Source organism: Rhizobium sp. BG4 (assembly GCF_016864575.1).
Classification (GTDB): domain Bacteria; phylum Pseudomonadota; class Alphaproteobacteria; order Rhizobiales; family Rhizobiaceae; genus Rhizobium.
Genome location: NZ_CP044125.1, coordinates 1,618,457 through 1,730,635 on the forward strand (window position 1 = coordinate 1,618,457; position 112,179 = coordinate 1,730,635).

Here is a 112,179-nt window from a genome sequence, read left to right on the forward strand (position 1 = left end):
TTGGCAACCTCGACCAGCGAGCTTGCCAGCGTCTTCGCCTCATCGGCATCCGTCAAGAAAGCGCCACTGCCGGTCTTCACGTCGAGGATCAGCGTCTGCAATCCGGCAGCAAGCTTCTTCGACAGAATGGAGGCGGTGATCAGCGGGACGGAGTCCACGGTCGCGGTCACATCGCGCACGGCGTAGAGCTTGCCATCGGCAGGGGCTAGCGTGCCCGTCTGGCCGATGATGGCGCAACCGGCTTCCTTCACCACCTTGCGGAACAGGGCAGCATCCGGGGTGATCAGATAGCCTGGTATGGATTCCAGCTTGTCCAGTGTGCCACCGGTATGGCCGAGCCCGCGGCCCGAGATCATAGGCACGGCAAGGCCACAGGCTGCCGCGATCGGGGCCAGCATCAGTGAGACGTTGTCGCCAACGCCGCCGGTCGAATGCTTGTCGGCAATGGGGCGGTCGATGCCTTCCCACGTCAGCATATCGCCGGAGTTAGCCATGGCCAGCGTCAGCGCCACCGTCTCGGCCCGGGTCATCCCCTCGAACCAGACGGCCATGGCAAAGGCGCCGATCTGCCCCTCGGACAGATGCCCCTTTGCCAGCGCCGTGACGAAGGCTTCGATCTCTCCGGAAGAGAGCGTCTCGCCGTTTCGCTTTCGCCGGATGATCTCCTGCGGGATCATGCTCAGTAGCTCGAGGCCTTGGCGGGCGCGGGCTGCGTGCCGCTGAGGACCGCCAGGATATCGTCGAGCAGGCCGGACGCGCCGAAGCGGAAGGTCGAGGGCATCGGCCAGTCCGGCGTCATGATCGTTTCGGCGAGGCTGAGATAGAGTGCTGCGTCGGCGACCGAACCGATCCCGCCTGCCGGCTTGAAGCCGACCTTGCGGCCGCTCTGGCGGATGGCGCGGATCATGATATCGGCGGCCTCGAGGGTGGCATTGACCGAAACCTTGCCGGTGGAGGTCTTGATGAAATCCGCACCGGCTTCGATCGCCAGCTCTGACGCGCGGCGGATAAGCGTGGGATCCTTGATCTCGCCGGTTTCGAGGATGACCTTGAGCAGCGTGCCGCTGCCGCATTCGGCGCGGATGGCGGAAACCATGTCGGTGACAGCCTTCTCATTGCCCGCCAGGAACTTGCGGTAGGGAATAACCAGGTCGATCTCGTCAGCGCCGTCGGCGATCGCTTCGCGGGTTTCGGCGGCTACATCGGCGATTTCCATGTCGCCCGACGGGAAGTTGACGACGGTTGCGATCCTGACCTTGTGGCCCTTGCCGAGAACGGTGCGGGCGCGGGCGACGAAACGCGGCCAGATGCAGATTGCGGCGCTGTTTCCGAAAGGCGTCTGCGCACGTTCGCAGAGCGCATCGATCTGCGCTTCGGTGCAGTCGTCCTTGAGGTTCGTCAGATCGAGCAGGGAGAGCGCGACTGCCGCCGTCTCCTTGTGCGTGTGATTAGTCATTGTTGCTTCCTCCACCCGCGACCATTTCCTTGAGGATGGCTGCGAGACGCGCGCCGCCAACGGGCGCCATGTCTTTCGTTTCGTCGTGGCTGAGTTCGGCACCGGTCATGCCGGCCCCATAATTGGTGATTACCGACGCTGCTGCAACCCTGAGGCCCAACATTCGGGCAATGATCACTTCCGGCACCGTCGACATGCCGACGGCATCAGCGCCGAGAATGCGGGCCATGCGAATCTCGGCCGGTGTTTCGAAGCTCGGCCCGGAGAACCACATATAGACCCCGTGCGACAGCTTGATGCCGAGCTTCTCGGCAGCCTTGCGCATCGCGACCGTGAGCTCAGCATCGTAGGCATTAGTCATGCCCACGAAGCGGCGATCGCTTTCCTCGCCGATCAGCGGGTTGATGCCGGAATAGTTTATGTGATCGGTGATCTGCATCACCGAACCCGGCGGCATTTCCTCGCGCAAGGATCCAGCCGAATTGGTCAGAAACAGCGACTGGACGCCGAGGCCCTTGAGAACCTCGATCGGCAGGCGCATGGCATTGGCATCGCCCTTTTCGTAGAAGTGCACGCGGCCCGAGAGCATGATGACGGGTACGCCGCCGAGACGGCCGGCAACGACCTCGCCTGCATGGCCGGATACGGCGCTCACCGGAAAGCCGGGCAGATCCTTGTAGGCAACGCGAACCGGGTTCTCCAGCTCGCCGACGAGCGAGCCGAGGCCGGAACCGAGAATGATCCCGTGGCGCGGCACGAGCCCGCCGAGCTTTCCGACGAGCAGGTCGATCGCCGCGTTCATCCGAGTTCGGTCTCGAAGCTGAAGGGCAGAAGCTCTTCCATGGTCATGGTCTTCTTCACGCCCACCTCGTCACAGAGATAGATCTTGGTGTCCTTCGAGGCGAATTCCGAGATCTTCTGGCGGCAGCCGCCGCAGGGCGGGCAGAGCGGCAGCTTCTCGGCAATGACGGCCATCTCGACGATCTTCTTGGCGCCGCCCATGATCATGGCGCTGATTGCCGTCGGTTCGGCGCACCAGCCCTGCGGGAAGGAGAGGTTCTCGATATTGGCGCCGGTATAGACCTTGCCATCCTCGGCGCGGATGGCCGCGCCGACGGGGAATTTCGAATAGGGCGCGTGGGCGAAAGCCATGGCGCCGCGGGCGGCCTCGAACAGGTCGTGGGACATGGATCAACGTTCCTTCGTATAGGGCACGCCGCCGGCCTTCGGCGGGATTGCCACGCCGATGAAACCGGCCAGCAGCACGCAAGTGAGGACGTAGGGCAGCGCCTGGAAGATCTGCACTGGCACTTCGCCGATCAACGGTACCTGCTTTCCCTGCATGAAGTTTGCCAGCGCATCGAGGAAGCCGAAGAGCAGGCAGGCGAACATAACGGGCACCGGCTTCCACTTGGCGAAAACGAGCGCGGCGAGCGCGATATAGCCCTTGCCGGCCGACATGTCCTTGATGAAGGCCGCCGACTGGGCGATCGCCAGATAGGTACCGGAGAAGCCGCAGAGGATGCCGGCACACATGACGGCGCGGTAGCGCAGCCAGGTGACTGAGATGCCTGCGGTATCGACCGCGCCTGGATTTTCGCCGACGGCACGCAGGCGAAGTCCGAAGCGCGTGCGATAGAGGATCCACCAGGAGAGCGGCACAGCCACGAAAGCGAGATAGGTCAGGATGTTGTTGCCTGAAATCACATTCGCATAGAGCGGACCGATGACGGGAACTTCGCGCATCGCATCGGCGCCCGGCAGGATGATCGGCGAGAAGCGCGCCTCGCCTGCCAGCTGCGGCGTGCGTCCGCCCTGGCCGAACCAGGCCTGGCCGAGCACGATGGTGATACCGGCAATGAAGAAGTTGATGGCGACGCCCGAAATGATCTGGTTGCCGCGATTGGTGATCGAGGCAAAGCCGTGGACCAGGCTGAGCGCCACCGAGCAGAGGATGCCGGCAACGAGGCCGAGCCAGGCGGAATCGGTGACATAGGCGACGCAGGCGGCGGCAAAGGCCGAGCCCAGCATCTTGCCCTCAAGGCCGATATCGAAGACGCCTGCACGTTCGGAGAACAAGCCGGCAAGCGCGGTGAAGATCAGCGGTATCGACAGACGGATCGTCGAGCTGAGAACGCTGATGAAGATGTCATAATAATCCATCGCTCGCCCTCACTTGCCCGTTAGCCGCTGATAGATGTGAACCATCGCCGGGCGGAACATGTATTCCAAAGCACCGGCAAAGAGGATGACGAGACCCTGGATGACCAGGATCATCTCACGGGTGATGTTCGGCATCTCGAAGGAAATCCAGTCGCCGCCCTGATAGAGAACGCCGAAGAGGATTGCCGCGAAGATGATGCCGAGCGGATGATTGCGGCCCATCAGCGAGACGGCGATGCCGACGAAGCCGGCGCCACCGACGAATTCGACCTGCAGGCGGGCAGACGCACCCATGACCGGGTTCAGTGCCATCATGCCGGCCAGTGCGCCCGAGAGCAGCATGGCGATCATGACCGTGCGGGCATAGGGAATGCCGGCGTAGGCGGCAGCCGTCGGGCTGACGCCGAGCGTGCGCATTTCAAAGCCGAGCTTGGTGCGCCAGATCAGCAGCCAGACGAGCCAGGCGACGACGAGCGCGATGATGAAGGAGACGTTGAACGGCGCAGCGCCAAGCTTGCCGCCGAATATCTCCATGATCCATCCGAGCTTCGGCAGCTGGCCGCCATCGAGGAAGGTGCGCGTTTCCGGCGCCATCTTGCCCGGGACGATCAGCACATGCACCAGCAGGTACACCATCAGCGCCGCGCCGATATAGTTGAACATGATCGTGGTGATGACGATGTGGCTGCCGCGCTTGGCCTGGAGATAGGCCGGGACGAAGGCCCAGGCAGCGCCGAAGATACCGGCGCCGAGGACGGCGATCGGCATCGTCACATACCAGGGCACGTAATTGTCGAGCGCCAGCGCCACCAGCGCGCAGCCGAGACCGCCGAGATAGGCCTGACCTTCCGAGCCGATATTGAACAGGCCGGCATGGATGGCGACGGCGACCGAGAGGCCGGTGAAGATGAAGCTCGTGGCGTAAAACAGCGTGAAGCCGATGCCTTCGCCGCTGCCGAAAGCGCCTTCGATCAGCAGGGAGAGCGCATCAAGCGGGCTCTCGCCGATCAGCCAGACGACGAAGCCGGAGATGAGGAAAGCGACGAGAAGGTTCAGGAACGGGATGAGGCCGTAATTGATCCATCGCGGTAGGGGTACGGAAGCAGTGCTCATTCAGGCCTCACGCGGCAATGCCGGCCATCATCAGGCCGAGGGTCTGTTCACCGGCATCGGGCGTCTTCTCGCCGACGACATGGCCGGCAAACATGACAAGGATACGGTCGGAAAGGGCACGGATTTCGTCGAGTTCGACGGAGACGAGCAGGATCGCCTTGCCCGCATCGCGCATCTCGATGATCCGGCGGTGAATGAATTCGATGGCGCCGATATCGACGCCACGGGTCGGCTGACCGATGATCAGAGCCGACGGATCACGCTCGATTTCACGCGCCACGACGATCTTCTGCTGGTTGCCGCCGGAGAAGTTCGCAGTCTTCAGGCGCGGGTTCGGCGGGCGGATGTCGTATTTCTCGATCTTCTCCATGGCGTCCTTGCGGATGGCATCGAGATCGAGCAGCGGGCCTTTGCTATAGGCCGGCTTGCGGTGATAGCCGAGGACCGAGTTCTCGTATTCCTCGAATTTCAGGACCAGACCCATGTGATGGCGGTCCTCGGGAATGTGGGCGAGACCGAGTTCGCGCAGGCGCGCGGGATCGGCCTTGTCGATTGGCTGGCCGTCGAGCAGGATTTCGCCGGATGCCGGCTTGCGAATGCCGGCGATGGCTTCGAGCAGTTCCGACTGGCCGTTACCGGCAACGCCGGCAATGCCGACGATCTCGCCGCCCCGGACATCGAAGGAGACGTTGTCGACCATGGTGACACCGCGGTTGTCCTTCACCGTCAGGTTCTTGACCGACAGGATAACCTTGCCCGGATTGGATTCGCCCTTCTGGACGCGCAGCAGAACGCGGCGGCCGACCATCAGCTCGGCGAGTTCTTCGACCGTCGTCTCGGCCGTCTTGCGGGTCGCCACCATTTCGCCGCGGCGCATGACCGACACCGTATCGGTGATCGCCATGATCTCGCGCAGCTTGTGGGTGATGAGGATAACGGTCTTGCCCTGATCGCGCAGCACCTTGAGGATGCGGAACAGGTGGTCGGCTTCGGCCGGGGTCAGAACGCCCGTCGGCTCGTCGAGGATGAGAATCTCGGCGCCACGATACATGGCCTTCAGGATTTCGACGCGCTGCTGCAGGCCGACCGGAAGCTGCTCGATCAGCGCGTCAGGATTGACCTCAAGGCCGTATTCCTTTTCCAGGCGCTTCAGCTCGGCGCGAGCAGAAGCCACGCCCTTGGCGAGCAGCGCGCCGCCTTCGGCGCCGAGCATGATGTTCTCAAGCACCGTGAAATTGTCGACCAGCATGAAGTGCTGGTGCACCATGCCGATACCGGCGGCAATCGCCGTCTGGCTGTCGCGGATCGAGATCGGCGTGCCATTGACGCGGATTTCGCCGGCGTCGGCGTGATAAAAGCCGTAGATGATCGACATCAAAGTCGACTTACCGGCACCGTTTTCTCCGATGATGCCATGGATCGAGCCCTTGGCGACGGTAAGGTTGATGTCCTTGTTTGCGTGGACGGCACCGAATTTCTTATCGATGCCCACGAGTTCGATTGCGGGCGTGTCTGTCACAGCAGGCTCCAAATAAGAAAAGGGCGTATGGCGGTGAAATCAACACGCCATACGCCCATCTCAATCGCGGATCACTTCGGGCAAGCGTTGTCCGACGTGTAGTCGTGAACCTTGATGGTTCCTGCGATGATGTCAGCCTTTGCCTTGTCGACAGCAGCCTGCATTTCCGGCGTGATCAGCGACTTGTTGTTTTCGTCGATCGCAGCGGCAACGCCGTCTTCCTTGACGCCGAGAGCCTGGACGCCACCGGTGAACTTGTCGTTCTTGGTGTCGGAATAAGCGTTGTAGACGGCGAGGTCGACGCGCTTGACCATCGAGGTCAGGACCGAGCCCGGATGCAGGTAGTTCTGGTTGGAGTCGACGCCGATCGACAGCTTCTTGTTGTCGGCAGCTGTCTGGAGAACGCCGAGACCGGTTGCGCCAGCTGCCGCGTAAACGACGTCAGCGCCCTGATCGATCTGGTTCTTGGTGAGCTCACCGCCGCGAACCGGGTCGTTCCAGGCAGCGCCGGTCGTGCCGGTCATGTTCTGGAACACTTCAACGTCGGCCTTGACCGAGCGAGCGCCCTGCTCGTAGCCGCATTCGAACTTGCGGATCAGCGGAATGTCCATGCCGCCAACGAAGCCGACCTTGCCGGTCTTCGAGGCCATGCCGGCGAGAACGCCAACGAGGAAGGAGCCTTCTTCTTCCTTGTAGACGACCGAACGGACATTCGGCTTGTCGACGACGGCGTCAACGATGATGAACTTGGTGTCCGGGAATTCAGCAGCAACCTTTTCGACCGCCGAGGTCCAGGCGAAGGAGACGGCGACAACCGGGTTGAAGCCGCGGCTTGCGAAGTTGCGGATCGCCTGCTCGCCCTGCGTATCGCCGGTCGGCTCGAAATCGCGATAAGCGATACCGGTTTCCTTCTTGAACTTCTCAGCGCCATTGTAGGCAGCTTCGTTGAAGGACTTATCGAACTTTCCGCCGGTGCCGTAAACGAGAGCCGGCTTGATGTCAGCGGCGAGCGCCGTCGTGGACATCGCGGCCACGGCCAGGAGAGAAAGGAGGGTTTTTTTCATGAGTTGCAGCCCTGTTGTTGCTATTTGTTAGGGGTCCTCCCGCAAGCCTTCTGCGAGGCATGTCTGCGGAACCACCGGCCTCCCCCCGGAGGCCTGGCTTCGCGCATCCTTGCATGGCTGAATGAAAATTTCACGAGAAATTTTTCGGGTGGTAAAAATTTGCCGGGGATGCCGAAAATCAGTTCAATCAGGCTGATTTCTGCGCAAAAGCCGCTACGAAACTGCTTTTTCGGTGATCAGGCCGTGAAGCGGCCTGCAACCGGGGGCTTCTTATATCCGACCATCCAGAGCAGCAGCGCAAGCACCAGAAACACGCCGAAAGCGGGCTGCAGCATCAGCCACTGGAAGATGAAGGCGTAGAAGCGCGGGTGGATATAATAAGCGGTTGCGGACTGCAGCGCCAAAAGCGAGGCGGGACTGACATCCTGCCAGGCATCGCCCATCGGCGTCATCACCACGGCGGAGGCCGCAACGGACTGGATGGAATCGATCGTCCCCGCGATCACCGCAACGGCAAGCGCGACAAGACTACTCAAACGCAACAAGAAACGCATAAAACCCTCCGGCGCACCCGATGCCGAAAACCCCGGCCAGCCACGCCATTTTCCGCCCTCAGGGCCACGATAAGTCCGTGTCCTGGAAAGCGCAATGCATGACGCGGGCGGAGTTTTATCCGAAGAAGTCAAAAATCTGTTAGATTTAGGTTGATCCTCGAAAATTCATCGGTATATATCGCGCCGTTCCAACGATTTGCGTCCACTGACGCCAATCAAAAAAGCAGGACAGGTGGCCGAGTGGTTTAAGGCGCACGCCTGGAACGCGTGTGTACGTGAAAGCGTACCGTGGGTTCGAATCCCACCTTGTCCGCCATTTTTCTTTTTTCCCGACATTGCCATGCCTCGCGGTTGCGGCGCCACACGACAGATTGCCTGTCGAGCCGCAGATTTTATAGGACTTACGCTGACTCGTTAGGACCTTATTCAACCAATGAGGGCATATTCCCTGCGTTGCGGTGGGGAACTCAACTTCATGACTATATTCGGCGAGTCCAAGCTGGGACGGATTGGCTATGCAATCCTGCTGGTCCTCATGTTCTGCTTCGATTTCGCCAAAGACCCGATCGAGCGCTTCATCATGGCTCAGCATGACCAAGCCGCACGCGAGCTCATGGCGCCTCGGCCGGTTAGCGATACTGCGGTTGGTGCGAAACGACCGGCCGGCAACGGCAAGAACATGCCGCTGATGTTTCCAGGGCAGGAGAAAGCTCTGAACGACCTCGTTGCTTCCGGCCGCAAGCCGACGACGGAGGACATGGAGAAACTGCGAGCCGCTACGGCTGCCGGCGCGATGAGCATGATTCTGGGCGGCGGCGCCTCGGTCGATCGCCGAGCGGCGGACCTTGCGGCACGCCGGTCGATGTTCGAAACGCTTCACTTCATTTCGGTGATCGCGATGACGGCCGTAACCGTCATCGGTCTTCTTTACATGGTATCGAGCAGGATTCGGCACATCGGCTGGCCGCAATATGTGATGCTGGTGCCGCTTGCGCCCGTCTTCATCCCGAAATTCGTGGCGATCCCGCTTCCCGACATTGCGATCCAAGGGATCGCGATATTCTTCTACGCCGTGCTCCTGGTTCTGGCGTTTATTCCGGGTGACGGCCCGCGCCCTTCCGATCGCTACCCGATGGGAGCCAGAGCACCTGTACCTGCCAAGCGCAAGCCGGGGCAGTTCGGCAGGCTCGGCACGGAATAGCTACCGCTCCTCCCCTTCCCAGCCGAACACGCTGCGACCGCCCCATTCCGGCGAATTTCTGAATTCGCCGGCAACGATCTCCTTGAGATCGGGGCCTGTGACATAGCGCTCCAGCTGGCGGGACTGGTCGTCGAGGCGCTTGAGGGCCTCAAGCTCTTCCTCGCGGCCGAGGCGGCCCTTCTGGACCGCCGATTTCATCACCTTGATGGTTTCGTCGTAAACCTTCAGCGGCACGGGGAATGGATGGCGGTCCTTGCCGCCGTGGGCGATCGAGAAGCGGGCGGGGTCGGAGAAGCGGTAGGGCGCGCCGTGGACGACTTCGGCGACCATGGCGAGCGCCTGGACGGTGCGGGCGCCGACACCGGGGACGAGGAGAAGCTGCTCGAAATCTTCAGGGCCACGATCCGCCGCGGCCGCCAGATTGCCGTGCAGACGCTTCATGTTGACGTCCTTTTCGCGGACATCGTGATGGGCGGGCATGATCAGGTGCGGCAGGAGCATCTGGTCGGGCAGCGGCGCAGGCTTTCTCGTGTCAAGCGCCAGTGCTGCGGCTTCGCGGACGATGCGGTCGGGGCCGAGCGTCGCGAGGAGATCGAGCTGTCCGGCGCGGGAGCGCTCGGCACGCCTGTCGGCGAGGTTGACGATGTTGCCCTGCGTGCGGCCTTCAATCGCGGCATGCGGCGAATTGACGAAGCTTTCCAGGCCCTCGGACAGCCAGTGATAGCGGCGGGCCTGCCTGTTGTCGCCGTTCATGCCTTGCTGAACCACCACCCATTTGCCGTCGTCGGTGACGACGAAGCCGTGGAGATAGAGGTCGAAGCCATCCTGGAGGGCGGCACTATCAACCTTGGCGACGAGGCGGCTTGCCTGCGCCAGCGCAATGCCGTCGATGCCAACGCGGTTGCCGATCGCGGCCAGGTCGTCCGGGGTGCGCCGCGACTGAGCGCCGCGGCCGCCGCAGACATGCAGGCCGAGCTCGCCCGAGAGCGGCGTCAGCCCGCGCTTCAGCGCGCCGAGAACACTGGTGGTGATGCCCGAGGAATGCCAGTCCATGCCCATGACGGCGCCGAAGGACTGGAACCAGAAAGGGTGTGCGAGACGGCGCAGAAATTCGTCGCGGCCGTAGTGATGCACGATCGCTTCGGTGACGAGTGCACCAAGCTTCGTCATCCGGTCGCCCAGCCATTTGGGAACCCTGCCGCCATGCAGGGGAAGATCGGCGCTGCCTGCTCTTTGAGCCATGGACGCAATTATAGCTGCGTCGCGCAGCCGAAGGAATCCGGTGCATCAAAAAGAAAACGCCGGCTGCAAGCAGCCGGCGCCCCTGGGAGGAAAACCCTTTTAGCCTCAGGCAGCAGCCGAAGCCGAACCCGAAAGCGGAACTTCCGAGATCGTCTTCAGAACCTGGGAAGCGATCTGGTAGGGGTCGCCCTGAGAGTTCGGGCGGCGATCTTCCAGGTAGCCCTTGTAGTCGTTCTTGACGAAGGAGTGCGGAACGCGGATCGAAGCACCACGGTCAGCAACGCCGTAGGAGAACTTGTTCCACGGAGCCGTTTCGTGCTTGCCGGTGAGGCGCTTGTCGTTATCAGGACCGTAGACGGCGATGTGAGCGTCGAGGTTCTTTTCGAACTGCGCCATCAGGGCTTCGAAGTATGCCTTGCCGCCAACTTCGCGCATGTACTTGGTCGAGAAGTTGCAGTGCATGCCCGAACCGTTCCAGTCGGTGTCGCCGAGCGGCTTGCAGTGATATTCGATGTCGATGCCGTACTTTTCAGTCAGGCGCTGCAGCAGGTAGCGTGCCATCCAGATCTGGTCGGCGGCCTTCTTGGAGCCCTTGCCGAAAATCTGGAATTCCCACTGACCCTTGGCCACTTCGGCATTGATGCCTTCGTGGTTGATGCCGGCAGCGAGGCACTGGTCGAGATGCTCTTCGACGATTTCGCGGGCAACCGGGCCAACGTTGGACGAGCCGACGCCGCAGTAATACGGACCCTGCGGAGCCGGGTAGCCCTGCTCCGGGAAGCCGAGCGGACGGCCGCTTTCGTAGAAGAAGTATTCCTGCTCGAAGCCGAACCATGCATCTTCGTCGTCGAGGATGGTCGCACGGCTGTTGGACGCATGCGGGGTAACGCCATCAGGCATCATGACTTCGCACATGACGAGAACGCCGTTCGTGCGAGCCGGATCCGGATAAACTGCGACCGGCTTCAGGACGCAATCAGAGCTGCGGCCTTCGGCCTGCATCGTGGACGAACCATCGAAGCCCCAGAGCGGGAGCTGCTCGAGCGTCGGAAACGCGTCGAATTCCTTGATCTGCGTCTTGCCGCGCAGGTTCGGTACAGGAGTGTACCCATCGAGCCAGATGTACTCGAGCTTATACTTTGTCATTGGCCAGTCTCTCAAACGTGTGCGTGTCACAAATCCTGAGGGTGCGTTTCACCAGCGGATGCACACTAACAAGCACGTAGCGTGCCAGTTCGAAATCCGCCCTTCAGGGTGCGTCAAAACGCGCAGGCAGGGCGCAGGCGAGACCGGACGTTAACTTTCAATGAAAGCGGGGGTTAGGCGGGAACTGGCGGGCGATGGCTGCGTTTTTCTTTCAAAGGCCCAAACGCCTGAAAAAGATGCAGGAGCCACAGAAGTTTTCACACATTTTATCAACTGCTTACGAAGCCCACAATAATTGCCTATATTTTGAGCCATTTGTGCAAATCATGGGCAATCTGTTATTATCACTGCCCGGATGACCGGTACGCATAGATAATGGAAGGCGATAGGATGCCGACAAGTTTTCAAGGCGAATCCGCAAAGATCTACCAGTTCCCCGTCAAGTTCCGCCGTCCCGGCGAGCGCTTTGGCGCGAAGGATCCGCTCGCGATCGATCCCAACATCTGCGATGCGGCTTTCGACAGCTGGTATCACCAGGATGCGATCCGCGAAGAGGAAGAAGACAAGCGCAAGCCGCACGCCTGATCACATCAGACGAACACTTCCTGATCGACGCGATCTTCCGCGCCGAAGAATTTCAGATAGCGCTCGACCTCGGCCGGCTCACCCGTAGCCTTTTGCGGATTGTCTGAGAGCTTGACTGCAGGGCGGCCATTGGCGTCGCTGACCTTGCAGACGACGGAGATCGGGTTCAGCCCGGAGATTTCGGTCGGTGCGCAACCGGCGAAATCATTCGTCAAGTTGGTTCCCCAGCCGAAGCTCATGCGGACCCGTCCCTCGAAATGCTTGTAGGTGTCGATGATCGCGTCGACATCCAGACCATCCGAGAAGATCAGAAGCTTCTGGCGCGGATCGCGGCCCATCTTCTTCCACCACTCGATGATCTTCTCACCGCCCTCGACCGGCGGCGCGCTGTCCGGACGGAAGCCGGTCCAGTCGGCAACCCATTCCGGCGCGTCGCGCAGGAAGGCCGTGGTGCCGAAAGCATCCGGCAGGACGATCAGCAGGTTGCCGCCATAGAGGCGGTTCCAGTCGCGCAGCACCTTGTAGGGCGCCTTGGCAAGGTCGTCGTCCGTCTGCGCGAGCGCGGCTGCGACCATCGGCAGTTCGTGGGCATTGGTGCCGACGGCTTCCAGATCGGAGTCCATGGCGAGCAGAACATTGCTGGTACCGGTAAAGGCCGGGCCGATGCCTTCCTTCAGCGCCTCGACGCACCAGCGCTGCCACAGGAAGCTGTGACGACGGCGCGTGCCGAAATCGGAAATCCTGAGACCCGGGAGTTCCTTCAATCGCTCGACCTTGGTCCACATCCTGGCCTTGGCACGGGCATAGAGAACATCGAGCGTGAAGGGACCGAGCGCCTTCATCGCCGAGCGCGAGCGCAGTTCGTTGATGATCGCCAACGCCGGGATTTCCCACATCGTCGTCTCCTTCCAGGAGCCGTGGAAATCCAGAACGTACTGGCCATCCTTCTTGGAGAGCTCGTATTCCGGCAGCTGGAAATGCGAGAACCAGGCGAGGAATTCAGGCTCGAAAATCTGGGCGCGGCCATAGAAGCTGTTACCGGCGAGCCAGATCATCTCCTTCTTGGAAAGACGCAGCGTGCGCGCGTGATCCAGTTGTTCGCGCAACTCGCCCTCGTCGATCTCTTCGGCGAGGAATACCCGCTTCGTGCGGTTGATCAGCGTGAAGGTTGCGTTGACGTCGGGATAGAGCTTCCAGATCATCTGCAGCATCAGAAGCTTGTAGAAGTCCGTATCGATCAGGCTGCGGACGATCGGGTCCAGCTTCCAGGCGTGATTGTAAACGCGTCTTGCGATATCGGTCTTGGCCATGCTCCACCCCATGCATACCGGCCGGGTGCGCGGCACATGACGGCCGGTCCTGTGCGTCTTCTTATCGAAAAATCATACGGTAAAGTCCAGCGCAAATACAAAGCCCTGCCGCGGGAAGCGGCAGGGCCTTTGACGATCGCCTAGACCCAATACCCCATTACTGCGCATAGGGCGCTGCCGGTGTCGCCGGGGTCGCAGGCTGGGCGTTGCCAGCGGGAGCCGAATTGTTCGGCGTTTCGGTCGGTACGCCATTGCCATTCTGCAGCGACGGGGCTGCCGGTGGCGCCGGCTGCTCAGACTGCAATTCCTGGCCGGGCTGCTGCGGCGCAACCTCGCTGGCCTCACGCTTGCCCCAGATCTCCACCGGGATCCAGACAATGAAGGCGAGCACGAGGGCGACGATCAGAACCGTCAGAATACGCTTGCCGGTACGGCCCTGCTTGGCCTTGACCGGAGAAATCTGCTCTTCTTCATGAAGCTTGCCATCGGATTTTTCCCAGCGGGTTTCCATCTGATGCGCCATGCCTGTCTCCTTCCGATTTCTGGGCAGCCGCGATGCGGTCTGCTGCAGAGCCTACGGAAGAACAACGAAAAGAGGCTGCGAAGGTTCCCGGCCGGTCAGTAACCGGCGGTGCGATCGACCAGGAACTGCAGGGGCTCGCCGCGCTCGAAGCGGGCGATCTGCTGCTCGACATGGCGGAAGAGCGCATTTTCCTCGGAGATCGCCGCGTCGTGGGGCGTGATGAAGACGCTGTCGAGACCCCAGAGCGGATCGTCGGCGGGCAGCGGCTCCACTTCGAAGACATCGAGCGAGGCACCGCCGAGGATGCCGCCTTCGATCGCCGAAACGATATCGGCCTGAACCTGGCTCTTGCCGCGCCCAGCATTGATGAAGACGGGCTTGCCGAGGGCACCGCCCTGGCGGAGCTTGCCGAACAGGCTGGCATTGTAGAAGCCGGTCGTCTCCGGCGTCAGCGGCAACAGGCCAACGAGGATATCGGTCTTCGACAGGAAGAGATCGAGGCCTGCGGCATCGAAGGTTTCGACGCCTTCGAGTTCCTTCTTCGTGCGCGACCAGCCGATGACGTTGAAACCCATGACCTGGAGCTTGCGCACGGCATCCTGGCCGAGCACGCCGAGGCCCATGACGCCGACGGTGATTTCAGCCGCTTCCGGAGGCGCCATCTTGCCCCAGATGCGATCGCGCTGGTGCCGGTCGTGGCCGCGCTGATCGCGCAGGTGCATCAGGCACTGCATGACCACCCATTCGCTCATCCGCACTGTCAGGCTGCGGTCGACGAAGCGGACGATCGGCACATCGGGCAGGCCCGGCAGCGTCATGATGCTGTCGACGCCGGCGCCGCCTGAAAAGATGATCTTGAGGTTCGGTGCGCGGTCGAAAAGATCGGCATCCGGCTTCCAGAGCAGCGCGTATTCGCAGGCGCTGAGATCCCTGCCCTTGGTCTCGGGATCGGCGAGATTGATGCTGCCGCGATCCGCAAAGGCGGTTTTCAGGATGCGGGCGATACCCTCAGGATTGAACTTGAGATCGACGAGAACGGGCGGTCTTGCAGACATGGTCTTCTTTACTGCTGGACGGCAGGCGTCGGCACTGCCTCGATGTTGAACGCGGCGGCCATCAGCGCCTTGGTGTAATCGTCCTTCGGCGCGCTGAAGATCTCGGCCGACGGCCCCTGCTCTACCACCTTGCCGAAGCGCATGACGATGACATCGTTGGCGAGCGCTTTGACGACCTTCAGGTCATGGCTGATGAAGAGATAGGCGAGATCATGCTTCTTCTGCAGATCGCGCAGGAGATCCACGACCTGCGCCTGGACGCTCATGTCGAGGGCCGAGGTCGGTTCGTCGAGCATGACGAAGCGTGGCTTCAGTACCATGGCGCGGGCGATCGCGATGCGCTGCCGCTGGCCGCCGGAAAATTCATGCGGATAGCGCCAGCGGGTCAGCGGATCGAGGCCGACTTCCTCCAGCGCCCAGCAGACGCGCTGGTCGCGCTCTTCGTGCGACAACGCGCGCTCATGCACCTTCAGCCCCTCGGCAATGATGTCGCCGACCGACATGCGCGGGCTGAGCGATCCATAGGGATCCTGGAAGACCACCTGCAGCTGGTTGCGCAGCGGCCGCATCTGGGTGAACGAATAGCTCGCTATATCCTTGCCGACAAAGCTGATGCGGCCCTTCGACGAGATCAGTCGCGTCAGCGCCAGTCCGAGTGTCGTCTTGCCGGAGCCGGATTCGCCGACGACGCCGAGCGTCTGGCCGGCGCGCAGCGACAGATCGATGCCATCGACCGCCTTTACGTGATCGACGACCTGGCGCATCAGCCCGGCCTTGATCGGGAACCAGACGCGGACATCGTTGCCTTCGATGACGACAGGCTTCGAGGGATCGGCGAGCGGCGGCTCTCCGCGAGGCTCGGAAGCCAGCAGGTGCCGGGTATAATCGTGCTGCGGGCGGGTGAAGACTTCCTCGACCGTGCCGGTCTCGACGATCTTGCCCTTGGTCATGACACAGACGCGGTCGGCGAACTTTCGGACGATGCCGAGATCGTGGGTGATGAAGAGCATGGACATGCCATGCTCGCCTTTCAGCTGGCGCAGAAGCTCGAGGATCTGCGCCTGGACGGTGACATCGAGCGCCGTCGTCGGCTCGTCGGCGATCAGCAGTTCCGGGCGGTTGGCGAGCGCCATGGCGATCATCACGCGCTGACGCTGGCCGCCGGAGAGCTCGTGCGGATAGGCCTTCAGCCGCTTCTCCGGCTCGCGGATGCCGACCTGATTGAGGAGCTCGAGCACGCGCTTTCGCGCGGCGGCACCGGTTACGCCCTGATGGAGATCGAGGATTTCGGCAATCTGCTTCTCGATCGAGTGGAGCGGATTGAGCGAGGTCATCGGCTCCTGGAAGATCATCGTGATGTCGTTGCCGCGCACCTGGCGCAGCTCCTTGTCCGATGCCCTCAGCAGGTCTTTGCCCTTGAAGAGGATCTGACCTGTCGGGTGGCTCGCCGAGGGATAGGGAAGCAGCCGCAGGATGGAGTTGGCCGAGACCGATTTGCCGGAGCCGGACTCGCCGACAAGCGCCACGACTTCGCCCTTGCGGATATCGAAGGAAATGCGATCCACAGCCAGCGATGTTTCGCCGCCCTGATGAAAGGCGACGGACAAATCCTTGACCGAGAGGAGGGTTTCGGAGCTCTCACTCATTGGAAGGTCTTTCTTGGATCGAAGGCGTCGCGCACCGCCTCGCCGATGAAGATCAACAGCGACAGCATGATCGACATGGCGAAGAAGGCGGTCAGCCCGAGCCACGGCGCCTGCAGATTGGATTTGCCCTGCGCGATCATCTCACCCAGCGACGGCGAGCCTGGCGGCATACCGAAGCCGAGGAAGTCCAGCGAGGTCAGCGTGGTGATCGAGCCCGAGAGAATGAAGGGCAGGAAGGTCAGCGTCGCGACCATGGCGTTCGGCAGCAGATGGCGCCACATGATGGTGCGGTTGTTGACGCCGAGCGCACGGGCGGCGCGGACATATTCGAAATTCCTGGCGCGCAGGAATTCGGCGCGCACCACACCGACGAAGCCGACCCAGGAGAACAAGAGCATGATTCCGAGCAGCACGAAGAAGCCCGGCGGCAGGATCGCCGCGATGATCAGCAGGATGTAGAGAACCGGCATCGACGACCAGATCTCGATGAAGCGCTGCAGCAGCAGATCGGTCCAGCCGCCGAAATAGCCCTGCACCGCGCCCGCCGTGACCCCGACGATCGCCGAGCAGATCGTCAGCGCCAGGCCGAAGAGCACCGAGATACGGAAGCCATAGATGACGCGGGCCAGCACATCACGGGCCTGATCATCGGTGCCGAGCCAGTTCAGATTGCCGTAGTTGCAATTCGGATCGTTGACGCCCTGCGGATAGCCGGAGCAGCGCTCCTCGGCGCTCATCAGCCAGAAGGGCGGCGTCGGCGCCGAGCGCGGAATGTTGGAATTGACCGACCGGTAGGAATAATGGATCGGCGGCCAGATCATCCAGCCATTTGCATTGATTTCGTCGGCGATGACATCAGAGCGATAGTCCGTCTCCGCCAGGAAGCCGCCGAATTTCTCTTCCGGATAATCGACGACAACGGGGAAGAGGATCTCGCCCTTGTAGGATGCGATGATCGGCTTGTCGTTGGCGATCAGTTCGGCAAACAGGGTCAGCACGAAGAGGATCATGAACAGCCAGAACGACCAGTAACCGCGCCGGTTCGCCTTGAAATTCCGCCAGCGGCGGACGTTCGTCGGGGACAGCAGGCCCTTGCGCGGCGGCTTGACGGGCGTCGCCGTCGCGGGGTTTGCAGCGGTATCCATCAGACGTCCCTCCGCTCGAAGTCGATGCGGGGATCGATCCAGGTGTAGATCAGGTCCGAGATCAGGCTGACGAAGAGGCCGAGCAGCGAGAAAATGTAGAGCGTCGCAAAGACGATCGGGTAATCGCGATTGACGACCGAGAGATAGCCGAGGCGGCCAAGGCCATCGAGCGAGAAGATGTTCTCGATCAGCAGCGAACCCGTGAAGAAGGCCGAGATGAAGGCGCCGGGGAAGCCGGCAATGATGATCAGCATGGCGTTGCGGAAGACGTGACCGTAGAGCACCTGGCGCTCATTCAGGCCCTTGGCACGCGCCGTCGTGACATACTGCTTCTTGATCTCTTCGATGAAGGAATTCTTCGTCAGCAGCGTCGTCGTGGCAAAGGCGGCGAGCGAGAGCGAGATCAGCGGCAGCGTCAGATGCCAGAAGTAGTCGAGCGGCTTCTGCCACCAGGCGAGCTGGTCGAAATTATCCGAGACCAGGCCGCGCAGCGGGAACCAGTCATAGAAGGAGCCGCCGGCGAAGAGAACGATCAGCAGGATGCCGAACAGGAAGCTCGGAACTGCATAGCCGACGATGATCACACCCGACGTCCAGACATCGAAGGTCGAGCCGTCCTTGACCGCCTTGCGGATGCCGAGCGGGATCGAGATCACGTAGGAAAAGATCATGATCCAGACGCCGAGCGAGATCGAGACCGGCAGCTTGTCCTTGATCAGGTCGAGAACCGAGGTGTTGCGGAAGAAGCTCTCGCCAAAATCGAAGCGGATGTAGTTCCACATCATCTCGCCGAAGCGAGTGAGCGGCGGCTTGTCGAAGCCGAACTGTTTTTCAAGCTTGGCGATCAATTCAGGATCGAGGCCCTGGGCGCCGCGATATTTCGAGCCTTCATCACCGCCCTGCCCCAGCAGATCGCCGCCACCGCCGGAAAGGCGCTGGTCGGCGCTGTCGGCCTGGCCGGTCAGCTGGGCGATCACCTGCTCGACCGGGCCGCCGGGCGCAAACTGGATGACGGTGAAGGAAATCGCCATGATGCCGACGATCGTCGGTATCATCAGAAGCAGGCGGCGAAGGATATAGGCTCCCATCAGCGCGCGGCCTTCCAGGTCTTGAATTTCGCCGGGATGCGCATCCTGTCAGAAGTCGTCAATCCATAAGCCTTTCGCCGGTTAGCCCGGCTTCTTCATGGTGATTCGAATGGACCATTTGGACCCCAGCGGCCCTGCCAATGCAAGTCCGCTATTTCGCGTCCTTCGACCACCAGACTTCGGGGAAGCCGATGGAATATTCGGGCAGTTCAGCGGGATGGGCCATCCTGTCCCAATGGGCCAGACGCGAGTTGTTGCTGTAGAACAGTGGCACGACATAGTGGTTGGCCAGCAGCACACGGTCCATTGCCTTGATCGCCGCAACCTGTTCATCGCGATTGGGGGCAAAGATGATCATCTTGATCAGGGCGTCGATAGCGGGATTTGAGATGCCGGCGTAGTTTCGCGATCCCTGCTGAGTGGCAGCCTGGGAACCCCAATAGTCCATCTGCTCGTTGCCGGGGTTCATGGTCTCGCCCCAGATCGACCAGATCATGTCGTAGTCAAAGCTGCGGACGCGATTGGTGTATTGGGATGCGTCGACGGTGCGCAGCCGGGCTTCGATGCCGATCTTCTTGAGATTGTTGGCAAATGGCATGACCGAGCGCTCGAAAGACGAATTGGAGAGCAGGATCTCGAAGCTCATGGGCTGGCCAGTCTTGCTGTTGACCATCCGGTTGCCCTTCAACTCGTACCCCGCCTCCTTGAAAAGGCCAATCGCGGTCTTGAGGTTGTCACGCAGCTTCTGCGGATCACCGGCAACAGGGTTGGTGTACGGCGTCGTGAAGACTTCCGGCGGCACCTGATCCTTCATGCCCTGCAGAATTTCGAGTTCACGCCCCTGCGGCAGGCCCGACGCGGCAAGCTCGGTACCCCAGAAGTAGCTGTCGATCCGCTTGAAGGCGTTGTAGGCGAGGTTCTTGTTCAGGTCCTCGAAGTCGAAGGCGTAGTTGAGCGCTTCGCGAACACGCGGATCCTTGAACTGGTCGCGCCTGGTATTGGGCGTCAGCGCCTGCATGATGCCGACCGAACGAAGAGCGTTCGGGACCTCCTCGCGGATCACGCGGCCATCCTTGACGGCGGGAAAATCATAGGCGGTCGCCCAGCGGCTCGCCTGGTTTTCCTGGCGGTAGTCGACATTGCCGGCACGGAAGGCTTCGAACTCGACATCGCGGTCGCCGAAGAAAGTGTAGGTGATGTTGCGGAAGTTGTTCTGGCCGACATTGACGTTGAGGTCCTTGCCCCAATAGTCGTCGCGCAATTCATAGCGCACTGTGGAACCGGCAGTGAAGGCGGCAATCTTGTAAGGGCCAGAGCCCATCGGCGCCTCAAGCGTCGTCTTGCCGATATCACGGGGTTTGCCGTCGGCGCCCATGCCCTCCCACCAGTGTTTTGGCAGGATCGTCAGCTGGCCGAGGATGTTCGGGAGTTCCTTGTTGCCCTTCTCATCGAAGGTAAAGGTAACGTCGCGGTCGCCGGTCTTCTCGGCTTTCGCGACATGCTTATAGTAGTTCGACAGAAGCGGATTGAGCTCCTTTGCCTTGTCGAGGCTGAAGATGACGTCTTCTGGCGTGACAGGCTGGCCATCGGCCCACTTTGCTTCGGCCCGCAGCCTGAAGGTCGCGCTGGAGAAATCGGCAGGATAGGAAACACCTTCTGCCAAGAGGCCGTAACTGGCCAGCAACTCGTCGTCGGCGGACTTGGTCAGGGTTTCGAATACCAGCGGCGAGCCATCCGCCAGCTCACCCTTCGAAAGCAGGGGATTGAACGTATCGAAAGTCCCCGTCGTCGACAGATTGAGCGTGCCGCCCTTCGGCGCATCCGGATTGACGTAGTCGAAGCGCTTGAAGCCGGGCTTGTATTTGAGTTCACCGATGGACGACGTGCCGATCTGGAAGGTCTGCTCTTGAGCCTTGACGGGCAAGGTCAGCGCGCTCAGCGCCATGAAAGCAACAACCAGACTCTTCTTCGACCACACAAACGCCATTCGCCAACCCCTGTCATTTCAGTTGCACCGAGAATAAGGAAAATGGCGGCGAAAAACAGGAGAGAGTTTGGTTTTTGCCGTTCTCGCGAAATTTTGACTAGTCGTTCGGAGCCCCCTCATGTCCCTTTACGATCCCAAGACCACCGCGCTTATCTCTATCGACCTGCAGGCCTTTATCACCAGCCGGCCGGTTGCGCCTCATAGCGCTCAGCAGGTCATTGAAAACACGGCAGCGATTGCCAGGCAGCTGAAATCACAGGGCGGAACGGTCATTCTGGTGACCGTCGGTTTCTCTGCGGACTACGCTGACGCCGTCAACCATCCAGCCGACGAACCGGCGAGCTTCCCGAAGGGCGGATTGCCCGCCGCCGCGCTTGAGGCGCCGCCGGAGATCGCGGTACTGACCGTCGATGCCCATGTCGTCAAGCGCCAGTGGAGCGCCTTCTACGGCACCGATCTAGACCTTCAGCTTCGCCGCCGCGGTATCAAGACCGTCATCCTCGCCGGGATCGCGACCAATTTCGGCGTCGAGTCGACCATTCGCGATGCCTATGCGCATAACTACGTGGTCATTGCCGCCGAAGACGCGATGACGAGCTTCACGGCGGAGATGCACGGATTTTCGTGCGAGAAGATCCTGCCGCGGCTGTCGCGGGTCAGAAAGACTGCCGATATCCTCGCCAATCTCTGAGCGGAGGCGAAAGCACCTAGGCGCGAGCACCATGAAAACATCGATTCACCCGAATTGCTTTTCACGGTAAATTCCACCGCAAATCACTGGCAATTTCGGGAATTCGCATGACGCTCCGCCTCGCTTCTTCCAAGATTTTCGGCAAACTCGCCTTGGCGGGTGCGCTGGGCGTCGGCCTCGTCTCGGCCGATGCGGGCGCGCAGCAGAAGCAGCCGAGCCCGGGAAGCGCCAAGGCGATCTTCGGCTCGGTATCGCTTCCGTCAGAGGGGCCCGCACAGCCGATCGGCTTCTATGCCAAGGGCTGCATGTCGGGCGCCGTGGCGCTTCCCGCCGACGGGCCGACCTGGCAGGCGATGCGGCTTTCGCGCAATCGCCGCTGGGGTAATCCGGCAATGATCTCGCTGCTCGAGCGCTTTTCGCGCGACGCGCGGCAACAGATCGGCTGGCCGGGACTGCTGGTCGGCGATATCGCGCAGCCGCGCGGTGGTCCGATGTTCAATGGTCACGCCTCGCATCAGGTCGGCCTGGATGCCGATATTTGGTTCACCCCAATGCCATCCCAGCGGATGGATGCCGAGCAACGGGAAGCCCTGACTTTCACGACCATGCTGCAGAAGGGCAAATTCCTGACCGTCGACCCGAAGATCTGGACGCAATCGCGCGCCGAACTTCTGATGCTTGCCGCAAGCTATCCGCAGGTCGAGCGCATCTTCGTCAATCCGGCGATCAAGAAGAAGATGTGCGACACCTGGACCGGCGACCGCACCAATCTCGGCAAGCTTCGTCCGGAATATGGCCACGACTCGCATTTTCACATCCGCATCAAGTGCCCGCCGGGCGCCACTGCCTGCAAGCCGCAGGCGCCCGTTGCCGCCGGTGACGGCTGCGACAAATCGCTGGCGTGGTGGTTCACCAAGGAACCTTGGGCGAAGCCCGCACCGCCGAAGCCGAATGCGCCGCCGCCGAAGCCGCCGCGCGAGGGCATGGTCTCGGATCTGCCAAAAGCCTGCGCTGCCATTTTGGCCGCCCCGTCCGTCTCTTCGGTTGCCGAAGCAACCTATGGCGGCGGCTCGGCAGCGAGCGCTCTGACGGCGGTACCGGCAGCGGCTCCCGCCGTTTCCGACCAGGGCCTTCCCGCCATCGGCCCGGTTCCTGACGACAAGCCGATGCAATGATTACCGTGAGGCTTGTGTTTCAAATCGCCGGCTTGGTATAGAAGCGGCCAAATCGATTGAAACCCGGGATGGAGGTCCTTTCTCATGGCCGGCGGCAAGTGCCTTGCATTGATTGCTCATGACCAGAAGAAAGACGACATGGCGGAATTTGCCCGCCGCAACCGCGACCTTCTCGCCAAATGGAAGATCGTCGCGACCGGCACGACGGGCGGCCGGGTTCTCGACGCCGTCCCTGACCTCGATGTCACCCGTCTGAAAAGCGGCCCTCTCGGCGGCGACCAGCAGATCGGCGCGCTGATCTCGACGGGTGAAATCGGCGCCCTGATCTTCTTCGTCGACCCGCTGACCCCGATGCCGCACGATGTCGACGTCAAGGCGCTGATGCGGCTCGCGATCGTCTACGATATCCCGATGGCGCTCAACGAAGCGACCGCGGACAAACTCATCCCGACCCTGAAAGCTTGAACGGACGAGGCCCAATCCATGCTTGATGCCAGCGATGCCCATATGCCCTTCCCGATCCTGATCGGCGATATCGGCGGCACGAATGCGCGCTTCTCCATTCTCGCCGACGCCACAGCCGAGGCAGTGAATTTTCCGAATGTCCGGACGGCCGATTTCGAGACGATCGACGATGCCATCAAGGCAGGCGTTTTCGCCAAGACGGCCCTACGCCCGCGTTCGGCCATCCTTGCCGTTGCAGGCCCGATCAACGGCGATGAGATCCCGCTGACGAACTGCGACTGGGTCGTTCGCCCGCATACGATGATTTCCGGCCTCAGCATCGAGGACGTTCTCGTCGTCAACGATTTCGAGGCGCAGGCACTGGCGATTTCTGCACTTGGCTCCAATGACCGCGAGCAGATCGGCCCCGCCTCGGGCGACTTGATGGCTTCGCGTGCTGTTCTCGGACCGGGCACCGGCCTTGGCGTCGGCGGCCTCGTCCGTGCGCGCGGTTCGTGGATTCCGGTTCCCGGCGAAGGCGGCCATGTCGATCTCGGACCGCGCTCCGAACGCGACCTGCAGATTTTCCCCTATATCGAGACGATCGAGGGCCGCGTTTCCGCCGAACAGATCCTCTGCGGCCGCGGTATCATCCATCTCTACCGTGCGATCTGCACTGCCGACGGGCTGGACGTGAAGTACAGCGATCCGGCCGACGTCACGTCCCACGCGCTCGCCGGCACAGACAAGGTGGCCGAGGAGACGATCTCGCTGTTTGCGACCTATCTCGGTCGGCTCGCCGGCGACGTCGCCATGCTCTTCATGGCCAAGGGCGGCGTCTATCTCTCCGGCGGCATCTCGCAGAAGATCTTGCCGGCGCTGCGCAAGCCGGAATTCCGCGCCGCCTTCGAGGACAAAGCGCCGCACTCGCACTGGCTGCGCGCCATCCCGACCTATGTCGTGACGCATCCGCTGGCAGCCCTTGCAGGACTTTCCTTCTACGCCCGCGCCCCGGAAACCTTCGGCGTATCGACGGATGGGAGACGCTGGCGCGCCTAGGCCCTGTCTAGCCAAGCCGCCGCCAAATCTTTATAGAGCCCCGCGAGTGCGCGGTTTTGCGCGCATAGGATCCGACACGGGAAGCGCAATTTTTGGAAAAGTCCGCAAACAAGAGCGTCAGTAGCGATACAGTCACGGGCGTGCTGAAGCGCATCATCGCCGAGAACGGCCGTGATCACATCATGGGCTATGCATTCGCGATCGCCTGTCTTGTGATCGTCGCGCTTTCGACGGCTTATACTGCCTGGATCATGCGCACGATCATCGATGAGGCCTTCGCCAACCGGCGCGGTGACATCGTCTGGGTCATCTGCCTGTCGATTTTCCTCGCCTTTGTCGCCCGCGGCTTTGCCAGCTATGGCCAGGCCGTGGCGCTTTCCAAGGTCGGCAACAATATCGTTGCGCGCTACCAGAAGCGCATCTACGCGCATCTGATGACGCTTTCCGTCGGCTTCTACAACGATACGCGTTCGGCACAGATCGCCGCTCAGGTCAGCCAGAATGTCAGCGGCATCCGCGACGTCATGAACCTGACGATCACCTCGACGGCACGCGACCTGCTTTCTTTCGTCTCGCTGGTCTCGGTGATGGTCTATCAAGATCCGCTGCTCAGCCTGATCATCTTCGTAATGGCGCCGCCGCTGATGCTCGGCCTTCGATATCTTTCCAAGCGCCTCCGCCAGGTGACGAAGGAAGCCATCCACCTCAACAGCCGCGCCTTTGGCGCGATGCAGGAGTCGATCCAGGGTATTTCCATCGTGAAAGCTTTCACGATGGAAAGCGAGCTCGAAAAGCGGGTCAACAAGATTATCGATGTCGCCGAAGGGCGCGCCAACAAGATTGCTCGCCTTTCGGAGCGCAATGCGCCGATGACGGAAAGCTTTGCCGGTCTGGCTGTTGCGGGCGTCCTTGCCTATGCCGCCTACCGCTCGATCTATCACAACGTGCCCCCGGGCGCCTTCTTCTCCTTCGTAACCGCCCTGCTGCTCGCTTACGACCCGCTCCGCCGCCTGGCAAAGCTGCAGGTGCAGATGGAGCGTGCAGCCGTCAATGCCCGGATGATCTACGAACTGCTCGACATGGAACCGCGCCAGCGCGATCTGCCGGATGCCAAGCCGCTGAAGGCAACGGAGGCACGGATCGAGTTCCGGAATGTATCCTTCGCCTATGGCAAGGAACCCGTACTCAATGGTGTCAGCTTCGTCGCTGAAGGCGGGAAGACGACGGCGCTTGTCGGTCCATCGGGTGCCGGCAAGTCGACGATCATCAATCTCATTCCGCGCTTTTACGACCCCACGAGCGGCGAGATCATCATCGACGGGCAGGACGTGGCGCATGTGACGAAGCAGTCGCTGCGCGAGCAGCTCGCCTATGTCTCACAGCAGCCCTATCTGTTCGAAGGTTCGATCCGCGACAATATCCGCTACGGCCGTCCGGACGCTACGGATGCGGAGATCGAGGAAGCGGCTCGTCTCGCCTATGCGCATGATTTCATCATGGCACAGCCCGACGGTTACAATACTGCCGTCGGCGAGAATGGCGTGACCCTATCGGGCGGCCAGCGCCAGCGCCTGTCGATCGCCCGCGCGCTGGTACGCAACGCACCGATCCTGTTGCTCGACGAGGCGACATCGGCGCTCGATACGGAATCCGAAGCTGCCGTCCAGAAGGCGCTCGATGAGGCGATGACGGGCCGCACCGTCGTCGTCATCGCGCACCGGCTCTCCACCGTCGTTCGCGCCGACAAGATCGTCGTCATGCAGCAGGGCCGGGTCGTCGAGGAAGGCAATCACGAGACGCTTGCGAAGCTCGAGGACGGACTTTACGCTCGTCTGAACAATCTCCAGAGGCCGGCGGCCTCGAATACGATCTGATACGGGAATACTGAGGACATGAGCGACGCTGCTATGAAACTGGTTGTGGTTGGGGCAGCAGGGCGCATGGGCCAGACGCTGATCCGGCTGATCGATTCCATCGATGGCGTGACGCTGCATGCAGCGATCGAACGCGCCGGCTCGCCCTTCGTCGGACGCGATGCGGGCGAGCTTGCCGGGCTTGGGCCGAATGGCGTGATCATCGGCGACGATCCGCTCGCCGCCTTCCTGCATGCCGAGGGTGTCCTCGACTTTACTTCGCCAACCGCCAGCGTGGAATTTGCCGGACTGGCAGCACAAGCACGCATCGTCCATGTGGTCGGCACGACCGGATGCTCGGATGCCGACGATGCCAAGATCCAGGCGGCCGGGCGCCATGCGCGGATCGTCAAGTCGGGCAATATGAGCCTCGGCGTCAATCTTCTCAGCGTCTTCATCGAGCAGGCCGCCCGAGCGCTCTCGCCCGAGGACTGGGATATCGAAGTTCTCGAAATGCACCACAAGCGCAAGGTCGATGCGCCCTCGGGCACTGCGCTGTTGCTCGGCGAGGCCGCTGCCAAAGGTCGCGATGTCGACCTGAAGACACAATCGGTCCGGGTTCGCGATGGCCATACCGGTGCGCGCGAAGCCGGTACGATCGGCTTTGCCACGCTGCGCGGCGGCTCGGTGATCGGCGAGCATTCGGTGCTCTTTGCCGGCGAAGGCGAGATCGTCTCGATGTCGCATAGCGCGGCGGATCGCTCGATCTTCGGCCGCGGCGCCATCAAGGCGGCGCTCTGGGCGCGCGACAAGAAGCCGGGTTTCTATTCCATGCTCGATGTCCTCGGGCTCTCTTCACAATAATCCCTACGGAGGCAGACTTTTATGAGCGGCACACTCGTTCTCGTTCGGCATGGCCAGAGCGACTGGAACCTGAAGAACCTCTTCACCGGCTGGAAAGATCCTGATCTGACCGAGCTCGGCATCCAGGAAGCGACGGCCGGCGGCCAGGCGCTTGCCGATTACGGCATCAAGTTCGATGTCGCCTACACCTCAGCGCTGACCCGCGCGCAGCACACGCTGAAGCTCATCCTCGACAAGGTCGGCCAGCAGGGCCTGCAGACGATCAAGGATCAGGCGCTGAACGAGCGCGACTACGGCGACCTCTCCGGTCTCAACAAGGATGACGCCCGCGCCAAGTGGGGCGAGGAGCAGGTTCATATCTGGCGCCGCTCGTACGACGTCCCGCCTCCGGGCGGCGAAAGCCTGCGCGACACCGGCGCCCGCGTCTGGCCCTACTACCTGACGGAAATCCTGCCGCGCGTTCTGCGTGGCGAGAAGGTTCTCGTCGCGGCTCACGGCAACTCGCTGCGTTCGCTGGTCATGGTGCTCGACCGCCTGACCCGCGAACAGGTTCTCGACCTCAACCTCGCGACCGGCGTTCCGATGGTCTACAAGCTGAAGGCCGATTCCACCGTCGCTTCCAAGGAAGTGCTCGGCGACATGTCCGCCGCTCACTGAGCCGGATTCGCATCAATCAGAAAGCCGGACCAAGTGCCCGGCTTTTTTTCAGTTTTCGATGGTGAATTGCACCCGGTCTGCGGCGAAGCGGGTGATGGAATATTGCACGGGAACGCCGTCGAGATCGGTGTTCATCGCCTTGGTGATCAGCAGGATCGCACCGGGCGTCAGCTCCAGATCGGCGATGTCTCCAGCATCGGCATGCGCGGCAGTGATCTCTGTCGTTGCTCGGACATAGTCCTGCAGGCCGAGCAGCGCGAAAGCCTTGGTGATCGATTCCGTCTTGCGGTAGGTTTCGGCGATATCGCCGAAACGCGCGGCGGGAAACCAGCTCGTTGCCCGTGAGACCGGACGCTTGTCGGCCTCTCTTGTCGTTTCGATCCTGACGACCGCATCGCCGGGACACATTTTCAGCCAGCGCGCGACCTCTGCATCGGCAGGCTCCTCGGCAGCCGCCAGCAGGAAACCGCGCGTTTCCCTTGCCTGTCCGCTGATGCCGGTGGTGAAGCGCGTGCGCTTGCTGATCGGGAAATTCAGCCGCTCCCGGCGCTCGATCAGCGTGCCGCGGCCTTGCACGGCGCGGACGATTCCCTCCTGAGCCAGAGCCGCAAGGGCGCTTCGAACCGTATGCCGGTTGACGCCGAACTGTTCGGCGAGCGCCGTTTCCGGCGGCACCATGCCCGTTTCATCATAAGCGCCGCGGGTAATTGCCTCGCGGATGCGATCCGCTATCTGGCGCCATAGCGCCACCCCCGTCTGCCTCTGTACCTGCTTCAGCCCAGCCATTTCACCCCTGCCATGTCACACGCTTGTCATGTCCCCGATTTAAGCGTAGCTATATCTTGTATGGTTGTCTATATCAATAGACATTTCGAAGGATGTGGCGATGAAACCAGCAGAGAAAATCGAGGCAGCCGACGGCAGGAAGAGGGTGGTCGATCTTCTCGCCCGCTCCGAGCTCGCTGAACTGAATGACGCCTGGGAGGCGCTTGCAAACAAGCCCGAGGTTCAGGCCGTGCGTGGCCCGGAAACCGGACTGGTAATGGTCCGCGGCCGCATCGGCGGTGGCGGCTCGGCCTTCAATCTCGGCGAAGTGACGGTCACCCGCGCCACGATCCGGCTCGCCAGCGGCACGGTCGGCCATGGTCAGTCGCTGGGCACCGATCGCAAGAAGGCGCGGCTTTGCGCGATCTTCGACGCTCTCTGGCAGGAAGAGGCAACCAAGGCGTTCGTCGAGGACAGACTGCTTCAGCCGATCGCCCAGCGCATCGCCACCGCGACGCAGCAGAAGGCCGACGAGACGGCCGCAACACGCGTCGACTTCTTCACCATGGTTCGCGGAGACGATTGATGGAACTCAGGAACGATACTTTGACCGGCGGCTTTGCCGAGCCGGTCTTCCAGGCCCAGAGCGTCTTCAAGGCGATGATGGATGCCATGGCCCGCCCAGGCTCGATCCAGACGCTGTCGCCCGATGCTGCCCCGCCTGCGCCGATGGGTGCCGCGGCCGGCGCCATCGCGCTGACGCTCTGCGATCATGACACGCCGGTCTGGCTTTCGCCTGCGCTGAACAAATCTGCCGTACCGGGCTGGCTGAGCTTCCACACGGGCGCGACCGTCACCACCGAAAAGGCCGAGGCGCGCTTCGCCTTCGTCGACAGCGGCATGGCGCTCTCCACTTTTGGCCTATTCGCCCCGGGCACGCAGGAATATCCCGACCGTTCGACGACGGTTGTCATCGAGATTGCTGCGCTCGACGGCGGCAAGGCGCTGGCGCTGATGGGACCGGGTATCAAGACCGTGACGGAAATCGCACCGGTGGGACTGCCGGAGACCTTCATCCGCCTCTGGAACGAGAACCGCGCCTTGTTCCCGCGCGGTGTCGACATCGTGCTGGCCGCAGGCAGCAGTTTCCTCTGCCTGCCGCGCACCACCAAGATCACTGCAACGGAGATGTGAACCATGTATGTTGCTGTCAAAGGTGGCGAGGCCGCCATCGCCAATGCTCATCGCCTGCTCGCCGACCGCCGCCGCGGTGACCGCTCGCTTCCGGCAATCGGCATCGAGCAGATCGTCGCGCAGCTGGCGCTTGCCGTCGACCGCGTCATGGCGGAGGCATCGCTCTACGACCGGACCCTTGCCGCGCTTGCCGTACGCCAGTCGCGCGGCGACATGATCGAGGCGATCTTCCTGCTGCGTGCCTACCGCACGACGCTGCCGCGCTTCGGTTACTCTAAGCCGCTCGATACGAGCCGCATGACGATCGAGCGCCGTATCTCGGCGACCTACAAGGACCTTCCGGGCGGCCAGCTGCTCGGCCCGACCTTCGACTATACGCACCGCCTGCTCGACCCGTCGCTGCTGACGGATGAAGAGGTTGAGGAGCCGGCTCAGCGCCAGGCCGAAACCGGCCACGTCATCCGCGTCTCCGAAATCCTCGGCCAGGAAGGCCTGATCGAGGACGATGGTTCGATGCCCGAAGATCACGAGATCGGCGACCTGACGCGCGAGCCGATGGAATTCCCGATGAGCCGGGATCTGCGCCTGCAGGCGCTCGCCCGAGGCGACGAAGGCTTCCTTCTGGCGCTCGGCTACTCGACGCAGCGCGGCTACGGCCGCAACCACCCCTTCACCGGCGAAATCCGCATCGGCGAAGTCGAGGTGGAATTCGACGTGCCTGAACTCGGCTTTGCCGTTTCTCTCGGCACGATCCAAGTCACCGAATGCCAGATGGTCAACCAGTTCAAGGGATCGGCGAAGGCTCCGCCGCAGTTTACCCGCGGCTATGGCCTGGTCTTCGGCCAGAGCGAGCGCAAGGCAATGTCGATGTCGCTCGTCGACCGCGCGCTGCGCGCCGGCGAACTCGGCGAAGACGTGACGGCACCGGCGCAGGACGAGGAATTCGTCATCTCGCATGCCGACAACGTCCAGTCGACCGGCTTCGTCGAGCATCTGAAACTGCCGCACTACGTCGACTTCCAGGCCGAACTCGATCTCGTGCGCCGCATGCGCCGCGACTTCGAGGCAAGCCGCAACAATGGCGAAGCAATGAAGGAAGCAGCAGAATGACCGATCTTGCCAGCTACAATTTCGCCTATCTCGATGAGCAGACGAAGCGGATGATCCGCCGCGCGATCCTGAAAGCGATCGCCATTCCCGGCTATCAGGTTCCCTTCGCCAGCCGCGAAATGCCGATGCCCTACGGCTGGGGCACCGGCGGCGTTCAGGTGACCGCCTCGATCATCGGCCCTGACGATGTGCTCAAGGTCATCGACCAGGGCGCCGACGACACGACCAATGCCGTCTCGATCCGCGCCTTCTTCCAGAAGGTCGCCAATGTCGCGGTGACCACGCATACCAAGGATGCGACGATCATCCAGACGCGTCACCGCATTCCCGAGGAAAAGCTCGGCACCAACCAGGTGCTGGTCTACCAGGTGCCGATCCCCGAGCCGCTGCGCTTTCTCGAACCGCGCGAGACCGAAACCCGCAAGATGCATGCCCTTGAGGAATACGGCCTCATGCATGTGAAACTCTACGAGGACATCGCCCATAACGGCCGGATCTCCAAGACCTATGCCTATCCGGTGAAGGTCGCGGGACGCTATGTCATGGACCCGTCGCCGACCCCGAAATTCGACAATCCGAAGATGCACATGTCGGATGCGCTGCAGCTCTTCGGCGCCGGCCGCGAGAAGCGTATCTATGCGGTCCCGCCCTATACCGAAGTCGTGAGCCTCGATTTCGAGGACTACCCCTTCGAGATCCAGCGCTTCGGCAAGCCCTGCGCGCTCTGCGGCGCCGAAGAGGTCTATCTCGACGAAGTCATCCTCGACGACAAGGGCGGGCGCATGTTCGTCTGCTCCGACACCGACCATTGCGAAGACCGCCGCGAGCATGGCCACGCCGGCGAAATGCTCGCGCCCAAGGAGGCTGCGGAATGACCGAAACACCGCTTCTCAAAGTCAATGACGTCTCGAAGTTCTATGGCAACCGTATCGGCTGCCGGAATGTCTCCTTCGAGCTCTGGCCGGGCGAAGTGCTGGCGATCGTCGGCGAGTCCGGCTCCGGCAAGACGACGCTGCTCAACTGCATCTCGACGCGCCTGATGCCGACGACCGGCAGTGTCGAGTATCATATGCGCGACGGCAGCTACCGCGACCTCTATCGCATGAACGAGGCCGAGCGCCGCTTCCTGATGCGGACCGACTGGGGCTTCGTGCACCAGAACCCGGCCGACGGCCTGCGCATGACGGTTTCGGCCGGCGCCAATGTCGGCGAGCGGCTGATGGCGATCGGTGACCGGCATTATGGCAAGATCCGCTCGACGGCCATCGACTGGCTGGAGCGCGTCGAAATCAATGCCGAACGCATCGACGACCAGCCCCGCGCCTTTTCCGGCGGCATGCGTCAGCGCCTGCAGATCGCCCGCAACCTGGTGACCGGCCCCCGCCTGGTCTTCATGGACGAGCCGACCGGCGGTCTCGACGTCTCGGTTCAGGCCCGCCTGCTCGATCTCGTCCGCGGCCTCGTCAACGATCTCGGCCTCGCGGCGATCATCGTGACCCATGACCTCGCGGTCGCGCGCCTGCTATCGCACCGGATGATGGTGATGAAGGACGGCAATGTCATCGAACACGGCCTGACCGACCGCGTGCTCGACGATCCGCGCGAGCCTTATACCCAGCTTCTCGTTTCCTCCATCCTGCAGGTGTGACCATGGCAACGCCACTCGTCGTTTCGGAAGTCGCAAAAAGCTTCACCATGCATCTGCGCGACGGCATCAAGCTGCCGGTGGTTTCGGATGTCACCTTCTCCGTTGCAGCCGGCGAATGCGTCGTGCTCGGCGGCCCCTCGGGCATCGGCAAGAGCTCGCTCCTGAAGATGATCTACGGCAACTATGCCGTCGATACCGGCCAGATCCTGGTCAACCACCAGGGCCGCGTCGTCGATCTCGCCTCGGCCGATCCGCGCACGATCATCGATGTGCGCAAGCGCTCGCTCGGCTATGTCAGCCAGTTTCTACGCACCGTGCCGCGCGTTGCGGCGATCGATGTCGTGGGAGAGCCGCTCGTCGCACGCGGCGTGCCGGTAAGCGAAGCCCGCGAGAAGGCGGCCGAGCTTCTCACGAAGCTCAACCTGCCCGAAGCGCTCTGGCAGCTGCCGCCCGCGACCTTCTCCGGTGGCGAACAGCAGCGCGTCAACATCGCCCGCGGCTTCATCACCGATCACACGATCCTGCTGCTCGACGAGCCGACGGCTTCGCTCGACGCCACCAACCGCGCCGTCGTCGTCGGCATGATCGCCGAGAAGAAGAAGGCGGGCGTCGCCCTGCTCGGCATCTTCCATGACGAGGAAGTGCGCGAGGCCGCTGCCGACCGCATTCTCGACGTCCAGAAGTTCTCCCCCAGAAAGGCAATTGCGGCATGACCCGGAAAATCGGCGAAAAGCCCTACATCCACGAGACGGCATCGGTCAGCGATGCCACGCTCGGCCGCTATACCGAGGTCTCGGAGCGCTGCCGGATCAGCGAGGTCGAGTTCGGCGACTATTCCTACATCATGCAGGATGGCTCGATCTGGTGCGCGACGATCGGCAAGTTCGTCAACATTGCCGCTGCCGTTCGTATCAACGCCACAAACCACCCGACCTGGCGCGCGACGCTGCACCACTTCACCTACCGCGCCACCGATTACTGGCCTGATGCGGACATGGAGAGCGAGTTCTTCGAGTGGCGACGATCCAACCGCGTCACCATCGGCCACGATGTCTGGATCGGACATGGCGCCACGATCCTGCCCGGCGTGACGGTCGGCAACGGTGCGGTGATCGGTGCGGGCGCCGTCGTCTCCAAGGATGTCGCTCCCTACACGATCGTCGGCGGCGTCCCCGCAAAGCTCATTCGCGAGCGTTTTGCGAAGGGTGTCGGCGAGCGGATGGACAAGCTTGCCTGGTGGGATTGGGAGCATTCGAAACTGCGTTCGGCACTCGACGATTTCCGCGCGCTTTCGGCCGAAGATTTCCTTAGCCGGCATGGTGCGTAAAGCCCCATTACCGGCGCCCTTTGTGACAGTCATTACACAAAACTGACATTGGAGGTTCATCAAGCAGGACTAATGCACTCCGAGACAAAGCCCCTGGATTGCAAGGAAGAGCATGATGTTCGAGCTGAAGAATGTCACCCGCCGTTTTGGCAAAAAGCTGGCAGTGGATTCCGTAACGCTCGATATTCCCCAGGGTCAGATGGTCGGTATTATCGGCCGTTCCGGCGCCGGCAAATCGACGCTCCTGCGGATGATCAACCGCCTGCAGGAGCCGACCTCCGGCTCCATCCGTTTCGGCGGCGTCGAAGTCTCTTCGTTGCGTGGCGAGGCGCTTCGCAACTGGCAGCGCGACTGCGCCATGATCTTCCAGCAGTTCAATCTCGTGCCGCGTCTCGATGTCCTGACCAACGTCATGCTCGGCCGCCTGAACCATCGCCCGACGATGCTTTCGCTCCTCAACATCTTCAGCCGTGAAGAGCGCATCCATGCGATCGCCGCTCTCGAGCGCCTCGGCATCGAGCAGACGGCGCTGCAGCTTGCCGGTACGCTTTCGGGCGGTCAGCAGCAGCGCGTGGCGATCGCCCGCGCCCTGATGCAGAAGCCGAAGATGGTTCTCGCCGACGAGCCGATTGCCTCGCTCGACCCGCTGAACGCCAAGATCGTCATGGACGCGCTGCGCGACATCAACGAGCGCGAAGGCATCACCGTCATCACCAACCTGCACACGCTCGACACGGCGCGCAGCTACTGCGAGCGGATCGTCGGCATGGCGGGTGGGCGCGTCGTATTCGACGGCAAGCCGGCCGATCTCGACGCTTCGGCAGTCAAGGAAATCTACGGCACCGACAAGGACGGCGCCGGCATCGACGAAACCATGACGTCGACCTCGATCAACATTACTGCGGCAGCTGCCGCCCATCAATCCGCCGGCCTGCAACCGCTGGCGTTGGCCGGTCTCTGAGCGAGACGGCTGTGATCGACCGCCCGCGTCAAGGGCACAGTTCTTCGTAACAGAGAGACCACCGGGGACACCGGTCAATCAGGAGAGTACCATGTTGAAGAAAGCACTCTTTGCCGCGACGGCGCTTTTCGCGCTGGCCGGCGTCTCGCATGCTGCAGACCTCAAGGAATTCCGCGTCGGCATTCTCGGCGGCGAAAACGAAACCGACCGTCTGCGTAACTACGCCTGCCTCGCCGACCACCTGAAGCAGGAATTCGGCTTCGAGAAGGTTTCGCTGTTCCCGGCCGCCGACTATGACGGCGTTATCCAGGGCCTCCTCGGCGGCACGCTCGACTTCGCAGAACTCGGCGCTTCCGGCTACGCAGCCGTCTACCTGAAGGACGCAAAGGCCGTTACCCCGATCCTGACGACGCAGCAGAAGGACGGTTCGACCGGCTACTACTCGATCGGTCTCGCTCTGAAGTCCTCCGGCATCAAGACGATCGCCGACGCCAAGGGCAAGAAGCTCGGCTACGCCGATCCGGACTCCACCTCGGGCTACCTCGTTCCGCTGACGCAGATCCCGAAGGACACGGGCATGCCGAACGACCAGTTCTTCGCCTCCACGCAGTTCAACGGCGGCCACGAGAACAACCTTCTCGCCGCCTATGACGGCAAGGTTGACGTTGCTGTCGACGACAGCTCGGGCATCGGCGATTTCAAGGACGGCTACACCTCCGGTACCTTCCGCAAGGAAGTCGACAAGGGCGCCGTCGACCCGAACAAGCTCGTCGAAGTCTGGCGCTCGCCGCTGATTCCGAACGGCCCGCTCGTCGTTCGCAACGAGCTCGGCGAAGAGTGGCAGAAGAAGCTGGCCGCCTTCTTCACGGCGCTGCCGGAGAAGGACCACAAGTGCTTCACCGCCATCGAAGGCGGCGACTACAAGGGCTACGCCCCGGTTACGCACGAATTCTACAACGCCGTTGTAGACGTTCGTAAGGCTGCCATCGGCGGCTGATCGACCTGCATTCATCGGGGGCGGCCGTCATCGGCCGCCCTTTTTCCTGCGAAGAAGCGGACGACCCCATGACCCTTGCCGATTCTCGGACCCACACGCCCGAACTCCAGCAGAGCAGCCGCGATATCGGCGATGCCTGGAGCCGCATGGTGTCTCGCCGCCGTCTTTATACCGGCATCGGCCTCGTCCTGCTGCTGATTGCCTTCGTGAGCTCCGTGCGCTTTGCCGACGAGAGCAATGCCGGCCATTTCTTCGACCGCCTTCCGCATCTCTTCGACTTCCTGAGCTGGCTTATTCCCAAGGACTGGCACGACGTCTGGCGCGCGCTGTTCGATATTGCGAGCCCGAACGACAAGGGCGGCGAGGAGTTCAACTTCGCCAAGGGCCGGGTCTACGTTTTCGGCGATTTCTATATCCCTGAATATTTCGAGCTGATGATCATCACGATCAACGTCGCTCTCGTATCGACGATCATCGGTTTCATCTTTGCAGTGCCACTGAGCTTCTTTGCCGCTCGCAACCTCACCAAAAACTGGCCGCTGCGCGTCTTCGCCAAGCGCGTCATGGAATTCCTGCGCGCCTTCCCGGAGATCGTTATCGCCGGCCTGTTCTCTGCCATCCTTTCGATCGGCCCGGTCGCCGCCATCATCGCCGTGTCGCTGCATACGATCGGCGCCCTCGGCAAGCTGTTCTACGAAGTCGTCGAGAATATCGACATGAAGCCGGATGAGGGCATGAAGGCGGTCGGCGCCAACTGGCTGGAGCGCGTGCGCTTCGCCGCCATGCCGCAGGTTCTGCCGAATTTCGCCTCCTATGCGCTGCTGCGTCTGGAGATCAACGTGCGCGCCTCGACCATCATCGGCGCGGTCGGCGGCGGCGGTATCGGCGAAGAGCTGAAGCTCTCCATCTCGCGCGGCTTCGGCGCCAAGACGGTCGCTCTCGTGCTGCTGCTCTTCATCACCATCGTTGCGGTCGACCAGTTCTCCGCATGGCTGCGCCGCCGCCTGGTTGGCGAGCACGCTTTCCTTCTGCAACATTGAGGCCCGCCATGACGGTTATCGACGCAAACCGGATGCACGAGATCGAGGCGCGCTATCCCGAGTATTTCCATCGCTCCTTCCGCCAGCGCTTCGGCGGACTGCTCGCGGTCATCGCGACGCTGCTTTATGGCATGTATGCCGTCTGGTTCTTCGATCTGCCGAAGCTGCTGGCCGAGGCCCATTGGGAGCGCGTCGGCATCTATATGAGCCAGTGGGTGAGCTACGACGTTCAGCCCGAATTCCGCATTCAGGACGACGGCTCGATCGAGACCCGCTATCCGCGCTTCTCGCCGCTCGGCGACGATCCGCATCCGGAATGGGTGAAGAACGAGCCCGGCAGCGTCACCGTCTTCGTCAGCGGCACGAACCGCACTGTCGTGGTCACCAAGGCGATGACAACGGTGACGGCGCACGGCATCAGCGTTCCTGTCGACCTGTCTTCGGGACAGCCGAAGGTCGTCGGCGAAGTGCCCTCCTGGATGACTGTCTATGACGACAACGTGCTGGCCGACCTTGGCTTTGCAGGCGACGTCAGCATCGCATCGGACCGCGTGAAGGTGCGCAAGCGCTTCCTTGGATGGGCAAACTTTGTCTTCGACACGCACTCGCCGTTCTTCGACAAGCCGGCCGGTGAAGTCGCAAGCCTGATCGTGTCAGGCCCGCGTCTCGACCCCAGCCAGTCGAACCTGTCGCTCGCCTTCGACAATATCTGGAACAACTCGGCCTGGCAGCATGGCGACGTATGGACCAAGCTTTTCCAGACGATCGTGATGGCCTTTCTCGGTACGCTGCTCGGCTCGCTGGCGGCCTTCCCGCTCGCCTTCCTTGCCGCCCGCAACATCACGCCGAACCGGTTTCTGAACCAGATTCTGAAGCGCTTCTTCGACTTCCTGCGCTCGGTCGACATGCTGATCTGGGCGCTGTTCCTGACGCGCGCCTTCGGCCCCGGCCCGCTTGCGGGCTCCGGCGCGATCTTCCTGACGGAAACCGGCACGCTCGGAAAGCTCTATTCCGAAGGTCTCGAAAACATCGACAACAAGCCGCGCGAAGGCATCAAGTCGACCGGCGCCTCGACGATGCTGGTCCATCGCTACGGTGTCATGCCGCAGATCGTTCCGGTGATCGTCAGCCAGACGCTTTACCAGTGGGAATCGAATGTTCGTGGCGCGACGATCATCGGCGCCGTCGGTGCCGGCGGTATCGGCCTCAAGCTCTGGGAAGCGATGCGGACGAATTCCAACTGGGAAAACGTCGCCTACATGGTCATTCTGATCCTGATCGTCGTCTTCCTGTTCGACATGGCCTCGAACGCGCTGCGCCACCGGCTGATGGGCACCAAGACGCATTAAAAAGATGATGGCGCCACGGCGTCATCATCATTCTGTCACGGAAATCTTTTAGCCGGAAGCAAGCTTGCAGTCCGCGGTCAAATCACTGACATTGCGACCCCTGCCTCAGACATTTTTCCGGGATAAGACCTTTGCGATACGCCCTCTATTTTTCGCCGCCGCAGGATGATTCCCTGACGCGCGCCGCTGCAGAATGGCTCGGCCGCGATGCCTTTTCTGAAGAAACTTACCCGGCTCCCGAAGAGCCCGGCCTGCCCGGCGCAGAACAGTTCGAGCTCACCGCCGATCCCCGCCGCTACGGCTTCCACGCGACGATCAAGGCGCCCTTTGCGCTTGCCGCTTCGGTGACGGAAAAGGATCTGATGGCTGTAGTCGAGGATTTCGCGGCCCGCACGCCGGCCTTCGAAATCCCCGAGCTCGTGCTCGGGCAGCTCGGCCGCTTCTTCGCGCTCGTGCCCGGCGCGCTGCATCAGCCGCTTCAGGATTTCGCCGCAAGCGTGGTAAAGTCCTTCGAGCCGTTTCGTGCCGCCCTTTTGGAGGCCGACATTGCCCGGCGCAAACCCGAGAAGCTGACGGAAAGCCAGCGCGCCAATCTGATGCGCTGGGGCTATCCCTACGTCATGGACGACTTCGGCTTCCACATGACGCTGACCGGACAGGTTCCTGACGAGCGCTCCGCGCTGATGAAATCGATCCTGGAACAGCGCTTTGCCGCCTTCACCGGCCGGCCGCTTCCGATTTCCGGCATTGCCGTCTTCACCGAGGAGACGCGCGGCGCCCCATTCAAGGCTCATAGCTGGCTGCCGCTTGCCGGCGCCAAACGCTGAAAGACGACACGATGACCAAAGAAACCGCTTTTTCCAATGCACGCATCGTTCTCGAGGACGAGATCGTCAACGGCTCCCTGCTGATCCGCGACGGCAAGATCGCCGATATCTCCGAAGGCAACTCGGCTGCCGGCGAGGACTTTGAGGGCGACTACCTCATTCCGGGTCTGGTCGAACTGCACACCGATCACCTGGAAGGCCACTATTCGCCGCGCCCGGGCCTGCGCTGGCACAAGACGGCAGCGATCCAGGCGCATGACGCCCAGATCGTAACCTCGGGCATCACCACCGTTTTCGACTGCCTGCGCATGGGCGCCGATGAAGACGGCGGTTTTGACCATGGCGAGATGCGCGACATGGCCGACGCCATCCAGAAGGCCGAGCAGGAAGGGCGTCTGCGCGCCGAGCACCTGCTGCATCTGCGCTGCGAGGTTTCCGCCGACAACGTGCTTGAGCATTTCGCCGACTTCGAGAACGACCCCTATGTGCGTCTCGTCTCGCTGATGGACCACGCGCCCGGCCAGCGCCAGTTCCAGACCATGGACCAGTACATCTTCTACTACCAGAAGAAGCGCGGTCTTTCGGACGAGGTATTCGCCAAGTTCATCGAGAAGCGGCTTGCCGAATCGGCCCGCAATTCGACGCCGCATCGCGCCGCGATCTCACAGGTCTGCAAGGAGCGCGGCATCACCATTGCCAGCCATGACGACGCGACGCTGGAGCATGTCGACGAAGCGATCGAGAACGGCGTTCGCCTTGCCGAATTCCCGACCAGCTTCGACGCCGCGAAGGCATCGCACGAACACGGCATGAGCGTGCTGATGGGCGCACCGAACATCGTGCGCGGCAAGTCGCATTCCGGCAATATCGCCGCCCGAGACCTCGCCGAACGCGGCGTGCTCGATGTTCTCTCGTCCGACTACGTGCCGCTGAGCATGCTCTATGCGCCGTTCATCATCGCCGACGAGGTCGAATCCATCTCGCTGCCGAAGGCAATCGCCATGGTCACCTCGACGCCTGCCCGCACCGTCAGCCTCGACGACCGCGGCCGCATCGCCACCGGCCTGCGCGCAGATCTGGTGCGTGTCTTCCGCGATGAGGGCGTTCCGGTGACGCGTTCCGTCTGGCGCGAAGGGCGCCGTGTCGCATGAACCCGTCGCACGAACCCCACATCGTTCCGGGCACCGAACACGGCATCATGGTCGTCGTCGTCGGCCCGAGCGGCGCCGGCAAGGATACGCTGATGGCGCTCGCCGCCCAGCATTTCGGCAGCCGCCCCAATGTTCACTTCGTCCGCCGCGTCATCACCCGTGACGGCGATGCTGGCGGCGAGGATCATCTCGCCGTTTCCGAAGCCGGATTCGCATCGATGGAACAGTCCGGCAGCTTCGCCGTCTGGTGGGAAGCGCATGGCCTGAAATACGGCATTCCGGCCGAGGTGTCGGTGGCGCTGTCGAAGGGGCACCTGGTGATCGCCAATGGCTCCCGCTCGGCGCTGCATCGCTTCCACGCCGCTTTCCCGCGGCTGAAGGTGATCAATGTTACGGCGCGTCCAGAAGTGCTCGCCGGCCGGCTGGAAGCGCGTGGCCGCGAAACGCACGAAGACATCATGGCCCGCCTCGCCCGTGGTTCGCTGACGGTGCGCGGCGACTATGACGTCATCAATCTCGACAATAGCGGGTCGCTCGCCGAAGCCGAGCGCAAGATCATCGACACGATGAACGGTTTTCTGGCGGAAGTCGCCTGACGGAGAGAGATCATGGCCATCGTCGTCCTGCCCTATGATGACAGATGGCCCGAACTCTTCGCACAGGTTTGCAGTGAGCTTGCGCCGATCTTTGCGGGACTGGCGCCGGCTTTCCACCATGTCGGCAGCACGTCCGTTCCAGGTCTGGCGGCAAAGCCGAAGATCGACCTGCATGCCGCCTTCGCGGATCTGGCGACCGCCGCAGCGGTCGAGCGGATGCAGACCGTTGCCGGCTACACCTATCACGGCGACAAATACGGCGATCAGAGCTGGACCTTTACCAGCGGCAGGGGATCGTATGGAGCGCGGCTTTATCTCTGCACAGCAGACAACCACGTGCTCCGCGACCGCATCCTGTTTCGCGACTATCTCAGGACCCATCCCGAGCGGGCCGATGCCTATGCCGCACTGAAGCTGCGGCTGATGAGCGAGGCCAATGACGACTGGGACTACTATACCGGCGGCAAGACGGAGTTCGTTCGCGAGACGGTGCGGCTGGCACAGCCGTAGGGTTTGAGGGCTTCCCCCTCAAACCCTGATCTTTATTCGCCCTCGCTCCGGGCCGAAACGATTTCGCGCTTGCCGACATGGTTTGCCGGGCCGACGAGGCCTTCCTTTTCCATGCGTTCGACGAGCGATGCGGCGCGGTTATAGCCGATGCCGAGGCGGCGCTGGATGTAGGAGGTCGAGCACTTCTTGTCGCGCAGGACGACTTTGACCGCCTGCTGGTAGAGCTCGTCGCCATCCTCGGCGCCCATGGCGCTCTTGTCGAAGACGGCGCTGTCTTCGGCTTCCTCTTCGTCCTCGTCACCTGCCGTGACCGTATCCAGATATTCCGGACGTCCCTGGGTCTTCAGGTGGGCCACGACCTTCTCGACCTCTAGGTCCGAGACGAAAGGACCGTGGACACGGGCGATGCGGCCGCCGCCCTGCATGTGCAGCATATCACCCTGGCCGAGCAGCTGCTCGGCACCCTGTTCACCGAGGATCGTGCGGCTGTCGATCTTGGACGTCACCTGGAAGGAGATGCGGGTCGGGAAGTTCGCCTTGATCGTACCGGTGATGACATCCACCGAGGGGCGCTGGGTGGCCATGATCAGGTGGATGCCGGCGGCACGCGCCATCTGCGCCAGACGCTGGATCGCGCCTTCAATGTCCTTGCCGGCCACCATCATCAGGTCAGCCATCTCGTCGACGATGACGACGATATAAGGCATCGGCGTCAGGTCGAGTTCCTGCTGCTCCTCGATCGGCGCACCGGTGCCCTTGTCGAAGCCGACCGGGACCATGATGTGGATCGTCTCGTCCTTTTCGCGGGCCTGCGCCACGCGGCCGTTGTAGCCGTCGATATTGCGCACGCCGAGGCGCGACATCTTGCGATAGCGCTCTTCCATCTCGCGAACGGCCCATTTGAGGGCCATGACGGCCTTCTTGGGGTCTGTGACGACAGGGGTCAGCAGATGCGGGATGCCGTCATAGACGGAGAGTTCCAGCATCTTCGGATCGACCATGATCAAGCGGCACTGTTCCGGCGACATGCGGTAGAGCAGCGACAGGATCATCGTGTTGATCGCGACCGACTTGCCCGAACCCGTGGTACCGGCAACGAGCAGATGCGGCATCTTCGCAAGTTCGGCGATGACAGGCTCGCCACCGATCGTCTTGCCGAGGCCGAGCGCCAGCTTGTAGCTGCTCTTGGCGAAATCCTGGCTTTCGATCATCTCGCGGAAATAGACGGTTTCACGCGTCTGGTTCGGCAGTTCGATACCGATGACATTGCGGCCGGGAACGACGGCGACGCGGGCCGAAAGGGCCGACATCGAGCGGGCGATGTCATCCGCAAGGCCGATGACGCGCGAGGACTTCACGCCCGGTGCAGGCTCGAATTCATAGAGCGTGACGACAGGACCCGGGCGGACATGGATGATCTCGCCCTTGATGCCGAAATCTTCGAGAACGCTTTCCAGCAGGCCGGCATTCTGTTCCAGCGCTTCCTGCGTCATGATCTCGCCCAAGCGCTCGGGCGGCTGCTGCAGCAGTTCGTTCGGCGGGAATTCGTAGCCGGATGCGTCGACCTTGGCGGCGGCGGGTTTTGCAGCGGCAAGACGCGGCGCCGGCATCGTCACGGGCGCGACGGCGGGCGTGCGGACCGGGATCGGCGCGATCGGCTGTATGCGGGCTTCTACCGGCACCGGCTGCGGCGCGGGAGCGGCGGCCTCAACCGGCTTTGCCACGGGCGGAGCGACCACGAGGGCTGGCGCGACAGGCTGCGGTGCCACGGCGACGGGCGCTGGTGCAACGGCGATTGGAGCAACGGCCGGGGCCGTCTCGGTACGCCGGTGCGGGTGCCATTCCATGACACGGAAACTGGCGATGATCGACTCGGGCGATACCTCGACCCTCGGCATCGGAACCGGCTGGAACTGCGGCGCGGCGGGCACGGCGCCATCTTCGAAAGCCATGACTTCCCAGAAGGCGAAATCCGAAATCGACGCGAGCTCACCGGCTGCGTGATACGGCTCAGCCGCGACGGGCGCTTCGGGGAGTGGTGCGACCTGAACAGGTGCGGCAGGCTGGACCGGTGTGCGGACGATCGGCAGCAAGGGCGCCCGGGTGGGCTGAACCGGGACGCGGGCAACAACAGGCGGTACCGGCGTGCGGACGATGGGCGCGGTCTGCGGCGCGTGAGTGTGGGCGTCGAAGGGTACGTCGACGACGATCGGCGTGCGGCTCTCGGCAGCGATAGGCGCCTCGTCCATGTATGGCGCGGGCTCATCCAGCTGCGGGATTTCGGGCGGGGTACGGCGCAACAGGTTTTCCGGCGTCCGGGTGAACCGGACGTTCGGCGCCAGGGAAAAATTGCTCTGCCAGATCGGCGCCGACGGGCGCTCGCCTGCGCCCTCTTCAGCGTCATGCACGTCAACTTCCGCGGAAAACTCCGCGGCATCCGTCAAGTTCGTTCTGGGAAAACGCATACGACCTGCTGCTCACTCAAATTACCGACCTGAACGGATTAGAAAATGAAGGTTAATAAGTTCCTTCCATCGGCACTAAAATTGCGCAGGCATTTCGCCCTTAATCGAGCGAAATCAGATACTTGTCTCTTTAAGAAAAATCTTCGGGAAAGTTGGACGAAGCGCTCAGTGCGCTTCGTCCCAGTTGCTTGCCGCGCGCGCATCAACCTTGAGCGGAACGCGCATTTCGAGCGCCGGCATGGTGGCGTTTTCCATGACCGAGACGATGATCGGCATGGCCTTTTCAACCTCTGCATCCTCGACTTCGAAGATCAGTTCGTCGTGGACCTGCAGCAGCATGCGCACGCGATCGCCAATACCGGCCTCGGCAAGCGCCGGTTCCATCTTGATCATGGCGCGGCGGATAACATCGGCGGCCGAGCCCTGGATCGGTGCGTTGATCGCAGCGCGTTCATTGAAGGCGCGGACGGAGGGATTCGAGGAACGGATTTCCGGGTAATTGATTCGCCGGCCGAAGATCGTCTCGACGTAGCCCTTGTCGCGCGCCATCTGCTTGCGGCTGTCCATGTAATCGCGGATGCCGGGGAAACGCTCGAAATACTTCTTGATGTAATCGCCGGCTTCCGAGCGCTCGATCGACAGCTGGTTCGCGAGACCGAAGGCGGAAATGCCGTAGATGATGCCGAAGTTGATCGCCTTGGCGCGGCGGCGCACCTCGCTCGGCATACCCTCGACGGGAACACCAAACATTTCCGAGGCGGTCATCGCGTGGATGTCCACACCATCGGCGAAAGCCTGCGTCAGTTGCGGGATATCGGCAACGTGGGCGAGCACGCGCAGCTCGATCTGGCTGTAGTCGGCCGAGATCAGCTTGTGGCCGGGCGTCGAGATGAAGGCGGTGCGGATTTTGCGGCCTTCGGCGGTGCGAACCGGAATGTTCTGCAGGTTTGGCTCCGACGAAGACAAGCGGCCGGTCGTGGTGGAGGCCAGCGAATAGGAGGTGTGCACGCGCTTGGTCTGCGGGTGGACATATCCCGGCAAGGCATCGGTATAGGTCGATTTCAGCTTGGTGAGCTGACGCCAGTCGACGATCTTGCGCGGCAGCTCGAAACCGGCGGCGGCCAAGTCTTCGAGGACACTTGCCGAGGTCGACCACTGGCCGGTCTTGGTCTTGGTGCCGCCCTCGAGACCCATCTTGCCGAACAGGATATCGCCGAGCTGCTTCGGCGAGCCGATGGTGAAGCGCTCGCCGGCAAGCGTGAAGATCTCGTCTTCGAGACGCGCAGCACCCTGTGCCAGCTCGCCGGAGAGACGCGACAGGATCTGCCGGTCGACGGTGATGCCGCGCTCTTCCATATTGGCGAGCACCGGCAGCAGCGGGCGTTCCAGGCGTTCATAGATCGTCGTCAGCTTGTTGGCCGCGAGCCGTGGCTTCAGCACCATCCAGAGCCGCAGCGTCACATCGGCATCCTCAGCCGCGTAATGCGTGGCCTTGGCGATATCGACGAGGTCGAAGGTAACGTTCGACTTACCGCTTCCGGCAACGTCCTTGTAGGCGATCGGCTTGTGGCCGAGGAATTTTTCGGACAGCGGGTCCATGCCGTGCGCGCCGGTACCGGCATCGAGCACATAGGAGATCAGCATCGTGTCGTCGAAATTCTTCGTCTCGACGCCGTAGCGCTTCATCAACAGGTAATCGTACTTCAGGTTCTGGGCGACCTTCAGGACCGATTCGTCCTCAAGCAGCGCCTTCAGCCGCGGAAGCGCGTCGCGCATGGGGATCTGGTTTTCGGCGAGCCCGCCGCCCAGGAGATCGCCGAAGCCGGTCTTGTGGCCGATCGGCACGTAGGCGGCGCGGATCGACACGCCGGTCGGATCCTTGGCATTGTCGGCAATCGCCAGCGAGAAGCCGACGAGCTCCGCCTGCATCGCATCAAGCGACGTCGTCTCGGTGTCGAAGGCGACGAGGCCGGTTTCACGGGCGGCGGCGATCCATTGATCGAGCGTCGCGAGATCGCGGATCGTCAGATAGGTCGAATGATCGAAGGGCAGCGATGCGAAGGCGGCAGCGCGCTGTGCGGCAAGATCTTCAGGCACGAAGCTGCCTTCGACGGCGGCAGCCTTGGCCTTTGCGGGCACCGGCACGGCAGCGCCGGCAACCTCGGGAATGCCACCGGCGACGGGCGCGGGCTCGGCCGCATCGAGATCCGGACCATGGGCCTTGTCGCCCCATTCGACCTGGACATCCGTCGCGTCGATAGCGCTGGCGTCGCATTCGCAAGCCTCGGCGACACGGCGCGTCAGCGTCGTGAACTGCATGGCCTTCAGGAAGCCGATCAGCTTCGGGCCGTTCTGCGGCTCGAGCACCAGATCCTCAACCTTAAGCTCCAATGGAACGTCGAGACGCAAACGGACGAGCTCACGGGAAAGACGCGCCTTGTCGGCATTTTCCATGATCGTCTGACGGCGCTTTTCCTGCTTGATCTCGTGGGCGCGCTCGAGAAGCGTGTCGAGATCGCCATACTCGGCGAGCAGCGAGGCTGCGGTCTTCGGACCGATGCCGGGAATTCCCGGCACGTTGTCGACGGAATCGCCGGTCATCGCTTGCAGATCGATCATCTTTTCCGGCGGCACGCCCCATTTCTCGATGACGTCGGGAATGCTGATCTGCTTGTCCTTCATGCTGTCGTACATGTGGACATTCGCCGTCACGAGCTGCATCAGGTCCTTGTCCGAAGAGACGATGGTGACATCGGCGCCGATCGCTTCAGCCTGACGGGCGTAGGTGGCGATGATATCGTCGGCCTCGAAACCTTCGGTCTCGATGCAGGGCAGATTGAAGGCGCGCGTTGCCTCGCGGATCAGGCCGAACTGCGGGATCAGCTCCTCGGGCGGCGCAGAGCGGTTCGCCTTGTAGGCGTCATAGAGATCCTTGCGGAAGGTCTTCGAGGAATAGTCGAAGATGACGGCCAGATGCGTCGGCGTGACGCCGACGGACGTGTCGCGCGCATCCGTCAGAAGCTTCCACAGCATGTTGCAGAAACCGGAGACGGCGCCCACCGGCAGACCGTCTGATTTGCGGGTCAACGGCGGCAGCGCATGGAATGCGCGAAAGATGAAGCCCGAGCCGTCTACGAGGAAGAGATGATCGCCTTTTTTCATGGCAGCATGGATAGCGTGGAGGCCCCGCGAAATCCATATAAAGTTCTGTTGCGTTTCGGATTCAGCCCTTCACCGAACTGTTACCAATTTGTAATCGGCGGCTTATTCGCCTTCCCTTGAAAAACCACATTCCGGATCACAATTCAGAGTCACCGGCGTTTGATCGCGCCGAGGGTTTGGTGACCGGCTTGTCCCCCGCCGCATCAAACTTGGACAAAGGCCTTATCCCCCTCTCCGGGCCTTTGTCCCCATTTTTGAGCCGCCATGGTCCACCTCCTGACCATGGCGGCTTTGTTTTCTGTATCAATGGATAAATCTGAAGCAAAAAGGCCACTTTTGATCCATCGCATGCGATTTGTTGCATTGTTTCAGTCCGGCTTTTGGGCCTAACTACAATCATGGGATTTAATCGGATGGATTCGGGAGCCTACCTTGCCAGTCAGCTGGCGAAGGGTTTTGCCCGCTCGCTGCAGCAGCGCGCGGGGCGGCTCGGCTTTTCGCCCGGGCAGTTTCCGATCCTGCTCGAACTCTGGGCCGAAGACGGGCTTACTCAGAAGCAGCTTCTGGAGCGGGTGGACATCGAGCAGGCGACGATGGCGAACACGCTGTCCCGCATGGTGCGCGACGGACTGATCGAACGGCGCCCTCACCCGACGGACAAGCGGGCGCAGCTGATCTTCCTGACGCCGAAGGCGCAGGCGATGCAGGACGAGGCCGTCGATACCGCCCGCGAGGCGGATCTCGCCCTCTTCGACGGCTTCAAGACCTTCGAACGCGAGCTGATGCTGGAATACATCCGCCGGCTTCTGGAAAACGCCAAGAAGATCTAGCTTTCGCTGACCTCCAAGTGTCTCCAGCGAGCGGGCGCCGACCGGAAAATGCAACTTTTTCTCCTCGAAACCGCCCGGCCTTTGGTCTATCGTCCGGCCAAATTTCAAGAGGAGTCGGAAATGACTGACGTCACCCCGGTGCTTTCGCGCGCCGACCAAAATCTCAATTCAAGCCTGGAAAAGCTGTTCGAACTCCTGCGGATCAAGTCGATCTCGACCGATCCGGCCTACAAGGCCGATTGCCGCAAGGCGGCCGAATGGCTGACGGCCTATCTCAAGACGCTCGGCTTCGAGGCTTCGGTGCGCGATACGCCCGGCCACCCGATGGTGGTCGCTCACCACGCGGGCGCGACCGCGGATGCGCCGCACGTGCTGTTCTATGGTCACTATGACGTGCAGCCGGTCGATCCGATCGAACTCTGGGAAAACGACCCGTTCGAGCCGGCGATCAAGGATGCCGGAAACGGCCGCAAGATCCTGACGGGCCGTGGCACGGCTGACGACAAGGGCCAGCTGATGACCTTCGTCGAGGCTTGCCGCGCCTACAAGGAAATCAACGGCGCGCTTCCCTGCCGCGTGACGATCCTGTTCGAAGGCGAAGAAGAATCCGGTTCGCCATCGCTGAAGCCGTTCCTCGAAGCCAATGCTGCCGAACTGAAGGCCGACTACGCGCTCGTCTGCGATACCAGCATGTGGGATCACGAGACCCCGGCGATCGCCGCCGCCCTTCGCGGTCTGGTCGGCGAAGAGGTGGTTATCACGGCCGCCGACCGCGACCTGCATTCCGGCCTGTTCGGCGGTGCGGCTGCAAACCCGATCCATATCCTGACGGAAGCGCTTGCCGGCCTGCACGACCAGACGGGCCGCATCACGCTCGAAAACTTCTACGAAGGCGTCGAGGAGACGCCTGCCAATATCAAGGCATCCTGGGAAAAGCTCGGCCAGACGGCGGAAACCTTCCTCGGCCAGGTCGGCCTCTCGGTACCGTCGGGCGAAAAGGGCCGCTCGGTTCTCGAGCTCACCTGGGCGCGGCCGACGGCAGAAGTGAACGGCATCTGGGGCGGCTATACCGGCGAAGGCTTCAAGACCGTGATCGCGGCCAAGGCCTCGGCGAAGATCTCGTTCCGTCTCGTCGGCAAGCAGGATCCGGCAGCGATCCGCGAAAGCTTCCGGGCCTATATCCGCTCGAAGATCCCGGCCGATTGCTCAGTCGAGTTTCATCCGCACGGCGCCTCGCCGGCAATCCACCTGTCCTACGATTCGCCGGTCATCACCAAGGCGAAGAACGCGCTCTCGGACGAATGGCCGAAGCCGGCCGTCGTGATCGGCATGGGCGGATCGATCCCGATCGTCGGCGATTTCCAGAAGATGCTCGGTATGGAATCGCTCCTCGTCGGCTTCGGCCTTGCCGACGACCGCATTCATTCGCCGAACGAGAAGTACGAGCTCGCCTCCTATCACAAGGGCATCCGTTCCTGGGTGCGTATCCTTGAGGCACTCGCCTAAGACAGAAAAGGCGCGCAGCTCGAAAGAGCGCGCGCCATCCAGACAGACAAAAAGGCCGGCGAAAACCGGCCTTTCGTCATCTGCTTCGCTTCGGTGCCAGTACATCCGTGGTCAAGGAGGAAGCAGATATTGCAGCCAGACTGATCCCGAAAGGTTAACAAACCATTAAAGGCGTTCCGCCTGCCGGGACCGGAAACCGCCGGCGTCCTGCGCCGTTTGCCGTTTCTAGGCTGCTATTCGTTGATCCCTATATTGGTATTGATCGCCGGCGTTTCAAGAGGCAACCGACCCTTTCCCGTTCAACCTGCATTCATCGGTCAACAGCTACAAGTCTTTGAAAGACAAAGTGAATGAAGGCCGGCTGATAAAAGCCGGCAAGCGCTCTAGCTATGTCTGAAGCTGGCAGGAAGCCAGATGCAGAAACTTCAGGCGACGGTTTTGCCGCGCCCAATTAGGGAGTTGAAACGTGAGAAACACCCTTCTCAAGATCGCGGCTGCAGGCATGCTTTTGCTCGCTCCCGCAATCGCACAGGCGGCCGAGGGCTTCGCCACGGCGAATGTCAACATGCGCGCTGGCCCGAGCACCGGATACCCGGCCGTTGCCGTGATCCCGGCCGGCGAATCCGTCGAGATACATGGCTGCCTCGCCGATGTTCCCTGGTGCGACGTCGAGTTCTATGGCGGGCGCGGCTGGGTCGCGGGCCGTTACGTTCAGGCGCTCTACCAGAGCCGCCGCGTCTATGTCGGCCCCGAGTATTACCGGCCGCTCGGCATCCCAACCGTCGTCTTCAGCGTCGGCAACTATTGGGACCGCTACTACCGGAATCGCGATTTCTATCGTGACCGTGACCGCTGGCGCCGTGGCCCGGATTTCTACCGTCCGCCGCCGCCACGCGATTTCGATCGCCGCCCGGACTTCGATCGCCGTCCTGATTTTGACCGGCGTCCCGATTTCGACCGGAGGCCAGATTTCGACAGGCGCCCCGACGCGCTTCGCCGTCCCGACTTCAACCGCGATCAGGATCGGCAGCGCGACTTCAATCGCGATAACGACAACCGCAGGCAGGATGCCGATCGCGATCAGAACCGCCGTCCGCCGTTCAATCAGCAGCAGGACTTTCGCCGCGACAACAATGATGGAAACCGTGACCGCGGCAATTTCGAGCGCCGGGGCAACGACGACAACGGCGGTCCCCGCGTCATCCGCCGCGGCGACGGCAACAACAACGATCAGGGGAATGATCGCCGCAGACCGCCGCGCGGCGCCTGCCAGCCGAGCGATCCGAACTGCAACAACTGAACCGGAGGGCGGCAGAAATGCCGCCCTTCTTTTTTCCTTGATGGCGAAGACGAAAAAAGCCCGGCGCTCCGAAGGAGACACCGGGCCTGATTTCGATCGGCGCGTGTTGAGGGGAGACGGCCGATCATGAGCGGAACGTGAGGGGCTGTCCCGCTGCAGAAGAAACAGCCGGGACGCCTAAAGGTTCCAAATTACCAGATAACGACGCTCTTATGCGTCGACACGAGATCGCGCATGGCGGCGAACGGGCCGTGAAGCATCTTCAAACGGCTCTCTTCCATCTTGGTAAGGCGGTACTGTCGAGCGAATTCGGTGACGCTCCAGATTTCCCGCAGACGGGTTTCTTCGATTCTATTGAGATCTATGCTCATAACAAAAATGCCTATGCATTACGCTTATTGCTTTTTTCTTGGGCGCAACATGGCGGCATATATGTCAGTTTTGTGACATGCGCAACGAATGGCAGCCATGCATAAAAGCAGGGGCTGCCGGCGCGTCAAATCGCCTTCGCCAATAATGTTAACGCCCCTTAAATCGCCGTAATTACAATTCAATCGGGTAGCTCCGCGACGGCGAATTTGGCGCGGGCGGCAGAGGGTGCGACCGGTCCGGAATGGCAGGCAGAAGCAGATCACGCGACAGAATTGAACCGTCCTTCAGCGGCCGCGAGCGCCGTGAAGACGACGAGGACGATTTCGCGCTCGATGACGAAGATCGCATCGACGGCCGCCGTGGCGCGAGACGCGCCTCCCCGCCACCGAAATCCTCATCCCGAAGCCGCGCCCCGGAGCGCAAGCGCCGCGACCGGCGCGAGCCGCCTGAACGCGAGGGCGGCGGCCTCTTCGCTCTGCTGCGCCGAATGATCTACTGGTGCATCGTGCTCGGCATCTGGGCGGGCATCGGCCTTGCCGGCGTGGTCTTCTACTATGGCTCGCGCATGCCGAGCGCCAGCACCTGGTCGATCCCGGAACGGCCACCGAACGTCAAGATCACTTCCGTCGACGGCAGCGTCATTGCCAATCGCGGCGCCACCGGCGGCGAAGCGCTGCCGCTCGAGCAGATGTCGCCCTACATTCCGCAGGCGATCGTGGCGATCGAGGACCGCCGCTTCTATTCGCATTTCGGCGTCGATCCGATGGGCCTTGCCCGCGCCTTCGTCAACAACCTGACCGGTCAGCCGATCCAAGGCGGCTCGACGCTGACGCAGCAGCTTGCCAAGAACCTCTTCCTGTCGCCGGACAGAACACTGGAACGCAAGGTGCAGGAAGTCCTGCTCTCCTTCTGGCTGGAGCAGAAATACAGCAAGGATCAGATCCTTGCGATGTATCTGAACCGCGTCTATTTCGGTTCGAACGCCTATGGCGTCGAGGCCGCAGCCCGCCGCTACTTCAACAAATCGGCCCGTGACGTGAACCTTGGCGAGGCAGCGCTGCTTGCCGGTCTGGTCAAGGCGCCGACGCGGCTCTCCCCGGCCCGCGACCCGGAAGCTGCCAATGCCCGCGCCCAGGTAGTGCTGCAGGCGATGCGCGATCAGGGCTATATCACCGACGACGAAGTCAAGACCGCGATGACGCAGACCCCGGCCAAGGCCAAGAGCTACTGGTCGGGCGCCGGGCAATATGTCGCCGACATGGTGATGGACGAGCTGCCGGGACTGATCGGCGGCGACGTCAAGGAAGACGTGATCGTCGATACCACGATCGACAAGGGCCTAGAAAAGAAGGCCGATCAGGCGCTGAACGACATACTCTCCAAGGAGGGCGTGAAGTTGGCGGCGTCGCAGGCTGCCCTCGTTTCGATCGACGGCACCGGTGCGATCCGGGCGCTTGTCGGCGGCAAGGACTATGCGGAAAGCCAGTTCAACCGCGCGGTCAAGGCCAAGCGCCAGCCGGGCTCGTCCTTCAAGCCGTTCGTCTATGCGGCGGCACTCGAGAAGGGCCTGACGCCTGCTTCCGTCTTCAACGACGCACCGATCCGTATCGGCAACTGGACGCCGGAGAATTACGAGAAGAAATACAATGGCGAGGTAACGCTCGCGACGGCGCTGGCGAAATCGCTGAACACGGTCGCGGCCCAGCTCGTCATGTATGACGGCCCGGATCAGGTGATCAAGCTCGCCCACCGGCTCGGCATCGAGAGCGAGCTGCAGCCGAATGCCTCGATCGCGCTCGGCACCTCGGAAGTATCGCTGGAAGAGCTGACAGCCTCCTACGCCGCCTTCATGAATGGCGGCTACAAGGCGACGCCGCATGTCATCCGCCGCGTGACGACCGCCGAGGGCAAGGTGCTCTACGAGAACACCTACGACAATCCGCCGCGGGTGCTTTCCGAGACCATCGCCGCCAACATGAACGCGATGATGATGGGCACGATCGAATTCGGCACAGGGCGCAGCGCCAGGATTCCCGGCTGGCAGGCAGCCGGCAAGACCGGCACGACGCAGAATTCGCGCGATGCGCTGTTCGTCGGCTTTACCAGCAACCTGACGACGGGTGTGTGGTTCGGCAATGACGACGGCACGCCGATGAAGAAGGTGACAGGCGGCGGGCTGCCGGCCAAGGCCTGGCAGGAATTCATGATCGCCGCCCATAAGGGGCTGTCGCCCGCGCCGCTCTTCGGCAACGGCCAGTTCGTCACCGATCCCAATACGATCGGCAACCAACCGATGGCCCAGAACGGCGAACCGCAGCCGATGCAGGAACAGCCCTCGACGATCGGCGGCATCATTTCCGGCGTCTTCGGTGGTGGCTCCGCAGAGCAATATCCGCCGGCACCCGTGCAGCAACAGCAGACTGCCGGTGGCCCGATGCCGCCCGGCGATATCGGCCCGGACGACGGCTATGACGGCGATGTTCCGCCCGGCGATGTCGGCCAGGGCCAGCCGGTCCATCAGGGCCAGCCGAAGCGCACGACGCTGCTTGATCTGATCATGGGACAGTAGAGCCAGAAAAGGACGATCTGCAACGCGCAGTTACGCTGCCTTGCGCCTGAAAACCTTTGTTTTCCGGCTACTGTAAAAATTGAAGGCAACACGCTCGTTTTGCTGGATTTCGGGCTATTTCTCGCCTTGCAGTCCAGAAAACCGCTCCTTATATACGCCGCATCACCGCAATCACGATTGCGTTAGTTCGAAGACCCCCATCCCGTAAGGGGCTGTCAGGGAAATGCCTTACCAAGGGTTCCGACAGCTTGCTTCAAGGAGTAAATGACATGGCAAAAGTAATTGGTATCGACCTCGGAACGACAAATTCCTGCGTCGCTGTCATGGACGGCAAGGACGCAAAGGTCATTGAAAATGCGGAAGGCGCGCGTACGACCCCTTCCATGGTGGCATTCTCCGATGACGGCGAACGCCTCGTTGGCCAGCCGGCAAAGCGCCAGGCGGTCACCAACCCCACCAACACGCTCTTCGCAGTAAAGCGCCTCATCGGCCGCCGCTACGACGATCCGACCGTTGAGAAGGACAAGAGCCTCGTTCCTTTCAAGATCGCCAAGGGCGATAACGGCGACGCGTGGGTCGAAGCTCAGAACAAGGGCTACTCGCCCGCTCAGATCTCCGCGATGATCCTTCAGAAGATGAAGGAAACCGCTGAATCCTACCTCGGTGAAAAGGTCGAGAAGGCCGTCATCACCGTTCCGGCCTACTTCAACGACGCGCAGCGCCAGGCAACCAAGGATGCCGGCCGTATCGCTGGTCTCGAAGTGCTCCGCATCATCAACGAGCCGACGGCTGCCGCACTCGCTTACGGCCTCGACAAGAAGGACGGCAAGACGATCGCCGTTTACGACCTTGGCGGCGGCACGTTCGATATCTCCGTTCTGGAAATCGGCGACGGCGTCTTCGAAGTGAAGTCGACGAACGGCGATACCTTCCTCGGCGGTGAAGACTTCGACATGCGCCTCGTCGAATATCTCGTTACCGAGTTCAAGAAGGACCAGGGCATCGACCTGAAGAACGACAAGCTCGCCCTGCAGCGCCTCAAGGAAGCTGCCGAAAAGGCGAAGATCGAACTGTCGTCCTCGCAGCAGACCGAAATCAACCTGCCGTTCATCACGGCTGACGCTTCCGGTCCGAAGCACCTGACGCTGAAGCTGACGCGCGCCAAGCTGGAAAGCCTGGTCGACGATCTCGTCCAGCGCACCGTCGCTCCGTGCAAGGCAGCCCTCAAGGATGCCGGCGTTACCGCGGCCGAAATCGACGAAGTCGTTCTGGTCGGCGGCATGAGCCGCATGCCGAAGGTGCAGGAAGTCGTCAAGCAGCTGTTCGGCAAGGAGCCGCACAAGGGCGTCAACCCGGATGAGGTCGTCGCACTCGGCGCCGCCATCCAGGCCGGCGTTCTCCAGGGCGACGTCAAGGACGTTCTGCTTCTCGACGTAACCCCGCTGTCTCTCGGCATCGAGACCCTCGGTGGCGTCTTTACCCGTCTGATCGAGCGCAACACCACGATCCCGACGAAGAAGAGCCAGACCTTCTCGACCGCCGACGACAACCAGCAGGCCGTCACCATCCGTGTTTCGCAGGGCGAGCGCGAAATGGCACAGGACAACAAACTGCTCGGCCAGTTCGACCTCGTTGGCCTGCCGCCGGCACCGCGTGGCGTTCCACAGATCGAAGTCACCTTCGACATCGACGCGAACGGCATCGTGCAGGTTTCGGCCAAGGACAAGGGTACCGGCAAGGAACAGCAGATCCGTATCCAGGCTTCCGGTGGCCTGTCTGACGCCGACATCGAGAAGATGGTCAAGGACGCTGAAGCCAATGCTGAAGCCGACAAGAAGCGCCGCGAAGCCGTAGAAGCCAAGAACCAGGCCGAAAGCCTTGTTCACTCGACGGAAAAGTCGCTCAAGGATTACGGTGACAAGGTTTCCGAAGCCGACCGCACCGCGATCTCCGACGCGATCGCTGCCCTGAAGTCCTCGATCGAGGCTACCGAGCCCGACGCCGAAGACATCAAGGCAAAGACCCAGACGCTCATGGAAGTGTCCATGAAGCTCGGTCAGGCTATCTACGAAGCGCAGCAGGCCGAAGCCGGCACGGCTGACGCGTCTGCAGGCGATGACAATGTCGTCGATGCCGACTACGAAGAAGTCAAAGACGACGACCGCAAAAAGTCCGCGTAATCCGCGGCAAAGCGGTTATGCTCACCAGTGTGATCCGGCTGCCTAACGGCAGCCGGAAATCCATTTTCGGGGTTTAAATTGGCAAAAGCGGACTTTTACGAAACTCTGGGCGTCGCCAAAACGGCGGATGAGAAAGAGCTGAAAAGCGCCTTCCGCAAATTGGCAATGAAGTATCATCCGGACAAAAACCCGGACGATAAGAGCGCCGAAGTCAAGTTCAAGGAAATCAACGAAGCCTACGAGACGCTCAAGGACCCGCAGAAACGCGCGGCCTATGATCGCTATGGTCATGCAGCCTTCGAACATGGCGGTATGGGACCGGGTGGCGGCGGCGGCTTTGCCGGCGGTGGCGGCTTCTCCGACATCTTCGAAGACATTTTCGGCGAGATGATGGGTGGCGGCCGCGGACGGCAGCGCTCTTCGGGCGGTCGCGAACGCGGCGCCGATCTTCGCTACAACATGGAAATCTCGCTGGAAGAATCCTTCTCCGGCAAAACGGCGCAGATCCGGGTTCCGACCTCGATCACCTGCGACGTCTGTTCCGGTTCGGGGGCCAAGCCAGGCACGCAGCCGAAGACCTGCGGCACCTGCCAGGGTTCCGGCCGCGTGCGTGCTGCACAGGGCTTCTTCTCGATCGAGCGGACCTGCCCGACCTGCCACGGCCGCGGCACGATCATTCCCGACCCGTGCACCAAGTGCCATGGCCAGGGCCGTGTGACGGAAGAGCGCTCGCTCTCGGTCAACATCCCGGCTGGTATCGAAGACGGCACCCGTATTCGTCTGCAGGGCGAAGGCGAGGCAGGAACGCGCGGTGGCCCGGCGGGCGACCTCTATATCTTCCTGTCGGTCAAGCCGCATGAGTTCTATCAGCGCGACGGAGCGGACCTCTATTGCGCCGTGCCGATCTCGATGACGACGGCCGCGCTCGGTGGCACCTTCGACGTGGCGACGCTCGACGGGACGAAATCGCGGGTCACCGTTCCCGAGGGAACGCAGGCCGGCAAGCAGTTCCGCCTCAAGGGCAAGGGCATGCCTGTGCTGCGCTCCAGCCAGACGGGTGACCTCTACATCCAGATCCAGATCGAGACGCCTCAGAAGCTCTCCAAGCGTCAGCGCGAGCTGCTGCAGGAATTCGAGCAGCTCTCCTCCAAGGAGAACAATCCGGAGTCGACGGGCTTTTTTGCCCGGATGAAGGAATTCTTCGAGGGCTGAGCCAGCGCTCATCAGACAATCGAAAGCCGGTGGTGCTCCCACCGGCTTTTCTATTGCCTCAAACCGGCTGCCGGATGCGGCTCTGATAGTGTTTGGGGGCACAGCCCATCGCCCGCTTGAAGGCTGCGCTGAAGGCGCTCTCGGACTCGTAGCCGACCGACAGAGCGATCTCCGCAAGCCGTGTACGCTCCGGCGAGAGCAGCGCACGAGCTGCAAGCCGCATGCGCCAGCGCAGCAGATAATCGAGCGGCGGCCAGCCGACCAGCGCCTTGAAATGAAGCGCGAAGGCAGTCCGCGACATGCCGGCTTCACCGGCCAGCTGTTCGAGCGTCCAGCGCCGCGCAGGCTCAGCATGAACCGCCCTCAAGGCACGGCCGATCCGTGGATCATTCAGCCCCTTCAGCCAGCCTGGTGCCCCCTCGCCTTCGCTTGCCATATGCAGGCGCAGGGCGTTGACGAACAGGATGTGGCCGAGATGCTCCGACATCAGCGCGCCGCCGGGGCGCATCTCGGTGAGTTCCTTTGCCAACTGCTTCAGCGTCCAGCGCAGCGTTTCCGCCTCGTCGGCAGCAGCCGGAATATGCATCACCGCCGGCAGGGCGCCTGTCAGCAACACCTGATGGCTGGCATCGAACATCAGACGGCCGCCGACGAGGAACGTGTCGTCATGCGGTCCATGCTGCGCGACGCGGGTTTTCAGATCGACGAAGATCATGCGGGCATCGGTACCAGGGAGCTCAAGGTCGGTTCCGAGCCAATAGGGCTGGCCGGTCAGCAGGTAGCAATCGCCCTCCTCCAGCTTGAAGGGCTGCGGCTCGCCGGAGACGCGCAGCCAGCCGCCGCCGCGGGCGACAGCACCAAACTTGATGCCCTCATAGCGGCGCGGAAAGTCGAGCGCCCAGTCGCCGCCGGAGACGACACCATAGGTCTCGACGCTTTTCGGCTGCAGCAGGGCGAGGATATTGGAGAGCGGATCCATATCTGAACGATCAAGCAAGAAATCGGAACTTTGTTACATGGATCATCCCGGAACTGCAATCTATATCCGGCTGTGTTTGCAGAAGGAGCTTACCTGTGACGACTGAACAGCAGCCTATTCATTCGGGATTCAATGCCAAGAGCACGGCACGCGACGTGATTGCCGGGATCGATCTGCGCGGCAAGATCGCCATCGTCACCGGCGGCTATTCCGGCATCGGCGTGGAGACGACGCGAGCGCTCAGCGAGGCCGGAGCGACGGTCGTCGTTCCCGTCAGGACGCGCGCCAAGGCCGAAGCCAATCTCGCCGGCATTGCCCGCGTCGAGCTCGCGCCGCTCGACCTTCTCGATCCTGAAGCAATCGACCGCTTCGCGGAAGGCTTTCTTGCGAGCGGCCGACCGCTTCACATGCTGGTCAACAGCGCCGGCGTCATGGCGTCGCCGCTGACGCGGGACGGCCGCGGCTATGAGGTTCAGTTCTCCGGCAATCACCTCGGCCATTTCCAGCTTACAGCCCGCCTCTGGCCTGCCCTGGCGAAGGCCAGGGGTGCGCGCGTGGTCGCAGTGTCGTCGCGCGGTCACCGGTTTGCTCCCGTCGATTTCGCAGATCCGAACTTCGAGAAACGCGCATACGACAAGTGGAAGGCCTATGGTCAGTCGAAGACCGCCAACGCGCTCTTCGCCTTCGGTCTCGACGAACGCGGCAAGGCGTCCGGTGTGCGGGCCTTCTCGGTCCATCCCGGCGCGATCATCACCGATCTGGTCCGCCATCTGACTGATGATGACTTCAAGGCCTTCGGCATTACCCGGCATGCCGATGGCGGGATGGATGTCAGCGAGGAAAGCCAGCGCAGCTTCAGGAATGTCGAGGAGGGTGCGGCGACCTCCGTGTGGTGCGCGACGAGCCAGAAGCTCGATGGCCGGGGCGGCGTCTATTGCGAAGACTGCGACATCTCTCCGCTGGTTCCGGAAGGTCATACCGGGCCGACCGGCGTCTGGCCCTGGGCCTGCGATTCGCAGGCGGCCGGCAAGCTCTGGGCACTCAGCGAGAGGCTGACCGGGTGCAGCTTTGCGGCGTAGATGGAGGCGCCGTTACACGTCCTATAATCAGTCAAAGGCGTTTCATAGCGGCACGGATGGCCTTTCCGTGCCGTTTTGAGACGCTGCGAAATGCGCATATGTCCGGCGTTAACGCAGGCCCTGAAACGGACTTGCAACTTCTCTAAATCACTTCACTCTTCAGCACGGAATTGGGGAACGAACCAAAGGGCACTTCACATGACCGCAGCACTTTCCATGTCCAATCCGGCGGATGATGTCGATGTCCTCGCCGGCGCGCTTTACTCCTGGTGCGCAGAGCGAAACATCAAGCTTCGCAGCCAGCAGGGCCTGTCGATCGCCAGCATCGCGATCGACCTCTATCACGCCGGCCATCATACGCAGGACGAGCTGCTGACGGCGCTGCACGAGCGCGAACTGCACTGACAAAAAGAAAGCCCGCCACGAGGGCGGGCAAAATTTACCGGGAAGCGAAGTGGCCCTGGCAACGCCGGTTTGCGGGGCGGATTAAGCCGCCGTCTCGTTGCTCATCAAAGTCAGGATGGTCTTGACCGCTTCCTTGCCTGCCGGCGAGTGAAGCTTGTCGTAATGCAGGGCGAGTTCGTAGGCTTCCGGGCTCAGCTCGATCTTCTCGGGCTGATTGGTTTCGGCACCTTCGAACAGAGCGGAGATTTCCACGCCGAGAAACTGCGCGATCTGGTGCAGCTTGCTGGCGGAAACGCGGTTCGTCCCCTTCTCATATTTCTGGATCTGCTGGAAGGTCAGCCCGAGGGCTTCCCCCAGTTCGAGCTGGGAAACGCGGCGCCGGGCGCGCAACTGTCTTACATTGCGACCGACTAGGATATCGACTGGATCTGGCACGTGAGCGTTCCCTCATTTAGAAACGAATTGCTCACCATAATATGCCGGGTATTTTAAATATCGCAACCCGCGAGTTGCAAAATTCAACCGACTTTTTTGGTCTTTACGTTGCGTCAGGCCAACCCAGAGTAAGGGCGTAGACCGGCGCATGGGCGGGATTGCCAATTTCGAGCAATTTGCAGATCGCGCTATGGCTGAGTGCGGCCGTGGGACAGGCGGTCAGGCCATGCGCGGTTGCCGCGAGCATGATGTTCTGGCCGATGTGTCCGGCCTCGATCATCACCACCCTGTAGGCATTGGCATCCTCGTATTTCCACATGGTGCGGTCCATATGGGCGACGAGCACGATCATGCAGGGCATGGTATCGGCCCATTCCTGGCCGCCGACCAGAGTTGAGAGCTCGGGCTCCTCGTCCGAGACGCGCGCCAGCGAGTGTTCCAGCGCCGAATAGTGATAGATGCCCGGCTCCAGCCCTTCAACGTTGCGGGCGAAGACATAGGCTTCATAGGGATTGCGGGCGCCGCCTGACGGGGTCATCGACAGCGGCAGTTCGACCACGGCGTTGCGCGCCTTACCGGTGATGCCGAGGCCGGCGAAGAGTGCTTCAGAGAGCTCACTGACCGAAATCGGCTTCGCCAGGCCCTTTCGCTGCGTGCGGCGGCGCGACATCAGCTGCAGCAACGCATTGCCGTTCAGCGCCGGAGGCAGCTGGATGACGTCCTTGCGGCCGGAATTCAGGCTGTACAGTTCGATCTCGCCCTCCGCCGCCAGGGTCGAGCGCTGCAGGTCCTCGGCCTCGTTGAGCGACATATAGTCGGGATCCTGGACGCAGAAGTGCAGGAGAGCAGCCGGCACGCCCCATTTCCAGTTCCGGGTAAAGGCGTCTTCGCGCGCATGCAGCGCCGAATTCTCTTCGACGAGAGCCGACATCTCGACCAGCGAGGCGAGCGTCTCGGTCAGTTCCTCTTCGCTGTAACCCGGCGCCAGATCGCGGATCGCAACGGTCGCGCTCCAGTCGTCGAGGGCGCGAAGGAACTCCAGGAGATCAGGGCTGCATTCGAAAACAGCCTTGGTGAGGAAGTTGCAGGCGACGAAGGCGTCGCCGTCGTTGTGAAAGACGAGAGTGCGTGACGAGCGGTAGCGCATCGAATCACATGCGCCTGCCGCGGAGCCCGCAGCAGGCGCTTATGAACTTAATCAATACGGAACATCATGCCGCGGCTGACAAAGGTCGGCTTGGCCTTGACCGGCGTTACCTTGAGGTTCGGCTTCGTCTTGTTCTGCATGATCCATCTCCACGGTTGTAGGAGCGATCCCCTTGATCGCGGCTGGAGGATGAAACAGCAACCAGAAATATTCAATTAATACGGAAATATTGTTTTGATACACCAGAGTGATGCATTGCTTCAATTGAAGTCAAAAACAGGAAATTTCTGAATTAAATCCGTTATTTTTGCGTTTACATAGAAATGTGTAGCCCAAAAATGCGAACTATGACAATCATAGTCATGAGAATAATTCGGTAGGACCGCCGGAGAAGCAGAATGGGCCTTAAAAAGACTGCGCAAGCCAAAGAAGAGCTGACTTTGGATGATGCCGTCGGTGGATACACCATCGACATGCTGAACACGCTGATCGCGCAGAGCAGGAGCGCGAAGCAGCCGATGCTGACCTATCTTCTGTCGATGGCACTCATCGAGGCACACCGCGTCAGCGTCGAGCCGGCGGCGGCCACCCACGATATGGGGTTGTCGCTGAACTAACTGAGGTCGCGCGTGACTGCGGAGATGAAGTCGGCGCGCTGTTGGACGATCATATCCCTGACGATGCGGGGCACCGCATCATCGGTGGTGCGGTAGACCTTTGCGAGGCGGAGCGCGGTGCGCAGGTTGATCCTGCTGTTGAGCGGCACCATGACGACGGCGCTGAAGGATGGACCGGCCGGCGTGAAGATCATCGAATGGCCGCCGAGCAGCTTTTCGGAGAAAGGCAGCCATCTAAGACGCATCAGGGTCGGCTCCTGGGTGCCTATCTGGTTTGCGGCAGCGAATGACAGGCAGTTCAAGCGCTCGACGACGATGCCCTTGTGATCGCCGGTGAAGCGGGACCAATATTCGCCCTTCTTCACCGCCCGGTTTGTGAGGCGGCGAAACGTGGTGGCATTGCCCTGCTTGGCAATGACGATGACGGCGCAGAGCAGGCTGTCCGGCGTACTCGGGATCGTCATATAGGCATGGTATAGGCCCGGAGCGATACCGGCAGCAGGATCCGCGAAGAGCAGCGGCTCCAGCGCGTCACGGGCGGCGGAAAGCACACGCTGCGCCGACGGGCGGCCATGATCGAGGTCGACCGAGATCGGCCGCTGATACATTTCTTCCTCGGTGACGCCGAGGTACTGACAGATTTTCTTGACCGAGGCGCGCCCAGGCGCCCGGCGAGCCTGAAGATAGGATTCAATCTGCGAGCGGCCAATTTCCATGCCGCGCGCGGCAGCGCTGATGCTGCCCGCCTTTGCGAGGCACAGCCGCCGGAGATTTTCGGCAAAGTTCTCGAGTGCAGACATGTCCGCAGTGGCTTTCAGGAGATGAGTCGGTGCTCAAACTATCTGCAAGCCAAGCGGAATACAAAGGGGGATAGGCCACAATTTGCGGGCTGATCCAATTGACAGATGGCTGCGTAAGGATAGGTAATTCCCGCCGGGAACAAAAAGAATCCGCCGCCCAATGGAGGCACGATCACTGCAATGAAATTCGATATTGAATTGCCTGAAGCGCCGCCGAACATCGCAGCCGATGAAACGCAGCGAAACCTTTCGACGATACTTGATGGACTCTCGGCGCTGCGCTTAAATATTAATCACCAGCCCGAAATTCTTTACTGGATTGAACGCGCGGTCGCCGAAACCGAAAGCCAGCTGCGGATGATCGCACCTCCCTTTCACTAATCGATTGAATCGGAATCCATTTCATCTCCTTCGATGACAGTTCGCCGTTGATCCCTGCCATCATCTGAGACGATCAACCGCATCCGGCCTGCGCCCGTAGCGCAACATTTCCTCGACAACCGAATCGCATAGGATGCCGCCCAATTCGATATTGGGAGCGTTTTCGTGTTTCTCTTTTCCAAGCTTGTCTGGGTCTTCGGCCAGCCGCTGTCCCTCGCGTTCTTCCTGACCGTTCTCGGCTTCCTTGCGCTGGCCTTCCGGCTAGGCAAGAGCGCGCTCCTGCTCTCCGGGCTTGGCGCTGCCGTGCTGTTCGCGACGCTTTACACGACGGCGGGCAACTATCTGCTGCAGGGGCTGGAGAACCGTTTCCCCAAACCGGCGCAGGATCCCGATAGCCTTCAATGCATGATCGTGCTCGGCGGCGCTTTCGAGAACGAGGTGAACACCGCCCGTCACGGCATCGAATTCAATGCCGCTGCCGACCGCTTCATCGAGACGCTGCGGTTGGCGCAGAAGTTTCCGCAGTCACGGATCCTGATTTCCGGCGGCGATGGCTCGATATCGGGCCACTATGAGGGCGACGCGGCTGCCTCGGCGCGTTTCTTCCCGCTCTTCGGCGTGGCGCGGGAACGGCTGGTCGAGGAGACCACCTCGCGGACAACCTTCGAGAATGCCACCAACACCAAGGATCTGCTCGCCACGAACGGCCTGTCGAACTGCCTGCTGATCACCTCGGGCTATCATATGCCGCGCTCGGTCGGCATCTTCCGCAAGCTCGGGATCGACGTGGTGCCGTGGCCGACCGATTTCCGCACTGATGGCGAAGTGCATCTCGGGTTGGATTTCACCCAGCCGAGCCTCAACGCCCAGAACACTGCGACGGCCGTGCGCGAATGGTTCGGCCTGGTCGGCTACTATCTGGCAGGGCGCACCTCGGAGCTCTATCCGAAGTAATCGCTATTTCTTGGAGATGGTGACGAACTTGGTGCCGCGAACGCGGGCCGTGACGATGCAGGGGTCACCTTCCGTGCGATCGCAGAAGCGGGGATGCATCTTCATGGCCAGAACCATGTTGCCGAAGCGCTGGACGAAGTCGTAGCCGTAGATCTGCGCCGTGGCGATCATGAAATAGCCGCCCTCGGCCACCTGCAGATAGAAGTTATAGGGGCAGCCGTCATCGTTGCACTGCGGTCCCTTTTCGCCGTCGCAAGTGAGCTCGCCCTCGTTGACGACAGCGTCAATGAGGCCATCATTATTGATGTCCTGGCGGGTCACGTAGCCCTCGCCGAACTCCGCCTTGGTGCATTGCTCGGTGAAATGCTTCTTCTCGTAGATCTCCGGATCGGAGATCAGGGACTGCTGGGCGAAGGCGGCAACCGGCACCACGAGCAGCGCTGTGAGATTGAGGGCGATGAGAAGCGCTTTCACGGCTTTCCTCTTTTTGGCGGATAAGGACACTGACAGCGGCGCATTCTCTACGCCGCGCCTTGCGCCGCCCTTGCCGCCGTGATTCAGTCGCCCGACGATCTCCGCCGCCTTGGGACCCTCAAATGTCGCTGCTCGCCTATCTCGATTATGCCGGCATTGCGCTTTTCGCGGCGACCGGCGCGCTTGCAGCATCGCGCAAGCAGCTCGACCTCATCGGCTTCCTGTTCTTCGCGACGGTGACGGGTATTGGCGGCGGCACCGTGCGCGATATCGTGCTCGGCCGCGTTCCGGTGTTCTGGGTCTTGAACCCTGCCTATATCGTCATCTGCTGCATCACCGGCGTCGTCGTGTTCTTTACCGCGCACCTGGTGGAATCGCGCTACCGGCTGCTGATCTGGCTCGATGCCATCGGCCTGTCGGCCTATTGCGTCATGGGCGCGGCGAAGGGGCTGGCGGCCACCGGCTCCCCCACCATCGCCGTCGTGACGGGAACGCTGACCGCGACCTTCGGCGGCGTTCTGCGCGATCTCATGGCGAACGAGCCTTCGGTCCTGCTGCGGCCGGAAATCTATATCACCGCTGCGCTGATTGGCGCCGGCGTCTTTACCGGCGCAACAGAGCTCGGCGTGCCTCTCTATGCCGCGTCAGCGCTCGGCGCCGCGGCAGCCTTCGCGATCCGCGGCGGCGCGCTGTGGTTCGGATGGACGTTCCCGACCTACAAGCACAGGCCCGGCCGTCACCCCGATGATGTCATGTGAGATTTAGCGGTTCTTCGGGCGCAGACGGATCACCACGTCGACATGGGCGATTTCCATGCCTTCAGGCGGCTCCGGCAGATTGCCGATCGTCAGATTGCTGACAGGGATGTCGAGCACGTCGTTTTCACCCTCGACGAAGAAGTGATGGTGATCGGATACGTTGGTGTCGAAATAGGTCTTCGCGCTTTCCACGGCGAGAACGCGGATCATCCCGGCCTCGGTGAACTGGTGCAGCGTGTTGTAGACTGTCGCCAGCGACACGGGCACGCCCGCGGTGACGGCTTCCTCGTGCAGTTCCTCGACCGTCAGGTGCCGGTCGCCCTTGGCAAACAGGAGATCCCCGAGGGCAACGCGCTGGCGGGTCGGACGAAGGCCGGCACTGCGCAGTCGTGCTTCGATGCTAATCGGGGCTTCTGGCGCCATCAAGGAGGAACTCCGGTTAATTCTAGCGTCAAGTAATCAGGTTTCCTAAGCCATATAACTTTTGCGCAAAAGCCTTTCAATAGTTTCAATGGGGACAATAGGGGCGGAAATGCCTTAAAATCCGGCCTTTGACGCATTTAGCTCTGGCCGCGGCCTTGGCCTTCCTGTATGCGACCACCAAATAAGGCAGATCGCCGGTCCGGCGCGGAATGAGAGGCAGCCATGCTTATGCTTCATTTTCCGAAGAACTTGGACTAAACACTCACTCCATCAGCACGTTGCGGGGGACACAGACTTTTCATGACGACGAGACAATCCAGCTTCAACTATGAGGAAATCCTGTCCTGCGGCCGCGGCGAACTGTTCGGCCCTGGCAATGCACAGCTTCCCCTGCCGCCGATGCTGATGGTCCATCGCATTACCGACATCTCCGAAACCGGCGGAGCGTTCGACAAGGGTTACATTCGCGCCGAGTACGACGTTAAGCCCGACGATTGGTATTTCCCCTGCCACTTTCAGGGAAATCCGATCATGCCGGGCTGCCTCGGCCTCGACGGCATGTGGCAGCTGACGGGCTTCTTCCTCGGCTGGCTCGGCGAGCCCGGTCGCGGCATGGCACTGTCGACAGGCGAAGTGAAGTTCAAGGGCATGGTTCGCCCCGAGACGAAGCTCCTCGAATACGGCATCGACTTCAAGCGCGTCATGCGCGGCCGCCTGGTTCTCGGCACCGCCGACGGCTGGCTGAAGGCTGACGGGGAAGTCATCTACCAGGCAACCGACCTGCGCGTCGGTCTGTCCAAAGCCTGAACCGCGGTCACGATCGCTCCAAATACAAAGACGTTTTAGAAGAGGTCATCGACATGAGACGGGTTGTTGTCACGGGTCTGGGTATCGTTTCCTCCATCGGAAATGATGCGCAGGAAGTCACCGCGTCGTTGCGCGAAGCCAAGTCCGGTATCTCGTTTTCCAACGACTTCGCCGAGCACGGCTTCAAGTGCCAGGTCTGGGGTTCGCCGAAGATCGACGTGACCGACCTCGTCGACCGCCGTGCAGCCCGCTTCCTGTCGCAGGGCGGCATGTGGAACCACGTCGCCATGAAGCAGGCGATCGCCGATTCCGGCCTCGAAGAGTCCGACATCGGCGGCAACGAGCGCACCGGTATCATCATGGGCTCCGGTGGCCCGTCCACCCGCACGCTGATCGAAGCGGCCGACATCACCATCAAGAACAACAGCCCGAAGCGCATCGGCCCGTTTGCCGTGCCGAAGGCGATGTCTTCGACGGCTTCGGCAACGCTCGCTACCTGGTTCAAGATTCACGGCGTCAACTACTCGATCTCGTCGGCCTGCTCGACCTCTGCACACTGCATCGGCAATGCCGCTGAAATGATCCAGTGGGGCAAGCAGGACATCATGTTCGCCGGCGGCCACGAAGATCTCGACTGGACGATGTCGAACCTCTTCGACGCCATGGGCGCGATGTCCTCCAAGTACAACGATACGCCCGATACCGCCTCGCGCGCCTATGACGTCAGCCGCGACGGCTTCGTCATCGCTGGCGGCGCCGGCGTTCTCGTTCTCGAAGAACTCGAGCATGCCAAGGCCCGCGGCGCCAAGATCTACGCCGAAATCGTCGGCTACGGCGCGACCTCCGATGGTTACGACATGGTCGCTCCGTCGGGCGAAGGCGCCATCCGCTGCATGCGCCAGGCACTCGCGACGGTGAAGGGCAGCGTTGACTATGTCAACACGCACGGTACCTCGACGCCCGTTGGCGACAGCAAGGAAATCGGAGCGATCCGCGAAGTCTTCGGCGATAAGATCCCGCACATCCAGTCGACCAAGTCGCTGACCGGCCACTCGCTCGGCGCGGCCGGCGTGCAGGAATCGATCTACTCGCTGCTGATGATGCAGGCGGGCTTCATCGGCGAAAGCGCCCATATCAAGGAACTCGACCCCGAGTTCGACGGCGTGCCGATCGTTCGCAAGCGCATCGACGATGCCAAGATCGACATTGCCCTTTCCAACTCCTTCGGCTTCGGCGGCACGAACGCTACGCTCGTCTTCCAGCGCTACAACGGATAATACCATGACGGGATTCATGCAGGGTAAGCGCGGCCTCATCATGGGCGTCGCAAACAACCATTCTATCGCCTGGGGCATTTCGAAGGCGCTGGCCGCCCAGGGCGCCGAACTGGCTTTCACCTTTCAGGGCGAGGCGCTCGGCAAGCGCGTGAAGCCGCTTGCAGCTGAAGTCGGCTCCGACTTCGTGCTGCCCTGCGATGTCGAGGACGTCGCTTCGGTCGATGCTCTCGTCGAGTCGATCAAGGAACGCTGGGGCAAGCTCGATTTCATCGTTCACGCCATCGGCTTTTCCGACAAGAATGAGCTGAAGGGTCTTTACGCAGACACCACGCGCGAGAACTTCAGCCGCACGATGGTGATCTCCTGTTTCTCCTTCACCGAGATCGCCAAGCGCTGTGCGCCGCTGATGAGCGACGGCGGCTCGATGCTGACGCTGACCTATAACGGCTCGACGCGCGTCATCCCGAACTACAACGTCATGGGCGTTGCCAAGGCTGCTCTGGAAGCCTCCGTGCGCTATCTGGCGGCCGATTACGGCCCGAAGGGCATCCGCGTCAACGCGATCTCCGCAGGCCCGATCCGCACGCTCGCAGGCGCCGGCATCTCCGACGCCCGCGCGATCCTCTCGTGGAACCAGCGCAATGCGCCACTGCGCAAGACCGTCAGCATCGACCATGTCGGCAATTCGGCGCTCTACCTGCTGTCGGACATGTCGGCCGGCGTCACCGGCGAAATCCATTTCGTCGACGCAGGCTTCAACATCACCTCGATGCCGACGCTGGACGCGCTGCGGACTGCAGACGTCGAATAGCATCGAACAGCCATTAAGCTTTGCAAGGCCGTGCGCATCATGATGCGCACGGCCTTGTCGTTTCTACTCCGGCAGCGTATATTGGCGAAGGGGTGGGAGATCGATGGAGCGAAACAGTCAGAAGATCATTTCGCGACTAAAGCGCGACGGATTCGCGCTCATCTCCGTAAAGGGATCTCACCATAAATTCCGGAAAGGCGACCGGACGATCATCGTCCCGCACCCGAAGAAAGATTTGCCCGCAGGCACGGCGCACGCGATCGCCAGGCAGGCCGGATGGGTATGAGGAGCAATCGATGAAATACTTCATCGCTCTCGTCCACAAGGACGAAGACAGCGCTTTCGGGATCAGCTTTCCCGATCTGCCATCCGTCTTTTCAGCTGCGGATAAAGAAGACGACCTGACGGCGAATGCCATCGAAGCCCTGCGGCTCTGGGCCGAAGATGAGGTACTTCCCGTGCCGTCATCCTTCGAAACCATCAGCAGCCGCGCCGATGTTCGCGAACAGTTGGCAGCAGGCGCATTTCTCACACGTGTACCGTTCATCGAGGACGAAACGCGGATCGTGCGTGCGAACGTGACATTTGAGAAGGGTATGCTCGATGCGATCGACGCCGCTGCCAAAGAGCGGGGCCTGACCCGGTCGGCCTTCCTTGCGAGCGCCGCCCGCAAGGAAATCGAAGCGGCGTAGCGCTTACTTTTTCGCCCAGAGAACCTTGAAGCGGGCGTTGCGGCAGGTTTCGCCGCTTTCGCGGAAGCTTGCCGCCAGGACCGGCTCGTAGGGAAGGCCGCGGTTGGCGACGAGCATGAGGCGGCCGCCGCCGCGTAGCGCCGAGGCTGCAGTCTTGATCATCGCCTGGCCGAGCGAGGGCTCAGCGGCGTGGCCCTCGTGGAAGGGCGGGTTCATGATGATCAGGTCGTACTTGTCCTTGACCGGCTCGGCGGCCAGATCGTGCCAGAAGAAGCGAGCGGGCGCCTTCGGGAAGTTCTCTGCCAGATTGTCCTTGGCGGCTTCCAGCGAGGCGTGGTTGGCCTCGTAAAGGTCGAGACGCTCGAGGCGCGGCGACTTCTCCATCAGTTCGACCGAGAGATAGCCCCAGCCGGCGCCGAAATCGGCGGCGTCGCCGGTGAAATCGGTCGGAAGGCGCGAGGCGAGCAGTTCCGAGCCGTCGTCGATGCGATCATGCGAGAACATGCCGGGGGCGGCGATGAAGCGGCCATCGACACGCACCGACGCCTTGGCGAATTTGGCGACAGCTTCGCTGACATCAGCCGGACGGATGAACCAGAAGGCGACGCCGTGATATTTTGGCATGTGCTCGATATCGAAGCCGAAGCCATCCATGCGCTTGCGCAGCGGCTGGATGCCGTCTTCCTTACCGCCGGCGATGACGATCAAGCCACCCGCCTTCACGCGGGAGAGCGCGGCGGCGATATTCGCCTCGTTCTCGCCCTTGTGCTTGGTGCAGAGAACCAGAGCCGCATCATAGTCCTCGCCTTCGATCTCAGGCGTGGTTTCGATGCGCTGCGCCTGTAGCTGCCGGAACAGCGGGCGGAAGCCCTGTACGGCGCTCAGCGAGGCCGCAAAGCCCTCCGGCAGCGCGAAACCTGCCTCGGCGCCGAGAAACAGCACACGCTGCCCCTCGCCCGGCGCATCGACAGTGCCGCTGGCAAAGGGGTGGAACAGGGTTTTCAGCGTTTCGCGGCTCATGGGCTCATCTCGTCTTTGAATACAAAAAGGGCGCGGAAACAGTCCCGCGCCCATGAAGTCCTGGAAAGGCGCAGCTTACTCGGCTGCTTCTTCCTTCTTCTTGTCAGCCGGGATTTCCTGGCCGGTCGCCTGATCGACAACCTTCATCGACAGGCGGACCTTGCCGCGCTCGTCGAAGCCGAGGAGCTTGACCCAAACCTTCTGGCCTTCCTTGACAACGTCCTGGGTCTTGGCAACGCGCTCGGAAGCGAGCTGCGAGATGTGGACGAGGCCGTCACGGGCGCCGAAGAAGTTGACGAATGCGCCGAAGTCGGCGGTCTTGACGACCGTGCCTTCGTAGATAACGCCGATTTCCGGCTCGGCAACGATCGAGTGAATCCACTTGCGGGCCGCTTCGATTTCCTTGCCCGAGGACGAGGCGATCTTGACGGTGCCGTCGTCTTCGATGTTGATCTTCGCGCCGGTCTTTTCGACGATTTCACGGATGACCTTGCCGCCGGAGCCGATGACTTCACGGATCTTGTCGACCGGGATGTTCATGACTTCGATGCGCGGAGCGAATTCGCCGAGCTGGCCACGGCTCTCGGTGATGGCCTTGGCCATTTCGCCGAGGATGTGCTTGCGGCCGCCCTGTGCCTGGCCGAGAGCGACCTTCATGATCTCTTCGGTGATACCGGCGATCTTGATGTCCATCTGCAGCGAGGTGATGCCGTCAGCGGTACCGGCAACCTTGAAGTCCATGTCGCCGAGGTGGTCTTCGTCGCCGAGGATGTCGGAGAGAACGGCGAAGCGGTCACCTTCGAGGATCAGGCCCATGGCGATACCAGCAACCGGCTTGGCAAGCGGAACGCCTGCGTCCATGAGCGCCAGCGAGGTGCCGCAAACGGTTGCCATCGAGGACGAGCCGTTCGACTCGGTGATTTCGGAGACAACGCGCAGCGTGTAGGGGAATTGTTCAGCCGACGGCAGCATCGGGCGGATAGCGCGCCATGCGAGCTTGCCGTGACCGATTTCGCGGCGGCCCGGGGAGCCCATGCGGCCGGTTTCGCCAACAGAGTAGGGCGGGAAGTTGTAATGGAGCAGGAAGCGCTCCTTGTACATGCCCGTCAGGCTGTCGACATACTGTTCGTCTTCGCCGGTGCCGAGCGTGGCAACGACGATCGCCTGCGTTTCACCGCGGGTGAAGAGAGCAGAACCGTGGGTGCGCGGCAGGAGGCCAACTTCGGAAACGATTGGACGAACGGTTTCGAGGTCGCGGCCGTCGATGCGGCTCTTGGTGTCGAGGATGTTCCAGCGAACGATCTTTGCCTGCAGGTGCTTGAAGATCGCGCCGACTTCTTCAGCCGTGTACTTGGCTTCGCCTTCTTCCGGCAGGAAGTGTGCCTTGACCTTCGCCTTGACGGCGTCGACGGCAGCGTAGCGTTCAGCCTTCTGCGTGTTCTTGTAGGCGGTGCGGAGTTCGGCTTCGAAATGCTTCAGCATTTCGCCTTCGAGTTCCGAATAGTCTTCCGGCTGGAAGTCGCGCGGTTCCTTGGCAGCCACTTCGGCGAGCTTGATGATCGCGTCGAGAACCGGCTGGAAGCCCTTGTGGCCGAACATGACGGCGCCGAGCATGATTTCTTCGTTGAGTTCCTTGGCTTCGGATTCAACCATTAGAACGGCGTCATGTGTACCGGCAACGACGAGGTCGAGAACCGACTCGTCCATCTCGTCGAGATGCGGGTTGAGGATGTATTCGCCGTTGATGTAACCGACGCGAGCGCCGCCGACCGGGCCCATGAAGGGAACGCCGGAGAGCGTCAAGGCTGCGGAGGTCGCAACCATCGACAGGATATCCGGGTTGTTTTCGAGGTCATGCTGGATGACCGTGACAACGACCTGCGTGTCGTTCTTGTAGCCTTCCGGGAAGAGCGGGCGGATCGGGCGGTCGATCAGGCGGGAAACGAGGGTTTCGTTTTCCGACGGACGTCCTTCGCGCTTGAAGTAGCCGCCGGGATCTTGCCGGCTGCGTAGGTCTTTTCCTGGTAGTTGACGGTGAGCGGGAAGAAATCCTGGCCGGGCTTCGGAGCCTTGGCGGAAACGACGGTCGCGAGAACGACGGTTTCGCCGTAGGTGGCGAGAACGGCGCCGTCAGCCTGACGGGCGATCTTGCCGGTTTCGAGCTTCAGCGGACGGCCTGCCCACTCGATTTCCACGCTATGGGTATCGAACATATGTCTTGTCCTTCAATGCGGGAACAGGCGCCACGACCCTTTCAAGGCATAGCGCGCGATCGACCGCAATTATGTGACGCATCATGGGCAAGACAACGGGAGGCTTTGCGGCAGCGGCTTTCGAGAAAGCCGGGCCAAGGCTTCGGTACCTTGGCCGGAAAGCATCCGGCAATCCTGCCCCATGACAGGTCAACGGTTGTTTTGGCAAAACCGGCCCATCCGGGTCTGCCTCAGTTCCGCCGCGCGAGATATCAAACGGGGCGGTCAGTCTGTGGGGCACCAAGCCCCGAATAAGCAACCGGCGGGCGTCCGAAGAGCCCGCCGGAAAACATTAGCGACGGATACCCAGGCTGGTGATCAGCTTGGTGTAGCGGCCTTCGTTCTTCTTCTTGAGGTAGTCGAGAAGCGAACGGCGGCTCGAAACCATCGTCAGCAGGCCACGGCGGGAGTGGTTGTCCTTCTTGTGGCCCTTGAAGTGTTCCGTGAGGTTGTTGATCCGCTCGGTCAGGATGGCAACCTGGACTTCCGGAGAACCGGTGTCGCCTTCAAACGTTGCGTATTCCTTGATCAGGGCGGTCTTGCGCTCAGCAGTAATCGACATCGGATGTTCCTTTCAATGAGAGGAGATAAGGTCGCCAAAAGCCGGGATGTCGTCCAGCTTTGGCCGCGAATTGCATTCAGGCCTGCCTGATGCTGGCGCTGCCTATAAACCATTCAGACAGCGAAGGGAAGAGGCATGACTGGCACGCCTCCTCAAGGCTCCTGTGGCCTCAGCCGAAGACGCGCTTCGGGCGGAATTCGCCCTGGCCGATCTCGCCGATGGCGATCAGCTTGCCGCGTGCCGTCGCATAGGCTTCGCTCTCGGTGATCGGCGCATCGCGGCCGCGCACCAGGATCGGATTGCCCATTTTCAGGCGGTGCGCCTGGTCGTCGTTGACGATGAGATGCGGCAGCGCGGAAAGCGCCTCGCTGGTGTCGATCAGCAGCGCGTCGAGGGCGACCAGACGCTCGTCCTGATCCTCGATCGCTTCGAGGGCGACGAGATCGGCAAGCGGGATCATGCTGTCTTCGGCGAAGGGAGCGACGAAGGTGCGGCGGAGACCCGAGATATGGCCGTAGCAACCGAGTTCGCGGCCGAAATCACGGGCGAGAGCGCGGACATAGGTGCCCTTGCCGCATTCGACTTCGAAATGCGCGGTGCTGGCATCCGGGCAGGAGAGCAGCGTCAGGCGGAAGATCTCGACTTCGCGCGACGGGATCTCGACGGCCTCGCCCTCACGGGCGAGATCGTAGGCGCGCTCACCGGCAATCTTGATCGCCGAAAACTGCGGCGGAACCTGGCTGATGACGCCGGTATAGCCCGGTAGCAGGGCGCGGATCTGTTCCTCAGACGGACGCTTGTCCGAGCTCTGGGTTACGTCACCCTCGAGGTCGTCAGTGGCGCGCTCTTCGCCCCAGGTGACGGTGAATTCGTAGATCTTGCGGCCATCCATGACGTAAGGAACAGTCTTGGTGGCGTCGCCAAGTGCGATCGGCAGCATGCCGGAGGCAAGCGGATCGAGCGTGCCGGCATGGCCGCATTTCTGCGCCTTGAACAGCCACTTGATCTTGGAAACGGCTTCCGTGGAGCCGAAATCCACCGGCTTGTCGAGGATCAGCCAGCCGGAAACCGGGCGGCCCTTGGGTTTACGTGGTTTGGACATGTCTTCTTCTGTTATCAGGCGTCAGCGTCGTCATCGAGGTCGCGGCTGACCTCCGGAGAGCGCAGGAGCTCATCGATCTTCTTGTAATTGTCGAAGCTCGTATCGTCGCGGAAGCGGACTTCCGGCATGTATTTCATCTGGCGCAGCTGATTGCCGAGGCGGCCGCGGATGTATTTCGCATTCTTGTTCAGCGCCGCGATCACCTTGTCATGATCGGAGACGCCGAGCGGCGTCACGAAGGCGGTCGCGATCTTCAGATCGGGCGACATGCGCACTTCGGAGATGGAGATCACGGTCTTTTCGATCACGTCGTCGCGGACTTCGCCGCGCTGCAGCACCTGCGTGATCGCAGCGCGCACCTGCTCGCCGACGCGCAGCATGCGCTGGGAAGGAGCGGAGGTTGTCGGTCTTGTTGCCATTTTTCTTTGCCTCAAAAGGTTCGGGCGCCGGCCTTACGTGATCCGGCGCCCGTCCATGATACAGGTCCGCGCGATCAGAGCGAGCGGGTGATATGCTCGACGCGGAAGCACTCGATGACATCGCCGGCGCGGATATCTTCGTAGTTCTCGAAGGCCATACCGCATTCCTGACCGACCGGAACTTCCGATACTTCGTCCTTGAAGCGCTTGAGCGTCTTGAGCTTGCCTTCGTGGATGACGACGTTGTCGCGGATGAGGCGCACGCCTGCACCACGCTCGACCTTGCCTTCCGTGACGCGGCAACCCGCGACCTTGCCGGTCTTGGTGATGTTGAACACCTCGAGGATTTCGGCATTGCCGAGGAAGGTCTCGCGACGTTCCGGCGACAGCAGGCCCGACATCGCTGCCTTCACGTCATCCACCAGATCGTAGATGATGTTGTAGTAGCGGATCTCGATGCCGCCACGCTCGGCAGCGGTACGTGCCTGCGCATTGGCACGGACGTTGAAGCCGATGATCGCCGCATCGGAGGACTCGGCAAGCGAGATATCCGACTCGGTGATGGCTCCGGCGCCCGAATGAACGATGCGGGCACGCACTTCGTCGGTACCGAGCTTGTCCAGGGCGCCGATGATGGCTTCGATCGAGCCCTGCACGTCACCCTTGATGACCAGCGGGAATTCCTTGTAGCCGGTGTTCTGCAGCTTGCTCATCATCTGTTCGAGCGAACCGCGCTGGCCGGACTGGCGGGCAGCTGCCTTGTCGCGCGCCAGACGCTGGCGGTACTCGGAGATTTCGCGAGCACGGGCTTCGTTTTCGACGACGGCAAACTTGTCGCCTGCAGCCGGCGTGCCGGAAAGACCGAGAACTTCGACCGGGGTCGCCGGACCGGCTTCCTTGACGTGGTCGCCCTTGTCGGTGACGAGCGCGCGGACGCGGCCCCACTGATCGCCGGCAACGATGATCTGGCCCGGCTTCAGCGTACCCTTCTGGACCAGAACTGTCGCAACCGCACCACGGCCACGGTCGAGCTGAGCTTCGATGACGGTGCCTTCGGCAGTACGGGTCGGGTCGGCCTTGAGGTCGAGGATTTCGGCCTGCAGCAGGACGGCTTCGAGCAGCTTGTCGAGGTTCGTCTTGTTCTTGGCCGAAACTTCGACGTCGAGCACTTCACCGCCGAGCGATTCCACGAAGACTTCGTGCTGCAGAAGCTGCTGACGGACGCGGTCCGGCTTGGCTTCGTGCTTGTCGATCTTGTTGATCGCCACGATGATCGGAACACCAGCCGCCTTGGCGTGGTTGATGGACTCAATCGTCTGCGGCATCACGCTGTCGTCGGCCGCGACCACCAGGATCGCGATATCCGTCGCCTGCGCACCGCGGGCACGCATGGCCGTGAAGGCGGCGTGGCCGGGGGTGTCGATGAAGGTGATCTTCTGGCCGTTCTGTTCGACCTGATAGGCACCGATATGCTGGGTGATACCACCGGCTTCGCCGGAGACGACGTTTGCCTGACGGATGGCGTCGAGCAGCGAGGTCTTACCGTGGTCGACGTGACCCATGATGGTGACGACAGGCGGACGCGAAACCATTTCGCCGGCATCGTCGGCCTTGTCAAAGATACCTTCTTCGACGTCGGATTCCGAGACGCGCTTGACGGTGTGGCCGAATTCGCTGGCGATGAGTTCTGCGAGGTCGGCGTCGATGACGTCGCCCGGCTTCATCATCTGGCCTTCCTTCATCAGGTACTTGATGACGTCGACGGCGCGTTCAGACATGCGCTGCGACAGTTCCTGAATGGTGATGGTTTCAGGCAGGATGACTTCGCGAATGACCTTTTCGCGGGTTTCCTGCATCTGGCTGCGGCGGAACTTTTCCTGACGGCGGCGGGTGGCAGCCATCGAGCGGCCGCGCGCACCTTCGTCGTCAACGCCGGCCGTGCCGATCGTCAGCTTGCCGCGGCGGCGGTCTTCCTCGCCCTTCGGACGGGTAGTGACGGGCTTTGCCGGTTCCGGGCGGACAACACGGCCGCGTGCCGGAGCACCGCGCGCAGCGCCGCCGCGATCATCTTCCTCGCCTTCGCGGCGGCCGCGGGCGGCTGCCGGAGCAGCAGCAGATCCGGGACGCGCAGCGCCAGGTGCCGGTGCGGCATCGGGGCGGCGGGCCGCAGGTGCCGACGGCTGAGCCGCACGGGCCTGAACAGGCTCTGCAGCCGGAGCCGGTGCCGGGGCTTCAACGACCGGAGGTGCCGGCGGACGGGCAGCTTCTTCAGCGGCCCGGCGCGCAGCCTCTTCAGCTTCAGCGGCCTGACGGGCGGCTTCTTCGACAGCGCGGCGCTTCTCTTCCTCGACACGGCGAGCCGCGTCTTCAGCTTCGCGAACCTGCGCCATGGCAAGAGCGCGGCGACGCGCATCCATTTCTTCCGGCGACAGATGGTTCAGCACCACCGGACGCGGACGGTCCTGCTGGCGCGGAGCCTGCTGCTGAGAGCTGGGCTGCTGGATACGGGGTGCCGGTGCCTGCGGCTGCGGACGAGCCTGGACAGGCGCGGGTGCAGGCTCGGCTGCGCGCGGCGCTGCCGGAGCAGGTGCGACCGGACGTTCGTCTTCAGGGCGCATCGGGCGCCGCTTGCGGGTCTCGACGACGACCGCTTTGGTGCGACCGCGACCCATATCCTGGCGCACGGTGCCCTGGCTTATCCCCGACGGTTTCAGGGTCAGCGTCTTCTTGCCCGTTGCACCAAGTGTCTTGTCGTCATTGCTATCGGTCATTCGATCCCGTTCCTTCGGACAGGGATCGATGACGTCATCAGACCCTGTCAATCACATAAGTCGATCAATGATGGGCCGGCAGATGCCGGTCGCCCGTATCATTGTTTTTGCCGGCCAGCGCTGCCCGGCGCTCGCGACTGACCGCCATTGCGGTACTGCTCGAGCATCTTTGCGCGCTTCACTACACCCTCACCTGCCTGCCCTGCAAGCACTGCGGCATGGATAAAAGCATTCTGGCCCATCACCCCTTCCATTTCGCTCTCCGAGAAGAGACGGAAGGAAGGTATTTCCTCCTCGGTTTCCATTCCGAGGTGCCAGGCCTTGCGAGCCTGGTCTATCTTTCGCACGCCATCATCGGCCGCTCCGGTCGAATGGAAGACCGCGATCGCCGCGCCAGCGCGGATCGCAGCATCCACTTTCGAGGCGCCGGTGATGAATTGACCGGCCTTGCGGGCCATATTCATCATCTGCATCAGCTGCTGTGCCAGCAGCCGGTCGACGGTTTCGCCGAGATCATCGGCAGCCTTCACGTCGGCCTTCAAAGCGCGGGCGAAGGTCTTCTTCGCCACCGCCTTGTCGACCAGCGAACGGTCGATCTTCACCCAGCATCCCCGGCCCGGAAGCTGACGCTTCAGGTCCGGAATGATGGAGCCATCGGGAGCGGCCACGAAGCGGATCAGCTCATCCGGCGATCCGCTTTCGCGCGTCACGATGCACATGCGGCCGTTCACGTCGTAACCTGCAAGATCATCATCCTCAGGAGAAGTGTCCGGCTGCGCGGTCATTATGCGTCCTGCTCGGCAGCATCGGCCTCAACGGCTTCGGCTTCCTTCGCAAGGTCTTCCTCGGTGATCCAGCCAGCCAGCAGGCGGGCCTGAACGACCATCTGTTCAGCTTCGACGCGCGAAACATCGAACTTCGAGAAGAGACCCTCGAACTTCTTCGTTTCGCCATTCTTGCGCTCGGTCCAGCCGACGAGATCGTCTGCTGCGCAACCGGCGAAGTCCTCGACCGTCTTGATGCCGTCTTCGCCGAGAGCGACCATCATCTGGGCGGTGATGCCGTTGATCTGGCGCAGCTCGTCGGTAACGCCGAGCGCCTTGCGCTTCTCGTCCATCTCGGCTTCGAGCTTTTCGAGATATTCGCGGGCGCGGGTCTGGATTTCCTGCGCGGTGTCTTCGTCGAAACCGTCGATCGAGGCGATTTCGTCGAGATCCACATAGGCCAGCTCTTCAACGGCTGCGAAGCCTTCGGAAGCCAGGACCTGACCGACCATTTCGTCAACGTCGAGAGCATCCATGAACAGGTTGGTGCGCTCGTTGAATTCCTTCTGACGGCGCTCCGACTCTTCGGCTTCCGTCATGATATCGATGTCCCAGCCGGTCAGCTGCGAGGCCAGACGAACGTTCTGACCGCGGCGGCCGATGGCGAGCGACAGCTGCTCGTCGGGAACGACGACTTCGATGCGCTCTGCATCTTCGTCGAGAACGACCTTGGCGACTTCAGCCGGCTGCAGGGCATTGACCACGAAGGTCGCCGGATCCTGCGACCACGGAATGATGTCGATCTTTTCGCCCTGGAGTTCGCCGACGACGGCCTGAACGCGCGAACCGCGCATACCGACGCAGGCGCCGACCGGATCGATCGAGCTATCGTTCGAGATAACGGCGATCTTGGCGCGCGAACCCGGATCACGGGCAACCGAGCGAACCTGGATGATGCCGTCGTAGATTTCCGGAACTTCCATGGTGAAGAGCTTCACCATGAACTGCGGATGCGTGCGCGACAGGAAGATCTGCGGGCCGCGCTGTTCGCGACGGACGTCATATACGTATGCGCGGACGCGATCGCCATAGCGGACGTTTTCGCGCGGGATCATTTCGTCGCGACGGATAATGCCTTCGCCACGGCCGAGGTCGACGATAACGTTGCCGTACTCGACGCGCTTGACGGTACCGTTGACGATTTCGCCGACGCGGTCCTTGAACTCGTCGAACTGGCGGTCACGCTCGGCTTCGCGAACCTTCTGGACGATGACCTGCTTTGCGGACTGCGCCGCGATACGGCCGAAATCCATCGGCGGCAGCGGATCGGCGATGAAATCGCCAAGAGCTGCATCGGGGTTGCGGTCACGGGCGAGTTCCAGCGGGATCTGCGTGGAATAGTCCTCGGCCTTCTCGACGACTTCGAGCAGACGCTGCAGACGGATTTCGCCGGTCTTCGGGTTGATGTCGGCGCGGATGTTCGATTCCGAACCGTAACGGGAGCGAGCCGCCTTCTGGATCGCATCGGCCATAGCGGCCAGCACGATTTCGCGGTCGATGACTTTTTCGCGCGCCACTGCATCTGCGATCTGCAGAAGCTCGAGCCGGTTCGCACTGACTGCCATTGTTTTATCTCTCCGTCTTGGCCTTCCGGGTTCCCGTCCCTGGAGCCTGTAGTTGATCGGTTATTCTTGGTCTTCCGCGTCGTTCTGGTTCGCGGCTTCCGCCTTCGCAGCCTTATCGGCGCGAAGGGCGTCGCGGATCAGATCGTCGGTCAGGATAAGCTTGGCGTCGGAAAGGGCCGTGAAGGGGATTTCCACCTTCTGCTCTTCGCCATAAGCAACCTGGTCACGCTCGAGCGTGAAGCCATCTGCATTCGATTCCAGAATCTTGCCGCGGAACCGCTTGCGGTTGCCGATCATGATCGACGTTTCGCACTTCACAAGATGTCCCTGCCAGCGGACGAAATCCGACTTGCGCACCAAAGGGCGGTCGATACCGGCAGACGACACTTCGAGATGATACTCCCGATCGATCGGATCTTCCACATCGAGGACCGGCGAAACGGCCGTGGAGACCTCTTCGCAATCCTCGACGGTCATGGTGCCATCGTTCTTCTCTGCCATGATCTGCAGCGTCGCGCCGTTCTGATTCAGCATGCGGACGCGGATCAGGCGGAAGCCCATGCCGACAAGCACAGGCTCGATGATGTCGGCAAGGCGCTGGTCAAGCCCGGTCTCGGTAATCAGCCGCGGCTCAAGTTCGTTTTCTACGTTTGTCTGGTCCGACAAGCGGTGCGCTCCTCGCAAATTTCAAAGCATTTTGCATGATCGAGCTAATAAAAAAGAGCGGGTCCTTGCGGCCCACTCTTCATCGTACGATCAAGAATTTGAGTGGCATATAGGCCCGTTTTTCCGAAAATGCAAGCTCCGGCGCCAAATGCGCCCCGGATGCAAATCCCTGCCTAGCCTCGGCCTCGCATCGTCATATATTGGGCAGGACGAGAACAAGACAAGCCGGAGCAAATCCGGACGGAGGGGACGTGCCGTCGAATTCTTCCACGCTGGCGCCGCTGAAGCATGAAACCTATCGCAGAATCTGGTTTGCGAGCCTTGCGTCGAATTTCGGCGGACTGATCCAGGCCGTCGGCGCCGCCTGGATGATGACGACGATCACCGCCTCCGAGGACATGGTGGCGCTGGTGCAGACATCGACGGCGCTGCCGATCATGCTGTTCTCGCTGGTCTCGGGCGCGCTCGCCGACAATTTCGACCGGCGCAGGGTGATGCTGACGGCGCAATGTCTGATGCTCGCCGTTTCGGCCGTTCTGACGGCCTGCGCGCTGATCGGCTGGATCACGCCCTGGCTTCTGCTGATCTTCACCTTCCTGATCGGCTGCGGCACGGCGCTCAACAATCCCTCCTGGCAGGCTTCGGTCGGCGACATGGTGCCGCGCGAGGATCTGCCAAATGCAGTGACGCTGAACAGCATGGGCTTCAACATGACCCGCAGCGTCGGCCCGGCCATCGGCGGCGTCATCGTTGCGGCCGCTGGTGCTGCGGCGGCCTTTGCAGTCAATACGGTGAGCTATCTGGCGCTGATCTATGCACTGAAGCGCTGGAAGCCTGCCTTGCCCGCCTCGACGCTGCCGCGCGAAAGCCTCGGCAGCGCAATCTTCGCCGGGCTCCGCTATATCTCGATGTCGCCGAACCTCGAGAAAGTGCTCGTCCGCGGCTTCATCTTCGGTGTCGGCGCGAGCTCCATTCTGGCGCTGCTGCCGATCGTCGCGATCAATCTCGTCTCCGGCGGCCCGCTCACCTACGGCTTCATGCTCGGTTCTTTCGGCATCGGCGCCATTGGTGGTGGCGCGCTGAACGCGCGGCTGCGCGATGCGCTGAGCAGCGAAACGATCATCCGCTATGCCTTCGCGGGCTTTGCTCTCAGCATGGCGATCACCGCCGCCAGCCCTTTCGCCATCCTCACCTGCGCCGGCCTGCTGATCTCGGGCGGCTGCTGGGTTCTGGCGCTGTCGCTCTTCAACACGATCGTGCAGCTCTCGACGCCGCGCTGGGTCGTCGGCCGGGCGCTCTCGCTCTACCAGACCGTGACCTTCGGCGGCATCGCGGGCGGCAGCTGGCTCTGGGGTATAGCGGCCGACGAGTTCGGCGTTTCCAACGCGCTCTATGGTTCGGCGGCGGTCATGCTCGTCGGCATCGTCATCGGCCTACGCTTCTCGATGCCGGCCTTTGCATCGCTCAATCTCGATCCGCTCAACCGCTTCATCGAGCCGGCGCTCGGCCTCGACATCACGCCACGCAGCGGCCCGATCGTCATCCAGATCGACTACATCATCGGCGACGAGGATCTTCCTGAGTTCCTGAAGCTGATGGGCGAGAGGCGGCGGATCCGCATTCGCGATGGCGCGCGGGCCTGGGCACTGATGCGCGATCTCGAAAATCCCGGCATCTGGACGGAGAGCTATCATACACCGACATGGGTCGAATACATCCGCCACAACCAGCGCCGCACCCAGGCCGATGCCGAGAATACCGATCGGCTGCGGGCGCTGCATCGGGGCACGGAATTGCCGCATGTCCACCGTATGATCGAACGCCAGGCGATACCGCCATCGGACGACGTGTTCCACAAGCCGCCGATCGACATTCATCACTAGGTGCCCGTGCGATGTTCAGACGAGCAAGGGAAAGCGATCTCCCCGCCATCATTGCGATGCTGGCCGACGATGCGCTCGGAAGCGGCCGGGAGGCAATCTCCGACCGGATCGACGAGCGCTATACCGCAGCCTTCGCCGCCATCGACTCAGACCAGAACCAGCTGCTTGCCGTCGCGGTCGACGATCGCGACAATCCGGTCGGCTGCCTGCAGCTGACCTTCATTCCCGGGCTTTCGCGCACCGGCATGTGGCGCGGGCAGATCGAGAGTGTACGCATCGCCGCGACGGAACGCGGCAGCGGGCTCGGTACGTGCTTCATCGAATGGGCGATCGAGGTCTGCCGCGAGCGCGGATGCAAGCTGGTGCAGCTCACCAGCGACAAGTCGAGATCGGATTCCATCCGCTTCTATGAGAAGCTCGGATTCACGGCGAGCCATGAGGGCATGAAGCTCAGTCTCTGACGGCTATTTCAGCTTTCCGATCATCGACGCCTCCGGATAGCAGGTCGGCTTCTCGCCGTTCTTTGCCTGCCACTGGCCGATTGAACGGCGCGTCTTGTAGCCCGGCAGCCCGTCGGAGCCGCCGACATCATAGCCCTGGCGCTCCAGCGCCTTCTGCATCGCCGCCACATCCGAGCGCAGCATCTTCCCGACATCGCCCCAGGCGCCCTGAAAAGAGCCGGAGCCATAGGCGATGCGATCGGCGAGATTGCCGATATAGAGCGCGTAGAGGTCGGAGTTGTTGTATTCCTTGATGACGTAGAAGTTCGGTGTGACGATGAATTCCGGGCCGTCGCGGCCGGCCGGCACCAGCATCATGCCATCCGCCTTCAGTTCCGAAGACGGGAAACCCTTGCCAGTGATACGGTCTATGCCGAGCGAGGCCCATTGCGACAGCGGCTTGGCAAGATCGGGACCTTCCTGGGCGCAAGAGACCGAGGCGGGGATCGTCACCTCGAAGCCCCAGTCGCGGTCGCGCTGCCAGCCTTTCTTGACCAGATAGTTGGCTATCGATGCCAGCGTATCCGGCACCGAGGTCCAGATATTGCGATGGCCGTCGCCATCGAAATCGACGGCGTATTTCAGATAGCTCGTCGGCATGAACTGCGGCTGGCCGAGCGCACCGGCCCAGGAGCCCTTGAAGTCCGCAGGGGTCACATCACCGCCGTCGATGATGTGGAGCGCCGCGATCAACTCGGTGCGGAACATCTCCTTGCGGGTCGACATGAAGGCCTTGGTTGCCAGAACCTGGATCGCCGAATTGGGGATCTTGGCGGCGCCGAACCCGGTCTCTCGGCCCCAGATGGCGAGGACGATCGAGCCCGGCACGCCATAGGTCTTCTCGATCCTCTTGAGGGTAGAGGCGTATTGCGAGGCGAAGCCGCGGCCGGTCATGGCGAGCTTCTTCAACCGATCCTCGTTGAAATAGGGAGCGGGAGAGGAGAATTCGGCCTGCGTCTGCTTGCGGTCCTTCGGCGGCGGGAAACCGGGCGGCGCCAAATCGGGAAGATCCCAGTTGAGCTCGATACCCGAAAAGGCCGCCTGAAAGGTCTTGGCCGAGATGCCGTTCTTCTCGGCTTCCGGCCGCAGGTCGTTCTGCACCCATTTCTCGAACTGCGCTTCGACGGCGGCCTTGGATGGCGCGGCTTGCGCTGGAAGATGAAACGAGACAGCGAGTGCGGCGGTCAGGATCGAAAGACGCGCAAGGATCTTCAATTCGGACATTCCCCCTCAGATGGCCGTTCGTGCACGAAGTGCCGCCGCCAACGTTCCCTCATCGAGATAATCAAGCTCGCCGCCGACCGGCACGCCATGGGCGAGACGGGTGATCTTCACCTCGAGCCCGGAGAGCTGGTCGGTTATATAGTGCGCTGTGGTCTGCCCTTCGACGGTGGCGTTGACGGCGATGATCAGCTCGCGGATGCCGCCCTCGCCGACCCGATCGATCAGGCCGCGGATGTTGAGATCATCGGGCCCGACGCCATCGAGCGGCGACAGCGTGCCGCCGAGAACGTGGTAGGCGGCGTTCATGGCGCCGGCGCGCTCCAGCGCCCAGAGGTCGGACACGTCCTCGACGACGATGATGACGGATTGGTCGCGGTGGTCATCGGTGCAGACGGTGCAGGGATCGACAGTATCGACATTGCCGCAGCGCGAGCAGACCTTCACCTTGTCATAGGCATCGCCCATGGCATGGGAGAGAGGACCGAGAAGCTGGTCCTTCTTCTTGATCAGATGCAGCGCGGCGCGGCGCGCCGAGCGCGGCCCGAGGCCCGGCACCTTCGCCAGAAGCTGGATGAGTTTTTCGATTTCGGGGCCGGTGACTCGCTTTGCCATGCGCCGTTCTTAGCCCATATGTCGTCAAAACGGAATCGCGGAAGGAATGCCGCCGCCATGAAAATAAAAGCGGTCTGCACCGGAAGCCCAGAGCGGCTGCCCGGCAAGAAATACAAGACCGGCATCTTCAAGCATGCGGTCGGCGGCAGCGTGATGATCGATGCCGAAGGACTGCTGGGCGACGCGATCTGCAACCGCACCTATCACGGTGGCGTCGATCAGGCCGTCTATATCGAGGGATCGCTAACGCTCGACTGGTGGAGCGACGAGCTCGACAGGGAGATTGCGCCCGGCACCTTCGGGGAGAACCTCGTCATCGACGGGCTCGACAATCGCGACGTTTCGGTCGGCGACAGGTTTATCGCAGGCGATCTTGTTCTGGAGGCCACCTCGGCCCGCATCCCCTGCGCGACCTTCGCCGCCAGGATGGACGATCCGCGCTTCGTCAAGCGCTACACCAAAGCTGGACGGCCGGGCATTTATTGCCGCGTGCTTGCCAATGGGATCGTAGAAGCCGGGATGGCTGTCGAATACCAACCCTTCGCTGGCGCGAAGGTGACGATGCCCGAAATGATGGAAACGTTCGGCCGAAAGCTCTCGGGCGAGGACCGCGAGCGCTATCTGGCAGCGCCCATCCATTACAAGCTGCGGGCACAGCTGGAGGCGCAGCCGTCAATCAGCGGGTAGCGATCGCCATGGCGGCACCGGCCATGGTGGCGGCGCTGGCGCGGTTGGCGATCATCACGGCGCGGCGGCTCTTGAGAAAGCTGCGGGCCTTGGCTGCCAGGAACATCCAGGTGAAATCGACGACCGCGAGAACGAGGAACAGTGTCACCACCAGTTCCGCCCAGCCACCGAAGGAGACCGCACGGATGTCGATGATCGACGGCAGCAGCGCGATGTAGAACATCATGATCTTCGGATTGCCGAGCGCGATTGCCAGGCCCGTCAGGAACATGCGGCCGCGCGAGCGCGCCTGCGGCAGCTCCTCTTCCTCGACGTCAGGCTTGGCGAACCACATCTTCCAGGCGAGGTAGAGAAGGTAGAGGATACCGAGCCACTTGATGACGACGAAGGCGTGGTAGAAGGTTTCGGCGATCGCCGATAGGCCGGCGATGGCGCAGGTCAGCCAGATGGCATCCCCCGCCCACATGCCGAACAGGAAGGGCAGCACATCGCGCGCGCCCTTCGAGATGACGCGGGCGACGAGGGCCGCAACGCTTGGGCCGGGCGTACCGGCAGCGATGAAAAGAGCGCCGGCAAAAACCAGCAGCGTCGTCAGCGTCAGCATGTCAGTCCTCCTCCCGGCAATCCAGTTCCAGCGATCAGAACGGCATCTTGAAGCCGGGCGGAATCGGCAGGCCAGCGGTCAGCGCCTTGGTCTTTTCCGCAGCGACGGCTTCGGCCTTGTCCTTGGCATCCTTGTGGGCGGCAACGATCAGGTCTTCGAGGATTTCAACATCGTCTTCCTTGAAGAGCGACGGATCGATCTTCAGGCTCTGCATCTCGCCCTTGCCGTTCAGGACAACGGTCACGAGGCCGCCGCCTGCCTTGCCTTCGGCCTTGAGCTCGGCGATCTCCGCCTGCATCTGCTCCATCTTGGCCTGCATTTCCTTGACTTTGCCCATCATTCCCATGAGGTCGCGCATCGTCTTGTCCTTCTCTGAAAGTCTAGAATTCTATGTCATCGCCCGGGAGGATGTCACCCTCGGCGGATTCGGCAGCGGCGGGCGGGGCGATATCGCCCTCTTCCTCCGGCTCCGGCGCCCTGACGCGGACGTCGATGATCTTGGCACCCGGGAACTGGGCGAGGATCGCCGCAACATCCGGGTCCTGGCGGGCATCGCTGACCTGCTGTTCCTTGGCCTTCGCCTCGGCCTCGACCATGGTCGGATCGCCGGGCTCGCGGCTCAGACTAACGATCCAGTGGATCCCCGTCCATTCCTTGAGCTTGACGGCCAGCTCGTTGAGCAGCGTCGTCGGTGCACCCTCGGTCAGATTGACATCGAGACGACCGGGATCGATCCTCACGGGACGAACGAAGGTCCGTACCAGCGCCTTGACCTTGGCGTCGCGCTTTTCACCGGCCAGATTGACGATATCGGCGATCGAATTGACCGCGACCAGAGGCTTCGGCGCTTCGGCAGGCCTGCTCTCGATACGCCCGGCCTGCATCGGCTGAGGATCAGGATTGGGAACGGCGCGCAGCATCGCGGTCGGGCCGTTCGGCTGTGGACGCGGCGTGCTTTCCGGCGCGCGCGCCAGAGCGGCAGACTGATAGGAGACGTGGGCGCCTCCGCCATTGCCAGATGGCGCCGGGCGGCCGGAACCGCCGCCATTGTCGGAGAATTCAGCCAGCCTGCGGGCAGCATCTTCCGGCGCCGGCAGATGCGCGGCGTGGGCAAGGCGGATCAGCACCATTTCGGCTGCACCGGCCGTGCGCGATGAGCTTTCCGCTTCCGGAATGCCCTTCAGCAGCATCTGCCAGATACGCGACAGAGTGGTCACCGCCACGCCCTGCGCGAACTCCGCAGCCTTGGTGCGCTCGACCTCGCTCAAAGACGGATCGTTGGCGGCGTCAGGCACGTATTTCAAACGGGTGACGAGATGGGTGAAGTCTGCAAGGTCGGTCAGAACGACGACAGGATTGGCGCCTGCCTCGTACTGTGCCTGAAACTCGTTGAGCGCCGAGGCGACATCGCCCTTCACCACATGCTGGAAGAGATCGACGATGCGGGCGCGATCGGCAAGACCCAGCATGCCGCGCACGGCCTCGGCCTGGACCGCACCGCCACCATGGGCAATGGCCTGGTCGAGCAGCGAGAGACCGTCACGCGCCGAACCCTCGGCAGCGCGGGCGATCATGGCGAGCGCATCCGGCTCTGCCTCGATGCCTTCCTTCGACGCAATTGTCGTGAACAGGCCGACGAGATCCGACGCGCTGATGCGGCGCAGATCGAAACGCTGGCAGCGCGACAGGACGGTGATCGGAACCTTGCGGATTTCGGTCGTGGCGAAAATGAACTTCACATGTTCCGGCGGCTCCTCAAGGGTCTTCAACAGCCCGTTGAAGGCTGCCGTCGAGAGCATGTGCACTTCGTCGATGATATAGACCTTGTAGCGCGCCGAAACCGGACGGTAGCGTACCTGCTCGATGATCTCTCTGATGTCATCGATACCAGTATGCGAGGCGGCGTCCATCTCGATCACATCGACATGGCGGCCTTCCATGATCGCCTGGCAGTGTTCGCCGGGCACGCGCAGGTCGATCGTTGGCTTGTCGATGTCAGGGGTCTTGTAGTTCAGCGCACGCGCCAGAATGCGCGCCGTCGTGGTCTTGCCCACACCGCGAACGCCGGTCAGCATGTAGGCTTGCGCGATGCGCCCGGTCTCGAAAGCGTTGGTCAGGGTGCGGACCATCGGCTCCTGGCCGACCATCAGGTCCGTGAAGTCCTTGGGGCGGTATTTGCGTGCCAGCACCCGGTAACCGGTGCCCGTCGAGGCGGCATCTTGTGATTGTCGCTCGGTGTCGCTCATCGCCCTGCTTGTCGCCCGGCAATGCGGGCAAAGAATGGAGAGAAGGGTGGGAGGCTGGCACGATGACCCGTGCCGGGCTCGTTAGGGCTGCTTCCTTCCGGACCTGACCCGGTTGGCGAGTGGCTCGTCCACCACCAACCTCCCGGAGCCACATATCGGCAATATCGTCATCAAAAGCAAGCCAAGCTCAAAAAAAACTGCTAATCATTGGAAAACAATGGAGGAAAGCACTTTGGCGGATTTCGCGCTCGACCCCCGGCTCGAAAAAGACAGCATCAGCGTCATGCAGACAGGCCTCTGCGATCTCCGATTGTCGAAGGATGCACGCTGGCCCTGGCTGATCCTCGTTCCGCGCCGGGCCGACATAACCGAGATTTTTGAACTGACGCCACTCGATCAGGTGATGCTGACATTCGAGACCGAGGTCGTGGCGAGCGCGCTTAAGACGGTGACGGGGGCGACAAAAATCAATGTCGGGGCTCTTGGCAATATCGTCCGCCAGCTTCATGTTCATGTCATCGCCCGCTTCGAAGGCGATGCCAACTGGCCGGGTCCCGTCTGGGGCTTCGGCACGGCCGAGCCTTACGAGGACGGGAAGCGGGAGCAGCTCATAGCGACATTGCGGGAAGCCCTTTCATCATGAATTCTTCAATTTTCGATACGGACATTCCGCATCCGGAGCCGAGCAACCTTACCGCCTTTGCCGGCAACGACCTGAACCGCGATTCGGAACATCGCGACGAGAAATCGGTCGAGACTGCACTTGCCAAGGACGGCACGCATATCTTCGCCTTCACCAAGGACAAGCTGGTCCTCAAGCATGACGGGCAGGTGCTCGACCCGCTGTTTGCCCGCTACGAGTTACAGGAGCTGCAGCCCCGCTGGGACGAGACAATCCTGCTCGGCTACCGCAAGTCGGGTGAGCCGCGGCTTGCCGTCCCCGTCGGTGTGCCGGAAGAAGAGCTTGCCAGCCACTACAAGCCGGCCGACGGGCGCACCCTCTACCGCGATCAGCTGCTCGACGACGTGCTGCTCGGCGAATTTGCGCAGGCGGCGAGCCTGATCCGCTGGAACAGCGACAACAGGTTCTGCGGCCGCTGCGGTGGCGCCATGGAGCTGAAGATCGGCGGCTACAAGCGCGTCTGCAGCGCCTGCGAACACATGATCTTCCCGCGCACGGACCCTGTCGTCATCATGCTGACGATCGACGAGAAGCGTGACCTCTGCCTGCTCGGCAGAAGCCCGCATTTCGCGCCCGGCATGTATTCCTGTCTTGCCGGTTTCGTGGAGCCCGGCGAAACCATCGAGAACGCCGTGCGCCGCGAGACGCTTGAGGAATCCGGTATCAAGACCGGGCGCATCCGCTACCATGCCTCGCAGCCCTGGCCGATGCCGCATACGTTGATGATCGGCTGTTATGCCGAAGCGAAGTCGAGCGAGATCAATCGCGACGAGGCCGAACTCGAAGACTGCCGCTGGTTTACCCGCGAAGAGACGATCGAGATGCTGGAGCGCCCTGGCGCCAACGGCCAGGCCTCGCCGCCGAAAGGCGCCATCGCCCATCGCCTGATGCGCGACTGGGTGGAGTGGAAGCGATAGGTCATGCCGGTCTCGCGCTCGGAAAGGCTTCTTGCTCTTCTCCAGGTGCTCCGGCGGCACCGCCGCCCCGTCAGTGGCGTGATCCTGGCCGAGCAGACCGGTGTCAGCCTGCGCACGCTCTACCGCGACATCGCCAGCCTGCAGAGCCAGGGGGCGATGATCGAGGGCGAAGCCGGCGTCGGCTACGTGCTGAAACCGGGCTTCATGCTGCCGCCGATGATGTTTTCCGAAGAGGAGCTCGAAGCACTGGTGCTGGGATCGCGCTGGGTCAACCGCTCGGCGGAACCCCGGCTTGCGGGCGCGGCCGCCGATGCGCTTGCAAAGATCGCTGCCGTCCTGCCCGAGGAGATGCGCGAGACGATCGAATCGGCAACGCTGCTCGTCGGCCCAAAGCGCGCCAATGAGGACAAGGCCGACGTTGCCCTGATCCGCAAGGCGATCCGCACCGAACGCATCCTCGAACTGCATTACAGCGACGAGCAGGGCCGCATCTCGCTGCGGCGGGTCTGGCCGTTCGCGCTCGGCTATTTCGAGCATATCCGCATGGTGATGGCCTGGTGCGAATTGCGCCGCGGCTTCCGCCATTTCCGCACCGACCGCATCATCGACATGACGCCGCATGACGAGCGCTATCCGCGCCGCCGCAGCGCGCTGATGAAAGAATGGCGCGAGATCGAACACGTGCCCGTCGAACGCTAAAGGCTACTGCCAGAATCTGACAGTAGAGCGCGCTATTATCGGTACCAATCCAGAAGGAGAACCGATGATGACGAGCGTGAAATTCAGCACCGCAAAATACAGCGACCGCCTTGTCGAGACATCTTCTGCCGATGCGGATTATCCGCAGTCCCTGATGCTGCGCATGATGCAGAATGCATCGCGCAACATGGCGCGAGGCGACGCTCCCCGCCTCGATCCGCAGTCGATGTCTTCGGGCATGCGGCGCGACCTCGGCCTTTCCGCCTGGACCTGCCAGGAAGCCGAAGCCTAGCCGGCAACCGATAATACCCAAGACCAGAAATTTCATACCGCCGCAGCGGATCGCCGCGGCACGCATTCGTGCAGCCATCTCCAACAAAAGGATACGACCATGACCAGCCCCAACCTCATCATTCTCTATGTCAAGGATCCGGCCGAAAGCGCCAGTTTCTACAAGGACATCCTCGGCCGCGAACCGGCCGTTGCAGCGCCGAACTTCGTCGCCTTCCCGCTCGATGGCGGCTTCACGCTCGGCCTCTGGCGCCGCAGCAATGTCGAGCCGCAGCCTTCGGCGATCGGCAATCGCGGCGAAATCGCCTTCATGGTGCCCGGCGACAACGGTGTCGCCAAGCAGTATGACGACTGGCGCAAGCGTGGCCTGCCGATCGCCCAGGAACTCGTCGATCTCGACTTCGGCCCGACCTTCGTGGTGCTCGACCCCGATGGCCATCGTCTTCGGGTCTGTGAGCCCGACAAGTGAAACGAAAAAGGGCGCCCGAGGCGCCCTTTTTGTTACTTGTGCAGCAGGCCGCGCATCGGGTGCCCCTTGTAGACCCCGAGAATGCGGACCTTCTCCGAAAAGAAGCGCAACTCTTCCAGCGCCTGGCGGACATTGCTGTCATTCGCATGGCCCTCGATATCGGCGTAGAACTGCGTGGCGATGAACTTGCCGCCGATCTGGTAGCTTTCCAGCTTCGTCATGTTGATGTTGTTGGTCGCAAAGCCACCGAGCGCCTTGTAGAGCGCGGCCGGAATGTTGCGGACGTTGAAGACGAAGGTCGTGACGATCTTCTCTTCTTCATTCGAACGGTTCGCCCATTTCTCGTCCCGCGACAGCACGACGAAACGGGTGACGTTGCTCTCGGTGTCCTCGACATTTTCGGCAACGATCTCGAGGCCATAGAGATCGGCAGCAAGGCGGGGCGCAAGCGCCGCCATCGTCCGGTCGCCGGTTTCCTGAACCATCTTCGCGGCACCGGCTGTATCGCCGGCGATGACCGGCTTCCAACCGTTGGCGCGGACGATCTTGCGGCACTGGCCAAGCGCATGGATATGGCTGTGGACCGTGCGGATCTCATCCTTCGACACACCCGGCAGCACCATCAGCTGAAAGCGGATCGGCATGAAATATTCGCCGACGATATGCAGCCTGGAATCGGGAAGCAGATGATGGATATCGGCGACGCGGCCGGCGATCGTGTTCTCGATCGGGATCATCGCGAGATCCGCCTCGCCGCTTTCGAGCGCCGTAAAGGCATCCTCAAAGGTCTGGCAGGGCAGCGGCTCCATGGTCGGGAACATGTCGCGGCAGGCCATATCGGAATTGGCGCCGAACTCGCCCTGGAATGAAATCCGGTTTGTCTTGTTGTTCATGGCTATATCCTCAAGCCTGTCTTGCCGCGAGAATCCGGCGGGCCTTTTCGAGATCGGCGGGGGTATCGACACCGAGCGGTACTGTTTCGACGATTTCGACATCGATGCGCATGCCGGCTTCCAGCGCCCGCAGCTGCTCCAGCGATTCGCGCAGTTCGAGAACGGATGGACCGAGCGCGACGAAGCGCTCAAGGGCCGAACGGCGGTACGCATAGAGGCCGATGTGGTGATAGAGCGGCCCCTTGCCGTAGGGCGCCGTCGTGCGGGTAAAGTAGAGGCCGCGCAGACGGGTCTCGGAAAGCGGTGAGCCGACAACCTTGACGATATGCGGAGCCGTCTTGTCTTCCTCGTTGTCGATTTCGATTGTCAGCGTGCCGATATCGACGGCTTCATCGGCAAGCGGGCGCAGCGCGGCGCGGATGGTTTTCGGTTCAATGGTCGGCAGGTCGCCCTGGACGTTGACGATAATCTTTGCCCTGCCCTCAGGATCGACCTTCATCATCGCCTCGTGAATGCGGTCCGAGCCCGACTGGTGGTGACCGCTTGTCATGATCACCTCGAAGCCCGCCTCGGCGACCGCATCAAAGACGCGTTGATCGTCGACGGCGACGACCACGCGGCCGATATCGGCCTCCCTGGCGCGTTTGGCAACCTGGACGATCATCGGCAGACCGCAGATATCGGCCAGCGGCTTGCCCGGAAGCCGGGTCGACGCCATGCGTGCCGGGATCAGAACGAGGACGTCATCTAAATTTGAACCAGTCATCTGTCAGGCCTTCTATTCCGGGCGGAAAAGTGTCAAAAAGTCTCACGTACAGGACCATTTAGACAGTTGCAACGAACAGCCAAAAGACATAGGTTCCGCGCGATTTCAAGATGGTACCTTTTTAGGGTCTGCCGACTGCACGGGGAGCATTGCAGATGAATTCTTACGTCAATACGGCCGTTGGTGCACTGCTTGGAACGATCTTCGTTCTGATGTCGGTTTCCATCGCGTCCGAGGGGATCTTCCATTCCGAAGCGCCTGAGAAGGAAGGCTTCACGATCGTCGCCGAGGAGACGCCAGCTGCTGGCGGTGGCGAAGCGAGTGCAGCCGCTGCAATGGTTCCGATCGCAAAGCTGCTGCCGACGGCTGATGCCAAGGCCGGCGAAACGGTCTTCAAGAAGTGTCAGGCCTGTCATGACGCGACCAAGGGGGGGCCGAACAAAGTCGGTCCGAATCTCTATGGTCTCGTCGATCGCCCGATCGCCTCGCATGAGGGCTTCGCCTATTCCTCCGCTATGAAGGACTTCTCCAAGGGCAGCAGCGAAAAGTGGACCTTCGACCATCTGAACCACTTCCTGATGGCTCCGAAGAAGCAGGTCCCGGGCACCGCCATGGGCTTTGCCGGTCTGCCGAAGGAACAGGATCGCGCCAACGTCATCCTTTACCTGCACACGCTGGCCGACTCGCCGGTTGCTCTGCCGGACCCGAACGCTCCGGATACGATCACGCAGTAAGCTGATCGACATATCGGAAAAGAGATTGAAGCCCGGCCGCAAGCCGGGCTTTTCTTTTGCGCGCCTGCGGCGTCAGGCGCCGAGGATATAGGCCCAGAGCGAGACCGAAATGGCGCCGAGCGCGGTTGTCACGGTAATCGTCGAGGCCGCGAGGCTGTGGCCGACGCCGAAGCGGTTGGCGATCAGCCAGGCATTGACGCCGGTCGGAACCGAAGCGATCAGCACCAGCGCCGCCGTCCAATCAGGCGCGAGCCCGACGAGGTGGCTGGCGATCCAGACACAGCAGGGCAGCAGCAGAAGCTTGCAGGCGGAGGTGACGCTGGCGATGCCGAGATTGCCCGATACGCCGTATTTCTCCAGAGCCATGCCAAGCGAAATCAGCGCGACCGGACCGGCAACACCGGCAATCTGATCGACGATATTTTCGACCGGACCCGGCATCGTCAGGCCAAGCAGGTGCATGGCGGCACCGGCCGCCAGGCCGATCACCAGCGGATTGCGGATGAGATTGAGGCCGATCTGGCGCAGAAGCTTCAGGATGCTGCGGTCGGCGGCGCCTGAGATCTTGTGTTCAGCGCGCTCCATCAGGATCGTGCCGACGATCATCATGACGGGGAGATGCACGGCAATCAGGATCGAGAGCGGCACGAGACCCTTGTCGCCGACGGTGCGCTGGACCAGTGGCAAGCCGACGAAGATCGTATTGGCGAAGGCCGAGGAGACGCCGGCGAGAACGCCGATGCGGGCATCGCGGCCGAAAAGCCTAGTCGCGGCGATATGGCCGACAGTCCAGGTGACGGCGACGCCGGAGAAATAGGCGATCCAGAGGCGGAAGGGCGAAGCGCCGTGGAAGTCAGCCTCAGCGATGGTGCGGAAGAGCAGCATCGGCACGGCGATCTTGAAGACGAAATCGCTCAGCGCATCGCCGGTATCGGCCGTCATCAACCCCGCTTTCACGATCAGCCAGCCGATCAGGATCATGATGAAGATAGGGAGGACGTCGAAAACGATAGCTGTCATGCGGGGAGAACTGCCTTGGCGCGGGGAGCCTAAGGTCTAACAGCAAAGGTCGCAGGTTGACAAACCCGTTGGCGCAAACATTGCGGCGGACGGCAACAAAAAAAGCGGGCAAGGCCCGCTTTTCCGCATCCGGTCTTGCCGGACACCCGGTGCGCGATGCTGCCAGTTCATCCGTGGTCAGCGCCGCTTCCGGAACAGTCGAAGGGCATCATCCCTTCTCACCCGGCCACATCCTTGGATGCTCATGCCGGTCTGCTTGAGAGCTTATTTAGGTGTCCATGGTGACAGCGGCATGACGGATTGGCGGCATTTTTGCGAAGAAAACCACCGCCAAAGCCTTTTTCCTTTCCATCAGCGGAAATTCCGCTAAGACCAAACCCCGGCTATCACAAAATCCGGGACCTCCCATTTCATGACCAAATTCGATGTTCTGACTGTCGGCAACGCCATCGTCGATATTATCGCGCGTTGCGACGACCAGTTCCTCATTGACAACAAGATCACCAAGGCGGCGATGAACCTCATCGATGCCGAACGCGCCGAGCTGCTCTATTCTCGCATGGGACCGGCTCTGGAAGCGTCGGGCGGCAGCGCCGGCAACACGGCAGCCGGTGCCGCAAGCCTCGGCGCCAAGGCCGCCTATTTCGGCAAGGTCGCCGACGACCAGCTGGGCGAGATCTTTGCGCACGACATCCGCGCCCAGGGCGTTCACTACCAGACCAAGCCGAAGGGCAAGTTCCCGCCGACGGCGCGCTCGATGATCTTCGTCACCGATGACGGCGAGCGTTCGATGAACACTTATCTCGGCGCCTGCGTCGAGCTCGGACCAGAAGACGTCGAGAGCGATGTCGTCGCCGATGCCAAGGTGACCTATTTCGAGGGTTATCTCTGGGATCCGCCGCGCGCCAAGGAAGCAATCCGCGAATGCGCCCGCATCGCCCATGAGAATGGCCGCGAGGTGTCGATGACGCTCTCGGACAGCTTCTGCGTCGGCCGCTACCGTGCGGAATTCCTCGACCTGATGCGCTCCGGCACTGTCGACATCGTCTTCGCCAACAAGCAGGAAGCGCTGTCGCTCTATGAGACCGACGATTTCGAGGAAGCGCTGAACAAAATCGCCAAGGACTGCAAGATTGCGGCCGTGACGATGAGCGAAGACGGCGCGGTGATCCTTAAGGGCAGCGAGCGCTGGTATGTGGATGCGATCCGCATCAACGAGGTCGTCGATACGACGGGCGCCGGCGATCTTTTCGCCTCAGGCTTCCTCTACGGCTACACGCAGGGCCGCACTCTTGAAGATTGCGGCAAGCTCGGCTGCCTGGCGGCCGGCATCGTGATCCAGCAGATCGGCCCCCGGCCGATGAAGTCGCTTGCCGAAGCGGCCCGCGAGGCGAAGCTTATTTAAAGGCTTCGCCGGGGTAAGCACCCCAGATTTCCGACTGCGCCACCCATCCTTCGGCGCCGTCGGCATCTGCATGGCACCAGTCGCCATTGCACTCGCCGATATGGATCATCACGCCAGGCTCCAGCTTGGCGACGATGGTTGCCGAAGACTGCGGCTCGCGGCGCATGTTGACGAAGACAGATTTACCCTTGCCCTTCATCCACGGCGCAGCCAGCGCCGAGCGCTGACCCGACAGCAGCGACTGGTTCACCCAGCCTTCCGTGCCGTCGGCATCGCGGATGCGGCGCCAGTTGTCATATTCCTGGATGATCTCCACCGGCAGGCCGGCCTTGAGGTACATCCAGGAAGCGGCATAATCGGTTCCGGGGCCGATGCGCAGATTGACGCGCTTCGACTTCAGCGTCACGAAGCGCGGCAGCGGCAGGCCGCTCGGGCCCTTGGCCGCTTGCGCATACGCAGATTCGACGGCGCTTGCCGACAGCATCAGACCAACCGCAATAGCAAGGCAGGACTTCAGAGTGATTCCACGCATGGAGTTTCCGTTCGCTCGAAATGGTAAGCGGGCGCGCCCGCTCATCAGCCGGGCCGTGACATTCGCCGGAAACCGCTCGCGAGTTTTGTTTGTCTTCGCGTGCGGGTCTGGTAGAAATTGCCCGAACGTTAAAATTATCCCCCGTCTTGGTTAAAGACATCTGAACAAGGCATGGCCGGCCGCGATGACATCGAAGAAAAACCGAAGGTCTACATCACCCGGAAACTGCCTGACGCGGTCGAGACCCGCATGCGCGAGCTGTTCGACGCGCAACTGAACATCGACGATTCGCCGCGCTCCATGCCCGAGCTTGCCGAGGCGGTGCAGACTGCCGACGTGCTGGTGCCAACGGTGACCGACCGGATCGATGCAGCGCTGATCGAACAGGCAGGGCCGCAGCTGAAGCTGATCGCCAGCTTCTCCAACGGTACCGACCATATCGATGTCGAGGCTGCCGCCCGCAAGGGCATCACCGTTACCAACACGCCGAACGTGCTGACCGAAGACACGGCCGACATGACGATGGCGCTGATCCTCGCCGTACCGCGCCGGCTCGGCGAAGGTGCGCGCGTCCTTACCGACAAGCCCGGCGAATGGGCCGGCTGGTCGCCGACCTGGATGCTGGGACGGCGCATTCACGGCAAGCGGATCGGCATCGTCGGCATGGGCCGGATCGGCACTGCCGTCGCGCGGCGCGCCAAGGCCTTCGGCCTCTCGATCCACTATCACAACCGCAAGCGCGTCAACCCGGCGACCGAAGACGAGCTGGAGGCGACCTATTGGGAAAGCCTCGACCAGATGCTGGCCCGGGTCGACATCGTCTCCGTCAACTGCCCGTCGACACCGGCGACCTTCCACCTGCTCTCGGCCCGGCGCCTCGCGCTGCTGCAGCCGACTGCCTATCTCGTCAACACCGCGCGCGGCGATGTCGTTGATGAAGCGGCGCTGATCAAATGTCTGCGGGAGGGACGGATTGCCGGTGCAGGGCTCGATGTCTTCGAGAACGAGCCCTCGGTCAATCCGAAGCTGATCAAGCTCGCCAACGAAGGCAAGGTCGTGCTGTTGCCGCATATGAGCTCGGCAACGATCGAAGGCCGTATCGACATGGGCGACAAGGTGATCATCAACATCCGCGCCTTCATCGACGGCCACCGGCCGCCGAACCGCGTTCTACCCGGCCGTTAAGCCAGGGTCTTGCGCATCTCGACATAGGTCACCCGATCGAAGCCGGGATGCGATTTCTCAGCTGTCCTGACAAAGCCCATGGCGGCGAATGCAGCATGGTTGCCAGTCAGCTCGATTCGCGTATCGAGCCGGATCGTCTCCAGCGAACGTTCGCGCGCAACCGCTTCGGCCACAGCGAGAAGCTGTTTGCCGATCCCCCTGCCCTGCAATTCAGGTGCGACCGCGAGCTTGCCAAGATAGAGGCACGCACTTTCCGGGCGAAGGAACATGCATCCCGCAATTGCACCATCCTGTAACGCGACATAGCCGATCTCCGCCACCGCCTTTGCCCGCAGGGCATCGGGCGTCAGATCCAGCGCCGAGGATGGCGGATCGATGCGGCCGTTCATATGGGCGAAGGAGGAGAGGATCAGCTCAACAAGCTCCGACCAGCGGCCGAAGCCTTCATCTAGTCTGACAATATCGATCATGCTGTCCGCCGACGCTTATATCGTATACTATCGAAACGGGCGCTCAGCGCATCGTAGAGCAGCAGGCGGCCAACGAGCGGCTCGCCATTGCCTGTCACAAGCTTGATCGCCTCCATGGCCATCAGAGTGCCGATGACACCTGTCAGGGCTCCGACGATCCCGGTTTCGGCGCAGGCAGGGATCAGCCCTTCCGGCGGGATTTCGGGAAAGAGGTCCCGATAGGTCGGATTGGGGTTGCCGTCCGCGCCTGCCTCATAGGGCTTCAGCACGGTCACCGATCCATCGAAGCGGCCGACCGCGCCTGTGACCAGCGGAACTTTCGCCCGCTCGGCGGCATCGGCGGCGGCATAGCGGGTGTCGAAATTGTCCGAACCGTCGATCAGCAGATCGAAGCCCGAGATCTGGCGTGCCGCCGCCTCTGGACAGAAGCGTTCCTCGAAGCGGATCACCTTCACATGCGGATTGAGACGGGAGATGGCAAAGGCGGCGCTCTCGGTCTTCATCTCGCCGATCGTGCCGGAATCGTGGATCACCTGCCGCTGCAGGTTCGACAGGGAGACGCGATCGTCGTCGGCGATGCCGAGCGTACCGACGCCGGCGGCCGCCAGATATTGCAGCACCGGGGCACCGAGGCCACCGGCACCGATGACCAGCACGCGGGCCGCCTTGAGCTTCTGCTGGCCTGGCCCGCCGATCTCCGGCAGCAGGATATGACGCTGATATCGTGCGATTTCTTCGGGACTGAGAGGTTCCATGACGGCGATGCTATCACGGCCCGGCGCGAAGAAGGAAGCGCCGTCGCTCATGCGCCGACATGCCCGTCAAAGACGGTGAAGAACTGTGCCCGCTCGCCGAGTGCTGAAAACATCGAGCGGTCGGTGCCGGTCATGAAGGACTGGCCGCCCAGCGCGTCGATCAGATCGAAGAGAGCCGCACGGCGGCCTTCGTCGAGATGCGCGGCGATTTCATCGAGCAGGAGAATGGGCGCGTGGCCCGTCAGATTGCCGACGAGGCGGGCGTGGGCCAGGATGAGGCCGACCAGCAGCGCCTTCTGCTCGCCGGTCGAGCAGCGCGCCGCCTCCATCTGCTTTTCGCGGTGGCGGACGATGAGATCGGCGCGGTGCGGGCCATCGAGCGTCCGGCCTGCGGCGGCATCGCGGTAGCGGCTCGCCGCCAGCATTGCCGCATAGTCATCCTCCAGATCGACGGCCGGGCGCGAGAACTGGCCGTCCATGAAGCCCGACAATTCGAGAGAGGCGGAAGGGAACGGCGAGGTCTCGCGCGTTTCCTCGATCAGCCGGGCGAGCAGGCCCAGCATTTCCTGGCGGGCAAGCGCCATGGCGATGCCGAGGCTTGCCATCTGCTGCTCGATCCCGGAGAGCCAAGAGGGGTCAAAACGGCCATCATCAAGCAGCTTGTTGCGGCCGCGCATTGCGCGCTCGAAATCGCTGGCGCGGCGGCCATGGGCGGGATCGAGCGATAGAACCAGCCGGTCGAGAAAACGGCGGCGATCCGATGAACCGCCGGTAAACAGGCCGTCCATCGATGGCGTCAGCCAGAGAACTCTCAAGTGATCGGTGAGTTCGTCAGCCGTTTTCGCAGCGGTCCCATTGATGCGCAAGCGGCGCGCCGCATTGTCATCCGCCGTATCGGCGCCGGTGCCGATCTCGACATTGCCCTCGATGCCCTCGAGTTCGGCAAAGATCGAAAAACCGTTCGAAGCGCCGACTCGAGTGACATCCGCATAGGTCGCGCGCCGCAGACCGCGTCCGGGCGACAGGAAGGAGACCGCTTCCATCAGGTTCGTCTTGCCCGCCCCGTTATTGCCCGTCAGCACGACGTGACGCCCGTCGAGCGCCAGCGACACTGCCGCGTAGTTGCGGAAGTCGGTGAGCTTGAGCAGGGAGAGGTAGACCTTGTGAGGCATCGCTTGTCCGGATTCGATATGCGGCAGAGCTAAGCCGAACGGGCGGGTATGGCAAGGCTGTCGATGGAATGGCCGATCGCGCTACGCCGGCTATGGAGCGCGCGACACTCCGTCAGGCGGATATTGTCGACAGCCAGGAAAGAACGAAGCCCGGCTTTTCAGCCGGGCTCCTCGTCATCGTTGACCGCTGGACAGCAGGATCACTGGTTATACTTGCCACCTCCGTGGCCGCCACCGTGGCTGCCATTGCCGCCACCCTGGCCGCCGTTGCCACCACCGTGGTTACCATTGCCGCCACCCTGGCCTCCGTTACCGCCACCGTGGTTGCCGTTGCCACCACCCTGGCCGCCGTTGCCACCACCGTGGTTACCATTGCCGCCACCCTGGCCGCCGTTACCGCCGCCATGGTTACCGTTACCACCACCCTGGCCGCCGTTGCCGCCACCGTGGTTACCATTGCCGCCACCTTGGCCGCCGTTACCGCCCCCATGGTTGCCGTTGCCGCCACCCTGGCCGCCGTTACCGCCGCCATGGTTGCCATTGCCGCCACCCTGGCCGCCGTTGCCACCACCGTGGTTGCCGTTGCCGCCACCGTGGTTGCCGTTACCGCCGCCATGGTTGCCGTTGCCGCCACCTTGGCCGCCGTTACCGCCGCCATGGTTGCCGTTACCACCACCTTGGCCGCCGTTACCGCCGCCATGGTTGCCGTTACCACCACCCTGGCCGCCGTTACCGCCGCCATGGTTGCCGTTACCACCACCCTGGCCGCCGTTACCGCCGCCATGGTTGCCGTTACCACCACCTTGGCCGCCGTTACCGCCGCCATGGTTGCCGTTACCACCACCCTGGCCGCCGTTACCGCCGCCATGGTTGCCGTTACCACCACCTTGGCCGCCGTTACCGCCGCCATGGTTGCCGTTACCACCACCCTGGCCGCCGTTACCGCCGCCATGGTTGCCGTTACCACCACCTTGGCCGCCGTTACCGCCGCCATGGTTGCCGTTACCACCACCTTGGCCACCGTCACCACCACCTTGGCCGCCATCGCCACCACCGTGGCCACCGTCACCACCACCATGGCCACCGCCAGGGTTACCGCCGTCACCGCCACCAGGGTTGCCGCCATCGCCACCACCGGGGTTACTGCCACCACCGGGGTTGCCGCTGGAACCGCCTCCAGACGTCGAAGCCTGTGAAGAAGTCCTCAAACCGCCTGAATCGTCGCCGAAACCGTGATAGTCATCGGTCGGGATCGCAGCTGTGGGGCGACAGAGGCGGGCCTCGATGGTTCCAGGCTTGACGATGCGACAGTCGATCTGAAGAGGGGCAGACATCCCGAGGCTGGTTGAAGCCATGAGGTAAGCGATGACTATGCTGTATTTCGCTGTTGTTCTTAACATTGGGCAACTCCCTAGGTTAACGAAGCGCTAACGAAATACATTTTATATTAGCTATTTGTTATCCCTAGTCAGCAAGCCCGCCAGTAACAGTACATCTTAATACATAGCTAACCTCGAATGCATAAAGTTTTAGCTTAAACGGACTAGCACTTTCGAAGGAGGGCAGACCATGCGTTACTTCCTGTTGACTAGCGTAGCTGTTGCGTTGAGTTTTCTTTCACAAAGTCAGTCATTTGCCGGGACGGCTCTTCCCCAGGACCGATCGATCGGCGCGCCTCCAGGTTTCGCGGGAGCCTGTGCGCGATATGGTTGGGTTTGCAGGAATGGCGGGGGCAAGGAGCTGGACGACGCTTCGGCGATGGCGCTGATCACCCGCGTCAATAGGAGCGTCAATGCCGCCACCCGGCCCGCGCCGGATACGGTAACGTCAGGCAAGAGCGAGTTCTGGTCGCTGCCGATCGACAACAAGGGCGATTGCGAGGATTACGCCCTCCTGAAGATGAAGACCCTGCTCGATGCCGGCTTTCCCTCGCAAAGGCTGGCGCTCTCCGTCGTCATCGAGCGGCACGGACAGAATCACGTCGTCCTCGTCGCCCGGCTGAAATCCGGCGACTACGTGCTCGACAGCCTGAACGGCTCGGTGAAGTCCTGGCAGAGCACCGGCTACACCTTCCTGGCGACCCAAAGCTTCACAAGCAAATCATCCTGGCGCGTTTCGCTGGCAGGCCCGAGGGCGAGCGAGTTTTCGGGAATCTAGGCAGATTGCCTGCAGGGCTTGGCATGGCGGCTCGATGGGCCGCCTCAGACTTTCCCTTAGGTAAGCTCAGACGCCAAGTTGCGTTTCTGTCGAGCCGTGTTGATTTAGTTCAAGGGAAAGATTTGGTGGAGCTAAGCGGGATCGAACCGCTGACCTCTTGCATGCCATGCAAGCGCTCTCCCAGCTGAGCTATAGCCCCATCAGGGTGGTCCGGTATTTTCCGGTCCTGGGATACTCCGAAGCGGGTTAACCCGGTGGAGTGGCGGCTTATTACTTGCGGTTTTCGCAGATGGCAAGCCTAAAAAACGGCCCGGAGAATTTTTGTTGTCCGGGCCGTGGATTATGCGGGATCAGACTTCGTCTTCGTCGCCGGTGACGCCGATGATGTCGCTCATGTCGTCATCGTCTTCGTCTTCGTCGGCTTCGAGGAAGGTATCGTCGTCGTCATCGCCTTCGATTTCGACGTCGTCGTCGCCCATGTCCGGAATGTCGTCGCCGCTTGCGCCTTCATCGGCGTCCTCAAGCGAAACGAGTTCGACTTCGGTGTTCTCGGTATCGACTTCCTGAACTTCGTCCTCGTCGTTCAGCTCGGCAGCAGCAGCGGCCGAGGTTTCCTGGAAGAAGGACAGGGGATAGGATTTTCCGGTGTAAGGAGAAACGATCGGGTCCCGGTTCAGATCGTAGAACTTCTTGCCGGTTTCCGGATCGGTACGCTTGGTTCCAAGTTCCGCTTTCGCCACTATAAGCCTCGTGAGAATGGCCGAATGCTAGATTCGGCAAATGCCGTGTAAACCGGCGTTCTATTCGGAATTTATATAAGCCGGTCCCCTTAATCGTTGCGGCCAATTATGTCAAAGCGAAACTTCGCGGCCGGCGCATGGCGTGGCCGTGATGACGGGATGACCGGCTGGCGGCAGTGTGTTAGGAAACGCCGAAACGACAAAAACGGCGAGAAAACCATGTATCAGCCGCCCCATTTCCGCGAAGAGGACCTGGCAACGCAGCAGGCGCTGATCCGCGCCCATCCGCTGGGTCTGCTGATCACAGCCGGGGCAAGCGGGCTGATCGCCAATCCTGTCCCGTTTCATATCGATGCCGAAGCATCGGAGAAGGGAACGCTGCGGCTGCACCTGGCGAAAGCGAATGCGCAGTGGCGCGACATCGCTGACGGCGCTGACATTCTCGCCGTTTTCCAGGGCGCCAACTCCTATGTGACGCCGTCCTGGTACAAGACCAAGCAGGAGACCGGCAAGGTCGTGCCGACCTGGAATTACGCGATCGTCCAGGCGCGCGGCAGGGCCTGCGTCATCGACGATGCCGGCTGGCTGCTGTCGCAGATCAACGCGATCACCGGCCAGCATGAGGCAAGCCGCGAGAAGCCATGGGCCGTTGCCGATGCGCCCGACGATTTCATCCGTGCGCAGATGAAGGGCATCATCGGCATCGAAATCGAGATTACGACGCTTGAAGGTAAGTGGAAGGTCAGCCAGAACCGTCCCGTTGCCGACCGCGAAGGCGTTGCTGCCGGACTGGACGCGGCTGGCGGCCAACAAGACATGATCGAGCTCGTCAAACGCTATGGCGGGCTGGAAGGAAACCATTGAAGACGACATTCACGATTGCCATCGACGGCCCGGCTGCAGCCGGCAAGGGCACGCTTTCGCGCCGGATTGCCGATGAATACGGCTTTCACCATCTCGATACCGGACTGACCTACCGGGCGACGGCCAAGGCGCTTCTCGATGCCGGCCTGCCGCTCGACGACGAGGCGGTGGCAGAAAAGATCGCCCGCGAGGTTGAACTCGGCGGCCTCGATCGCGATATCCTGTCGAAACACGAGATCGGCGAAGCCGCCTCGAAGATTGCCGTGATGCCCGCAGTCCGCCGCGCGCTAGTCGAAGCGCAGCAGCGGTTTGCGCAGAAGGCGCCGGGAACCGTGCTCGACGGCCGTGACATCGGCACCGTCGTCTGCCCGGACGCTCCGGTGAAGCTCTATGTGACCGCCTCTGCGCAGGTGCGCGCAAGGCGCCGTTACGACGAAATCACCGCCAAGGGAACCGCTGCCGATTTCGAGGCGATTTTCGAGGATGTGAAGCGGCGCGACGAAAGGGACATGGGAAGGGCCGACAGCCCTTTGAAACCAGCCGAAGACGCGCACTTGCTTGATACGTCGGAAATGAGTATAGAGGCCGCGTTTCAAGCTGCGAAATCGTTGATCGACGCGGCCTTGAACCGAAATAACTGAATTCGAGCACGCTTTCTGCGCTTTGCGCCGCGAGATGCTTTTGAGAAAGCCTGAAATTCCGTCCAAGCGCCGGATTGCTTCCTTCGAGGAGGCGGACTGGGTTCAGGCCTGTTCAACACGAACCAACCGGCGCATACGTGAGCCTTGAAGCTATCGAAGGCCACGCAGGAGATTTTATGTCAGTAGCTACTCCCTCTCGCGAGGATTTCGCGGCCCTTCTCGAAGAATCCTTTGCCAAGAACGATCTGGCTGAAGGCTATGTCACCAAGGGCATCGTCACGGCCATCGAAAAGGATGTTGCCGTTGTTGACGTCGGCCTGAAGGTCGAAGGCCGCATCGCGCTCAAGGAATTCGGCGCACGTGCCAAGGACGGTTCGCTGAAGGTCGGCGACGAAGTCGAAGTTTACGTCGAGCGCATCGAAAACGCACTTGGCGAAGCTGTTCTGTCGCGCGAGAAGGCTCGCCGCGAAGAAAGCTGGATCAAGCTCGAAGCCAAGTTTGAAGCTGGTGAGCGCGTCGAAGGCGTGATCTTCAACCAGGTCAAGGGCGGCTTCACTGTCGACCTCGACGGCGCAATCGCCTTCCTGCCGCGCTCGCAGGTCGACATCCGTCCGATCCGCGACGTTTCCCCGCTGATGCACAACCCGCAGCCCTTCGAAATCCTCAAGATGGACAAGCGCCGCGGCAACATCGTGGTTTCGCGCCGTACGGTTCTGGAAGAATCCCGTGCCGAGCAGCGTTCTGAAATCGTTCAGAACCTCGAAGAAGGCCAGGTTGTTGACGGCGTCGTCAAGAACATCACCGATTACGGTGCGTTCGTTGACCTCGGCGGCATCGATGGCCTGCTGCACGTCACCGACATGGCATGGCGCCGCGTCAACCATCCGTCGGAGATCCTGAACATCGGCCAGCAGGTCAAGGTTCAGATCATCCGCATCAACCAGGAAACCCACCGCATCTCGCTCGGCATGAAGCAGCTCGAGTCGGATCCGTGGGATGGCATCCAGGCCAAGTACCCGGAAGGCAAGAAGATCTCCGGTACCGTCACGAACATCACCGACTACGGTGCGTTCGTCGAGCTGGAGCCGGGCATCGAAGGCCTGATCCACATCTCGGAAATGTCCTGGACCAAGAAGAACGTACACCCCGGCAAGATCCTGTCCACGAGCCAGGAAGTCGAAGTCGTCGTTCTCGAAGTCGATCCGTCCAAGCGCCGTATCTCGCTCGGTCTCAAGCAGACGCTGGAAAACCCGTGGGCAGCATTCGCCCGCAACCATCCGGCTGGCACTGAGGTCGAAGGCGAAGTCAAGAACAAGACCGAATTCGGCCTGTTCATCGGCCTCGACGGCGACGTTGACGGCATGGTGCACCTCTCTGATCTCGACTGGAACCGTCCGGGCGAACAGGTCATCGAAGAGTTCAACAAGGGCGATGTCGTCAAGGCTGTCGTTCTCGATGTTGACGTCGAAAAGGAGCGCATCTCGCTCGGCATCAAGCAGCTCGGCAAGGATGCAGTTGGCGACGCCGCTGCCTCTGGCGACCTGCGCAAGAATGCAGTCGTTTCCTGCGAAATCACCGCAGTCAACGATGGCGGCATCGAAGTGAAGCTCGTCGAGCACGAAGACATCACCTCGTTCATCCGCCGTGCAGATCTCGCACGCGACCGCGACGACCAGCGTCCGGAACGCTTCTCGGTTGGCCAGGTTGTTGACGCCCGCGTCACCAACTTCTCCAAGAAGGACCGCAAGATCATGCTGTCCATCAAGGCTCTGGAAATCGCAGAAGAGAAGGAAGCCGTCGCTCAGTTCGGTTCGTCCGACTCCGGCGCTTCGCTCGGCGACATCCTTGGCGCGGCTCTGAAGAACCGCGGCGAGTAATCGCTACAAGCTTTGAAATGAAGAACCCGCCGGAGCGATCCGGCGGGTTTTTCTTTGTCCTGATTTTTTAAACCGCCGTTATTCCCAGCCGACCATGCGCTGGTAGAGCGCGAAGACCGGATCGGCGACGCGCGGCTCTTCCGGGCGCGCCTCGATCTCGGGCAGATCGGCGGGCACCCTGCCCTGCGGACGCTGTTGTTCCTGCTGGCCGGCGGACTGCTGTTCTTCGCCCGACTGGGCTTCCTGCTCATCGTCGCCGGCACCGCCTTCATAATCACTGCGATGCATCTGCGGATCGCGGCGCTCGGCGCCATCCTTGGCGAAATGATAGGGCGTCGCCATGTAGCCGACGCCATCGGCAGGGCGCAGGAGGCCGGACTTTTGTGCCATCTCGGTGAGATCGGAGGGAAGTACCTGCGGCTGCGCGGCAATTTCCCTCTGCTGGCGGGCGATCTGGGCAGCGTCGGCGGCGACAGCGCGCACGGCGGCGGCATCTGCCGGCTGTGCCTGCTTCTGCGTGGCGGCCTGTTCCGGACCATCCATCGCCTCCTTCATCTCGTCGCTCATCGCCTGCTCGGGCATGACTTCGGGATCGTCGGCTTCGACGGCCAGCGCATCGAGCAGTGTCGCCACTTCCTGCTCGCCGATGATGGCGACCAGGAGCTCCGAGGCTTCCTCGGTGATCGATGCCAGGACGGCGGGCCAGATCTTCGGGATCACAGGCTCAGCGCGATCCTTCACGACCATCGGCGCAGTTTGATGTGTTTCGGCTTCGGCAAGCTGCTGCGGTTCTTCGGCTGCAGGCTCCTTAGCTTCTATTACCTCATCCGCGGTTTCGACCTGCAGCAGCTCGCCCGCCATTTCCGGCTCGGCGGCGATCTCCTCGATCGTTTCGACGGGCAGAGAGGAGAAGGCTGCGAGCGGCAGTTGGGCGGCCGGTTCAGCCGTCTGCCGGGCAGGGGCCTGGGCCTGCGTCTCGCGAGCCGGGACGGTATCGCCCTTCGGCTGCGGCAGGATGCTGTCTTCCTGCAGAACGATATCCGGCCGCTGCTCGGGGCGCAGTGGCGAGGCATCGTTCTGGCGATAGGAGCGCACGACGGCGCGAGCGGCAAGATCGCGATCCTTGTAGCGGATGGTTTCGAGATAAGCGACGACGCGCGCGGCTTCCGGACCGGCCGGGTTCCTTAACGCCTCGGTGATCAGCCGCAGCGGCAGCGTGTGGCCGTCGGCAGCAAGCTGCGTTTCGATCTCGTTGATGCGGGCGGCCGGAAGCTTCTGTATCGTATCCGCGAGGCGGGCGGCGAAGGCGAGATTGGTCTCGCCGTCCTGACGCGGCAGCGGCAGGGCTTCGGATGCGGCATTGATCGCATCCAGAAGCGCATCGAACATCCGTTCGCGCGCGGCGGCCAGAAGCAGGTTGAGTTTGCCGGCGATTGCCGAATTCAGATCGGAGCCTTCGACGGCCTGAACCGGGGCCGGGGCAACGATGGAACGGGCAAGACCGCTCGCGACGATCGCGACAGACTGGCCGTTGGAAGAGAGACTCGTATTTGACGCTGCACGAACCGGAGTCAACATGGCATGCTCCTACTTTCGCAAGTGACAATCGAAGCAGAGGACAGGAAGACCGTGCTCATCCGGCCCTTCGCATTCTCGCGCGGCTCCTCCCGCCCGCTTGGCGCGTCATCGCGCCGCCGAATGCTTAAAAATTGATGATGATTCTACCGATTGGCCGTTAATGAAAAACTAACGGCCGGGCGGGATGCGAAATCCTGCCCGGCCGTTCCGGCGTAAATATGCGATTTTGCTCAACTATGAGCAAAAATGTCAGCCTCTTCCCAGCCGAGAAGATCGAGCTTGGCGCGGGTCGGCAGGAATTCGAAGCAGGCGGTGGCATGATCGAATCGGCCGTCGCGCAGCAGCCGCTCGGTCAGCTTGTCGCGCAGGGCATGGAGATAGAGCACGTCGGAGGCCGCATATTCGAGCTGCGCCTGCGACAGCGTCGCCGCCGCCCAGTCCGAAGACTGCTGCGCCTTGGAGATATCGACCTCAAGCATCTCCTTGAGATTATCCTTCAGGCCATGACGATCCGTATAGGTGCGGCAGAGGCGCGAGGCGATCTTGGTGCAGAAGACAGGGGTCGTGGTGACGCCGAAAGTGTGGAACAGCACGGCGATATCGAAGCGGCCATAGTGGAAGATCTTCTGGCGCGCCGGATCGGCGAGCATCATCGTCAGGTTCGGCGCTTCCTTCTGGCCGGAAGCGATGCGGATCACATCGGCCGTACCGTCGCCCGGCGAAAGCTGCACGACGCAGAGGCGGTCGCGGCGTGGCACGAGGCCCAGCGTCTCGGTATCGATCGCGATTGCGCCTTTATAGCGGGCGGCATCCGCCGCGGAGATGTCGCCTTCATGATAACGGATGGTGGCGGCCATGGCTGTCTCTTACCTCACGTGGTTCTTCCGGCGCTATAGCGCAAAGGCAGCGGCGGCGATACCGGCATTCGCCTCCGGACCCTAGAAGGTCGGCGGCGTATTGATCCAGAGCAGCACGGTCTCGCCATCATGCTGGTTGCGCCAGGAATGATAGCGGCGGCTCTCGAAATAAAGCGAGTCCCCCGGCCCGAGATCGAAGAACTGGTCGGAATCGAGCACCAGCTCCAGGCGACCGGAGAGCACATGCATGAACTCCTCGCCCTCATGCCGGTAGGCGCCTTCGCTGGTGGCGCCGGGTGCCAGCACGAAGCGGTGGCAATCCATCATCCGTCGCCCCTCGGCGAGAAGCTGCACGGTGACGCCGGGCGTTGTTTCCGGCCAGGTCCGCCATTCGCCGGAACGGACGACGGCAGTCGCATCGTCGGCTTCCTCGCCAGACAGACGCGAGACCGTCGTGCCGTAATATTCGGCGAGGTCATGCAGTGTCTTGAAGCTGACGCCCTGCGAGGTGCGCTCCAGCGTCGAAAGCGTCGACGAGGTGACGCCCATGTCGCCGGCGACCTGATCGAGCGTCTTGCCGGCGGCGTGACGCAGGCTACGCAGCCGGCGGCCGATATCCGATGCGCCGCCGCTTTCCCCGGTATCGGCGGACGGCTCTTCGCTTTCCAGCGCTTCGCGGATGGCAGCCGGGTTGAGGCCACGCTCGACGCGGTACCAGGAGATCTTCTTCAACCGCGCGACGTCATCGGCGCTATACTGCCGGTGGCCGGTCTCCGAACGATCGGGCACCAGCAGGCCCTGGCTCTCCCAGAGGCGGACGGTGGACGCAGATATGCCTGCCAGCCGCGCTGCCTCGGTGACCTTGTAGCGCACCGGCCCGTTATTGTTCATTCGCCAATAAATCCCTGATTCCGTGGTGCTTTATGCATCCTGCCGCGACAGAATCTCTTGCCCCGAGCATCCATCAAAAGGCGTGATGTTTGAAGCAAAAAATGCCGCTTGATTTCTTGCAGGAAAAATGTAGGACTTTTCTACATATCTTGCAGAAGTTATGCAAGATAATTCACAAACCCTTTTGAGCGCAGGAGCGCATCGATGACCGCAACCACTCTTACGGACCGGAAGAATGCCGCAATTTCCCGCGGCGTCGGCATGACCACGCAAATCTACGCCGATCGCGCAGAGAATGCCGAGATCTGGGACAAGGAGGGCCGCCGCTACATCGATTTTGCCGCCGGCATCGCCGTTCTCAACACTGGCCACCGCCATCCGCGCGTGATTGCCGCCGTCAAGGATCAGCTCGATCACTTCACCCATACCTGCCACCAGGTCGTTCCCTACGAAACCTATGTGCATCTCGCCGAACGCCTGAACGAGATCGCGCCGGGCAACTTCGCCAAGAAAACGATCTTCGTGACGACGGGTGCGGAAGCTGTCGAAAATGCCGTGAAGATCGCTCGCGCCGCGACTGGCCGTTCGGCCGTCATCGCCTTCGGCGGCGGCTTCCATGGCCGCACCTTCATGGGCATGGCACTGACCGGCAAGGTCGTGCCGTACAAGGTCGGCTTTGGCGCCATGCCGGGCGACGTCTTCCACGTTCCCTTCCCGGTCGAGCTGCATGGCGTCACCGCCGAGCAGTCGCTCGCAGCGCTGAAGAAGCTGTTTGCCGCCGATGTCGATCCGCAGCGGGTTGCGGCGATCATCATCGAGCCGGTTCAGGGCGAAGGTGGCTTCTATCCGGCACCCGCCGCCTTCATGAAGGCGCTGCGCGAGCTCTGCGACCAGCACGGCATCCTGCTGATTGCCGACGAAGTGCAGACCGGCTTTGCACGCACCGGCAAGATGTTTGCGATGGATCACCATGAGGTCGCTCCCGACCTGATGACCATGGCGAAGAGCCTTGCCGGCGGCTTCCCGCTTGCTGCCGTCACCGGCCGCGCCGAGATCATGGATGCGCCCGGCCCCGGCGGCCTCGGCGGCACCTATGGCGGCAATCCGCTCGGCATCGCTGCGGCACATGCCGTTCTCGATGTCATCAAGGACGAGGACCTCTGCAACCGCGCCAACCAGCTGGGCGGCCGCCTGAAGCAGCGCCTGGAATCGCTGCGCGACAGGGCGCCCGAGATCGTCGATATCCGCGGCCCGGGCTTCATGAACGCCGTCGAGTTCAACGACAAGACGACCAAGCTTCCGAGCGCCGAATTCGCCAACAAGGTGCGCCTGATCGCGCTGGAGAAGGGGCTGATCCTTTTGACCTGCGGCGTGCACGGAAACGTCATTCGCTTCCTTGCCCCGATCACCATTCAGGACAATATCTTCGGCGAAGCGCTCGATATCCTCGAAGCCTCCATTCTTGAAGCAAGCGCGGGCAAGTAACCGTCCCTTCGGAGTAAATGACATGGCATTCACGACTGCACTGACGAAACACGTCCCCTTCTCCTCGCAGTTCCTGCGCGACACCGGCTATATCAACGGTGAATGGACGAAGGGCGATGCGACCAAGACCTTCGACGTGCTGAACCCGGCGACCGGCGAAGTGCTGGCCTCGCTGCCTGACATGGGCGCTGCCGACACCCGCAAGGCGATCGACGCGGCCTATGCAGCCCAGCCCGCCTGGGCGGCGAAGCCTGCCAAGGACCGCAGCGCCATCCTGCGCAAATGGTTCGACCTGATGGTCGCCAATGCCGACGAGCTCGCCGCCATACTGACGGCCGAAATGGGCAAGCCGTTCGCCGAAGCGCGCGGCGAGATCCTCTACGCCGCCGCCTATATCGAATGGTATGCGGAAGAAGCCAAGCGCATCTACGGGGAGACCATTCCGGCACCGTCGAATGACAAGCGCATGCTGGTGATCAGGCAGCCGGTCGGCGTCGTCGGCACGATCACGCCCTGGAATTTCCCGGCGGCGATGATCACCCGCAAGATCGCTCCGGCGCTTGCGGTCGGCTGCACCGTCGTTTCAAAGCCCGCCGAGCAGACGCCGCTTTCAGCGATCGCGCTTGCGGTTCTCGCCGAGCAGGCCGGTGTTCCCGCCGGCGTCTTCAACGTCATCGTCGGTGAAGACGGCCCGGCGATCGGCAAGGAACTCTGCGGCAACGACAAGGTGCGCAAGATCAGCTTCACCGGCTCGACCGAAGTCGGCCGCATCCTGATGCGCCAGTGCTCCGACCAGATCAAGAAGGTGAGCCTCGAGCTCGGCGGCAACGCACCGTTCATCGTCTTCGACGATGCCGATCTCGATGCGGCCGTCGAAGGCGCGATCGCCTCCAAGTACCGCAATGCCGGCCAGACCTGTGTCTGCGCCAACCGTCTCTACGTCCAGTCGGGCGTCTATGACGCCTTTGCCGCCAAGCTGGCTGCCAAGGTGGAAGCCATGTCGGTCGGCGACGGTTTCACCGCAGGTGTGACGATCGGTCCGCTGATCGACGAACAGGGTCTCGCCAAGGTCGAAGACCATGTCAGCGACGCGCTCTCGAAGGGCGCCAAGGTTCTGACCGGCGGAAAGCGCATCGAAGGTGCAGGCACCTTCTTCACGCCGACGGTTCTGACGGGCGTCGCCAAGGGCATGAAGGTGGCCAAGGAAGAGACCTTCGGCCCGGTTGCCCCGCTCTTCCGCTTCGACACGGTCGAGGAAGTGATCCAGCAGGCCAACGACACCGAGTTCGGCCTCGCCGCCTATTTCTTCGCCGGCGATCTGAAGAAGGTCTGGAAGGTGGCCGAAGCGCTCGAATATGGCATGGTCGGCATCAACACCGGCCTGATGTCGACCGAGACCGCCCCCTTCGGTGGCATCAAGCAGTCCGGCCTCGGCCGCGAAGGTTCGCGCCATGGCGCCGACGATTATCTCGAGATGAAATATCTCTGCATCGGCAATCTCTAAGATCGAAA

Annotated in this window: 111 protein-coding genes, 2 tRNA genes, 1 other RNA gene and 1 pseudogene (1 of these 115 running past the window's edge); 60 read left to right on the forward strand and 55 right to left on the reverse strand. The window is 61.9% G+C overall.

Going from position 1 to position 112,179, the window contains the following annotated elements; translation table 11 throughout:
• The 9 genes from deoA to F2982_RS08490 form a co-directional block, all read right to left on the reverse strand.
• Positions 1-677, reverse strand: partial view of a thymidine phosphorylase gene (gene deoA, locus F2982_RS08450; RefSeq protein WP_203429801.1) — the 5' portion only. The gene continues 631 nt to the left of window position 1, outside the view; the window shows 677 of its 1,308 coding nt (coding positions 1-677); the start codon lies at positions 675-677; the stop codon falls past the left edge of the window.
• A 2-nt stretch (positions 678-679) separates the two neighbouring features.
• A complete protein-coding gene (gene deoC / locus F2982_RS08455) occupies positions 680-1,456 on the reverse strand; it encodes a deoxyribose-phosphate aldolase (RefSeq protein WP_112714068.1) in 777 nt (258 codons plus the stop codon).
• Positions 1,449-2,258 carry a purine-nucleoside phosphorylase gene (locus F2982_RS08460; protein WP_199625922.1) on the reverse strand — a complete coding sequence of 270 codons (810 nt, stop codon included), beginning with the start codon at positions 2,256-2,258 and terminating at the stop codon, positions 1,449-1,451. Before F2982_RS08460 ends, deoC begins: the two co-directional genes overlap by 8 nt.
• A complete protein-coding gene (locus tag F2982_RS08465; protein WP_037130908.1) occupies positions 2,255-2,644 on the reverse strand; it encodes a cytidine deaminase in 390 nt (129 codons plus the stop codon). The genes F2982_RS08460 and F2982_RS08465 overlap by 4 nt, the downstream gene beginning before the upstream one ends.
• 3 nt (positions 2,645-2,647) lie before the next feature.
• Complete coding sequence (locus F2982_RS08470; protein WP_112714072.1) at positions 2,648-3,619, reverse strand: ABC transporter permease; 972 nt, start codon at positions 3,617-3,619, stop codon at positions 2,648-2,650.
• Positions 3,620-3,628: 9 nt separating this feature from the next.
• Positions 3,629-4,732 carry an ABC transporter permease gene (locus tag F2982_RS08475; RefSeq protein WP_112714074.1) on the reverse strand — a complete coding sequence of 368 codons (1,104 nt, stop codon included), beginning with the start codon at positions 4,730-4,732 and terminating at the stop codon, positions 3,629-3,631.
• A 7-nt stretch (positions 4,733-4,739) separates the two neighbouring features.
• Complete coding sequence (locus F2982_RS08480) at positions 4,740-6,251, reverse strand: ABC transporter ATP-binding protein (protein ID WP_112714076.1); 1,512 nt, start codon at positions 6,249-6,251, stop codon at positions 4,740-4,742.
• Between the two features lie 71 nt (positions 6,252-6,322).
• Positions 6,323-7,315, reverse strand: coding sequence for a BMP family ABC transporter substrate-binding protein (locus F2982_RS08485; protein ID WP_130279344.1), 993 nt, complete (start codon positions 7,313-7,315; stop codon positions 6,323-6,325).
• 236 nt (positions 7,316-7,551) lie between these two features.
• On the reverse strand, positions 7,552-7,869 hold the full coding sequence (locus F2982_RS08490; RefSeq protein ID WP_112714080.1) for a hypothetical protein: 318 nt from the start codon (positions 7,867-7,869) through the stop codon (positions 7,552-7,554).
• 226 nt (positions 7,870-8,095) lie between these two features.
• Here F2982_RS08490 and F2982_RS08495 point away from each other — a divergent pair.
• Positions 8,096-8,185 (forward strand) — tRNA-Ser (locus F2982_RS08495).
• Positions 8,186-8,344: 159 nt separating this feature from the next.
• The gene (locus F2982_RS08500) at positions 8,345-9,070 is read left to right on the forward strand and encodes a hypothetical protein (protein ID WP_203429802.1); all 726 of its coding nucleotides are present in this window, start codon (positions 8,345-8,347) and stop codon (positions 9,068-9,070) included.
• On the opposite strand, the gene F2982_RS08505 is transcribed toward F2982_RS08500, so the two are convergent.
• Complete coding sequence (locus F2982_RS08505) at positions 9,071-10,312, reverse strand: DUF763 domain-containing protein (RefSeq protein ID WP_203429803.1); 1,242 nt, start codon at positions 10,310-10,312, stop codon at positions 9,071-9,073.
• 105 nt (positions 10,313-10,417) lie between these two features.
• Positions 10,418-11,458 (reverse strand): glutamine synthetase beta-grasp domain-containing protein, encoded by a 1,041-nt coding sequence (locus F2982_RS08510; protein WP_203429804.1) that lies wholly within the window; start codon positions 11,456-11,458, stop codon positions 10,418-10,420.
• A gap of 390 nt (positions 11,459-11,848) precedes the next feature.
• Between F2982_RS08510 and F2982_RS08515 the strand changes: the two genes are divergently transcribed.
• Positions 11,849-12,043, forward strand: a complete 195-nt coding sequence (locus F2982_RS08515; protein ID WP_112714088.1) for a DUF2735 domain-containing protein — start codon at positions 11,849-11,851, stop codon at positions 12,041-12,043.
• Positions 12,044-12,048: 5 nt separating this feature from the next.
• On the opposite strand, the gene pncB is transcribed toward F2982_RS08515, so the two are convergent.
• The 7 genes from pncB to F2982_RS08550 all read right to left on the reverse strand — a co-directional run bounded on the left by pncB (position 12,049) and on the right by F2982_RS08550 (position 20,797).
• Positions 12,049-13,353 (reverse strand): nicotinate phosphoribosyltransferase, encoded by a 1,305-nt coding sequence (gene pncB, locus F2982_RS08520; protein ID WP_203429805.1) that lies wholly within the window; start codon positions 13,351-13,353, stop codon positions 12,049-12,051.
• A 157-nt stretch (positions 13,354-13,510) separates the two neighbouring features.
• Positions 13,511-13,876, reverse strand: a complete 366-nt coding sequence (locus F2982_RS08525) for a hypothetical protein (RefSeq protein WP_203429806.1) — start codon at positions 13,874-13,876, stop codon at positions 13,511-13,513.
• 95 nt (positions 13,877-13,971) lie between these two features.
• Positions 13,972-14,931, reverse strand: coding sequence for a glyoxylate/hydroxypyruvate reductase A (locus tag F2982_RS08530; protein WP_203429807.1), 960 nt, complete (start codon positions 14,929-14,931; stop codon positions 13,972-13,974).
• 8 nt (positions 14,932-14,939) lie between these two features.
• A complete protein-coding gene (locus tag F2982_RS08535) occupies positions 14,940-16,577 on the reverse strand; it encodes an ABC transporter ATP-binding protein (protein ID WP_112714096.1) in 1,638 nt (545 codons plus the stop codon).
• Positions 16,574-17,722 (reverse strand): ABC transporter permease, encoded by a 1,149-nt coding sequence (locus F2982_RS08540; protein ID WP_203429808.1) that lies wholly within the window; start codon positions 17,720-17,722, stop codon positions 16,574-16,576. Before F2982_RS08540 ends, F2982_RS08535 begins: the two co-directional genes overlap by 4 nt.
• Positions 17,722-18,810: a microcin C ABC transporter permease YejB gene (locus F2982_RS08545; protein ID WP_130279349.1), complete on the reverse strand. Its 1,089-nt coding sequence runs from the start codon at positions 18,808-18,810 to the stop codon at positions 17,722-17,724. The genes F2982_RS08540 and F2982_RS08545 overlap by 1 nt, the downstream gene beginning before the upstream one ends.
• Before the next feature lie 151 nt (positions 18,811-18,961).
• The gene (locus tag F2982_RS08550; RefSeq protein ID WP_203429809.1) at positions 18,962-20,797 is read right to left on the reverse strand and encodes an extracellular solute-binding protein; all 1,836 of its coding nucleotides are present in this window, start codon (positions 20,795-20,797) and stop codon (positions 18,962-18,964) included.
• Between the two features lie 118 nt (positions 20,798-20,915).
• Between F2982_RS08550 and F2982_RS08555 the strand changes: the two genes are divergently transcribed.
• The 7 genes from F2982_RS08555 (at position 20,916) to F2982_RS08585 (ending at position 27,540) form a co-directional block, all read left to right on the forward strand.
• A complete protein-coding gene (locus F2982_RS08555; RefSeq protein WP_203429810.1) occupies positions 20,916-21,488 on the forward strand; it encodes a hydrolase in 573 nt (190 codons plus the stop codon).
• 107 nt (positions 21,489-21,595) lie between these two features.
• On the forward strand, positions 21,596-22,663 hold the full coding sequence (gene mepA, locus F2982_RS08560; protein ID WP_203429811.1) for a penicillin-insensitive murein endopeptidase: 1,068 nt from the start codon (positions 21,596-21,598) through the stop codon (positions 22,661-22,663).
• Between the two features lie 84 nt (positions 22,664-22,747).
• A complete protein-coding gene (locus F2982_RS08565; RefSeq protein ID WP_112385066.1) occupies positions 22,748-23,128 on the forward strand; it encodes a methylglyoxal synthase in 381 nt (126 codons plus the stop codon).
• 18 nt (positions 23,129-23,146) lie between these two features.
• Positions 23,147-24,166 (forward strand): glucokinase, encoded by a 1,020-nt coding sequence (locus F2982_RS08570; RefSeq protein ID WP_203429812.1) that lies wholly within the window; start codon positions 23,147-23,149, stop codon positions 24,164-24,166.
• A gap of 92 nt (positions 24,167-24,258) precedes the next feature.
• Positions 24,259-26,040 carry an ABC transporter ATP-binding protein gene (locus F2982_RS08575; RefSeq protein WP_203429813.1) on the forward strand — a complete coding sequence of 594 codons (1,782 nt, stop codon included), beginning with the start codon at positions 24,259-24,261 and terminating at the stop codon, positions 26,038-26,040.
• Positions 26,041-26,058: 18 nt separating this feature from the next.
• A complete protein-coding gene (gene dapB / locus F2982_RS08580) occupies positions 26,059-26,883 on the forward strand; it encodes a 4-hydroxy-tetrahydrodipicolinate reductase (protein WP_203429814.1) in 825 nt (274 codons plus the stop codon).
• Positions 26,884-26,904: 21 nt separating this feature from the next.
• Entirely contained in the window at positions 26,905-27,540 is a 636-nt protein-coding gene (locus F2982_RS08585; protein WP_130279356.1) for a 2,3-bisphosphoglycerate-dependent phosphoglycerate mutase, read from the forward strand.
• Positions 27,541-27,588: 48 nt separating this feature from the next.
• Here the strand turns inward: F2982_RS08585 and phnF are convergent, their stop codons facing one another.
• Complete coding sequence (gene phnF, locus F2982_RS08590; protein ID WP_203429815.1) at positions 27,589-28,326, reverse strand: phosphonate metabolism transcriptional regulator PhnF; 738 nt, start codon at positions 28,324-28,326, stop codon at positions 27,589-27,591.
• 100 nt (positions 28,327-28,426) lie between these two features.
• Here phnF and phnG point away from each other — a divergent pair, with 100 nt between their 5' ends.
• The 15 genes from phnG (at position 28,427) to F2982_RS08665 (ending at position 41,015) form a co-directional block, all read left to right on the forward strand.
• Positions 28,427-28,891 carry a phosphonate C-P lyase system protein PhnG gene (gene phnG / locus F2982_RS08595; protein ID WP_203429816.1) on the forward strand — a complete coding sequence of 155 codons (465 nt, stop codon included), beginning with the start codon at positions 28,427-28,429 and terminating at the stop codon, positions 28,889-28,891.
• Positions 28,891-29,499: a phosphonate C-P lyase system protein PhnH gene (gene phnH / locus F2982_RS08600; protein ID WP_203429817.1), complete on the forward strand. Its 609-nt coding sequence runs from the start codon at positions 28,891-28,893 to the stop codon at positions 29,497-29,499. Before phnG ends, phnH begins: the two co-directional genes overlap by 1 nt.
• A 3-nt stretch (positions 29,500-29,502) precedes the next feature.
• Positions 29,503-30,609, forward strand: coding sequence for a carbon-phosphorus lyase complex subunit PhnI (locus tag F2982_RS08605; RefSeq protein WP_203429818.1), 1,107 nt, complete (start codon positions 29,503-29,505; stop codon positions 30,607-30,609).
• Positions 30,606-31,484 carry an alpha-D-ribose 1-methylphosphonate 5-phosphate C-P-lyase PhnJ gene (locus F2982_RS08610; RefSeq protein WP_199629839.1) on the forward strand — a complete coding sequence of 293 codons (879 nt, stop codon included), beginning with the start codon at positions 30,606-30,608 and terminating at the stop codon, positions 31,482-31,484. The genes F2982_RS08605 and F2982_RS08610 overlap by 4 nt, the downstream gene beginning before the upstream one ends.
• The gene (gene phnK, locus F2982_RS08615; RefSeq protein WP_199629840.1) at positions 31,481-32,257 is read left to right on the forward strand and encodes a phosphonate C-P lyase system protein PhnK; all 777 of its coding nucleotides are present in this window, start codon (positions 31,481-31,483) and stop codon (positions 32,255-32,257) included. The genes F2982_RS08610 and phnK overlap by 4 nt, the downstream gene beginning before the upstream one ends.
• A 2-nt stretch (positions 32,258-32,259) precedes the next feature.
• Positions 32,260-32,970, forward strand: a complete 711-nt coding sequence (phnL, locus tag F2982_RS08620) for a phosphonate C-P lyase system protein PhnL (RefSeq protein WP_112714130.1) — start codon at positions 32,260-32,262, stop codon at positions 32,968-32,970.
• Positions 32,967-33,584, forward strand: coding sequence for a DapH/DapD/GlmU-related protein (locus F2982_RS08625; RefSeq protein ID WP_203429819.1), 618 nt, complete (start codon positions 32,967-32,969; stop codon positions 33,582-33,584). The genes phnL and F2982_RS08625 overlap by 4 nt, the downstream gene beginning before the upstream one ends.
• Before the next feature lie 115 nt (positions 33,585-33,699).
• Entirely contained in the window at positions 33,700-34,545 is an 846-nt protein-coding gene (phnC, locus tag F2982_RS08630) for a phosphonate ABC transporter ATP-binding protein (protein WP_203430036.1), read from the forward strand.
• Between the two features lie 91 nt (positions 34,546-34,636).
• On the forward strand, positions 34,637-35,542 hold the full coding sequence (gene phnD / locus F2982_RS08635; protein WP_112714136.1) for a phosphonate ABC transporter substrate-binding protein: 906 nt from the start codon (positions 34,637-34,639) through the stop codon (positions 35,540-35,542).
• Positions 35,543-35,610: 68 nt separating this feature from the next.
• Positions 35,611-36,582, forward strand: a complete 972-nt coding sequence (gene phnE / locus F2982_RS08640) for a phosphonate ABC transporter, permease protein PhnE (RefSeq protein ID WP_203429820.1) — start codon at positions 35,611-35,613, stop codon at positions 36,580-36,582.
• An 8-nt stretch (positions 36,583-36,590) separates the two neighbouring features.
• Complete coding sequence (gene phnE / locus F2982_RS08645; protein ID WP_203429821.1) at positions 36,591-37,931, forward strand: phosphonate ABC transporter, permease protein PhnE; 1,341 nt, start codon at positions 36,591-36,593, stop codon at positions 37,929-37,931.
• Positions 37,932-38,062: 131 nt separating this feature from the next.
• Positions 38,063-38,758 carry a DUF1045 domain-containing protein gene (locus tag F2982_RS08650; protein ID WP_203429822.1) on the forward strand — a complete coding sequence of 232 codons (696 nt, stop codon included), beginning with the start codon at positions 38,063-38,065 and terminating at the stop codon, positions 38,756-38,758.
• 11 nt (positions 38,759-38,769) lie between these two features.
• A complete protein-coding gene (locus F2982_RS08655) occupies positions 38,770-39,909 on the forward strand; it encodes an alpha-D-ribose 1-methylphosphonate 5-triphosphate diphosphatase (RefSeq protein WP_203429823.1) in 1,140 nt (379 codons plus the stop codon).
• Positions 39,906-40,505, forward strand: a complete 600-nt coding sequence (gene phnN, locus F2982_RS08660; RefSeq protein ID WP_130279371.1) for a phosphonate metabolism protein/1,5-bisphosphokinase (PRPP-forming) PhnN — start codon at positions 39,906-39,908, stop codon at positions 40,503-40,505. The genes F2982_RS08655 and phnN overlap by 4 nt, the downstream gene beginning before the upstream one ends.
• A gap of 12 nt (positions 40,506-40,517) precedes the next feature.
• Positions 40,518-41,015: a GrpB family protein gene (locus F2982_RS08665; protein ID WP_203429824.1), complete on the forward strand. Its 498-nt coding sequence runs from the start codon at positions 40,518-40,520 to the stop codon at positions 41,013-41,015.
• 32 nt (positions 41,016-41,047) lie between these two features.
• Here F2982_RS08665 and F2982_RS08670 read toward each other — a convergent pair whose 3' ends face one another.
• Both F2982_RS08670 and polA read right to left on the reverse strand, forming a co-directional pair.
• The gene (locus F2982_RS08670) at positions 41,048-43,480 is read right to left on the reverse strand and encodes a DNA translocase FtsK (protein ID WP_203429825.1); all 2,433 of its coding nucleotides are present in this window, start codon (positions 43,478-43,480) and stop codon (positions 41,048-41,050) included.
• A gap of 165 nt (positions 43,481-43,645) precedes the next feature.
• A complete protein-coding gene (gene polA, locus F2982_RS08675) occupies positions 43,646-46,642 on the reverse strand; it encodes a DNA polymerase I (protein WP_203429826.1) in 2,997 nt (998 codons plus the stop codon).
• A 413-nt stretch (positions 46,643-47,055) separates the two neighbouring features.
• Here polA and F2982_RS08680 point away from each other — a divergent pair, with 413 nt between their 5' ends.
• The 3 genes from F2982_RS08680 to F2982_RS08690 all read left to right on the forward strand — a co-directional run bounded on the left by F2982_RS08680 (position 47,056) and on the right by F2982_RS08690 (position 50,278).
• Entirely contained in the window at positions 47,056-47,472 is a 417-nt protein-coding gene (locus tag F2982_RS08680) for a MarR family transcriptional regulator (RefSeq protein WP_203429827.1), read from the forward strand.
• A gap of 120 nt (positions 47,473-47,592) precedes the next feature.
• Positions 47,593-48,978, forward strand: coding sequence for a dipeptidase (locus F2982_RS08685; protein WP_112714158.1), 1,386 nt, complete (start codon positions 47,593-47,595; stop codon positions 48,976-48,978).
• 466 nt (positions 48,979-49,444) lie between these two features.
• Positions 49,445-50,278, forward strand: coding sequence for an SH3 domain-containing protein (locus F2982_RS08690; RefSeq protein ID WP_203429828.1), 834 nt, complete (start codon positions 49,445-49,447; stop codon positions 50,276-50,278).
• 191 nt (positions 50,279-50,469) lie between these two features.
• Here F2982_RS08690 and F2982_RS08695 read toward each other — a convergent pair whose 3' ends face one another.
• On the reverse strand, positions 50,470-50,649 hold the full coding sequence (locus F2982_RS08695; protein ID WP_112714162.1) for a hypothetical protein: 180 nt from the start codon (positions 50,647-50,649) through the stop codon (positions 50,470-50,472).
• Positions 50,650-50,891: 242 nt separating this feature from the next.
• On the opposite strand from F2982_RS08695, the gene F2982_RS08700 reads away from it, so the two are divergent.
• The 3 genes from F2982_RS08700 (at position 50,892) to dnaJ (ending at position 56,611) form a co-directional block, all read left to right on the forward strand.
• A complete protein-coding gene (locus tag F2982_RS08700; RefSeq protein WP_199629854.1) occupies positions 50,892-53,219 on the forward strand; it encodes a transglycosylase domain-containing protein in 2,328 nt (775 codons plus the stop codon).
• A gap of 269 nt (positions 53,220-53,488) precedes the next feature.
• Positions 53,489-55,399, forward strand: a complete 1,911-nt coding sequence (dnaK, locus tag F2982_RS08705) for a molecular chaperone DnaK (RefSeq protein WP_112714166.1) — start codon at positions 53,489-53,491, stop codon at positions 55,397-55,399.
• 78 nt (positions 55,400-55,477) lie between these two features.
• Entirely contained in the window at positions 55,478-56,611 is a 1,134-nt protein-coding gene (dnaJ, locus tag F2982_RS08710; RefSeq protein WP_112714168.1) for a molecular chaperone DnaJ, read from the forward strand.
• 58 nt (positions 56,612-56,669) lie between these two features.
• Here the strand turns inward: dnaJ and F2982_RS08715 are convergent, their stop codons facing one another.
• Positions 56,670-57,608 carry an AraC family transcriptional regulator gene (locus F2982_RS08715; protein ID WP_246777529.1) on the reverse strand — a complete coding sequence of 313 codons (939 nt, stop codon included), beginning with the start codon at positions 57,606-57,608 and terminating at the stop codon, positions 56,670-56,672.
• A 77-nt stretch (positions 57,609-57,685) separates the two neighbouring features.
• Here F2982_RS08715 and F2982_RS08720 point away from each other — a divergent pair, with 77 nt between their 5' ends.
• Both F2982_RS08720 and F2982_RS08725 read left to right on the forward strand, forming a co-directional pair.
• A complete protein-coding gene (locus F2982_RS08720) occupies positions 57,686-58,669 on the forward strand; it encodes an oxidoreductase (RefSeq protein ID WP_203429829.1) in 984 nt (327 codons plus the stop codon).
• Positions 58,670-58,867: 198 nt separating this feature from the next.
• Positions 58,868-59,074: a hypothetical protein gene (locus F2982_RS08725; RefSeq protein WP_112714174.1), complete on the forward strand. Its 207-nt coding sequence runs from the start codon at positions 58,868-58,870 to the stop codon at positions 59,072-59,074.
• Positions 59,075-59,155: 81 nt separating this feature from the next.
• Here the strand turns inward: F2982_RS08725 and F2982_RS08730 are convergent, their stop codons facing one another.
• Together F2982_RS08730 and F2982_RS08735 are read right to left on the reverse strand one after the other, a co-directional pair.
• Positions 59,156-59,509 carry a helix-turn-helix transcriptional regulator gene (locus F2982_RS08730; protein ID WP_112714176.1) on the reverse strand — a complete coding sequence of 118 codons (354 nt, stop codon included), beginning with the start codon at positions 59,507-59,509 and terminating at the stop codon, positions 59,156-59,158.
• Positions 59,510-59,612: 103 nt separating this feature from the next.
• Positions 59,613-60,656: a SagB/ThcOx family dehydrogenase gene (locus F2982_RS08735; RefSeq protein WP_203429830.1), complete on the reverse strand. Its 1,044-nt coding sequence runs from the start codon at positions 60,654-60,656 to the stop codon at positions 59,613-59,615.
• Positions 60,657-61,054: 398 nt separating this feature from the next.
• Between F2982_RS08735 and F2982_RS08740 the strand changes: the two genes are divergently transcribed.
• The gene (locus tag F2982_RS08740; protein ID WP_112714180.1) at positions 61,055-61,273 is read left to right on the forward strand and encodes a hypothetical protein; all 219 of its coding nucleotides are present in this window, start codon (positions 61,055-61,057) and stop codon (positions 61,271-61,273) included.
• On the opposite strand, the gene F2982_RS08745 is transcribed toward F2982_RS08740, so the two are convergent.
• Positions 61,270-62,073 carry a helix-turn-helix transcriptional regulator gene (locus F2982_RS08745; RefSeq protein WP_112714182.1) on the reverse strand — a complete coding sequence of 268 codons (804 nt, stop codon included), beginning with the start codon at positions 62,071-62,073 and terminating at the stop codon, positions 61,270-61,272. The two genes, F2982_RS08740 and F2982_RS08745, sit on opposite strands and share 4 nt — an antisense overlap.
• A gap of 180 nt (positions 62,074-62,253) precedes the next feature.
• Between F2982_RS08745 and F2982_RS08750 the strand changes: the two genes are divergently transcribed.
• Together F2982_RS08750 and F2982_RS08755 are read left to right on the forward strand one after the other, a co-directional pair.
• Positions 62,254-62,454: a hypothetical protein gene (locus F2982_RS08750; protein WP_203429831.1), complete on the forward strand. Its 201-nt coding sequence runs from the start codon at positions 62,254-62,256 to the stop codon at positions 62,452-62,454.
• Between the two features lie 165 nt (positions 62,455-62,619).
• A complete protein-coding gene (locus F2982_RS08755) occupies positions 62,620-63,408 on the forward strand; it encodes a YdcF family protein (RefSeq protein ID WP_130279382.1) in 789 nt (262 codons plus the stop codon).
• 3 nt (positions 63,409-63,411) lie between these two features.
• Here the strand turns inward: F2982_RS08755 and F2982_RS08760 are convergent, their stop codons facing one another.
• Positions 63,412-63,882: a hypothetical protein gene (locus F2982_RS08760; RefSeq protein ID WP_203429832.1), complete on the reverse strand. Its 471-nt coding sequence runs from the start codon at positions 63,880-63,882 to the stop codon at positions 63,412-63,414.
• 122 nt (positions 63,883-64,004) lie between these two features.
• On the opposite strand from F2982_RS08760, the gene F2982_RS08765 reads away from it, so the two are divergent.
• Positions 64,005-64,640, forward strand: a complete 636-nt coding sequence (locus F2982_RS08765; RefSeq protein ID WP_112714190.1) for a trimeric intracellular cation channel family protein — start codon at positions 64,005-64,007, stop codon at positions 64,638-64,640.
• Positions 64,641-64,643: 3 nt separating this feature from the next.
• Here F2982_RS08765 and irrA read toward each other — a convergent pair whose 3' ends face one another.
• The gene (irrA, locus tag F2982_RS08770) at positions 64,644-65,063 is read right to left on the reverse strand and encodes an iron response transcriptional regulator IrrA (protein WP_130279385.1); all 420 of its coding nucleotides are present in this window, start codon (positions 65,061-65,063) and stop codon (positions 64,644-64,646) included.
• A 300-nt stretch (positions 65,064-65,363) separates the two neighbouring features.
• Between irrA and fabA the strand changes: the two genes are divergently transcribed.
• The 5 genes from fabA (at position 65,364) to F2982_RS08795 (ending at position 68,650) form a co-directional block, all read left to right on the forward strand.
• Entirely contained in the window at positions 65,364-65,870 is a 507-nt protein-coding gene (fabA, locus tag F2982_RS08775; RefSeq protein ID WP_203429833.1) for a 3-hydroxyacyl-[acyl-carrier-protein] dehydratase FabA, read from the forward strand.
• 53 nt (positions 65,871-65,923) lie between these two features.
• Positions 65,924-67,147, forward strand: a complete 1,224-nt coding sequence (fabB, locus tag F2982_RS08780) for a beta-ketoacyl-ACP synthase I (RefSeq protein ID WP_112714194.1) — start codon at positions 65,924-65,926, stop codon at positions 67,145-67,147.
• Between the two features lie 4 nt (positions 67,148-67,151).
• The gene (gene fabI / locus F2982_RS08785) at positions 67,152-67,958 is read left to right on the forward strand and encodes an enoyl-ACP reductase FabI (protein WP_203429834.1); all 807 of its coding nucleotides are present in this window, start codon (positions 67,152-67,154) and stop codon (positions 67,956-67,958) included.
• 103 nt (positions 67,959-68,061) lie between these two features.
• Positions 68,062-68,244, forward strand: coding sequence for a type II toxin-antitoxin system HicA family toxin (locus tag F2982_RS08790; protein ID WP_199629863.1), 183 nt, complete (start codon positions 68,062-68,064; stop codon positions 68,242-68,244).
• Between the two features lie 10 nt (positions 68,245-68,254).
• Positions 68,255-68,650 (forward strand): type II toxin-antitoxin system HicB family antitoxin, encoded by a 396-nt coding sequence (locus F2982_RS08795; protein ID WP_203429835.1) that lies wholly within the window; start codon positions 68,255-68,257, stop codon positions 68,648-68,650.
• 3 nt (positions 68,651-68,653) lie between these two features.
• Here the strand turns inward: F2982_RS08795 and F2982_RS08800 are convergent, their stop codons facing one another.
• The 9 genes and pseudogenes from F2982_RS08800 to rimP form a co-directional block, all read right to left on the reverse strand.
• Positions 68,654-69,670, reverse strand: coding sequence for a class I SAM-dependent methyltransferase (locus F2982_RS08800; RefSeq protein ID WP_203429836.1), 1,017 nt, complete (start codon positions 69,668-69,670; stop codon positions 68,654-68,656).
• A 75-nt stretch (positions 69,671-69,745) separates the two neighbouring features.
• Positions 69,746-71,883: pseudogene (pnp, locus tag F2982_RS08805) on the reverse strand (polyribonucleotide nucleotidyltransferase).
• 331 nt (positions 71,884-72,214) lie between these two features.
• Positions 72,215-72,484: a 30S ribosomal protein S15 gene (rpsO, locus tag F2982_RS08810; protein WP_026283114.1), complete on the reverse strand. Its 270-nt coding sequence runs from the start codon at positions 72,482-72,484 to the stop codon at positions 72,215-72,217.
• 169 nt (positions 72,485-72,653) lie between these two features.
• Positions 72,654-73,586, reverse strand: coding sequence for a tRNA pseudouridine(55) synthase TruB (gene truB, locus F2982_RS08815; RefSeq protein WP_203429837.1), 933 nt, complete (start codon positions 73,584-73,586; stop codon positions 72,654-72,656).
• Positions 73,587-73,600: 14 nt separating this feature from the next.
• On the reverse strand, positions 73,601-74,005 hold the full coding sequence (gene rbfA, locus F2982_RS08820) for a 30S ribosome-binding factor RbfA (protein ID WP_112714204.1): 405 nt from the start codon (positions 74,003-74,005) through the stop codon (positions 73,601-73,603).
• Between the two features lie 74 nt (positions 74,006-74,079).
• Positions 74,080-76,776, reverse strand: coding sequence for a translation initiation factor IF-2 (infB, locus tag F2982_RS08825; RefSeq protein ID WP_130279389.1), 2,697 nt, complete (start codon positions 76,774-76,776; stop codon positions 74,080-74,082).
• A 98-nt stretch (positions 76,777-76,874) separates the two neighbouring features.
• Positions 76,875-77,564, reverse strand: a complete 690-nt coding sequence (locus tag F2982_RS08830) for an RNA-binding protein (protein WP_199629905.1) — start codon at positions 77,562-77,564, stop codon at positions 76,875-76,877.
• A complete protein-coding gene (gene nusA / locus F2982_RS08835; RefSeq protein ID WP_112714210.1) occupies positions 77,561-79,165 on the reverse strand; it encodes a transcription termination factor NusA in 1,605 nt (534 codons plus the stop codon). Before nusA ends, F2982_RS08830 begins: the two co-directional genes overlap by 4 nt.
• A 60-nt stretch (positions 79,166-79,225) precedes the next feature.
• Complete coding sequence (rimP, locus tag F2982_RS08840) at positions 79,226-79,831, reverse strand: ribosome maturation factor RimP (protein ID WP_112714212.1); 606 nt, start codon at positions 79,829-79,831, stop codon at positions 79,226-79,228.
• Positions 79,832-80,082: 251 nt separating this feature from the next.
• Between rimP and F2982_RS08845 the strand changes: the two genes are divergently transcribed.
• Both F2982_RS08845 and F2982_RS08850 read left to right on the forward strand, forming a co-directional pair.
• Positions 80,083-81,714, forward strand: a complete 1,632-nt coding sequence (locus F2982_RS08845; RefSeq protein ID WP_203429838.1) for an MFS transporter — start codon at positions 80,083-80,085, stop codon at positions 81,712-81,714.
• An 11-nt stretch (positions 81,715-81,725) separates the two neighbouring features.
• Complete coding sequence (locus tag F2982_RS08850) at positions 81,726-82,175, forward strand: GNAT family N-acetyltransferase (protein WP_203429839.1); 450 nt, start codon at positions 81,726-81,728, stop codon at positions 82,173-82,175.
• A gap of 3 nt (positions 82,176-82,178) precedes the next feature.
• On the opposite strand, the gene F2982_RS08855 is transcribed toward F2982_RS08850, so the two are convergent.
• Both F2982_RS08855 and recR read right to left on the reverse strand, forming a co-directional pair.
• Positions 82,179-83,438, reverse strand: a complete 1,260-nt coding sequence (locus F2982_RS08855; RefSeq protein ID WP_203429840.1) for a lytic murein transglycosylase — start codon at positions 83,436-83,438, stop codon at positions 82,179-82,181.
• A gap of 6 nt (positions 83,439-83,444) precedes the next feature.
• Positions 83,445-84,050, reverse strand: a complete 606-nt coding sequence (gene recR, locus F2982_RS08860) for a recombination mediator RecR (protein WP_203429841.1) — start codon at positions 84,048-84,050, stop codon at positions 83,445-83,447.
• 57 nt (positions 84,051-84,107) lie between these two features.
• Between recR and F2982_RS08865 the strand changes: the two genes are divergently transcribed.
• Complete coding sequence (locus F2982_RS08865) at positions 84,108-84,737, forward strand: MOSC domain-containing protein (RefSeq protein WP_203429842.1); 630 nt, start codon at positions 84,108-84,110, stop codon at positions 84,735-84,737.
• Here F2982_RS08865 and F2982_RS08870 read toward each other — a convergent pair.
• From F2982_RS08870 to ffs, 4 genes are all read right to left on the reverse strand, one after another.
• Entirely contained in the window at positions 84,727-85,338 is a 612-nt protein-coding gene (locus tag F2982_RS08870; protein WP_203430038.1) for a LysE family translocator, read from the reverse strand. The two genes, F2982_RS08865 and F2982_RS08870, sit on opposite strands and share 11 nt — an antisense overlap.
• A 37-nt stretch (positions 85,339-85,375) precedes the next feature.
• Entirely contained in the window at positions 85,376-85,699 is a 324-nt protein-coding gene (locus F2982_RS08875) for a YbaB/EbfC family nucleoid-associated protein (RefSeq protein ID WP_112714224.1), read from the reverse strand.
• A 22-nt stretch (positions 85,700-85,721) separates the two neighbouring features.
• A complete protein-coding gene (locus F2982_RS08880) occupies positions 85,722-87,587 on the reverse strand; it encodes a DNA polymerase III subunit gamma/tau (RefSeq protein WP_203429843.1) in 1,866 nt (621 codons plus the stop codon).
• A 46-nt stretch (positions 87,588-87,633) separates the two neighbouring features.
• Positions 87,634-87,730, reverse strand: an RNA gene (ffs, locus tag F2982_RS08885) — signal recognition particle sRNA small type.
• Between the two features lie 89 nt (positions 87,731-87,819).
• On the opposite strand from ffs, the gene F2982_RS08890 reads away from it, so the two are divergent.
• The 5 genes from F2982_RS08890 (at position 87,820) to F2982_RS08910 (ending at position 90,645) form a co-directional block, all read left to right on the forward strand.
• Positions 87,820-88,230 carry an HIT family protein gene (locus tag F2982_RS08890; protein ID WP_203429844.1) on the forward strand — a complete coding sequence of 137 codons (411 nt, stop codon included), beginning with the start codon at positions 87,820-87,822 and terminating at the stop codon, positions 88,228-88,230.
• A complete protein-coding gene (gene nudC, locus F2982_RS08895) occupies positions 88,227-89,186 on the forward strand; it encodes an NAD(+) diphosphatase (RefSeq protein WP_203429845.1) in 960 nt (319 codons plus the stop codon). The genes F2982_RS08890 and nudC overlap by 4 nt, the downstream gene beginning before the upstream one ends.
• 3 nt (positions 89,187-89,189) lie before the next feature.
• A complete protein-coding gene (locus F2982_RS08900) occupies positions 89,190-89,885 on the forward strand; it encodes a YafY family protein (RefSeq protein WP_199629874.1) in 696 nt (231 codons plus the stop codon).
• 64 nt (positions 89,886-89,949) lie between these two features.
• Positions 89,950-90,177, forward strand: coding sequence for a hypothetical protein (locus tag F2982_RS08905; protein WP_203429846.1), 228 nt, complete (start codon positions 89,950-89,952; stop codon positions 90,175-90,177).
• A gap of 99 nt (positions 90,178-90,276) precedes the next feature.
• Entirely contained in the window at positions 90,277-90,645 is a 369-nt protein-coding gene (locus tag F2982_RS08910; RefSeq protein WP_203429847.1) for a VOC family protein, read from the forward strand.
• Between the two features lie 32 nt (positions 90,646-90,677).
• Here F2982_RS08910 and F2982_RS08915 read toward each other — a convergent pair whose 3' ends face one another.
• Positions 90,678-91,538 carry a prephenate dehydratase gene (locus F2982_RS08915; protein WP_112384999.1) on the reverse strand — a complete coding sequence of 287 codons (861 nt, stop codon included), beginning with the start codon at positions 91,536-91,538 and terminating at the stop codon, positions 90,678-90,680.
• Between the two features lie 10 nt (positions 91,539-91,548).
• Entirely contained in the window at positions 91,549-92,304 is a 756-nt protein-coding gene (locus tag F2982_RS08920; RefSeq protein ID WP_203429848.1) for a 3-deoxy-manno-octulosonate cytidylyltransferase, read from the reverse strand.
• Between the two features lie 155 nt (positions 92,305-92,459).
• On the opposite strand from F2982_RS08920, the gene F2982_RS08925 reads away from it, so the two are divergent.
• The gene (locus F2982_RS08925; RefSeq protein WP_203429849.1) at positions 92,460-93,038 is read left to right on the forward strand and encodes a cytochrome c family protein; all 579 of its coding nucleotides are present in this window, start codon (positions 92,460-92,462) and stop codon (positions 93,036-93,038) included.
• Positions 93,039-93,110: 72 nt separating this feature from the next.
• On the opposite strand, the gene F2982_RS08930 is transcribed toward F2982_RS08925, so the two are convergent.
• The gene (locus tag F2982_RS08930; protein WP_112714244.1) at positions 93,111-94,058 is read right to left on the reverse strand and encodes an AEC family transporter; all 948 of its coding nucleotides are present in this window, start codon (positions 94,056-94,058) and stop codon (positions 93,111-93,113) included.
• A 412-nt stretch (positions 94,059-94,470) separates the two neighbouring features.
• Between F2982_RS08930 and F2982_RS08935 the strand changes: the two genes are divergently transcribed.
• Complete coding sequence (locus F2982_RS08935) at positions 94,471-95,463, forward strand: adenosine kinase (protein ID WP_130279404.1); 993 nt, start codon at positions 94,471-94,473, stop codon at positions 95,461-95,463.
• Here the strand turns inward: F2982_RS08935 and F2982_RS08940 are convergent.
• Positions 95,456-95,995 carry an SH3 domain-containing protein gene (locus F2982_RS08940; RefSeq protein WP_112714248.1) on the reverse strand — a complete coding sequence of 180 codons (540 nt, stop codon included), beginning with the start codon at positions 95,993-95,995 and terminating at the stop codon, positions 95,456-95,458. The genes F2982_RS08935 and F2982_RS08940 overlap by 8 nt on opposite strands.
• 171 nt (positions 95,996-96,166) lie before the next feature.
• On the opposite strand from F2982_RS08940, the gene F2982_RS08945 reads away from it, so the two are divergent.
• Positions 96,167-97,180, forward strand: a complete 1,014-nt coding sequence (locus F2982_RS08945; RefSeq protein WP_203429850.1) for a D-glycerate dehydrogenase — start codon at positions 96,167-96,169, stop codon at positions 97,178-97,180.
• Here the strand turns inward: F2982_RS08945 and F2982_RS08950 are convergent.
• Genes F2982_RS08950 through recF form a run of 3 tightly spaced genes read right to left on the reverse strand, consistent with a single transcriptional unit; the run spans position 97,177 to position 99,577 of the window.
• Positions 97,177-97,647, reverse strand: coding sequence for a GNAT family N-acetyltransferase (locus F2982_RS08950; RefSeq protein ID WP_203430039.1), 471 nt, complete (start codon positions 97,645-97,647; stop codon positions 97,177-97,179). The two genes, F2982_RS08945 and F2982_RS08950, sit on opposite strands and share 4 nt — an antisense overlap.
• Positions 97,647-98,456 (reverse strand): molybdopterin-synthase adenylyltransferase MoeB, encoded by an 810-nt coding sequence (locus tag F2982_RS08955; protein WP_203429851.1) that lies wholly within the window; start codon positions 98,454-98,456, stop codon positions 97,647-97,649. Before F2982_RS08955 ends, F2982_RS08950 begins: the two co-directional genes overlap by 1 nt.
• Positions 98,453-99,577 carry a DNA replication/repair protein RecF gene (recF, locus tag F2982_RS08960; RefSeq protein WP_203429852.1) on the reverse strand — a complete coding sequence of 375 codons (1,125 nt, stop codon included), beginning with the start codon at positions 99,575-99,577 and terminating at the stop codon, positions 98,453-98,455. Before recF ends, F2982_RS08955 begins: the two co-directional genes overlap by 4 nt.
• A gap of 68 nt (positions 99,578-99,645) precedes the next feature.
• Between recF and F2982_RS08965 the strand changes: the two genes are divergently transcribed.
• Together F2982_RS08965 and F2982_RS08970 are read left to right on the forward strand one after the other, a co-directional pair.
• Positions 99,646-100,773, forward strand: a complete 1,128-nt coding sequence (locus F2982_RS08965; protein ID WP_203429853.1) for a hypothetical protein — start codon at positions 99,646-99,648, stop codon at positions 100,771-100,773.
• Between the two features lie 373 nt (positions 100,774-101,146).
• Positions 101,147-101,734 carry a transglutaminase-like cysteine peptidase gene (locus F2982_RS08970; RefSeq protein ID WP_203429854.1) on the forward strand — a complete coding sequence of 196 codons (588 nt, stop codon included), beginning with the start codon at positions 101,147-101,149 and terminating at the stop codon, positions 101,732-101,734.
• A 123-nt stretch (positions 101,735-101,857) separates the two neighbouring features.
• Here F2982_RS08970 and F2982_RS08975 read toward each other — a convergent pair.
• A tRNA-Ala gene (locus tag F2982_RS08975) sits at positions 101,858-101,933 on the reverse strand.
• A 151-nt stretch (positions 101,934-102,084) separates the two neighbouring features.
• Positions 102,085-102,474: a TIGR02300 family protein gene (locus tag F2982_RS08980; protein WP_203429855.1), complete on the reverse strand. Its 390-nt coding sequence runs from the start codon at positions 102,472-102,474 to the stop codon at positions 102,085-102,087.
• 219 nt (positions 102,475-102,693) lie between these two features.
• Here F2982_RS08980 and F2982_RS08985 point away from each other — a divergent pair, with 219 nt between their 5' ends.
• The 3 genes from F2982_RS08985 (at position 102,694) to rpsA (ending at position 105,856) form a co-directional block, all read left to right on the forward strand.
• Complete coding sequence (locus F2982_RS08985; protein ID WP_203429856.1) at positions 102,694-103,338, forward strand: FMN-binding negative transcriptional regulator; 645 nt, start codon at positions 102,694-102,696, stop codon at positions 103,336-103,338.
• Complete coding sequence (cmk, locus tag F2982_RS08990) at positions 103,335-103,979, forward strand: (d)CMP kinase (RefSeq protein ID WP_112714264.1); 645 nt, start codon at positions 103,335-103,337, stop codon at positions 103,977-103,979. The genes F2982_RS08985 and cmk overlap by 4 nt, the downstream gene beginning before the upstream one ends.
• Positions 103,980-104,155: 176 nt before the next feature.
• Positions 104,156-105,856 carry a 30S ribosomal protein S1 gene (rpsA, locus tag F2982_RS08995; protein WP_112714266.1) on the forward strand — a complete coding sequence of 567 codons (1,701 nt, stop codon included), beginning with the start codon at positions 104,156-104,158 and terminating at the stop codon, positions 105,854-105,856.
• 78 nt (positions 105,857-105,934) lie between these two features.
• Here the strand turns inward: rpsA and F2982_RS09000 are convergent, their stop codons facing one another.
• The 3 genes from F2982_RS09000 to F2982_RS09010 all read right to left on the reverse strand — a co-directional run bounded on the left by F2982_RS09000 (position 105,935) and on the right by F2982_RS09010 (position 109,182).
• Positions 105,935-107,434, reverse strand: coding sequence for a hypothetical protein (locus F2982_RS09000; protein ID WP_203429857.1), 1,500 nt, complete (start codon positions 107,432-107,434; stop codon positions 105,935-105,937).
• Between the two features lie 230 nt (positions 107,435-107,664).
• Positions 107,665-108,291: a ribonuclease D gene (locus tag F2982_RS09005; protein ID WP_112714270.1), complete on the reverse strand. Its 627-nt coding sequence runs from the start codon at positions 108,289-108,291 to the stop codon at positions 107,665-107,667.
• Between the two features lie 81 nt (positions 108,292-108,372).
• Positions 108,373-109,182, reverse strand: a complete 810-nt coding sequence (locus tag F2982_RS09010) for a MerR family transcriptional regulator (protein ID WP_203429858.1) — start codon at positions 109,180-109,182, stop codon at positions 108,373-108,375.
• Positions 109,183-109,386: 204 nt separating this feature from the next.
• Here F2982_RS09010 and F2982_RS09015 point away from each other — a divergent pair, with 204 nt between their 5' ends.
• Positions 109,387-110,667, forward strand: a complete 1,281-nt coding sequence (locus tag F2982_RS09015) for a 4-aminobutyrate--2-oxoglutarate transaminase (RefSeq protein ID WP_112714274.1) — start codon at positions 109,387-109,389, stop codon at positions 110,665-110,667.
• Between the two features lie 22 nt (positions 110,668-110,689).
• The gene (locus F2982_RS09020; protein ID WP_112714276.1) at positions 110,690-112,171 is read left to right on the forward strand and encodes an NAD-dependent succinate-semialdehyde dehydrogenase; all 1,482 of its coding nucleotides are present in this window, start codon (positions 110,690-110,692) and stop codon (positions 112,169-112,171) included.
• The last annotated feature ends 8 nt before the right edge of the window (positions 112,172-112,179 follow it).

Coding starts and splice junctions, on each gene's coding strand:
- deoC (WP_112714068.1), bottom strand. CDS start 1,456: ATGACTAATCACACGCACAAGGAGACGGCGGCAGTCGCGCTCTCCCTG.
- F2982_RS08460 (WP_199625922.1), bottom strand. CDS start 2,258: ATGAACGCGGCGATCGACCTGCTCGTCGGAAAGCTCGGCGGGCTCGTG.
- F2982_RS08465 (WP_037130908.1), bottom strand. CDS start 2,644: ATGTCCCACGACCTGTTCGAGGCCGCCCGCGGCGCCATGGCTTTCGCC.
- F2982_RS08470 (WP_112714072.1), bottom strand. CDS start 3,619: ATGGATTATTATGACATCTTCATCAGCGTTCTCAGCTCGACGATCCGT.
- F2982_RS08475 (WP_112714074.1), bottom strand. CDS start 4,732: ATGAGCACTGCTTCCGTACCCCTACCGCGATGGATCAATTACGGCCTC.
- F2982_RS08485 (WP_130279344.1), bottom strand. CDS start 7,315: ATGAAAAAAACCCTCCTTTCTCTCCTGGCCGTGGCCGCGATGTCCACG.
- F2982_RS08490 (WP_112714080.1), bottom strand. CDS start 7,869: ATGCGTTTCTTGTTGCGTTTGAGTAGTCTTGTCGCGCTTGCCGTTGCG.
- F2982_RS08500 (WP_203429802.1), top strand. CDS start 8,345: ATGACTATATTCGGCGAGTCCAAGCTGGGACGGATTGGCTATGCAATC.
- F2982_RS08505 (WP_203429803.1), bottom strand. CDS start 10,312: ATGGCTCAAAGAGCAGGCAGCGCCGATCTTCCCCTGCATGGCGGCAGG.
- F2982_RS08510 (WP_203429804.1), bottom strand. CDS start 11,458: ATGACAAAGTATAAGCTCGAGTACATCTGGCTCGATGGGTACACTCCT.
- F2982_RS08515 (WP_112714088.1), top strand. CDS start 11,849: ATGCCGACAAGTTTTCAAGGCGAATCCGCAAAGATCTACCAGTTCCCC.
- pncB (WP_203429805.1), bottom strand. CDS start 13,353: ATGGCCAAGACCGATATCGCAAGACGCGTTTACAATCACGCCTGGAAG.
- F2982_RS08525 (WP_203429806.1), bottom strand. CDS start 13,876: ATGGCGCATCAGATGGAAACCCGCTGGGAAAAATCCGATGGCAAGCTT.
- F2982_RS08530 (WP_203429807.1), bottom strand. CDS start 14,931: ATGTCTGCAAGACCGCCCGTTCTCGTCGATCTCAAGTTCAATCCTGAG.
- F2982_RS08535 (WP_112714096.1), bottom strand. CDS start 16,577: ATGAGTGAGAGCTCCGAAACCCTCCTCTCGGTCAAGGATTTGTCCGTC.
- F2982_RS08540 (WP_203429808.1), bottom strand. CDS start 17,722: ATGGATACCGCTGCAAACCCCGCGACGGCGACGCCCGTCAAGCCGCCG.
- F2982_RS08545 (WP_130279349.1), bottom strand. CDS start 18,810: ATGGGAGCCTATATCCTTCGCCGCCTGCTTCTGATGATACCGACGATC.
- F2982_RS08550 (WP_203429809.1), bottom strand. CDS start 20,797: ATGGCGTTTGTGTGGTCGAAGAAGAGTCTGGTTGTTGCTTTCATGGCG.
- F2982_RS08555 (WP_203429810.1), top strand. CDS start 20,916: ATGTCCCTTTACGATCCCAAGACCACCGCGCTTATCTCTATCGACCTG.
- mepA (WP_203429811.1), top strand. CDS start 21,596: ATGACGCTCCGCCTCGCTTCTTCCAAGATTTTCGGCAAACTCGCCTTG.
- F2982_RS08565 (WP_112385066.1), top strand. CDS start 22,748: ATGGCCGGCGGCAAGTGCCTTGCATTGATTGCTCATGACCAGAAGAAA.
- F2982_RS08570 (WP_203429812.1), top strand. CDS start 23,147: ATGCTTGATGCCAGCGATGCCCATATGCCCTTCCCGATCCTGATCGGC.
- dapB (WP_203429814.1), top strand. CDS start 26,059: ATGAGCGACGCTGCTATGAAACTGGTTGTGGTTGGGGCAGCAGGGCGC.
- F2982_RS08585 (WP_130279356.1), top strand. CDS start 26,905: ATGAGCGGCACACTCGTTCTCGTTCGGCATGGCCAGAGCGACTGGAAC.
- phnF (WP_203429815.1), bottom strand. CDS start 28,326: ATGGCTGGGCTGAAGCAGGTACAGAGGCAGACGGGGGTGGCGCTATGG.
- phnG (WP_203429816.1), top strand. CDS start 28,427: ATGAAACCAGCAGAGAAAATCGAGGCAGCCGACGGCAGGAAGAGGGTG.
- phnH (WP_203429817.1), top strand. CDS start 28,891: ATGGAACTCAGGAACGATACTTTGACCGGCGGCTTTGCCGAGCCGGTC.
- F2982_RS08605 (WP_203429818.1), top strand. CDS start 29,503: ATGTATGTTGCTGTCAAAGGTGGCGAGGCCGCCATCGCCAATGCTCAT.
- F2982_RS08610 (WP_199629839.1), top strand. CDS start 30,606: ATGACCGATCTTGCCAGCTACAATTTCGCCTATCTCGATGAGCAGACG.
- phnK (WP_199629840.1), top strand. CDS start 31,481: ATGACCGAAACACCGCTTCTCAAAGTCAATGACGTCTCGAAGTTCTAT.
- phnL (WP_112714130.1), top strand. CDS start 32,260: ATGGCAACGCCACTCGTCGTTTCGGAAGTCGCAAAAAGCTTCACCATG.
- F2982_RS08625 (WP_203429819.1), top strand. CDS start 32,967: ATGACCCGGAAAATCGGCGAAAAGCCCTACATCCACGAGACGGCATCG.
- phnC (WP_203430036.1), top strand. CDS start 33,700: ATGTTCGAGCTGAAGAATGTCACCCGCCGTTTTGGCAAAAAGCTGGCA.
- phnD (WP_112714136.1), top strand. CDS start 34,637: ATGTTGAAGAAAGCACTCTTTGCCGCGACGGCGCTTTTCGCGCTGGCC.
- phnE (WP_203429820.1), top strand. CDS start 35,611: ATGACCCTTGCCGATTCTCGGACCCACACGCCCGAACTCCAGCAGAGC.
- phnE (WP_203429821.1), top strand. CDS start 36,591: ATGACGGTTATCGACGCAAACCGGATGCACGAGATCGAGGCGCGCTAT.
- F2982_RS08655 (WP_203429823.1), top strand. CDS start 38,770: ATGACCAAAGAAACCGCTTTTTCCAATGCACGCATCGTTCTCGAGGAC.
- phnN (WP_130279371.1), top strand. CDS start 39,906: ATGAACCCGTCGCACGAACCCCACATCGTTCCGGGCACCGAACACGGC.
- F2982_RS08665 (WP_203429824.1), top strand. CDS start 40,518: ATGGCCATCGTCGTCCTGCCCTATGATGACAGATGGCCCGAACTCTTC.
- F2982_RS08670 (WP_203429825.1), bottom strand. CDS start 43,480: ATGCGTTTTCCCAGAACGAACTTGACGGATGCCGCGGAGTTTTCCGCG.
- polA (WP_203429826.1), bottom strand. CDS start 46,642: ATGAAAAAAGGCGATCATCTCTTCCTCGTAGACGGCTCGGGCTTCATC.
- F2982_RS08680 (WP_203429827.1), top strand. CDS start 47,056: ATGGATTCGGGAGCCTACCTTGCCAGTCAGCTGGCGAAGGGTTTTGCC.
- F2982_RS08685 (WP_112714158.1), top strand. CDS start 47,593: ATGACTGACGTCACCCCGGTGCTTTCGCGCGCCGACCAAAATCTCAAT.
- F2982_RS08695 (WP_112714162.1), bottom strand. CDS start 50,649: ATGAGCATAGATCTCAATAGAATCGAAGAAACCCGTCTGCGGGAAATC.
- F2982_RS08700 (WP_199629854.1), top strand. CDS start 50,892: ATGGCAGGCAGAAGCAGATCACGCGACAGAATTGAACCGTCCTTCAGC.
- dnaK (WP_112714166.1), top strand. CDS start 53,489: ATGGCAAAAGTAATTGGTATCGACCTCGGAACGACAAATTCCTGCGTC.
- F2982_RS08725 (WP_112714174.1), top strand. CDS start 58,868: ATGACCGCAGCACTTTCCATGTCCAATCCGGCGGATGATGTCGATGTC.
- F2982_RS08735 (WP_203429830.1), bottom strand. CDS start 60,656: ATGCGCTACCGCTCGTCACGCACTCTCGTCTTTCACAACGACGGCGAC.
- F2982_RS08740 (WP_112714180.1), top strand. CDS start 61,055: ATGGGCCTTAAAAAGACTGCGCAAGCCAAAGAAGAGCTGACTTTGGAT.
- F2982_RS08745 (WP_112714182.1), bottom strand. CDS start 62,073: ATGTCTGCACTCGAGAACTTTGCCGAAAATCTCCGGCGGCTGTGCCTC.
- F2982_RS08750 (WP_203429831.1), top strand. CDS start 62,254: ATGAAATTCGATATTGAATTGCCTGAAGCGCCGCCGAACATCGCAGCC.
- F2982_RS08765 (WP_112714190.1), top strand. CDS start 64,005: ATGTCGCTGCTCGCCTATCTCGATTATGCCGGCATTGCGCTTTTCGCG.
- irrA (WP_130279385.1), bottom strand. CDS start 65,063: ATGGCGCCAGAAGCCCCGATTAGCATCGAAGCACGACTGCGCAGTGCC.
- fabA (WP_203429833.1), top strand. CDS start 65,364: ATGACGACGAGACAATCCAGCTTCAACTATGAGGAAATCCTGTCCTGC.
- fabB (WP_112714194.1), top strand. CDS start 65,924: ATGAGACGGGTTGTTGTCACGGGTCTGGGTATCGTTTCCTCCATCGGA.
- fabI (WP_203429834.1), top strand. CDS start 67,152: ATGACGGGATTCATGCAGGGTAAGCGCGGCCTCATCATGGGCGTCGCA.
- F2982_RS08790 (WP_199629863.1), top strand. CDS start 68,062: ATGGAGCGAAACAGTCAGAAGATCATTTCGCGACTAAAGCGCGACGGA.
- F2982_RS08795 (WP_203429835.1), top strand. CDS start 68,255: ATGAAATACTTCATCGCTCTCGTCCACAAGGACGAAGACAGCGCTTTC.
- F2982_RS08800 (WP_203429836.1), bottom strand. CDS start 69,670: ATGAGCCGCGAAACGCTGAAAACCCTGTTCCACCCCTTTGCCAGCGGC.
- rpsO (WP_026283114.1), bottom strand. CDS start 72,484: ATGTCGATTACTGCTGAGCGCAAGACCGCCCTGATCAAGGAATACGCA.
- truB (WP_203429837.1), bottom strand. CDS start 73,586: ATGTCCAAACCACGTAAACCCAAGGGCCGCCCGGTTTCCGGCTGGCTG.
- rbfA (WP_112714204.1), bottom strand. CDS start 74,005: ATGGCAACAAGACCGACAACCTCCGCTCCTTCCCAGCGCATGCTGCGC.
- infB (WP_130279389.1), bottom strand. CDS start 76,776: ATGACCGATAGCAATGACGACAAGACACTTGGTGCAACGGGCAAGAAG.
- nusA (WP_112714210.1), bottom strand. CDS start 79,165: ATGGCAGTCAGTGCGAACCGGCTCGAGCTTCTGCAGATCGCAGATGCA.
- F2982_RS08850 (WP_203429839.1), top strand. CDS start 81,726: ATGTTCAGACGAGCAAGGGAAAGCGATCTCCCCGCCATCATTGCGATG.
- F2982_RS08855 (WP_203429840.1), bottom strand. CDS start 83,438: ATGTCCGAATTGAAGATCCTTGCGCGTCTTTCGATCCTGACCGCCGCA.
- recR (WP_203429841.1), bottom strand. CDS start 84,050: ATGGCAAAGCGAGTCACCGGCCCCGAAATCGAAAAACTCATCCAGCTT.
- F2982_RS08865 (WP_203429842.1), top strand. CDS start 84,108: ATGAAAATAAAAGCGGTCTGCACCGGAAGCCCAGAGCGGCTGCCCGGC.
- F2982_RS08875 (WP_112714224.1), bottom strand. CDS start 85,699: ATGCGCGACCTCATGGGAATGATGGGCAAAGTCAAGGAAATGCAGGCC.
- F2982_RS08880 (WP_203429843.1), bottom strand. CDS start 87,587: ATGAGCGACACCGAGCGACAATCACAAGATGCCGCCTCGACGGGCACC.
- nudC (WP_203429845.1), top strand. CDS start 88,227: ATGAATTCTTCAATTTTCGATACGGACATTCCGCATCCGGAGCCGAGC.
- F2982_RS08900 (WP_199629874.1), top strand. CDS start 89,190: ATGCCGGTCTCGCGCTCGGAAAGGCTTCTTGCTCTTCTCCAGGTGCTC.
- F2982_RS08905 (WP_203429846.1), top strand. CDS start 89,950: ATGATGACGAGCGTGAAATTCAGCACCGCAAAATACAGCGACCGCCTT.
- F2982_RS08910 (WP_203429847.1), top strand. CDS start 90,277: ATGACCAGCCCCAACCTCATCATTCTCTATGTCAAGGATCCGGCCGAA.
- F2982_RS08915 (WP_112384999.1), bottom strand. CDS start 91,538: ATGAACAACAAGACAAACCGGATTTCATTCCAGGGCGAGTTCGGCGCC.
- F2982_RS08920 (WP_203429848.1), bottom strand. CDS start 92,304: ATGACTGGTTCAAATTTAGATGACGTCCTCGTTCTGATCCCGGCACGC.
- F2982_RS08925 (WP_203429849.1), top strand. CDS start 92,460: ATGAATTCTTACGTCAATACGGCCGTTGGTGCACTGCTTGGAACGATC.
- F2982_RS08930 (WP_112714244.1), bottom strand. CDS start 94,058: ATGACAGCTATCGTTTTCGACGTCCTCCCTATCTTCATCATGATCCTG.
- F2982_RS08935 (WP_130279404.1), top strand. CDS start 94,471: ATGACCAAATTCGATGTTCTGACTGTCGGCAACGCCATCGTCGATATT.
- F2982_RS08940 (WP_112714248.1), bottom strand. CDS start 95,995: ATGCGTGGAATCACTCTGAAGTCCTGCCTTGCTATTGCGGTTGGTCTG.
- F2982_RS08945 (WP_203429850.1), top strand. CDS start 96,167: ATGGCCGGCCGCGATGACATCGAAGAAAAACCGAAGGTCTACATCACC.
- F2982_RS08955 (WP_203429851.1), bottom strand. CDS start 98,456: ATGAGCGACGGCGCTTCCTTCTTCGCGCCGGGCCGTGATAGCATCGCC.
- recF (WP_203429852.1), bottom strand. CDS start 99,577: ATGCCTCACAAGGTCTACCTCTCCCTGCTCAAGCTCACCGACTTCCGC.
- F2982_RS08965 (WP_203429853.1), top strand. CDS start 99,646: ATGGCCGATCGCGCTACGCCGGCTATGGAGCGCGCGACACTCCGTCAG.
- F2982_RS08970 (WP_203429854.1), top strand. CDS start 101,147: ATGCGTTACTTCCTGTTGACTAGCGTAGCTGTTGCGTTGAGTTTTCTT.
- F2982_RS08985 (WP_203429856.1), top strand. CDS start 102,694: ATGTATCAGCCGCCCCATTTCCGCGAAGAGGACCTGGCAACGCAGCAG.
- rpsA (WP_112714266.1), top strand. CDS start 104,156: ATGTCAGTAGCTACTCCCTCTCGCGAGGATTTCGCGGCCCTTCTCGAA.
- F2982_RS09000 (WP_203429857.1), bottom strand. CDS start 107,434: ATGTTGACTCCGGTTCGTGCAGCGTCAAATACGAGTCTCTCTTCCAAC.
- F2982_RS09005 (WP_112714270.1), bottom strand. CDS start 108,291: ATGGCCGCCACCATCCGTTATCATGAAGGCGACATCTCCGCGGCGGAT.
- F2982_RS09010 (WP_203429858.1), bottom strand. CDS start 109,182: ATGAACAATAACGGGCCGGTGCGCTACAAGGTCACCGAGGCAGCGCGG.
- F2982_RS09015 (WP_112714274.1), top strand. CDS start 109,387: ATGACCGCAACCACTCTTACGGACCGGAAGAATGCCGCAATTTCCCGC.
- F2982_RS09020 (WP_112714276.1), top strand. CDS start 110,690: ATGGCATTCACGACTGCACTGACGAAACACGTCCCCTTCTCCTCGCAG.